This window comes from Sphingomonas sp. Leaf407 (assembly GCF_001425385.1).
In the GTDB taxonomy this organism is placed as follows: domain Bacteria; phylum Pseudomonadota; class Alphaproteobacteria; order Sphingomonadales; family Sphingomonadaceae; genus Sphingomonas.
The window spans coordinates 562,866-676,375 of the sequence record NZ_LMQO01000001.1 but is presented as its reverse complement, the minus strand read 5'-3'; the positions used below and the strand labels follow the sequence as shown (position 1 = coordinate 676,375).

The 113,510-nt window shown below is 67.5% G+C and carries 113 protein-coding genes and 3 tRNA genes (2 of these 116 cut by a window edge); 40 read left to right on the top strand and 76 right to left on the bottom strand.

What is annotated here, in order from left to right:
* A protein-coding gene (locus ASG37_RS03180) for a M1 family metallopeptidase (protein ID WP_055755979.1) crosses the window boundary here: on the top strand, positions 1-1,335 show its 3' portion. The gene continues 336 nt to the left of window position 1, outside the view; 1,335 of the gene's 1,671 nt are visible here — the last part of the coding sequence; the start codon falls outside the window, past its left edge; its stop codon occupies positions 1,333-1,335.
* Between the two features lie 15 nt (positions 1,336-1,350).
* Positions 1,351-1,569, top strand: a complete 219-nt coding sequence (locus ASG37_RS03175) for a hypothetical protein (RefSeq protein WP_235525108.1) — start codon at positions 1,351-1,353, stop codon at positions 1,567-1,569.
* 4 nt (positions 1,570-1,573) lie between these two features.
* Here the strand turns inward: ASG37_RS03175 and ASG37_RS03170 are convergent, their stop codons facing one another.
* The 3 genes from ASG37_RS03170 to clpX all read right to left on the bottom strand — a co-directional run bounded on the left by ASG37_RS03170 (position 1,574) and on the right by clpX (position 4,909).
* Positions 1,574-2,740 (bottom strand): calcium:proton antiporter, encoded by a 1,167-nt coding sequence (locus ASG37_RS03170; protein WP_082448013.1) that lies wholly within the window; start codon positions 2,738-2,740, stop codon positions 1,574-1,576.
* Positions 2,741-2,810: 70 nt separating this feature from the next.
* Positions 2,811-3,506: an HAD family hydrolase gene (locus ASG37_RS03165; RefSeq protein ID WP_055755975.1), complete on the bottom strand. Its 696-nt coding sequence runs from the start codon at positions 3,504-3,506 to the stop codon at positions 2,811-2,813.
* Positions 3,507-3,643: 137 nt separating this feature from the next.
* Positions 3,644-4,909 carry an ATP-dependent Clp protease ATP-binding subunit ClpX gene (gene clpX / locus ASG37_RS03160; protein ID WP_055755972.1) on the bottom strand — a complete coding sequence of 422 codons (1,266 nt, stop codon included), beginning with the start codon at positions 4,907-4,909 and terminating at the stop codon, positions 3,644-3,646.
* Positions 4,910-5,113: 204 nt separating this feature from the next.
* Here clpX and ASG37_RS03155 point away from each other — a divergent pair, with 204 nt between their 5' ends.
* From ASG37_RS03155 to ASG37_RS03145, 3 genes are all read left to right on the top strand, one after another.
* Positions 5,114-5,998 carry a beta-1,6-N-acetylglucosaminyltransferase gene (locus ASG37_RS03155; RefSeq protein ID WP_055755970.1) on the top strand — a complete coding sequence of 295 codons (885 nt, stop codon included), beginning with the start codon at positions 5,114-5,116 and terminating at the stop codon, positions 5,996-5,998.
* Between the two features lie 91 nt (positions 5,999-6,089).
* Positions 6,090-7,619, top strand: a complete 1,530-nt coding sequence (locus tag ASG37_RS03150; RefSeq protein WP_055755969.1) for a hypothetical protein — start codon at positions 6,090-6,092, stop codon at positions 7,617-7,619.
* On the top strand, positions 7,616-8,665 hold the full coding sequence (locus ASG37_RS03145) for an acyltransferase family protein (RefSeq protein ID WP_055755967.1): 1,050 nt from the start codon (positions 7,616-7,618) through the stop codon (positions 8,663-8,665). The genes ASG37_RS03150 and ASG37_RS03145 overlap by 4 nt, the downstream gene beginning before the upstream one ends.
* Positions 8,666-8,697: 32 nt before the next feature.
* Here ASG37_RS03145 and ASG37_RS03140 read toward each other — a convergent pair whose 3' ends face one another.
* From ASG37_RS03140 to ASG37_RS03125, 4 genes are all read right to left on the bottom strand, one after another.
* Positions 8,698-9,324, bottom strand: coding sequence for an ATP-dependent Clp protease proteolytic subunit (locus ASG37_RS03140; RefSeq protein WP_055755965.1), 627 nt, complete (start codon positions 9,322-9,324; stop codon positions 8,698-8,700).
* Between the two features lie 239 nt (positions 9,325-9,563).
* Positions 9,564-10,499: a glycosyltransferase family 2 protein gene (locus ASG37_RS03135; protein WP_235525107.1), complete on the bottom strand. Its 936-nt coding sequence runs from the start codon at positions 10,497-10,499 to the stop codon at positions 9,564-9,566.
* A gap of 127 nt (positions 10,500-10,626) precedes the next feature.
* Positions 10,627-12,258 (bottom strand): trigger factor, encoded by a 1,632-nt coding sequence (gene tig, locus ASG37_RS03130; protein ID WP_055755961.1) that lies wholly within the window; start codon positions 12,256-12,258, stop codon positions 10,627-10,629.
* 66 nt (positions 12,259-12,324) lie between these two features.
* Positions 12,325-12,409: transfer RNA gene (locus tag ASG37_RS03125), tRNA-Leu, on the bottom strand.
* Positions 12,410-12,546: 137 nt separating this feature from the next.
* Here ASG37_RS03125 and ASG37_RS03120 point away from each other — a divergent pair.
* Entirely contained in the window at positions 12,547-12,774 is a 228-nt protein-coding gene (locus ASG37_RS03120; RefSeq protein ID WP_055755959.1) for a hypothetical protein, read from the top strand.
* 1 nt (position 12,775) lies between these two features.
* Positions 12,776-12,994, top strand: coding sequence for a hypothetical protein (locus ASG37_RS03115; protein WP_055755957.1), 219 nt, complete (start codon positions 12,776-12,778; stop codon positions 12,992-12,994).
* A gap of 3 nt (positions 12,995-12,997) precedes the next feature.
* On the opposite strand, the gene ASG37_RS03110 is transcribed toward ASG37_RS03115, so the two are convergent.
* The 34 genes from ASG37_RS03110 to tkt form a co-directional block, all read right to left on the bottom strand.
* Positions 12,998-13,615, bottom strand: a complete 618-nt coding sequence (locus tag ASG37_RS03110) for a peptidylprolyl isomerase (protein ID WP_082447947.1) — start codon at positions 13,613-13,615, stop codon at positions 12,998-13,000.
* Positions 13,615-15,099: an Asp-tRNA(Asn)/Glu-tRNA(Gln) amidotransferase subunit GatB gene (gene gatB / locus ASG37_RS03105; RefSeq protein WP_055755954.1), complete on the bottom strand. Its 1,485-nt coding sequence runs from the start codon at positions 15,097-15,099 to the stop codon at positions 13,615-13,617. The genes ASG37_RS03110 and gatB overlap by 1 nt, the downstream gene beginning before the upstream one ends.
* A gap of 153 nt (positions 15,100-15,252) precedes the next feature.
* Complete coding sequence (gene gatA / locus ASG37_RS03100; protein WP_055755952.1) at positions 15,253-16,734, bottom strand: Asp-tRNA(Asn)/Glu-tRNA(Gln) amidotransferase subunit GatA; 1,482 nt, start codon at positions 16,732-16,734, stop codon at positions 15,253-15,255.
* 49 nt (positions 16,735-16,783) lie between these two features.
* On the bottom strand, positions 16,784-17,071 hold the full coding sequence (gatC, locus tag ASG37_RS03095; RefSeq protein ID WP_055755950.1) for an Asp-tRNA(Asn)/Glu-tRNA(Gln) amidotransferase subunit GatC: 288 nt from the start codon (positions 17,069-17,071) through the stop codon (positions 16,784-16,786).
* A 46-nt stretch (positions 17,072-17,117) separates the two neighbouring features.
* On the bottom strand, positions 17,118-17,846 hold the full coding sequence (locus ASG37_RS03090) for a biotin--[acetyl-CoA-carboxylase] ligase (RefSeq protein ID WP_235525106.1): 729 nt from the start codon (positions 17,844-17,846) through the stop codon (positions 17,118-17,120).
* A complete protein-coding gene (nuoN, locus tag ASG37_RS03085) occupies positions 17,813-19,258 on the bottom strand; it encodes an NADH-quinone oxidoreductase subunit NuoN (protein WP_055755947.1) in 1,446 nt (481 codons plus the stop codon). The genes ASG37_RS03090 and nuoN overlap by 34 nt, the downstream gene beginning before the upstream one ends.
* Positions 19,258-20,811: an NADH-quinone oxidoreductase subunit M gene (locus ASG37_RS03080; RefSeq protein WP_055755945.1), complete on the bottom strand. Its 1,554-nt coding sequence runs from the start codon at positions 20,809-20,811 to the stop codon at positions 19,258-19,260. Before ASG37_RS03080 ends, nuoN begins: the two co-directional genes overlap by 1 nt.
* A 37-nt stretch (positions 20,812-20,848) precedes the next feature.
* Positions 20,849-22,936 carry an NADH-quinone oxidoreductase subunit L gene (gene nuoL / locus ASG37_RS03075; protein ID WP_055755944.1) on the bottom strand — a complete coding sequence of 696 codons (2,088 nt, stop codon included), beginning with the start codon at positions 22,934-22,936 and terminating at the stop codon, positions 20,849-20,851.
* A 31-nt stretch (positions 22,937-22,967) separates the two neighbouring features.
* Positions 22,968-23,273, bottom strand: a complete 306-nt coding sequence (gene nuoK, locus ASG37_RS03070; RefSeq protein ID WP_055755941.1) for an NADH-quinone oxidoreductase subunit NuoK — start codon at positions 23,271-23,273, stop codon at positions 22,968-22,970.
* Positions 23,270-23,881, bottom strand: a complete 612-nt coding sequence (locus tag ASG37_RS03065; protein WP_055755939.1) for an NADH-quinone oxidoreductase subunit J — start codon at positions 23,879-23,881, stop codon at positions 23,270-23,272. The genes nuoK and ASG37_RS03065 overlap by 4 nt, the downstream gene beginning before the upstream one ends.
* A gap of 109 nt (positions 23,882-23,990) precedes the next feature.
* Positions 23,991-24,476 carry an NADH-quinone oxidoreductase subunit NuoI gene (gene nuoI, locus ASG37_RS03060; RefSeq protein WP_055755937.1) on the bottom strand — a complete coding sequence of 162 codons (486 nt, stop codon included), beginning with the start codon at positions 24,474-24,476 and terminating at the stop codon, positions 23,991-23,993.
* Positions 24,473-25,513 (bottom strand): NADH-quinone oxidoreductase subunit NuoH, encoded by a 1,041-nt coding sequence (gene nuoH / locus ASG37_RS03055; RefSeq protein ID WP_055757243.1) that lies wholly within the window; start codon positions 25,511-25,513, stop codon positions 24,473-24,475. The genes nuoI and nuoH overlap by 4 nt, the downstream gene beginning before the upstream one ends.
* A 26-nt stretch (positions 25,514-25,539) precedes the next feature.
* The gene (gene nuoG / locus ASG37_RS03050) at positions 25,540-27,555 is read right to left on the bottom strand and encodes an NADH-quinone oxidoreductase subunit NuoG (protein WP_055755935.1); all 2,016 of its coding nucleotides are present in this window, start codon (positions 27,553-27,555) and stop codon (positions 25,540-25,542) included.
* Positions 27,555-28,859 (bottom strand): NADH-quinone oxidoreductase subunit NuoF, encoded by a 1,305-nt coding sequence (gene nuoF, locus ASG37_RS03045; protein ID WP_055755934.1) that lies wholly within the window; start codon positions 28,857-28,859, stop codon positions 27,555-27,557. Before nuoF ends, nuoG begins: the two co-directional genes overlap by 1 nt.
* Positions 28,860-28,861: 2 nt before the next feature.
* Positions 28,862-29,032, bottom strand: coding sequence for a hypothetical protein (locus ASG37_RS17875; protein ID WP_164490754.1), 171 nt, complete (start codon positions 29,030-29,032; stop codon positions 28,862-28,864).
* Positions 29,029-29,721 (bottom strand): complex I 24 kDa subunit family protein, encoded by a 693-nt coding sequence (locus ASG37_RS03040; protein WP_055755932.1) that lies wholly within the window; start codon positions 29,719-29,721, stop codon positions 29,029-29,031. The genes ASG37_RS17875 and ASG37_RS03040 overlap by 4 nt, the downstream gene beginning before the upstream one ends.
* Positions 29,721-30,026, bottom strand: coding sequence for a nuclear transport factor 2 family protein (locus ASG37_RS03035; protein WP_055757241.1), 306 nt, complete (start codon positions 30,024-30,026; stop codon positions 29,721-29,723). The genes ASG37_RS03040 and ASG37_RS03035 overlap by 1 nt, the downstream gene beginning before the upstream one ends.
* 23 nt (positions 30,027-30,049) lie before the next feature.
* On the bottom strand, positions 30,050-31,273 hold the full coding sequence (locus tag ASG37_RS03030) for an NADH-quinone oxidoreductase subunit D (RefSeq protein ID WP_055755930.1): 1,224 nt from the start codon (positions 31,271-31,273) through the stop codon (positions 30,050-30,052).
* The gene (locus ASG37_RS03025) at positions 31,273-32,130 is read right to left on the bottom strand and encodes an NADH-quinone oxidoreductase subunit C (RefSeq protein WP_055755928.1); all 858 of its coding nucleotides are present in this window, start codon (positions 32,128-32,130) and stop codon (positions 31,273-31,275) included. The genes ASG37_RS03030 and ASG37_RS03025 overlap by 1 nt, the downstream gene beginning before the upstream one ends.
* Positions 32,127-32,696: a NuoB/complex I 20 kDa subunit family protein gene (locus ASG37_RS03020; RefSeq protein ID WP_055755925.1), complete on the bottom strand. Its 570-nt coding sequence runs from the start codon at positions 32,694-32,696 to the stop codon at positions 32,127-32,129. The genes ASG37_RS03025 and ASG37_RS03020 overlap by 4 nt, the downstream gene beginning before the upstream one ends.
* Positions 32,687-33,061, bottom strand: coding sequence for an NADH-quinone oxidoreductase subunit A (locus tag ASG37_RS03015; RefSeq protein WP_055755923.1), 375 nt, complete (start codon positions 33,059-33,061; stop codon positions 32,687-32,689). Before ASG37_RS03015 ends, ASG37_RS03020 begins: the two co-directional genes overlap by 10 nt.
* A gap of 174 nt (positions 33,062-33,235) precedes the next feature.
* Entirely contained in the window at positions 33,236-34,051 is an 816-nt protein-coding gene (locus ASG37_RS03010; RefSeq protein WP_055755922.1) for an inositol monophosphatase family protein, read from the bottom strand.
* Positions 34,052-34,177: 126 nt separating this feature from the next.
* Complete coding sequence (gene efp, locus ASG37_RS03005) at positions 34,178-34,741, bottom strand: elongation factor P (RefSeq protein ID WP_055755920.1); 564 nt, start codon at positions 34,739-34,741, stop codon at positions 34,178-34,180.
* Positions 34,742-34,779: 38 nt separating this feature from the next.
* Positions 34,780-35,367, bottom strand: coding sequence for a M23 family metallopeptidase (locus ASG37_RS03000; protein WP_055755918.1), 588 nt, complete (start codon positions 35,365-35,367; stop codon positions 34,780-34,782).
* Positions 35,368-35,385: 18 nt separating this feature from the next.
* Entirely contained in the window at positions 35,386-36,369 is a 984-nt protein-coding gene (locus ASG37_RS02995) for a L,D-transpeptidase family protein (RefSeq protein ID WP_055755915.1), read from the bottom strand.
* Positions 36,370-36,429: 60 nt separating this feature from the next.
* Entirely contained in the window at positions 36,430-37,116 is a 687-nt protein-coding gene (thiE, locus tag ASG37_RS02990; protein WP_055757239.1) for a thiamine phosphate synthase, read from the bottom strand.
* Between the two features lie 43 nt (positions 37,117-37,159).
* Positions 37,160-37,807 carry a hypothetical protein gene (locus tag ASG37_RS02985; RefSeq protein ID WP_057687634.1) on the bottom strand — a complete coding sequence of 216 codons (648 nt, stop codon included), beginning with the start codon at positions 37,805-37,807 and terminating at the stop codon, positions 37,160-37,162.
* A gap of 5 nt (positions 37,808-37,812) precedes the next feature.
* Entirely contained in the window at positions 37,813-38,718 is a 906-nt protein-coding gene (locus ASG37_RS02980; RefSeq protein WP_055755912.1) for a fructose bisphosphate aldolase, read from the bottom strand.
* Positions 38,719-38,733: 15 nt separating this feature from the next.
* The gene (locus ASG37_RS02975) at positions 38,734-39,066 is read right to left on the bottom strand and encodes a type II toxin-antitoxin system PemK/MazF family toxin (protein WP_235514888.1); all 333 of its coding nucleotides are present in this window, start codon (positions 39,064-39,066) and stop codon (positions 38,734-38,736) included.
* A complete protein-coding gene (locus tag ASG37_RS02970; protein ID WP_055755911.1) occupies positions 39,057-39,293 on the bottom strand; it encodes a ribbon-helix-helix protein, CopG family in 237 nt (78 codons plus the stop codon). Before ASG37_RS02970 ends, ASG37_RS02975 begins: the two co-directional genes overlap by 10 nt.
* Before the next feature lie 475 nt (positions 39,294-39,768).
* The gene (locus ASG37_RS02965) at positions 39,769-40,959 is read right to left on the bottom strand and encodes a phosphoglycerate kinase (RefSeq protein WP_055755905.1); all 1,191 of its coding nucleotides are present in this window, start codon (positions 40,957-40,959) and stop codon (positions 39,769-39,771) included.
* Position 40,960: 1 nt separating this feature from the next.
* Positions 40,961-41,443 (bottom strand): MOSC domain-containing protein, encoded by a 483-nt coding sequence (locus tag ASG37_RS02960; protein ID WP_055755902.1) that lies wholly within the window; start codon positions 41,441-41,443, stop codon positions 40,961-40,963.
* Positions 41,444-41,448: 5 nt separating this feature from the next.
* A complete protein-coding gene (gene gap / locus ASG37_RS02955; RefSeq protein WP_055755901.1) occupies positions 41,449-42,453 on the bottom strand; it encodes a type I glyceraldehyde-3-phosphate dehydrogenase in 1,005 nt (334 codons plus the stop codon).
* 13 nt (positions 42,454-42,466) lie between these two features.
* The gene (gene tkt / locus ASG37_RS02950; RefSeq protein WP_055757234.1) at positions 42,467-44,446 is read right to left on the bottom strand and encodes a transketolase; all 1,980 of its coding nucleotides are present in this window, start codon (positions 44,444-44,446) and stop codon (positions 42,467-42,469) included.
* Positions 44,447-44,568: 122 nt separating this feature from the next.
* Here tkt and ASG37_RS02945 point away from each other — a divergent pair, with 122 nt between their 5' ends.
* The 4 genes from ASG37_RS02945 (at position 44,569) to ASG37_RS02930 (ending at position 46,158) form a co-directional block, all read left to right on the top strand.
* Positions 44,569-44,760, top strand: coding sequence for a hypothetical protein (locus ASG37_RS02945; protein ID WP_055755899.1), 192 nt, complete (start codon positions 44,569-44,571; stop codon positions 44,758-44,760).
* A complete protein-coding gene (locus ASG37_RS02940; protein ID WP_055755897.1) occupies positions 44,760-45,056 on the top strand; it encodes a cell division protein ZapA in 297 nt (98 codons plus the stop codon). The genes ASG37_RS02945 and ASG37_RS02940 overlap by 1 nt, the downstream gene beginning before the upstream one ends.
* 344 nt (positions 45,057-45,400) lie before the next feature.
* Positions 45,401-45,946, top strand: coding sequence for a 5-formyltetrahydrofolate cyclo-ligase (locus ASG37_RS02935; RefSeq protein WP_055755896.1), 546 nt, complete (start codon positions 45,401-45,403; stop codon positions 45,944-45,946).
* A complete protein-coding gene (locus tag ASG37_RS02930; protein WP_268795700.1) occupies positions 45,943-46,158 on the top strand; it encodes a DUF2842 domain-containing protein in 216 nt (71 codons plus the stop codon). Before ASG37_RS02935 ends, ASG37_RS02930 begins: the two co-directional genes overlap by 4 nt.
* A 7-nt stretch (positions 46,159-46,165) precedes the next feature.
* Here ASG37_RS02930 and ASG37_RS02925 read toward each other — a convergent pair.
* From ASG37_RS02925 to ASG37_RS02915, 3 genes are all read right to left on the bottom strand, one after another.
* Positions 46,166-46,239: transfer RNA gene (locus tag ASG37_RS02925), tRNA-Asp, on the bottom strand.
* Positions 46,240-46,497: 258 nt separating this feature from the next.
* Positions 46,498-46,571: transfer RNA gene (locus ASG37_RS02920), tRNA-Asp, on the bottom strand.
* A gap of 21 nt (positions 46,572-46,592) precedes the next feature.
* On the bottom strand, positions 46,593-47,858 hold the full coding sequence (locus ASG37_RS02915; protein WP_235532988.1) for an AI-2E family transporter: 1,266 nt from the start codon (positions 47,856-47,858) through the stop codon (positions 46,593-46,595).
* Positions 47,859-47,953: 95 nt separating this feature from the next.
* Here ASG37_RS02915 and ASG37_RS17980 point away from each other — a divergent pair, with 95 nt between their 5' ends.
* Genes ASG37_RS17980 through ASG37_RS02900 form a run of 3 tightly spaced genes read left to right on the top strand, consistent with a single transcriptional unit; the run spans position 47,954 to position 50,954 of the window.
* Positions 47,954-49,090 carry an 8-amino-7-oxononanoate synthase gene (locus tag ASG37_RS17980; RefSeq protein WP_156349028.1) on the top strand — a complete coding sequence of 379 codons (1,137 nt, stop codon included), beginning with the start codon at positions 47,954-47,956 and terminating at the stop codon, positions 49,088-49,090.
* Positions 49,087-49,710, top strand: coding sequence for a dethiobiotin synthase (gene bioD / locus ASG37_RS17975; protein ID WP_055755894.1), 624 nt, complete (start codon positions 49,087-49,089; stop codon positions 49,708-49,710). Before ASG37_RS17980 ends, bioD begins: the two co-directional genes overlap by 4 nt.
* A complete protein-coding gene (locus ASG37_RS02900) occupies positions 49,707-50,954 on the top strand; it encodes an adenosylmethionine--8-amino-7-oxononanoate transaminase (RefSeq protein ID WP_055755893.1) in 1,248 nt (415 codons plus the stop codon). Before bioD ends, ASG37_RS02900 begins: the two co-directional genes overlap by 4 nt.
* A 13-nt stretch (positions 50,955-50,967) precedes the next feature.
* Here the strand turns inward: ASG37_RS02900 and ASG37_RS02895 are convergent, their stop codons facing one another.
* From ASG37_RS02895 to ASG37_RS02850, 10 genes are all read right to left on the bottom strand, one after another.
* A complete protein-coding gene (locus ASG37_RS02895; protein WP_055755892.1) occupies positions 50,968-51,261 on the bottom strand; it encodes a hypothetical protein in 294 nt (97 codons plus the stop codon).
* Between the two features lie 54 nt (positions 51,262-51,315).
* Positions 51,316-52,326, bottom strand: a complete 1,011-nt coding sequence (locus ASG37_RS02890) for a glycosyltransferase family 4 protein (RefSeq protein WP_055755890.1) — start codon at positions 52,324-52,326, stop codon at positions 51,316-51,318.
* On the bottom strand, positions 52,326-53,894 hold the full coding sequence (locus tag ASG37_RS02885; protein WP_235525105.1) for an alpha-amylase family glycosyl hydrolase: 1,569 nt from the start codon (positions 53,892-53,894) through the stop codon (positions 52,326-52,328). Before ASG37_RS02885 ends, ASG37_RS02890 begins: the two co-directional genes overlap by 1 nt.
* 189 nt (positions 53,895-54,083) lie before the next feature.
* The gene (locus ASG37_RS02880; RefSeq protein ID WP_055757224.1) at positions 54,084-56,108 is read right to left on the bottom strand and encodes an acetyl/propionyl/methylcrotonyl-CoA carboxylase subunit alpha; all 2,025 of its coding nucleotides are present in this window, start codon (positions 56,106-56,108) and stop codon (positions 54,084-54,086) included.
* Positions 56,109-56,146: 38 nt separating this feature from the next.
* Complete coding sequence (locus ASG37_RS02875) at positions 56,147-56,533, bottom strand: lysozyme inhibitor LprI family protein (protein ID WP_055755888.1); 387 nt, start codon at positions 56,531-56,533, stop codon at positions 56,147-56,149.
* On the bottom strand, positions 56,524-57,630 hold the full coding sequence (bioB, locus tag ASG37_RS02870) for a biotin synthase BioB (RefSeq protein WP_082448007.1): 1,107 nt from the start codon (positions 57,628-57,630) through the stop codon (positions 56,524-56,526). Before bioB ends, ASG37_RS02875 begins: the two co-directional genes overlap by 10 nt.
* Before the next feature lie 5 nt (positions 57,631-57,635).
* Positions 57,636-59,768 (bottom strand): methylmalonyl-CoA mutase, encoded by a 2,133-nt coding sequence (scpA, locus tag ASG37_RS02865; RefSeq protein ID WP_055755885.1) that lies wholly within the window; start codon positions 59,766-59,768, stop codon positions 57,636-57,638.
* A 43-nt stretch (positions 59,769-59,811) separates the two neighbouring features.
* Positions 59,812-60,576, bottom strand: coding sequence for an enoyl-CoA hydratase-related protein (locus ASG37_RS02860; protein WP_055755882.1), 765 nt, complete (start codon positions 60,574-60,576; stop codon positions 59,812-59,814).
* Positions 60,577-60,683: 107 nt separating this feature from the next.
* A complete protein-coding gene (locus ASG37_RS02855; protein ID WP_057687633.1) occupies positions 60,684-61,727 on the bottom strand; it encodes an RcnB family protein in 1,044 nt (347 codons plus the stop codon).
* Between the two features lie 122 nt (positions 61,728-61,849).
* The gene (locus tag ASG37_RS02850; protein ID WP_055755877.1) at positions 61,850-62,389 is read right to left on the bottom strand and encodes a (2Fe-2S)-binding protein; all 540 of its coding nucleotides are present in this window, start codon (positions 62,387-62,389) and stop codon (positions 61,850-61,852) included.
* A 102-nt stretch (positions 62,390-62,491) separates the two neighbouring features.
* Here ASG37_RS02850 and ASG37_RS02845 point away from each other — a divergent pair, with 102 nt between their 5' ends.
* The 5 genes from ASG37_RS02845 to ASG37_RS02825 all read left to right on the top strand — a co-directional run bounded on the left by ASG37_RS02845 (position 62,492) and on the right by ASG37_RS02825 (position 66,914).
* The gene (locus ASG37_RS02845; protein ID WP_055755876.1) at positions 62,492-63,289 is read left to right on the top strand and encodes a DODA-type extradiol aromatic ring-opening family dioxygenase; all 798 of its coding nucleotides are present in this window, start codon (positions 62,492-62,494) and stop codon (positions 63,287-63,289) included.
* 77 nt (positions 63,290-63,366) lie between these two features.
* A complete protein-coding gene (locus ASG37_RS02840) occupies positions 63,367-64,893 on the top strand; it encodes an acyl-CoA carboxylase subunit beta (RefSeq protein WP_055755874.1) in 1,527 nt (508 codons plus the stop codon).
* Complete coding sequence (locus ASG37_RS02835; protein ID WP_055755872.1) at positions 64,890-65,633, top strand: hypothetical protein; 744 nt, start codon at positions 64,890-64,892, stop codon at positions 65,631-65,633. Before ASG37_RS02840 ends, ASG37_RS02835 begins: the two co-directional genes overlap by 4 nt.
* A gap of 11 nt (positions 65,634-65,644) precedes the next feature.
* Positions 65,645-66,061, top strand: coding sequence for a methylmalonyl-CoA epimerase (mce, locus tag ASG37_RS02830; protein ID WP_055755870.1), 417 nt, complete (start codon positions 65,645-65,647; stop codon positions 66,059-66,061).
* Positions 66,062-66,221: 160 nt separating this feature from the next.
* Complete coding sequence (locus ASG37_RS02825; RefSeq protein ID WP_055755867.1) at positions 66,222-66,914, top strand: prolyl hydroxylase family protein; 693 nt, start codon at positions 66,222-66,224, stop codon at positions 66,912-66,914.
* Positions 66,915-67,069: 155 nt separating this feature from the next.
* Here ASG37_RS02825 and ASG37_RS02820 read toward each other — a convergent pair whose 3' ends face one another.
* Together ASG37_RS02820 and purF are read right to left on the bottom strand one after the other, a co-directional pair.
* Positions 67,070-67,777, bottom strand: coding sequence for an SDR family NAD(P)-dependent oxidoreductase (locus ASG37_RS02820; RefSeq protein ID WP_055755865.1), 708 nt, complete (start codon positions 67,775-67,777; stop codon positions 67,070-67,072).
* Positions 67,774-69,234, bottom strand: coding sequence for an amidophosphoribosyltransferase (gene purF / locus ASG37_RS02815; protein ID WP_055755863.1), 1,461 nt, complete (start codon positions 69,232-69,234; stop codon positions 67,774-67,776). Before purF ends, ASG37_RS02820 begins: the two co-directional genes overlap by 4 nt.
* A gap of 116 nt (positions 69,235-69,350) precedes the next feature.
* On the opposite strand from purF, the gene hisI reads away from it, so the two are divergent.
* A complete protein-coding gene (gene hisI, locus ASG37_RS02810; protein WP_055755861.1) occupies positions 69,351-69,710 on the top strand; it encodes a phosphoribosyl-AMP cyclohydrolase in 360 nt (119 codons plus the stop codon).
* The gene (locus ASG37_RS02805) at positions 69,707-70,189 is read left to right on the top strand and encodes a hypothetical protein (protein ID WP_055755859.1); all 483 of its coding nucleotides are present in this window, start codon (positions 69,707-69,709) and stop codon (positions 70,187-70,189) included. The genes hisI and ASG37_RS02805 overlap by 4 nt, the downstream gene beginning before the upstream one ends.
* A 160-nt stretch (positions 70,190-70,349) precedes the next feature.
* On the opposite strand, the gene ASG37_RS02800 is transcribed toward ASG37_RS02805, so the two are convergent.
* From ASG37_RS02800 to ASG37_RS02790, 3 genes are read right to left on the bottom strand one after another with little or no spacing between them, the layout of a single operon-like run.
* Entirely contained in the window at positions 70,350-71,534 is a 1,185-nt protein-coding gene (locus tag ASG37_RS02800) for an SAM-dependent methyltransferase (protein WP_055755857.1), read from the bottom strand.
* Between the two features lie 42 nt (positions 71,535-71,576).
* The gene (locus tag ASG37_RS02795; protein ID WP_055755855.1) at positions 71,577-72,938 is read right to left on the bottom strand and encodes a cryptochrome/photolyase family protein; all 1,362 of its coding nucleotides are present in this window, start codon (positions 72,936-72,938) and stop codon (positions 71,577-71,579) included.
* 9 nt (positions 72,939-72,947) lie between these two features.
* Positions 72,948-73,856 (bottom strand): histone deacetylase, encoded by a 909-nt coding sequence (locus ASG37_RS02790; RefSeq protein ID WP_055755852.1) that lies wholly within the window; start codon positions 73,854-73,856, stop codon positions 72,948-72,950.
* A gap of 39 nt (positions 73,857-73,895) precedes the next feature.
* On the opposite strand from ASG37_RS02790, the gene ASG37_RS02785 reads away from it, so the two are divergent.
* From ASG37_RS02785 to ASG37_RS02745, 9 genes are all read left to right on the top strand, one after another.
* Entirely contained in the window at positions 73,896-74,897 is a 1,002-nt protein-coding gene (locus tag ASG37_RS02785) for an alpha/beta hydrolase (protein WP_055755850.1), read from the top strand.
* Between the two features lie 10 nt (positions 74,898-74,907).
* On the top strand, positions 74,908-75,387 hold the full coding sequence (locus ASG37_RS02780; RefSeq protein ID WP_055755848.1) for an RNA pyrophosphohydrolase: 480 nt from the start codon (positions 74,908-74,910) through the stop codon (positions 75,385-75,387).
* Positions 75,388-75,452: 65 nt separating this feature from the next.
* Positions 75,453-76,349 (top strand): YdiY family protein, encoded by an 897-nt coding sequence (locus ASG37_RS02775; RefSeq protein WP_055755846.1) that lies wholly within the window; start codon positions 75,453-75,455, stop codon positions 76,347-76,349.
* Between the two features lie 20 nt (positions 76,350-76,369).
* Positions 76,370-77,578: a hydrolase gene (locus tag ASG37_RS02770; RefSeq protein ID WP_055755844.1), complete on the top strand. Its 1,209-nt coding sequence runs from the start codon at positions 76,370-76,372 to the stop codon at positions 77,576-77,578.
* On the top strand, positions 77,575-78,585 hold the full coding sequence (locus ASG37_RS02765; protein ID WP_055755843.1) for an arginine N-succinyltransferase: 1,011 nt from the start codon (positions 77,575-77,577) through the stop codon (positions 78,583-78,585). Before ASG37_RS02770 ends, ASG37_RS02765 begins: the two co-directional genes overlap by 4 nt.
* Position 78,586: 1 nt before the next feature.
* Positions 78,587-79,843, top strand: a complete 1,257-nt coding sequence (locus ASG37_RS02760; RefSeq protein WP_055755841.1) for an N-succinylarginine dihydrolase — start codon at positions 78,587-78,589, stop codon at positions 79,841-79,843.
* A gap of 66 nt (positions 79,844-79,909) precedes the next feature.
* Positions 79,910-80,131, top strand: coding sequence for a hypothetical protein (locus ASG37_RS02755; RefSeq protein ID WP_055755839.1), 222 nt, complete (start codon positions 79,910-79,912; stop codon positions 80,129-80,131).
* A gap of 9 nt (positions 80,132-80,140) precedes the next feature.
* On the top strand, positions 80,141-80,938 hold the full coding sequence (locus tag ASG37_RS02750) for a TrmH family RNA methyltransferase (RefSeq protein WP_055755837.1): 798 nt from the start codon (positions 80,141-80,143) through the stop codon (positions 80,936-80,938).
* A gap of 31 nt (positions 80,939-80,969) precedes the next feature.
* Entirely contained in the window at positions 80,970-81,899 is a 930-nt protein-coding gene (locus tag ASG37_RS02745; protein ID WP_055755835.1) for an arginase family protein, read from the top strand.
* Positions 81,900-82,047: 148 nt separating this feature from the next.
* Here ASG37_RS02745 and ASG37_RS02740 read toward each other — a convergent pair whose 3' ends face one another.
* From ASG37_RS02740 to recR, 3 genes are all read right to left on the bottom strand, one after another.
* Positions 82,048-83,442 carry a DNA recombination protein RmuC gene (locus ASG37_RS02740; protein ID WP_055755833.1) on the bottom strand — a complete coding sequence of 465 codons (1,395 nt, stop codon included), beginning with the start codon at positions 83,440-83,442 and terminating at the stop codon, positions 82,048-82,050.
* A gap of 159 nt (positions 83,443-83,601) precedes the next feature.
* Positions 83,602-84,126 carry a peptide deformylase gene (gene def / locus ASG37_RS02735; RefSeq protein WP_055755831.1) on the bottom strand — a complete coding sequence of 175 codons (525 nt, stop codon included), beginning with the start codon at positions 84,124-84,126 and terminating at the stop codon, positions 83,602-83,604.
* Between the two features lie 31 nt (positions 84,127-84,157).
* On the bottom strand, positions 84,158-84,754 hold the full coding sequence (gene recR / locus ASG37_RS02730) for a recombination mediator RecR (RefSeq protein ID WP_055755829.1): 597 nt from the start codon (positions 84,752-84,754) through the stop codon (positions 84,158-84,160).
* A gap of 54 nt (positions 84,755-84,808) precedes the next feature.
* Between recR and fmt the strand changes: the two genes are divergently transcribed.
* Together fmt and truA are read left to right on the top strand one after the other, a co-directional pair.
* Positions 84,809-85,720 (top strand): methionyl-tRNA formyltransferase, encoded by a 912-nt coding sequence (fmt, locus tag ASG37_RS02725; protein WP_055755826.1) that lies wholly within the window; start codon positions 84,809-84,811, stop codon positions 85,718-85,720.
* The gene (truA, locus tag ASG37_RS02720; protein ID WP_055755824.1) at positions 85,717-86,460 is read left to right on the top strand and encodes a tRNA pseudouridine(38-40) synthase TruA; all 744 of its coding nucleotides are present in this window, start codon (positions 85,717-85,719) and stop codon (positions 86,458-86,460) included. Before fmt ends, truA begins: the two co-directional genes overlap by 4 nt.
* Here truA and ASG37_RS02715 read toward each other — a convergent pair.
* The 8 genes from ASG37_RS02715 to ASG37_RS02680 form a co-directional block, all read right to left on the bottom strand.
* Entirely contained in the window at positions 86,435-87,664 is a 1,230-nt protein-coding gene (locus ASG37_RS02715; RefSeq protein WP_055755822.1) for a class I SAM-dependent RNA methyltransferase, read from the bottom strand. The two genes, truA and ASG37_RS02715, sit on opposite strands and share 26 nt — an antisense overlap.
* Positions 87,655-89,052, bottom strand: coding sequence for an NAD(P)H-hydrate dehydratase (locus ASG37_RS02710; protein ID WP_321163601.1), 1,398 nt, complete (start codon positions 89,050-89,052; stop codon positions 87,655-87,657). The genes ASG37_RS02715 and ASG37_RS02710 overlap by 10 nt, the downstream gene beginning before the upstream one ends.
* Entirely contained in the window at positions 89,049-89,444 is a 396-nt protein-coding gene (locus ASG37_RS02705; protein ID WP_055755820.1) for a hypothetical protein, read from the bottom strand. The genes ASG37_RS02710 and ASG37_RS02705 overlap by 4 nt, the downstream gene beginning before the upstream one ends.
* Positions 89,431-91,152 carry a dihydroxy-acid dehydratase gene (ilvD, locus tag ASG37_RS02700; RefSeq protein ID WP_055755818.1) on the bottom strand — a complete coding sequence of 574 codons (1,722 nt, stop codon included), beginning with the start codon at positions 91,150-91,152 and terminating at the stop codon, positions 89,431-89,433. The genes ASG37_RS02705 and ilvD overlap by 14 nt, the downstream gene beginning before the upstream one ends.
* A 10-nt stretch (positions 91,153-91,162) precedes the next feature.
* Positions 91,163-91,888 (bottom strand): N-formylglutamate amidohydrolase, encoded by a 726-nt coding sequence (locus ASG37_RS02695; protein WP_055755817.1) that lies wholly within the window; start codon positions 91,886-91,888, stop codon positions 91,163-91,165.
* Positions 91,889-92,045: 157 nt separating this feature from the next.
* A complete protein-coding gene (locus tag ASG37_RS02690) occupies positions 92,046-92,873 on the bottom strand; it encodes a 4-(cytidine 5'-diphospho)-2-C-methyl-D-erythritol kinase (protein ID WP_055755815.1) in 828 nt (275 codons plus the stop codon).
* Between the two features lie 14 nt (positions 92,874-92,887).
* Positions 92,888-94,441 carry a tetratricopeptide repeat protein gene (locus ASG37_RS02685; protein ID WP_055755813.1) on the bottom strand — a complete coding sequence of 518 codons (1,554 nt, stop codon included), beginning with the start codon at positions 94,439-94,441 and terminating at the stop codon, positions 92,888-92,890.
* Between the two features lie 31 nt (positions 94,442-94,472).
* A complete protein-coding gene (locus ASG37_RS02680; protein ID WP_055755811.1) occupies positions 94,473-96,134 on the bottom strand; it encodes an electron transfer flavoprotein-ubiquinone oxidoreductase in 1,662 nt (553 codons plus the stop codon).
* A gap of 122 nt (positions 96,135-96,256) precedes the next feature.
* On the opposite strand from ASG37_RS02680, the gene ASG37_RS02675 reads away from it, so the two are divergent.
* From ASG37_RS02675 to moaB, 3 genes are read left to right on the top strand one after another with little or no spacing between them, the layout of a single operon-like run.
* Positions 96,257-96,979 (top strand): uracil-DNA glycosylase family protein, encoded by a 723-nt coding sequence (locus tag ASG37_RS02675; protein WP_055755809.1) that lies wholly within the window; start codon positions 96,257-96,259, stop codon positions 96,977-96,979.
* A gap of 29 nt (positions 96,980-97,008) precedes the next feature.
* Positions 97,009-98,751, top strand: a complete 1,743-nt coding sequence (locus ASG37_RS02670; RefSeq protein WP_055757221.1) for a lytic transglycosylase domain-containing protein — start codon at positions 97,009-97,011, stop codon at positions 98,749-98,751.
* Positions 98,741-99,268, top strand: coding sequence for a molybdenum cofactor biosynthesis protein B (moaB, locus tag ASG37_RS02665; protein ID WP_055755807.1), 528 nt, complete (start codon positions 98,741-98,743; stop codon positions 99,266-99,268). The genes ASG37_RS02670 and moaB overlap by 11 nt, the downstream gene beginning before the upstream one ends.
* A 143-nt stretch (positions 99,269-99,411) precedes the next feature.
* Here moaB and ASG37_RS02660 read toward each other — a convergent pair whose 3' ends face one another.
* Together ASG37_RS02660 and ASG37_RS02655 are read right to left on the bottom strand one after the other, a co-directional pair.
* On the bottom strand, positions 99,412-99,894 hold the full coding sequence (locus ASG37_RS02660; protein ID WP_055755805.1) for a YbjN domain-containing protein: 483 nt from the start codon (positions 99,892-99,894) through the stop codon (positions 99,412-99,414).
* A 51-nt stretch (positions 99,895-99,945) separates the two neighbouring features.
* Entirely contained in the window at positions 99,946-100,278 is a 333-nt protein-coding gene (locus tag ASG37_RS02655) for a VOC family protein (RefSeq protein WP_055755803.1), read from the bottom strand.
* A gap of 158 nt (positions 100,279-100,436) precedes the next feature.
* Here ASG37_RS02655 and ASG37_RS02650 point away from each other — a divergent pair, with 158 nt between their 5' ends.
* On the top strand, positions 100,437-101,855 hold the full coding sequence (locus ASG37_RS02650; protein ID WP_055755801.1) for a M48 family metalloprotease: 1,419 nt from the start codon (positions 100,437-100,439) through the stop codon (positions 101,853-101,855).
* A gap of 114 nt (positions 101,856-101,969) precedes the next feature.
* Here ASG37_RS02650 and recG read toward each other — a convergent pair whose 3' ends face one another.
* Positions 101,970-104,030 carry an ATP-dependent DNA helicase RecG gene (recG, locus tag ASG37_RS02645; RefSeq protein ID WP_055755799.1) on the bottom strand — a complete coding sequence of 687 codons (2,061 nt, stop codon included), beginning with the start codon at positions 104,028-104,030 and terminating at the stop codon, positions 101,970-101,972.
* Between the two features lie 75 nt (positions 104,031-104,105).
* Between recG and ASG37_RS02640 the strand changes: the two genes are divergently transcribed.
* From ASG37_RS02640 to ASG37_RS02630, 3 genes are all read left to right on the top strand, one after another.
* The gene (locus ASG37_RS02640; protein WP_055755797.1) at positions 104,106-104,372 is read left to right on the top strand and encodes a succinate dehydrogenase assembly factor 2; all 267 of its coding nucleotides are present in this window, start codon (positions 104,106-104,108) and stop codon (positions 104,370-104,372) included.
* Positions 104,373-104,486: 114 nt separating this feature from the next.
* Positions 104,487-107,945 carry a transcription-repair coupling factor gene (gene mfd, locus ASG37_RS02635; protein ID WP_055755795.1) on the top strand — a complete coding sequence of 1,153 codons (3,459 nt, stop codon included), beginning with the start codon at positions 104,487-104,489 and terminating at the stop codon, positions 107,943-107,945.
* Positions 107,942-108,580 (top strand): hypothetical protein, encoded by a 639-nt coding sequence (locus tag ASG37_RS02630; RefSeq protein ID WP_055755793.1) that lies wholly within the window; start codon positions 107,942-107,944, stop codon positions 108,578-108,580. Before mfd ends, ASG37_RS02630 begins: the two co-directional genes overlap by 4 nt.
* Positions 108,581-108,598: 18 nt before the next feature.
* Here ASG37_RS02630 and ASG37_RS02625 read toward each other — a convergent pair whose 3' ends face one another.
* The 3 genes from ASG37_RS02625 to ASG37_RS02615 all read right to left on the bottom strand — a co-directional run bounded on the left by ASG37_RS02625 (position 108,599) and on the right by ASG37_RS02615 (position 112,698).
* Positions 108,599-109,327 (bottom strand): ATP-binding cassette domain-containing protein, encoded by a 729-nt coding sequence (locus tag ASG37_RS02625; RefSeq protein WP_055755791.1) that lies wholly within the window; start codon positions 109,325-109,327, stop codon positions 108,599-108,601.
* Entirely contained in the window at positions 109,324-110,349 is a 1,026-nt protein-coding gene (locus tag ASG37_RS02620; protein ID WP_082447944.1) for a hypothetical protein, read from the bottom strand. The genes ASG37_RS02625 and ASG37_RS02620 overlap by 4 nt, the downstream gene beginning before the upstream one ends.
* 366 nt (positions 110,350-110,715) lie before the next feature.
* The gene (locus tag ASG37_RS02615; protein ID WP_055755789.1) at positions 110,716-112,698 is read right to left on the bottom strand and encodes a bifunctional diguanylate cyclase/phosphodiesterase; all 1,983 of its coding nucleotides are present in this window, start codon (positions 112,696-112,698) and stop codon (positions 110,716-110,718) included.
* 79 nt (positions 112,699-112,777) lie between these two features.
* Here ASG37_RS02615 and moaA point away from each other — a divergent pair, with 79 nt between their 5' ends.
* Positions 112,778-113,510, top strand: the 5' portion of a protein-coding gene (gene moaA / locus ASG37_RS02610) for a GTP 3',8-cyclase MoaA (protein ID WP_055755787.1). It continues 269 nt past the right edge of the window; 733 of the gene's 1,002 nt are visible here — the first part of the coding sequence; it begins with the start codon at positions 112,778-112,780; its stop codon lies off the right edge, out of view.

The window sequence follows — 113,510 nt, the reverse complement described above, 5'->3', positions numbered from 1 at the left end:
ATCGCCGCTGGCGGAACCGTGGTGGTGCGCGTGACCTATGCCGGGCCGCCGCGCGTCGCCCGGCGCGCGCCATGGGACGACGGCTTCGTCTGGTCCGAATCGAACGGCAAGCCGTGGTTCGCCAGCACCGCGCAGGGCATGGGGTGCGACCTGTGGTGGCCCTGCCTCGACTTTCCTCAGGGTGAACCGGGCGGGGTCACGCTGCACCTGACCGTTCCAGCGGGACTGTCCGCACCGGCCAACGGCGTGTTGACCGGTATCGATCGGCTGCGCGACGGGCGATCGACCTGGCATTGGAAATCGGGGCCGGTGAACCCCTATGCGCTCGCCATCTCGGTCGGGCCGTATCGCGAACTGACCGGCCGGTATCGCAGCCGCTACGGCAACGTCATTCCGCTGTCCTTCTGGTATCTGGAGGGGAACGACGCCAAGGCCGCGCGGCTGTTCGCCGAGTTTCCGCCGATGCTCGACTTCCTCGAAACCGCGATCGGTCCCTACCCTTTCGGGGCGGAGAAAATGGGCGTGGTGGAGACGCCGTATCTCGGCATGGAGCACCAGACGATCAACGCCTATGGCAATGGCTACAAGCCCGCGCCCGAGGGGTTCGACTGGCTGCTCCAGCATGAATTCAGCCACGAATGGTTCGGCAACCAGATGACGGCGGCCGACTGGGACGACTTCTGGCTGCACGAAGCCTTCGCCCAATATATGCAGCCACTCTATGCCCGGTGGCGCGAAGGCGATGCCCGCTACACCGCGATGCTGCTCACGCAGCAGCAGCGGATCGTGGCCAGGGCACCGCTGATCGCCGGCAAGCCGCAGTCGACCGGCGAGACGGCGGCGGGTCCGGGGGCGGATGTGTATTTCAAGGGTGCGTGGATGCTCCACACCCTGCGCCACCTGATCGGCGACCGGGCGTTCCTCGCGGCAACCCGGCGGCTGGTCTATGGCCGCCCCGACCCCCGGCCCGGCAACTTCCGCCCCCGGTTCGGCACGACGCAGGACTTCATCGCTGCCGTCGCGCAGGAAAGCGGCCGCGATCTCGGATGGTTCTTCGACGTCTATCTGCGCGAGGCGGCGCTGCCCGACCTGGTCGAGCGGCGCGGCGGCAATACTTTGACGCTCCGCTGGGCGGTGCCGGGCAACCGTCCTTTCCCGCTGCCGGTCGAGATTGCCGTCGATGGCGTGGTGCAGCAGGTGCCGATGACCGGGGGCGTGGCGGTCCTGCCGGTGCCGGCGGGCGCGCATGTCGTCCTCGACCCCATGGCGCGGGTGTTGCGCCGGTCGGCGGCGCTCGAACGGATGCAGGCACCATCACCTGCCACCGCGCGTTGATGACGGATGCGTGATATGTCCAAACGCGCGGCCGAAATGGCCGCCACCTTCATGATCGGCGACGGCCTGCTCGGCCTGCTCCAGCCGGAGCGCCACGTCGACCTGTGGCGCAGTGAGGCCGGCGGGGCCGAACTGCTCGTCCGCCCGTTCGTAAACCGGCCGGGGCGACGGCGGGTTTATGCGATGGTCCAGATCGCTGCCGGGCTGGCGTTGGCCGCCCGGCAGCGCCGATAGCCGATCAGGGGATGACGGTGGTGAAAAGATAGGCGGCAAAGATCGTCAGATGGACGATTCCTGCCAGCACCGTCGTCCGCCCATTGCCCAGCGTCAGCGTCGACACCAGCATCGACAGCGCGAACAGCACCATCGACTTCGCGTCGATCCCCAGCGACAGCGGCCAGCCCATTACCAGCGAGACGACCGCGACGCTCGGAATCGTCAACCCGATCGTGGCCAGCGCCGAGCCCATGGCAAGATTGAGGCTCGTCTGGAGCCGGTCCTTGCGCGCGGCCTTGACCGCTGCCAGGCTTTCGGGCGCCAGCACCAGCCCGGCGATCAGGATGCCGACCACCGTCAGCGGCAGCCCGGCGCCCAGCACCGCCGCCTCGATCGTCGGCGACAGGTCCTTGGCGAGCAACACCACGCCAACCAACGCGACCAGCAACACGCCGAACGCGATCCACGCCGTCTTCACGCTCGGTGGTTCGGCATGGGCATCCTTGGGCAGCGCGCCATCGGCCGCCGGCAGGAAATAATCGCGGTGCCGCACTGTCTGGACCATCACGAAGGTCGCATAGAGGATCAAAGATACGATCGCCACGAACGTAAGCTGCGACGACGAGAGCGTCGGTCCCGGCACGGTCGAGGTATAGTTCGGCAGCACCAGCGACAGGACCGCCATCGCCGCCAGGACCGACAGCGCGGCACTCACCCCCCGCAACACGAACCGTTGTTCGTGATGGCGGATGCCGCCGACCAGCAGACAGATGCCGACGATGAAGTTTAGGATAATCATGATCGCCGCGAACACCGTGTCGCGCGCCAGTGTGGCAACGTCGCCCGACCCGGAGAGCATCAGCGAGACGATCAGCGACACCTCGATCACCGTCACCGCGACCGCCAGCACCAGCGTGCCGAACGGCTCGCCGACCTTGTGCGCGACGACCTCGGCATGATGGACGGCGGCGATCACGCAACCGAACATGATGATCGCCGCGACGAGCACGCCGATCCCGCTGGTCTTCGCCAGATTGAGCAGGATGGCGACTGGCCCCAGCGCCGGGATAATCAGCGACCACAACGGCAACGCCGCACGGTCGCGCAGCGCCCGTTTGGTGGCGGGAGTTACCACCACTTCTTCCCGTTCCGCCGCCAACGCTGCTTCCCGATCGGTCGCCCCTGCCATCATGCCCCCTTTGAATCGTTACGGTAAAGCAATGCACAGCAGTGCGCGATGTATCCGTCCCGGCCGGATTTTATACGATCGCGTCGATCCAGTCGGGTAGTTCGGCCAGATCGGCGAGTCGTCGAAAACGGGGATGATCGTCCGGCGCGGCCGCCGTCTCATGATCCCATGCCAGTGGTTGCGGCACGAATGCCGCCCATGCCCCTGCCGAGAGTGCCGGCAACACATCGGAGCGCATCGAATCGCCGGCCATGACCGCGTGGTCGGGAGCGACGCCGTAGCGCGCGAACAACCGGGTGAACGTCGCCTCGGTCTTGTTGCTGACGATCTCGATCCCGGCGAACCGGTCGCCCAGTCCCGACGCTGCCAGTTTCGCTTCCTGATGGAGCAAATCGCCCTTCGTCACCAGCACCAGCCGGCCACGCTGTGCCAACCGGTCGAGCGTCACCTCAATATCATGCAGCAGTTCGACCGGATGCGCGAGCAGGCGCCGACCGGCGGCGAGCAGATCGGCGACGACCGATCCGGGTAAATCCGGCCCGCCCAGTTGAATCGCGGTTTCGATCATCGACAGGGTGAATCCCTTGGCACCATAGCCATAGAGTTTCAGGTTCCGCGCTTCGCAGGCATCCAGCGTTTCGCGCGCCACCCGCGCCGCCGCGAACGGTTCGAGCATCGCGGTAAAGGCATCATGCGCCTCCTCGAAATGCCGCATATTGTACCACAGCGTGTCGTCGGCATCGAGGCAGATAAGATCGATCGGCATGACCGGTGGAATAGCGCGAGGGCGTTGATAGGAAAAGCCATCCGCTTGCCCGGCCTTCGCCGGAAGGACGGGTATACCGCTACGAGAAACGGGTGCCGGTCGCCCGACACCCGCCATTCATTCGGGAAATGTCGTGATTACGCCGCGTCGCCGGCCTTCTTCTTTTCGGCATAGACGCGGACCGGTTCCTTGCGGCCGTCGATCACGTCCTTGTCGACCACGACCTCGTCCACGCCGTCCATCGACGGCAGGTCGAACATCGTATCGAGCAGGATGCCCTCGAGAATCGAGCGAAGCCCGCGTGCGCCGGTCTTACGTTCGATCGCCTTCTTCGAGACGGCGACCAGCGCCTCTTCGTTGAAGCCGAGCTTCACGCCCTCCATGTCGAACAGCTTCTGATACTGTTTGACGAGCGCGTTCTTCGGCTCGGTCAGGATCTTGATGAGCGCGGTGACGTCGAGATCCTCGAGCGTCGCGATCACTGGCAGACGACCGACGAATTCGGGGATCAGGCCGAACTTGAGCAGATCCTCCGGCTCGGTCTGGCGTAACACTTCGCCGGTGCGACGCTCTTCGGGCGCCGCGACATAGGCACCGAAGCCGATCGACTTGCCCTGCAACCGGTCGGCGATGATCTTCTCGAGGCCCGAGAACGCCCCGCCGCAGATAAACAGGATGTTAGTCGTGTCGACCTGCAGGAATTCCTGCTGCGGATGCTTGCGCCCGCCCTGCGGCGGCACCGACGCGGTGGTACCCTCCATCAGCTTGAGCAGCGCCTGCTGCACGCCTTCGCCCGACACGTCGCGGGTGATCGACGGATTCTCCGCCTTGCGGCTGATCTTGTCGATCTCGTCGATATAGACGATCCCGCGCTGCGCCCGCTCGACGTTATAGTCCGACGCCTGAAGCAGCTTGAGGATGATGTTCTCGACATCCTCGCCGACATAGCCCGCCTCGGTCAGCGTCGTCGCATCGGCCATGGTGAACGGCACGTCGAGAATGCGCGCCAGCGTCTGCGCCAGCAGCGTCTTGCCGCAACCGGTCGGGCCGACCAGCAGGATGTTCGACTTCGCCAGTTCGACGTCGGCACCCTTCTGGCCATGGTTCAACCGCTTGTAATGGTTGTGGACCGCGACCGACAGCACGCGCTTCGCCTGCTTCTGCCCGATGACATAGTCGTCGAGCACGTTGCAGATTTCCTGCGGCGCCGGCACGCCGCCGTCCTTCTTGGCGACGAGTGCCGACTTCGTTTCCTCACGGATGATGTCGTTGCACAGTTCGACGCATTCGTCGCAGATGAACACGGTCGGTCCCGCGATCAGCTTGCGCACCTCGTGCTGCGACTTGCCGCAGAACGAGCAGTAGAGGGTGCTTTTGGAGTCGCCACCGCTCAGTTTCGTCATACCATATTCCCAGACGCCCCATGGGCTGAATCCCGTCCCGACCCACATACACGCGATCGAGCCTTTGTACGCAATATGTCGACACCCCGCGCCCGAAACAAGTCGCCAACAGCGGAATGTGACGGCAACCCCACCCCGCTTGTCCCGCCATTCCCGGCCCGGTACGGATTTCGATGGCCCCGAAGTACGACATGAGGAGCGTCCGTGATCGCCGCCTACCTGATTTTATGTCATACCGATCCCGCGCAACTCGCCCGGCTGGTTGCGGCACTGCCGGCCACGTCGCCCGTGTTCGTCCATGTCGACGCGCGGACGCCGAAGGCGACGTACGACGCAATGGTCGCTTCGATCGGAGAGCGGCCCCGGACCAGCTTCGTCCGCCGCCGGCGCTGCTTCTGGAGCGGAATCGGTATCGTCCGTGCGACGATGGAACTGATCTACGCGGCGGAAAGGTCGGACATTCGGTTCGATCGCGCGACACTGTTGTCGGGCGCCGACTATCCCATCAAATCCGCAGCGGAGATCGCCGCGATTCTCGATGCGAACCCGACGGCGGAGTTCATCGAGGCGTTTGCGATGAAAGCCCCCAACCGTTGGAGTGAGCAGGAAGGAGTCTACCGCGCGCCCGGTCGGGTGGAACGCTTCCATTTCCGGTTTCGCTCGCGCGCCATCGCGATACCCGGATGGCGTCGCAAGCTTCCCTACAACCATGTCGCCCATGGCGGCGGGCAATGGTGGACGCTGACGCATGCCGCGCTCCGGCATATCGCCGACACGGGACGCAGCAAACCATGGCTCCTCCGCTTCTATGCCAACACCATGTTGCCGGACGAGAGATTCATCCAGACCATCCTCGCCAACTCGCCGTTTGAGGCTGCGATCGTGAACGACGACCTGCGGCTAACGATCTGGAACCGTCCAGAGCCGCAGTATCCCGCGTTGCTCGGCCCGATAGATTTCGACGTCATCGCCAGGAGCCCGGCGCTGTTCGCGCGGAAGCTCAGCCTTGCGCGGTTCCCGGCGCTGTACGATCGTATCGATGCCGAGCTATTGCATTCCGATAGAATATCGCCGGAAACCCGCGTCTGAACGCTGTTGCGATGCCGTGAGGTCCTCGCCACCCGTCGCTTGACCGGCTTCCCGTTGCCGCGATAGGCAAATAGCCAAACCGGGGGGAAATATGCAGGACGCCACGCCGATCGCCTGGTGGCAGACGCAACGCGCGACGGTGTTGCTGGCGGTCGCAGCGGCGGTTCCGCTCTGCTGGACGACGATACCGTGGTTGACCGATGTCCCGGCGCATGTCGCCCGGTTTCACATCCAGCAGACGATCGGACAGTCGCCCGAACTGGCCGGGCATTTCGACTTCACGTGGCGGCTCATTCCCAATCTGGGCGTGGACCTGCTCGTCGTTCCGCTTGGCAAGTTGTTCGGGTTGTTGCCGGCGGTGACGATCGTAACCGCGCTGATCCCGGCGCTTACCGTTCTCGGCATCTTCGCGGTCGTACGCGCGGTTCATGGCCGGGTCACGACGATCAGCCTGTTCGCGCTGCCGCTTGCGCATTCCTATCCGTTCCAGTTCGGCTTTCTGAATTCCTGCCTGTCGGTGGCGCTGGCGTTGCTGGTATTCGCGCTGTGGCTACGGTCCGGCCAGGGGCAGCGCATACTTGTTGCCGCCGTCGCCGCGCCGCTGCTCATCGTTACCCATGCGATCGGATGGGGCGTGCTCGGCGTGCTGATCGGTGGCGCGACGATCGCCACGCTATGGCAGGAACGCGCACGTCCTGCGGCATGGGTGCGGCAAGGCGGGGGCACCGTCCTGCCGCTGCTCTGGCCGCTGGCGATCCTGATCGCGTGGCGCGGCGACAGCCACAATGCCATCGGACTGTGGTTTGACTGGAGGAACGATCTGATCTGGCTGGCCGGTATGCTGCGGGACCGGTGGATCGCGCTGGATGGAACCGCGACCATAGCGGTCCTTGCAGCCGCGACCCTGCCGGTCTGGCGATCGCGCCGCTTTGCCTATGTGCCGGTCATCGTCGTGCCGGCGGTAATATTGGCTATACTGTCGCTCGCGATGCCGAACGAACTGCTCGGGTCAATGTTCGCCGCGACCCGGCTGATTCCCGTCGCGATCATGCTGGCGATCCTCGCCGTACGCGAAATGCGCCCGCTTCCCCGCTGGATCGGCTGGATCGCGCTGGCGCTGTTCGCTGCGCGGCTGATTTCCGTCACCACGTCGCAACTGGCGGCCGAACATACCGCGCAGACACAGATCGCCGCGCTCGATCGCCTGCCGCGCGGCGCCCGGGTCATGGCGCTCGTGCGCGAACATTGCGAGCAGCGTTGGCAGTTGCCACGGCTCTGGCATCTGCCGAGCGTCGCCACGATCCGCCGGGACGCGCTGGTGAACGATCTGTTCGCGGCTCCGGGCCAGTTGCTCTCGGTTCGCGACCGGACCGGGTCGAACTGGTGGACCCTGCAAGGGCAGGCCGTGCCGCGCCAGGGGTGCCGGCGCGGACAATGGCCGGTGTTCGACGATTTGCTGACGCGGGTGCCGTGGCGCGACATCGACTATCTCTGGATCCTGAACAGCGAGCGCGACCGGATACGGCGGGATCATCCGGTGACATTGGTCTGGAACAATGGCCGTACCCAACTCTACCGGGTCGATCATCGCGGTGACGCATCCGCGGTTCGGCAGAGGTGATCCCGCCCCGCCCCCGCCATCAATATGCGGCATTGGACGCGCTCCGGGGTGTCGCTGCGTTCGCGGTCCTGCTCTACCATGCCCAGCCGTGGTTCGGGTCGAGATGGTGGTTCGCGCACGGCTATGTCGCTGTCGACTTCTTCTTCGTCCTGAGCGGGTTCGTGATCGCCCATGCCTATGGCGATCGACTGGCCGGGTCCGGCACGCTGCCGGCGTTCGTGCGGGATCGGGCGATCCGCCTGTACCCGATGATCGTCGCCGGTGCCGGCATCGGCATCGTCGCCTATGTCGTCCGCCTCAGGACCAATGGCCTGCCGATCGGAACGGGCGAGGTTGCCGCCATGGCCGCCGCGATCGTGCCATGGCCCGCGACATGGGTGGCCGGGGACCCGTGGCCAGTCAATCCGCCGATCTGGTCGATCTTCTGGGAACTGGTGGTCAACCTGATCTTCGCACGGACGGTACGATGGTGGACGATACGGAACCTCATAATCTTCGCCGGGGTAGCGTTCGCGGTGCTGGCGATCCTGGGTTGGCAGCTCGGCGGGTTCGGACCGATGGGGCCGGCCCGCGAAAGCTGGGCACTGGGCGGCTTGCGAACATCGGCGGGGTTTGCGGCCGGTGTCCTGTCGCTCCACGCGCATCGTGCCGGCTGGTTAACCCGTGGCGGCCGGCGACCGTGGATCATCGCGACGCTGGCATTGTCGATCACGATCTTGCCGCAGCCCTGGCTCGATCCGCGCTGGTATGATCTCGTACTGACCGCTGGGGTCTTTCCGCTGCTGGTGCTGGCGGCGGCCGGGAGCAGGATGAACATGCCGAGGATGACGCGCTTCGGCGCGGAACTTTCCTATCCGCTCTATGCCATGCATGCGCCGCTGCTGTTGCTGTTCGGCGGCGCGTGGGCGCGGGCCGGCCTCAAAGGATCGGCGTGGACGCCGATCGGCGGGCTGTTCGTGGTAGGCGGCTGTATCGCCGCCGCCTGGGCAGTCTATCGCTGGTGGGACGTTCCGGTCCGCGCCCGCCTGAAGGCACGCTACCGATAGCAGGGCCGGCGCTATGCCGGCCCTGCTCGATCTTAGGCCGACGTCGCGTCTTCCGACACGCCCGGGCGTTTGTCGAACACCTGATCGACCAGACCGAATACCTTGGCCTCATCGGCTTCGAGGAAGGTGTCACGGTCCATCGCCCGTTCGATCTCCTCCAGCGGCTTGCCGGTGTACTTCGCGTAGAGGTCGTTCATCCGGCGACGGATGCGCAGGATTTCCTTCGCCTGGATCTCGATGTCCGATGCCATGCCCTGCGCGCCGCCCGACGGCTGGTGGACCATGATGCGCGCGTTGGTCAGCGCGACGCGCATGCCTGGCTCACCCGACGCCAGCAGGAAGCTGCCCATCGACGCGGCCTGACCGATGCAGACGGTGCCAACGCGGGGACGGATGTACTGCATGGTATCGTGGATCGCCATGCCCGCCGTGACGACGCCGCCCGGCGAGTTGATGTACATCCAGATGTCCTTCTTCGGATTTTCCGATTCGAGGAACAGCAACTGCGCGGTGATGAGCGAGGCCATATGATCCTCGACGCCGCCGGTGACAAAGATGATGCGCTCGCGCAGCAGGCGCGAATAAATGTCGAAGCTGCGCTCGCCGCGGCTCGACTGTTCGATGACCATGGGGACGAGGCCGTCGTGAATATCCTGCATTGGGTTCCCGCTCAGTAGGTTTCGGTGCCCTACATCGGCGCTGCGCGAAGGCTGCGCAAGGGGCGAAGCGTGGCGCCGGCCGCCGTCGCATCGACTGGCCGCCCCATATGTTCGTCGAGCGCTGTTCCGCGATCGATTCCCGTAACAATCCGTCGAGCGCTGGATCGTCGCCCGTCCAGCAGACGATACGCTAACGCTATCTCGTCCAGACCGTCGCCGCCTTTCCGGCGGTCCCGCCCCTATACCCTGCCGGGCGCTGGATAGGCCAGATAGGCAAGGCGGCGTACCTCACGGCGACCGCGCACCACCGTGTCGAGAATCAGCCCGCTGAACAGGCATAGCGAGGCGAGGATCACGAGCCCGGTCGCAAGAATCGCGGTCGGGAACCGCGGCACCAGCCCGGTGTTCGCATAGGTAATCACCAGCGGGATCGCGAGGATCAGCGCGGTCAGCGCCAGCACCAGCCCGATCGCACCGAAGAACCACAGCGGTCGCTCGATCCGGTACAGCGTCGCGATCGTCCGCGCGATACGGAAGCCATCCCCATAGGTCGACAGTTTTGACGCCGACCCTTCCGGCCGCGCGAAATAGCGCGTCGTGACTTCCGCGACCGGCATGCGCAGTTCAAGCGCGTGGACGCTGATCTCGGTTTCGATCTCGAACCCGGCGGACAGCGAGGGAAAGCTCTTCACGAACCGGCGCGAAAAGACGCGGTAGCCCGACAGAATATCGGTAAAACTCCGTCCGAACAGCCGCGCCAGCATGCCCGTCAGCATCGCATTGCCGAACCGGTGCCCACGCCGATAGGCGAGCACCGCCTCGCTCACCCGCTGTCCGACCACCATGTCCAACTGCTCGTCGAACAATCGCGCGACCAGCGCGGGCGCGGCCTCGGCGTCATAGGTCGCATCGCCATCGGCCATGACATAGACGTCGGCATCGATGTCGGCGAACATCCGCCGCACCACCGCGCCCTTGCCCTGGATACGTTCGCTGCGGACCACCGCGCCGGCCGCCCGCGCGACCTCGATCGTGCGGTCGGTCGAGTTGTTGTCGTACACATAGACCGTCGCATCGGGCAACGCGGCACGAAACCCCGCCACCGTGGCGGCGATCGCCGCCTCCTCATTGTAACAGGGCAGCAGGACAGCGATGCGGGAGGAATGCTCGGTCACGCGCATCCGCTATTCGGATTCGGCATGGCGGAAAAGCGGAAAGCGTTCCGCGCCGCCCCACAACGAAGGGGCGGCACCGATCGCAAGATCGATACCGCCCCTTCGTCGTCGCAACCGATCGAACGGATTAGCCTTCGGCAGTCTCGTCCGAAGCGGCCTCGACCTTCTTCTTGGCGCGCGGCTTCTTCGGCGCGGCCTCGGCAGCGTCCGCTACCTCGCCCTCTGCCGGCGCATCGCCTTCGGCGGCCTTCTTCGCCGGAGCCTTGCGCGTCGCGGCCTTCTTCTCGGGCGCTTCGGCCTCGGCCGGGGCGTCGGCAGCCGCCGGCTCCACGTCCTTGTCGCTCATCGGAGTCGCATGGTCCTGTGCGTGGTCGTGCCCATGATCATGATCGTGGTTGCAGTCGGGGCCATGAACGTGCGGCACCGCACCTTCCTCGCTCTCGATCTCGGCTTCGAGTTCCTCGCGCGTCACTTCGCGATCGGTGATCTCGGCCTTGCCGAACAGGAAGTCGACGACCTTGTCCTCGTACAGCGGCGCGCGAAGCTGGGCTGCCGCCATCGGCTCCTGCTGGACATACTGCATGAAGCGCTGGCGATCTTCCGGGCCATACTGCTGCGCGGCCTGCATGATGAGGCGCTGCATTTCCTGCTGCGTCACTTCGATGCCGTTGGCCTGACCGATCTCCGACAGGAGCAGGCCGAGGCGGACGCGGCGGACCGCGATCTGGCGATAGTCGTCACGCTCGGCTTCCAGCTCGGCGCGTGCCGCTTCGGGGTCCGATTCGTGGCCGGCTTCATGCTGGAGCTGCGCCCAGATCTGCTCGAATTCGGCTTCGACCATCGACGGCGGCACGTCGAAATCATGCCCGGCGGCGAGCTGATCGAGCAGCTTGCGCTTCATATGGGTGCGGGTCAGGCCGTTCAGTTCCTGCTCGACCTGACCCTTGATGAGCCCACGAAGCTGTTCGAGGCTTTCGAGGCCGAGCGACTTGGCGAACTCGTCGTCCGGGCCGCCTTCGGCCGGGACCTTCACGCCGGTGATCTTCAGGTCGAAGGTCGCGGCCTTGCCCTTCAGATTCTCGGCCTGATAATCGTCGGGGAAGGTGACGTTGATCGTCTTCTCGTCGCCCTGCTTCACGCCGACCAACTGGTCCTCGAAACCGGGGATCAGGCGACCCGAGCCGATCTCGACCGACATGCCCTCACCGGTGCCGCCGTCGAATGCAACATCGTCGACCTTCCCGACGAAGTCCATCACGACCAGATCGCCGGTGGCGGCTTCATGCCCCTCGGGTGCGTCGTCGTGACGCTTGTTGCTGGCGGCGAGCTGCTCGACCTGTGCATCGACCACCGACTCGTCGGCGGGAACGGTCAGCCGTTCGAGCTTCAGCCCGTCGATCGCCGGGGCCGGCACGTCGGGCAGCACTTCGAGCGACACCGTGACCGCTGCGTCCTGACCACGGGCATAATCGCCTTCCAGCGACACCTGCGGCGCGGTCGCCGGACGCAGCTTCTGCTCTGCGAGCAGCGACTGGATGCCGTCCTGGATCGAGCTGTTCAGCGCGTCCTGCGACAGCGCGTCGCCGTGCATCTTGCGGATCAGGTTCGCGGGAACCTTGCCGGGGCGGAAACCGGGCATCTTCACCGTCGGCGCAACGCGCTTCACCTCGACATCGACCTTCGCGTCGATCTCGGCGGCGGTGATGGTCAGCGTGTAGGCGCGCTTGAGGCCCTCGTTCAACGTCTCGACAGTCTGCATTCTCGAAGCTTTCGTCAAAGGAATCGATTCGGGGCGGCTCCAGCCTCGACCGGGCGGCGGCGTCACTGGTGCGGGCGAAGGGAGTCGAACCCCCACATCTTTCGATACTGGAACCTAAATCCAGCGCGTCTACCAGTTCCGCCACGCCCGCCGAGCGGACGCCGCCGGCACGGGCGCGTCTATAGCAGCCATGCACGCCGGGGCAAGTCGCCACGCTTCGCAGATCGTAACGATAGCCGCAACCCTGCCCTCGCCGTCGCGTTGAGCCATGCGAAGGAGACTGATGCCATGCCCGTCGAGCCCCCGATCCCCGCCGAGACGCCCGCCCCCGATCCCGGCGTCGCGCCGATCACGCCGCCGCCCGAATATCCGGTGCCGCAGACCGAACCGGGCCAACCCGTCGCACCGCCGCCCGAAATCGACGTGCCCGGTCCCGACATCGACGTGCCAAGCCCGATGCCCGGTGGCGATCCCGGCGTAACGCCGGTCCCCGGCCAACCCGTGATGGAGCATTGAAATGAGTGACCGCGACCGCAGCCCGCACCCCGACAGCGCGCCGCAGGACGACACCGACCGTCGCAGCGACATCGAAAAAGCGGTCGACACCGCCAATGGCGATATCGAACGTGGCGACACGACGGTCGGCCAGACCTCGCCTACCGAACCCACCGTGTCACCCGACACCGCCGGCGGATCGGGCGGTGTTGTCCGCAATCAGGACGCCGACGCGCAGTAAGCGTCAGCCAGTCGTGACCCGCCGTGCCGTCAGGACCTTGACCGGCGCGGCGGGCATTTCCCCCTTGAACACGCCGCTGGTGGATTTGGCGGGATCGACCGGTGTGTCGAGAATCTTCAACAGCACGTCACGCCCGCCGACGATCCTTGCGAACGCGGCATAGCCCTGCCCGTCCGCCGGGACGCCCGGCGCGGCATCCAGCGCGCGACGCTGATCGCCGACCGAGATGGTGAACTCGCCACGCGCCGTGCCAAGGCCCAGTCGCGCGATCGAGAGCGTACCGTCGGTGTGCGACAGGCCCGTCTGCGTGGTCGATTCGTGCTTGATCGGCGGCAGATATTTCTTCGCATCGGTATGTGGGCCGAACTGGACGAAACCGAACTCCGGCCCGACCTTGACGATCCGGTAGAAACTGACACCATCCAGTCGCTTTTGGTCGACGTAACGCAGGAAATTCGCCGCGCTGATCGGCGCGCGTTTCGTCTCCACCTCGACGGTCAGCGTACCTGCCGTCGTGACGATCGCGACACGCGGCAGCGGCGGCTCCGGCGTCTGCGCGAGACCGGGCACGCTCGCCACGACGACCAGTGCCGCCAGCACTATCCGCCGCGCGAGACGCATCAGCCGAGTGCCTTTTTCAGCAGGTCGTTGACGACGCCGGGGTTGGCCTTGCCGCCCATCGCCTTCATCGTCTGCCCGACGAAGAAGCCGAACAGCTTGTCCTTGCCCCCGCGATAATCGGCGACCTTGTCGGCGTTCTTCGCCATGACGTCGGCGATCACCGCCTCGATCGCGCCGGTGTCGCTGGTCTGCTTGAGCCCGCGCTCCTCGACGATGGCGTTCGCCCCCTGCCCGGTTTCAAGCATGATCTCGAACACCTGCTTGGACAGCGTGCCCGACAGCGTGCCATCGGCGACGAGCCGCAGCAGTTCGGCCCCCTGCGCGGGCGACACCGGGCTGTCGGCAACGCTTTTGCCAAGGCGGTTGAGCGCACCGAACAAGTCGGAAATCAACCAGTTGGCGGCCGACTTTGCCGACACGTCCGAACCACCTTCACCCAACAGCGCCTCGAACCAGCGAGCCGTTTCCACCTCGGCGGTCAGCACCGCCGCATTGTAGCGCGACAGCCCAAGATCATTCTCGTACCGCGCCCGCTTGGCATCGGGCAGTTCGGGCAGCGACGCACGGCATTCGTCCAGAAACGCATCGTCGAGTTCGAGCGGCAGCAGATCGGGATCAGGGAAATAGCGATAGTCGTGCGCGTCTTCCTTCGACCGCATCGACCGGGTCACGCCCTTGTCGGGATCGAACAGCCGCGTCTCCTGAACGATGCGGCCGCCATCCTCCAGCACGGCGACCTGCCGGTTGGCCTCATGTTCGATCGCCGCCATCACGAAGCGGACCGAATTGACGTTCTTCGTCTCGGTCCGTGTCCCCAGTTCCTCGCCCGGTCGCCGGACCGAGACGTTCACGTCGGCGCGCATCGATCCCTGGTCCATGTTGCCGTCGCACGACCCGACATAGCGCAGCACCGACCGCAGCTTCGACAGATAGGCCCCGGCCTCGGCGGGCGAGCGCATGTCGGGGCGGCTGACGATCTCCATCAACGCCACGCCCGACCGGTTGAGATCGACGTAGGAGCGCGTCGGATGCTGATCGTGCATCAGCTTGCCGGCGTCCTGCTCGACGTGAATGCGCTCGACGCCGATCGTCTTGACCGGGCTGTTCGGATCCTTCTCATCGAGGACGATCGTGACCGAGCCTTCCCCCACCAGCGGATGATAGAGCTGGCTGATCTGATAGCCCTGCGGCAGATCGGCATAGAAATAATTCTTGCGGTCGAACCGCGACCATTTGTTGATGACCGCGTCGATCGCCATGCCGGTGCGGACCGCCTGACGGATGCACTCGCGGTTCGGCGTCGGCAGCATGCCCGGCATCGCCGCATCGACCAGACTGACCTGCGTGTTCGGCTCGGCACCGAACGCGGTCGCCGCGCCGGAGAACAGCTTGGCGTTCGACGTGATCTGGGCATGGACCTCAAGGCCGATCACGACCTCCCAGTCGCCGGTCGCGCCACGGATGCGATAGGTGAATTCAGTCATATCATTCGGCCTCATTTGTGCCGTTTCTGCCGTGGCTTGCGTACTGGCTTCGTCGGAACGAACCATCTTGCAGGCCGCTTGAAGATCAATCGGATCAACTCAACAATACCCTCGACGATTACTTGAAAAAGCAATTCGACGAGGAATTGCATATCACCACCACTTGTCCGCCCGGGCGACGAACCCGGCGCGCTGCTCGATCGCAAGACCTGCGTTCAGCACGCCCTGCTCGTCGAGCGGCTTGCCGATGATCTGCAACCCCAGCGGCAGCCCGTCCTTGTCGACGCCGCCCGGCACGCTCATCGCCGGCAGCCCGGCCAACGACGACGGCACGGTGAACACGTCGTTGAGATACATCGCGATCGGATCGGCCGACTTCTCGCCCAGCGCGAACGCCGCCGACGGTGCGGTCGGGGTCAGCAGCACGTCGCACTGCTCCCACGCCGCCTCGAAATCCTGCGCGATCAGCGTCCGTACCTTCTGCGCCTGGGTATAATAGGCGTCATAGAAGCCCGCCGACAGCACATAGGTGCCGATCAGGATGCGCCGCTTCACCTCGTCACCGAACCCGGCGGCGCGGGTGGCCGCATACATGTCCTGCAATCCCGCCCCGTCGGGCAGCACCCGCTGGCCGTAGCGCACGCCGTCATAGCGCGCGAGGTTCGACGACGCTTCGGCGGGGGCGATGATATAATAGGCCGGCAGCGCATAACGGGTATGCGGCAACGACACCTCGACGATCTCCGCCCCCGCATCGCGCAGCCAGTCAATCCCCTGCTGCCACAGCGCCTCGATCTCCGCCGGCATGCCATCGACGCGATATTCCTTCGGGATACCGACGCGCTTGCCGCGAAGATCGGCGTTCAGCCCCGCTTCCCACGCCGGAACCGGCAGGTCGAGCGAGGTCGCGTCCTTCGGATCGAACCCGGCCATCGCCTCCAACATGATCGCGCAATCGCGGGTATCGCGCGCCATCGGCCCCGCCTGATCGAGCGACGAGGCGAAGGCGACGACACCGTAGCGCGAGCAACGGCCATAGGTCGGCTTGATCCCAGTGATGCCGGTGAACGCCGCCGGCTGACGGATCGACCCGCCGGTATCGGTGCCGGTGGCCGCCGGGCACAGCCGCGCCGCGATCGCCGACGACGACCCGCCCGACGATCCGCCCGGCGCCATCGGCGCGGTATCGCCCGGCCGCCGCCACGGCGAGACGACGTTGCCGAACGCACTGGTTTCGTTCGACGATCCCATCGCGAACTGGTCGAGGTTCAGCTTGCCGAGCATCCCCGCGCCCGCCGCCCACAGCTTGCCCGAAACGGTCGATTCATACTGCGGTACGAAGCCCTTCAGGATGCCGCTCGCCGCCGTCGTCTCGACGCCCTTGGTGCAAAACAGGTCCTTCATGCCGATCGGCACGCCGGCCAGCGGCTTCGGCGTCTCGCCCGCCGCGCGCGCGGCATCGGCGGCATCGGCGGCGGCGCGCGCATGGTCGGGCGTTTCGACGAGAAAGGCGTTGAGCGGCTTGGCGGCGGCTACGGCACCTACGAACGCATCGGCGACGTCGCGCGCGGAAAAGCTGCCGTCGCGCACGCCGTCACGGATCGCGGCGACGCCAAGGTCGGTAAGGTCGGTCATTCGGCAATCCTTGCGCGGCAGGTCGGGTCGGTCGGGATACGGCGACGGATCATTCGATGACCTTGGGCACGGTGAAGAAGCCATGTTCGGCCTGCGGCGCATTCGCCAGCACCCGGTCGCGCACGTTGCCATCCGTGACGGCATCGGGGCGCAGGCGCAGATGGTTGGGGATCACCGCCGTCATCGGCGCGACGCCGCTGGTGTCGACTTCGCCCAGTTGCTCGATCCAGCCAAGGATATTGCCCAGTTCGGGGGCGAGCCGATCGGCTTCGGCATCGGTGATCGCGATCCGGGCAAGGCCGGCCACGCGCTTTACGGTGTGAGGTTCGACGGACATGGACGATCGGCTAGCATCCCGCCTGCCCCTCGACAAGCGTCCCGGTTCAGGTGTCGACATCCCCGGCATGGATCGTGCGGACCGCGCCGCCGCCCTGCGCCAGCAGCAGCGCCCCGGCCGGGTCCAGACCGGCAAACGTCCCTTCGGTCCGGGTCCCGTCGGGCAACGATACCCGAAGCGACGCCCCGACCGGATGCGCTGCCCGCATCCACGCATCGCAAATGCCGCCAACCCCTGCACGACGCCATTCGGCCAACCAATGGGCGAACGATGCACGCAACCGGTCGAGCATGTCGTCCGGGGCGATCCGCACCCCCTGATCGGCAAGGCAGATCGTCCGCCGACCGGGTACGACCGGTGCCATGGCAAGGTTCACCCCGAAGCCGACCACGACCGCCTCGCCGCTACGCTCGAGCAGGATGCCGGACAGTTTCGCTCCGTCGATCATCAGGTCGTTCGGCCATTTGATCGCGGCGTGCCCCGGCAGGACGCTATCGATCGCGGCGTGCAGCGCAACCGCCGCGACCAGCGCCAGCGACGGTGCGACCGGATCGTCCGGCCGCAAGCGAACGATGGTGCTGGCGAACAGATTGCCGGTCGAATCGGCCCAGGTGCGGCCCATGCGACCACGTCCGGCGGTCTGCCTCTCTGCCCTGAGCCATGCGCCCTCGGGTGCGCCCTCGGTCGCCGCCGCCAGCAGGTCGGCGTTGGTCGACCCGGTTTCGGCGACGGTGCGGACGCTCAGAACAGTGCCCGCGCCGCCGTCATCGTCCACCCGGTCAGCGCCGGAATCAGGAACATGCCGACCGGCGAGATCACGACCGCCGCCGCCGCGATCAGACCACCTTCGATAAGGGCCGGTTCCCGCGAGAACGCCGGGGCCGGATCGTCGAAGTACATCGTCTTGACGACGCGCAGGTAATAATAGGCACCGATGACCGATGCGGCGATACCGATCACCGCCAGCGGGAACAGCCCGGCCTGTACCGCGGCATCGAACACGGCGTACTTCGCCCAGAAGCCGAACAGCGGCGGGATACCGGCCAGCGCGAACATGAAGATCGCCAGCGCCAGCGCCAGCGCCGGCCGCGTGCGCGACAAACCGGCGAGGCTCGCGACGCTCTCGACCGGCTGACCATCTTCACCGCGCATCTGAAGCAGGATCAGGAACGAACCGAGCGTCATGACGATGTAGATGGCGAGATAGAACAGCACGCCCGCCACGCCCGCCTGCGTGCCCGCCGCCAGACCGATCAGCGCGAAGCCGACGTTGTTGATCGACGAATAGGCGAGCAGCCGTTTGATATTGCCCTGCCCGATCGCGCCGACCGCGCCGAGCACGATCGAGGCGAGCGCGGCGAACACCACGATCTGCCGCCATTGGTCGACCGCAGGCCCCATCGCCTCGATCGCCACGCGCAGCGCCATGGCCATCGCCGCAACCTTGGGGGCCGATGCGAAGAACGCCGTCACCGGGGTGGGTGCGCCTTCGTACACGTCGGGCGTCCACATATGGAACGGCACCGCCGCCAGCTTGAACGCGATCCCCGCGAACACGAACACCAGCCCGAACAGCAGCCCGGTGTTGGTCCCGGCGGCATAGGCGACGGCAATATCGTCGAACAGCGTCGTGCCGGAGAAGCCATAAACTAGGCTGATGCCATAGAGCAGGATGCCCGATGCCAGCGCGCCCAGCACGAAATATTTGAGGCCCGCTTCGGCCGAGCGCGTATCGCGCCGCATGAAGCTGGCAAGGACATAGGCGGCAAGGCTCTGCAATTCGAGCCCGACGTAGAGCAGCAGCAGGTCCGACGCCGACACCATCATGCCCATGCCGCAGGCCGACAACAGGATGAGGATCGGATATTCGGGCTTGAGGTCGTCACCCGTCGTCCGCGCGAAGAAGCGCGGCGCGACGATGATCCCGACCGCCGAGGCGAGGAAGATCAGGATCTTGGCGAAACCGGCGAAGGCATCGGCACGGTACATGCCCCCGAACGCGGTGCCGCCCGACGATCCGTTGCCGACTAGCGCGACCGACGCACCGGCGAGGATCACCACCGCCGCGATGCTGACACCGCGCGTCGCCGCCTCCTTGCCCCATGCCGCCACCAGCATGAGCACGATCGCCCCAACCGCGAGCACCAGCTCGGGCAGCGTCATCGTCAATTGTTGGGCGTAGCTCATCAGTGCGATTCCCCGTGCGCCGCTTCGCCGCCGCTCGTGTGATGTTGCGCGGCCGCAGCCGCCGGATTGCCGTCCGTCGGACGCGAATCCGACCCCGGGTTCGCCCGCTCGATCCGTTCGATCAGCAGCGCGACGTCGCCGCGCATGGGTTTGAGGAAGCTTTCGGGATACACGCCCATCCACAGCACCACCGCCGCGATCGGCGCGAGCAGGAGCAGTTCGCGCGGATTGACGTCCTGCATCGCCTTCACATCGTCATGCACCAGATCGCCCAGTGCGATGCGACGATAGAGATAGAGCGAATAGGCCGCGCCGAGGATGATGCCGGTGGTGCAGATCAGCGCCGCCCACGTCGACACCTGATAGGTGCCGGCAAGGCTCAGGAACTCGCCGACGAACCCCGACGTGCCCGGCAGACCGATCGACGCCATGGTGAACAACAGGAAGAATACCGCATAGCGCGGCATGTTGATCGCCAGACCGCCGTAGCGCGAGATTTCGCGGGTGTGCAGCCGGTCGTAGATGATGCCGACGCACAGGAACAGCGCGCCCGACACCAGCCCGTGACTGAGCATCACGATCATCGCGCCTTCGATACCCTGCTGGTTGAAGGCGAACAGGCCGATCGTCACGATCGCCATGTGCGCGACCGACGAATAGGCGATCAGCTTCTTCATGTCGCTCTGCACCAGCGCGACGAGCGAGGTATAGACCACCGCAACCGCCGACAGCGCGAAGATCAGCCAGGTGAACTCGCCGGTTGCTTCGGGGAACATCGGGATCGAGAAGCGCAGGAAGCCATACCCGCCGAGCTTCAGCAACACGCCGGCAAGGATGACCGACCCTGCGGTTGGTGCCTGGACGTGCGCGTCGGGCAACCAGGTGTGGACCGGCCACATCGGCATCTTGACCGCGAACGACGCGAAGAACGCCAGCCACAGCCATGTCTGGACATGCGCCGGGAAATCATACGCCATCAGCGTCGGGATGTCCGACGTGCCCGCGACATTGACCATGTAGATCATCGCGATCAGCATCAGCACCGAGCCGAGCAGCGTGTAGAGGAAGAACTTGTACGAAGCGTAGATGCGGTTCGCCCCGCCCCAGATGCCGATGATGAGGTACATCGGAATCAGGCCGCCTTCGAAGAAGACATAGAACAGCAGCAGGTCCTGCGCCGCGAACGTGCCGATCATCAGCACTTCGACGCCGAGGAACAGCCCCATATACTCGGGCACGCGGGTCGTCACCGAACGCCACGACGCGCCGATGCAGATCGGCATCAGGAACACGCTGAGCATGATGAGCATCAGCGCGAACCCGTCGATGCCGAGCGCCCATGCGAAGCGGCCGAACACATCGGCATGTTCGACGAACTGCCACTGCGCGCCGCCCACGTCGAAACTGGTCCACAGCGCGATGCCGAGCGCGAAGTCGATCAGCGTGGCGATCAGTGCGGTCCAGCGTGCGGCGTTGGCCGACACGAACAGGCACAATACCGCCGCGACCGCCGGTACGACCAGCATCGCCGACAGGATCGGGAAGCCGTTCACTTGTTATTCCCCCGAACCATTTGCTTCGAACCGCGCATCACGACGCGATCGCCCAGGTAACAGCCGCCGTCAGGCCGATGAGCATGACGAAAGCATAGGTATAAAGATAACCGGTCTGCATCCGCACCGCCAAGCGGCTCGACAGGCCGACCAGCGCCGCCGACCCGTCGGGGCCGAAGCGGTTGATCGTCTGCTCGTCGCCGCGCTTCCAGAAGAAACGTCCCAGCGCGAAGGAGGGCCGGATGAAGAGCAGATGATACAGCTCGTCGAAATACCACTTCTTGAGCAGGAAGCGGTGCAGCACGCGGAACGTCTCCGCGATCGCTGCCGCCGTGCCCGGCCGGGCGATGTAGACGTAGAACGCGCTCACGAACCCGATCAGCATCACGATCGTCGCGGCCAGCTTCACCATCAACGGCACTTCGTGCATCGCGTGCATCAGATGCTCGTTGAAGAACAGGCTGCCCTTCCAGAACGTCTCACCCGCCTCCGGTTCGATGAACCAGTGATGGAAGACATAGCCGGCGGCAACCGCGCCGACCGTCAGCACGATCAACGGGATCAGCATCGGCAACGGGCTTTCGTGCGGGTGATAGCCCGCCGTGCCTTCGACGACATCGCTGGCATGCGCGTCGTGCGTCGACGGCGCATGGCCCGCATCTTCGGCCGCCGCGTGCGCATCATGGCCGTGGGCATGATCGTCATGCCCGTGACCGTGCGCATCGTGGACTGCATGCTGGATATGCTCCGACCCGGCCCAGCGTGGCTTGCCGAAGAAGGTCAGGAACATCAGCCGCCACGAATAGAAGCTGGTCAACAGCGCGGCGAACGTACCGACATAGAACGCGCCATAGCCGTTCGGACCCGATGCCCATGCCGCCTCAAGAATCGCATCCTTCGAGTGATAGCCCGCGAAGCCGCCAATGCCATAAATACCGACACCGGTGATCGCCAGCGTACCCGCCATCATCGCCCAGAAGGTGAGCGGGATATGCTTCCGCAGGCCACCGTAATAGCGCATGTCCTGTTCGTGGTGCATCGCATGGATGACCGAGCCGGCCCCCAGGAACAGCAACGCCTTGAAGAAGGCGTGGGTGAACAGGTGGAACATCGCCGCGCCATAGGCACCGACGCCCGCCGCGAAGAACATATAGCCAAGCTGCGAACAGGTCGAATAGGCGATGACCCGCTTGATGTCGGTCTGCACGAGGCCGATCGTCGCGGCGAACAAACAGGTCGCGGCACCGACGGCGGTCACGACCGACAGCGCGGTCGGCGACACTTCGAACATCGGCGACAGGCGGCATACCATGAACACGCCCGCCGTCACCATCGTCGCGGCATGGATCAGCGCCGACACCGGGGTCGGGCCTTCCATCGCGTCCGGCAACCACGTGTGGAGGCCGAGTTGCGCCGACTTGCCCATCGCACCGACGAACAGCAGCAGACACAACACCGTCATCGTATCGGCGCGGAACCACAGGAAGCCGATCGTCGAACCGGCCATCGACGGCGCAGCTTCGAGGATCGCGGGGATCGAGATCGTCCCGAACACCAAGTAGGTGCCGAAGATGCCGAGCATGAAGCCCAAATCGCCGACGCGGTTCACCACGAACGCCTTGATCGCGGCGGCGTTGGCCGATGGCTTGCGGAACCAGAAACCGATCAGCAGGTACGACGCCAGACCGACGCCTTCCCAGCCGAAAAACATCTGGACGAGGTTGTTGGCCGTCACCAGCATCAGCATGGCGAAGGTGAACAGCGACAGATAGGCGAAGAACCGCGGCTGATCGGGGTCCTCGCTCATATAGCCCCAGCTATAGAGGTGGACGAGCGCCGAGACGCTGGTGATGACGACCAGCATGACCGCGGTCAGCGCATCGACCCGCAGTTCCCATGCGATGTCCATCCCGCCCGACACGATCCACGTCGATACCGGCGCGACGCCGGCGGTCGCGGTTCCGGCGAGGAACGGCACGAAGATGCTCCACGACAGCGCGGCGGCGACCAGCAGCCCCACCGTCGTCACGATCTTCGGGAACGCAATGCCGAACGCCCGGTTCGACAGCCCCGCGACGACCGACGCCAGCAGCGGCAGGAACACGACGATATGGATGGCGCTCATGCGAACGCCTCCGAAATCCCAATCACCGGCATCACCCCTTCATCCGGTTGACGTCGTCGACCGCGATGGAACCGCGACCACGGAAATAGATGACCATGATGGCCAGCCCGATCGCGCTCTCGCCGGCGGCGACCGCCAGCACGAACATCGCGAACACCTGCCCCACCAGATCCCCCAACTGTGCCGAAAAGGCGACGAAATTGATGTTCACCGCCAGCAGGATCAGCTCGATCGACATCAGGATGACGATCAGGTTCTTCCGGTTGAGGAAGATGCCAAGAACCCCCAGCGTGAACAGGATCGCCGCGACGACCAGATAATGGGTGATCCCGATCACAGCTCGACCCCCTGCCCGATGGGCTGATTGACGTTGCGCGTGGCGTCCTTCGACCGGCGGCTGACCTGGCGATGGATGTTCTGCCGCCGCGAGTCGACCCGCACGCGCTGGGTCAGCACGATCGCCCCGATCATCGCGACCAGCAGGACCAGGCCGACGCCTTCGAACACATAGAGATAGCGGGTATAGAGCAGCCGCCCGATCGCCTCGATGTTCGGCACCGCGACATCGACCGGCGCGACGCGGCGTGCCAGATCGATCCGCCCGGCGGTCCATGCGTACGCGCCGATGATAAGCTCGACCGCGAGCAGCACCGCGAGCGCGAGGCCGGCAGGCAGGTAACGGACGAAGCCGGCGCGCATCTCGGTGAAGTCGATGTTCAGCATCATGACGACGAACAGGAACAGCACCGCGACCGCACCGACATAGACGATGACGAGGAGCATCGCGATAAACTCGGCACCGGCCAGCACCATCAGCCCAGCGGCGTTGAAGAAGGCGAGGATCAGCCACAGCACCGAATGGACCGGGTTGCGCGACGTGATCGTCAGCGCAGCCGATGCCACCACGATCGTGGCGAACAGATAGAAGGCGAGTGTCTGGATCACGAGCGCTGCTCTTCCCCCTGTTCGCCCCGCTGGCTGCGGGACGATACGCTTGTCATTAGGTCGGCGGAGCGGAACACCCGGTCCCCGCCGTTACGGAACACCGGCGCCCTTACCGATAGGGCGCGTCGCTCGCAAGGTTCGCGGCGATGGCGCGTTCCCAGCGGTCGCCGTTCGCGAGCAGCTTGTCCTTGTGATAGATCAGCTCCTCGCGCGTCTCGGTCGCGAATTCGAAATTCGGCCCCTCGACGATCGCATCGACCGGGCACGCTTCTTGGCACAGCCCGCAATAGATGCACTTCGTCATGTCGATGTCGTAGCGCGTCGTGCGGCGGCTGCCGTCCTGACGCGGCTCGGCCTCGATCGTGATCGCCAGCGCCGGACACACTGCCTCGCACAGCTTGCACGCGATGCAGCGTTCTTCCCCGTTGGGATAGCGACGCAACGCATGCTCGCCCCGGAAGCGCGGGCTGATCGGATTCTTCTCGTACGGGTAGTTGATCGTCGCCTTGGGCTTGAAGAAATACCGCAGCGTCAGCGCGTGCGCCTTCACGAACTCCCACAGGGTGAACGATCGGATGGTCTGGGCGATACTCATGCGGGCACTCCCACGCGCTGGATCATCAGCCAGCCCGAGACGAGGAAGACGAAGATCAACGACATCGGCAGGAACACCTTCCAGCCCAGCCGCATCAACTGGTCGTAGCGGTAGCGCGGCACCGTCGCCTTGATCCAGCTAAAGACGAAGAAGAAGAAGAACGTCTTGCCGAGGAACCAGATAATGCCGGGGACATAATAAAGCGGTGCCCAGTCGACCGGCGGCAACCAGCCACCCCAGAACAGCAGCGCGTTGAGCGCGCACATCAGGATGACGTTGGCATATTCACCAAGCCAGAACAGGGCGAAGGCCATCGACGAATATTCGGTCTGATAACCAGCAACCAGTTCCGATTCCGCTTCGGTCAGATCGAACGGCGCACGCGCGGTTTCGGCGAGCGACGAGATCAGGAACACGACCGCCATCGGGAACAGCAGCGGGTTGAAACCAAAACCGTTGATGAAGCCGAAGATATGCCCGCGCTGTTCGAGGACGATCGTCGTCAAGTTGAACGATCCGGCCCACAGCACGACGGCAATCAGGACAAACCCGATCGCGACTTCGTAACTCACCATCTGCGCGGCGGCACGCAGCGCCGAGTAGAAGGGATATTTCGAGTTCGACGCCCAGCCCGAAATGATGACGCCATATACCCCGAGCGACGATGCCGCGAGGATATAGAGCAGCCCGACGTTGATGTCCGCCACCACCATGCCGACGTCGAACGGGATCACCGCCCAGACGATCAGCGCGACGGTGAAGGTGATGATCGGCGCCAGCAGGAACAGCCCGCGATTGGCCGACGACGGCACGATCGTTTCCTGGAGGAACACCTTCAACCCGTCAGCGAACGACTGGAGCAGGCCGAACGGCCCGACCACGTTCGGTCCGCGGCGCAGCGCCATCGCCGCCCAGATCTTGCGATCGGCGTAGATTATCATCGCCACCGCCAGCATCAGCGGCAGCGCGATGATGAGGATGCCGATCAGCGTGGCGAGAGTCCACGCCACGCTCGGGTTCATACCCCAACCGACCATCGCGGTCGTCGGGCTGGAAAAGAAGCTCACTCGGCGGCCTCCGCGAAATCCTGGCCATGGACAAGTTCGGCCGAACAACGCTGCATCGTCGGGCTGGCCCGGCAGATCGCGTTGGTCAGGTAGAAGTCGGTGACCGGATAGGTCACCGCGCCCGACGCCTTAGCGTCGAGTGCCGGCGGGTTCCAGTCATACCGAACCAAAGCTTCACGGCCGAGGTCGGGAACCGCCGCCGCCATCGCCGCACGCAATCCGGCGAAATCGTCGAACGGCAACGTCACGCCGAGGAATTCGCCAAGCGCCCGCAGGATGGTCCAGTCGTCGCGCGCATCGCCCGGTGCGAAGACCGCGCGGTCGCCGCGCTGCACCCGGCCCTCCATGTTGACATAGGTGCCGGGCTTTTCGGCATAGCTGGCCCCCGGCAGGACGATGTCGGCCGCCGCCGCGCCCTTGTCGCCATGATGACCGATATAGACCTTGGTGCTGTTCGCGAACTGGGCGAAGTCGACTTCGTCCGCGCCGAGGAAGAACACCAGCTTCGGGTTCGCCGCGACGATGTCGGCGATGCCGCCCGCCCGTGCATAGCCGAGCATCAGCGCGCCCATGCGTGCGGCGGCCAGATGAACGACGTTGAAGCCGTTCCACACCGTGCCGTCCTCGAGCGTGCGGACGAGATTGCCGTCCTGCGCCAGCTTGAGCGCGGCACCATGGCCGTTCTTCAGCGCGCCCGGCCCGACGATGACCATCGGCCGCTTGGCCGCGTCCAGCGCCTCGGCGGCGCGATCTGGCAGACCGTTCAGCAGGCCGAGATCATCGCCGAGCCACTCCGCCTTGTAGGTCAGGTCGACTTCCGGCCCAATCGCGAAGACGCGCGCGCCCTTCTTGATCGCCTTGCGCACGCGGGTGTTGATGAGCGGCGCTTCGTGGCGCAGGTCGCTGCCGATGAGCAGGATCGCGTCGGCGTCCTCGACCCCGGCGATCGTCGTGTTGAACGCGACCGCGCCAAGGTTGGTGACGTCATAGGCCATGCCCGTCTGCCGCCCTTCGAGCAGCGACGATCCCAGCGCATTCACCAGCGCCTTGGCGGCGAACATCGTCTCGCAATCGAGCAGATCGCCCGCGATCGCCGCGACCGACGATCCGGCATTGACCGCCGCGATCACCGCGAACGCCTCGTCCCACTCCGCCGCGACCAGCTTGCCGCCCTTGCGGACATAGGGCTTGTCGAGACGACGGCGGACCAGCCCATCGACGGCATGGCGCGTCTTGTCGTGCGCCCACTCCTCGTTCACGTCCTCGTTGATGCGCGGTACGCAGCGCAGCACCTGCCGCCCGCGTGCGTCGAGGCGGATATTGGTGCCGACCGCGTCCATCACGTCGATCGCGAGCGTCTTCTTCAGCTCCCACGGCCGTGCCTCGAACGCATAGGGCTTCGACGTCAGCGCACCCACCGGGCACAGATCGACGACATTGCCCGACAATTCGCTCGTCACCGCCTGTTCGAGATAGCTGGTGATCTGCATATTCTCGCCGCGATAGATCGCGCCGATCTCCTCGACGCCCGCGACCTCTTCGGCGAAGCGGATGCAGCGGGTGCACTGGATACAACGGGTCATGACCGTCTTGACGATCGGACCCATGTACTTTTCGGTGACGGCGCGCTTGTTCTCGTCATAGCGCGAATGGCCACGGCCATAGGCAACCGACTGGTCCTGCAGATCGCATTCGCCGCCCTGGTCGCAGATCGGGCAGTCGAGCGGATGGTTGATGAGCAGGAATTCCATCACGCCTTCGCGCGCGGCCTTCACCATCGCGCTGTCGGTGCGGATTTCCTGATTGTCGGCCGCGGGCAGCGCGCACGATGCCTGCGGCTTGGGCGGCCCCGGCTTCACCTCGACCAGACACATCCGGCAATTGCCGGCGATCGACAGCCGTTCATGATAGCAGAACCGGGGAATCTCCTTCCCCGCCGCTTCGCATGCCTGGAGGACGGTGGCACCCTGCGGCACCTCGACCTCGACCCCGTCTACCTTGACCTTAGGCATTATTCCGCCGCTTCCTGCATCGGCAGCGAGCCACCGCCGCGCTTCTCGTTGATCCGCCGCTCCAGTTCGGGGCGGAAGTTCTTGATGAGGCCCTGGATCGGCCACGCCGCCGCGTCGCCGAGCGCGCAGATGGTGTGGCCCTCGACCTGCTTCGTCACCTGGTGCAGCGTGTCGATCTCGGACAGGTCGGCATCGCCGGTGCGCAGCCGCTCCATCACCCGCCACATCCAGCCGGTGCCTTCGCGGCACGGCGTGCACTGGCCGCAGCTCTCGTGCTTGTAGAAGTACGAGAGCCGGCTGATCGCGCGTACCACGTCGGTCGACTTGTCCATGACGATCACCGCTGCCGTGCCGAGGCCCGATCCGACCGCCTTCAGCCCGTCGAAGTCCATCGGCGCATCGATGATGTGCTCGGCCTTCACCAGCGGCACCGACGATCCGCCGGGGATGACGCACAGCAGATTATCCCAGCCACCCCGGATGCCGCCGCAATGCTTCTCGATCAGCTCGCGGAACGGGATGCTCATCGCTTCCTCGACCACGCAAGGACGGTTCACATGGCCGCTGATCTGGAACAGCTTGGTGCCGCGATTATTCTCCGCGCCGAAGCTCGAGAACCACTCCGCGCCGCGCCGCAGGATCGTCGGCACGACCGCGATCGATTCGACGTTGTTGACCGTCGTCGGGCAGCCATACAGGCCCGCGCCCGCCGGGAACGGCGGCTTGAGCCGGGGCTGGCCCTTCTTGCCTTCGAGCGATTCGAGCATCGCGGTTTCTTCACCGCAGATGTACGCGCCGGCACCGCGGTGGGCGAACACGTCGAAGTCATAGCCCGACCCGCAGGCATTCTTGCCGAGCAAGCCCTTGGCATAGGCCTCGGCGATCGCCGCGAACAGCACCTCGGCCTCGCGGATATATTCGCCGCGAATGTAAATGTACGCCGCCCGCGCACGCATCGCGAAACCGGCGACCAGCGCGCCTTCGATCAGCTTGTGCGGATCGTGGCGGATGATCTCGCGGTCCTTGCACGAACCGGGTTCGGATTCATCTGCGTTGATGACGAGGAAGTTCGGCCGGTCGGGCTTGGGCGCCTTGGGCATGAACGACCATTTGGTGCCGGTCGGGAAGCCTGCTCCACCGCGTCCGCGCAGGCCAGACGCCTTGATGCGGTCGATGATGTTGTCCTGCCCCAGCGCCAGCAGCGCCTTCGTATTGTCCCAGTCACCCCGCTTCTGCGCGGCGTCGAGGTTCCATGGCTGGAACCCGTAGACGTTGGTGAAGATGCGATCCTTGTCGGCCAGCATCCTTATCGTCCCTTCCCGATCGCCTTCTCGGCGATGAAATACACGGCGACCATCGCGCCGATGCCGATCGCGATGCCGAGCAGCTTGAGCGCGCCGACGAACAGTTCGAGCGCGATCCACAACACCACGATCCCGACGAGGATCGCCAGCAACAGGCTGCCCAGCGCCTTCATGCCGCAGGCCCCTGGCCGTTGCCCCATTCGGACCGGTAATCATGATTTCCGGCTATCATCGCGGCAAGGTTGGTCGGTTCGCCGACCGGCTCGACGGTGTGGCGGCCGGGCTCCTGCGTGCCGGGCTTCGGCGTCTCGCCCTTCGCCAGCGCCTCGAGGATCGCGGTGGTGCGATCGTAATCGAGGTCTTCGTAATTATCGTCGTTGATCTGGACCATTGGCGCGGAAGCGCAATTGCCCATGCACTCGACCTCGGTCAGCGTGAACAGGCCGTCCGGCGTCGTCTTGCCCTTGACCAGTCCACGGTTCTTGCACGCGGCGAACACGTCGTCCGACCCGCGCAGCATGCACGGCGTCGTGCCGCACACCTGCACATGATAGCGACCGACCGGCGCGAGATTGAACATCGTGTAGAAGGTCGCGACCTCGTAGACGCGCATATAGGGCATGCCCAGTTCGCGCGCGATATATTCGATCACCGGAACCGGCAGCCAGCCTTGCGTCTGCGTCTCCGCGCCGACCTGTCGTTGCGCCAGGTCGAGAAACGGGATCGTGCAGGACTGCTGGCGACCGGCGGGATAGCGACCGACGATCTCCCGCGCCTTTTCGGCGTTAGCCGGGTTCCAGGCGAACGAACTCCAGCGGGCGCGGACTTCGGCCTCATCGGGAATGGTGGGGGCGTCGGCCATCAGCGAATAAACTCCACGCGGTCGACCTTGTCGCCGCTGAACGAATAGACGGTCATCACGTCGAACGGGGTGGCATCGGGCGAACGGCGGACCCGTTCGTGCAGCACGACACGCTCACCCAGTTCGAACGACTGCAACACTTCGGCATGGTTCTGCGGAAATTCGGCAAACACCACCGCCATGCCGCTCTCGACGCCCTCGCGACCATCGCGCACCACGTCACCACGATACAATGCCTCGCAGCCATCGTCGGCAAAGAACGCGGCATATCCCGCCGCGTCGCGCGCGTTGTAGCGCTCCATCATCGCCGTTACCGTATCGATCCGGCTCACCGGTCGCACTCCCCGAACACGATGTCCATCGCACCCAGAATGGCGGTGATGTCGGCAAGCATATGGCCCTTCGACATGAAGTCCATCGCCTGCAGGTGGCTGAACGCCGTCGGGCGGATCTTCACGCGGTACGGCTTGTTGCTGCCGTCCGACACCATGTAGATGCCGAATTCGCCCTTGGGGCTTTCGGTCGCGACATAGACCTCGCCCGCCGGAACGTGATAGCCCTCGGTGTACAGCTTGAAGTGATGGATCAGCGCTTCCATCGACTGCTTCATCTCGCCGCGCTTGGGCGGGACGACCTTGCGATCGAGGCTGCCAACCGGTCCCTCGGGCATCTGCGCGAGACACTGTTTCATGATGCGCGCCGACTGATACACTTCCTCGACGCGGACCATGAACCGGTCGTAACAGTCGCCGCGCGTGCCGACCGGCACGTCGAAGTCGACCTTGTCATAGGCGTCGTACGGCTGCGCCTTGCGAATATCCCACGGGATGCCCGCACCACGGATCATCGGGCCGGAAAAGCCCCAGCGCACCGCATCCTCGCGGCTGACGATTGCGATGTCGACGTTGCGCTGCTTGAAGATGCGGTTCTCGGCGACGAGGCTGATCGCATCGCCGAACAGACGCGGCAGACGGGTGTCGAGCCACTCGGCAATATCGGTCAGCAGCTTGAGCGGCACGTCCTGCCGCACGCCACCCACGCGCAGGAAATTCGCGTGCATCCGCGCACCCGACGCCCGCTCGTAGAAGTTCATCGTGTCTTCGCGCAGCTCGAACATCCACAGGTTCGGCGTCATCGCGCCCACGTCCATGACATGCGAACCGAGATTCAGCATGTGGTTCATGATGCGGGTCAATTCGGCGAAGAACACACGCAGATACTGGGCGCGCAGCGGCACCTCGATGTCGAGCAGCTTCTCGACCGCGAGGACGTAGCTATGCTCCATGCACATCGGCGAGCAGTAATCGAGCCGGTCCATGTACGGCAGCGCCTGCGCGTACGTCTTGTACTCGATCAGCTTTTCAGTGCCGCGGTGGAGCAGGCCGACGTGCGGATCGATCCGTTCGATGATCTCGCCGTCCAGTTCGGTGACGAGCCGCAACACGCCGTGCGCCGCAGGATGCTGCGGCCCGAAGTTGATCGTGTAGTTCTGGATCTCGACATCGCCCGGCGTCGGGTTGGCGGCGTCGATGTGCTGATCGTAATCGGCCATCACTTGTTCTCCGCCGACGAAGCCTTCGCATCGGGCGAAGGTACGTCGGGATCGACGGGCTTGCTGTCGGGCCGGTTGCCGGGATGCGGTTTGCCCGCACCGGTATCGGCCGCGCTTTCGGTCACTTTCGGCTTGTCGACCTGCGGCGTCGCATCCTTGGCCCGTTCGTCGGCGCGCTTCACCTGATCGGCGGTTGCGGGCGATTGTGCGCCGGGCGCCTGCCCGACGGCGGGCTTGGGTTCGGCGGCCTTTTCGTCGCCCGGCAGGACGTATTCCGCCCCTTCCCACGGGCTCATGAAATCGAACGTGCGGAAATCTTGCGCCAGTTGCACCGGCTCATAGACCACGCGCTTGGCCTCTTCCGAATAGCGCATCTCGACATAGCCGGTCAGCGGGAAGTCCTTGCGCAGCGGATGGCCGCGAAAGCCGTAATCGGTCAGGATGCGGCGCAGATCGGCATTGCCGGTGAAAAGCACGCCGTACATGTCGTACACTTCGCGCTCGAGCCAGCCGGCGTTGTACCAGATTGCCGTCACCGACGGCACCGGATGATCCTCGTCGGTCGTCACCCGGATGCGGATGCGATGGTTCCGCGTCATCGACAGCAGATGATAGACGACGTCGAACCGCTCGGGCCGCTCGGGATAGTCGACGCCGGCGATCTCGGCCAGCATCTCGTATTTGAGGCCCGGCGTCTCGCGTAGCAATTCCATCGCCATGACGAGGCGGTCGCGGTCGACCGTCAGCGACACTTCGCCGACGAGGTCCTGTGCCTCGACGAGCAGATCGCCGAGCACCGCTTTCGCCGTATCGATCACGCCGTCGTTGGCGGCATAGCGGGGTGCGGGTGCCCTCACCGTTCGATGCTCCCCGAACGACGAATCTTCCGCTGCAACTGCATCACGCCGTACAGCAGCGCCTCGGCGGTCGGCGGGCAGCCGGGGACGTAGATGTCGACCGGCACCACGCGGTCGCAACCGCGCACGACGCTGTAGCTATAGTGGTAATAGCCGCCACCGTTGGCGCAGCTTCCCATCGAGATGACGTACTTTGGCTCCGACATCTGGTCGTAGACGCGGCGCAGCGCCGGGGCCATCTTGTTGCACAGCGTGCCGGCGACGATCATCACGTCCGACTGACGCGGGGACGCGCGCGGCGCGGCGCCGAACCGTTCCATGTCATAGCGCGGCATGTTGACGTGGATCATCTCGACCGCGCAGCACGCCAGCCCGAACGTCATCCACCACAGCGAACCGGTCCGCGCCCAGGTGAACAAATCCTCGGTCGAGGTGACGAGGAAGCCCTTGTCGGTCAGTTCACCGTTCAGGTCGTTGAAGAAACCCTGATCGGGGGCCTGCGCCGGCACGCCAGCGGCATTGCCCGCGCCGAAGCCGTGCGGCGGCGTCGTGAGTTCTACTCCCATTCGAGAGCTCCCATCTTCCAAGCATATACAAGGCCCAGCGCCAGTTCGCCGATGAAGATCATCATCGAGAACCATGCGGTCCAGCCGAGGTCGAAAACCGAGACTGCCCAAGGATATAGGAAGGCCGCTTCGAGATCGAAGATGATGAACAGGATCGCCACCAGATAAAAGCGCACGTCATACTGGCTGCGCGAATCCTCGAACGCGGGGAAGCCGCATTCATATTCGCTGAGCTTTTCCGGCGTGGGCTTGTGCGAGCCGGTGAAGCGCGAAGCCACCATCGGCAGGACGACGAACGCCGTCGACAGCACCAGGGCTATGCCCAGGAACATCAGGATCGGCAGATATTGCGACAGGTCGACCAAGGCAGGGTCTCTCGCGGTTGCGGTAAGGATTGCGCCCGGCTTTAGGCCGATGGGCGCGGGGCATCAAGGGCGGAACAGGGTGAGAATCATTCGCAGTTCAACCCGCCGCCAGCACGGCCGCCGTCCTCCCGCAAACGCAGGGCGACGGTCGGCGACGATGACGACAACCAGCGGTTAGCGCAGCGCGCCGGCGACCAGCTTGTGCAGGCGGGTCTGCATCTGCTCGTTGCTCGCCAGCACCTCACCCTTTTCATAGGCGCGGTCAGCGCCGCGATAGTCGGTGACGAAACCACCCGCCTCGCGCACCAGCAGCATGCCGGCGGCGATGTCCCACTTGCTCAGACCCGACTCCCAGAAACCGTCGAACCGACCGGCGGCAACATAGGCAAGATCGAGCGCCGCCGAACCGAAGCGGCGGATGCCGGCGACCTCGGGCGCGACCGCGCCAAAGATGCGGGTCCATTCGGCGAAATTGCCATGGCCGAGGAACGGGATGCCGGTGGCGATCAGCGCTTCGGACAGGTCGCGGCGCGACGAGACGCGCAACCGCTGCCCCTGCAACCATGCCCCCCGGCCCTTCTCCGCCCAGAAGCCCTCGTCGGTGATCGGGTTATAGACCATCGCGCAGGTGATCTCGGGCTTGCCGCCCACACCGTTCGGCTCCTCGACCGCGACCGAGATCGCAAAATGGGGCAGGCCGTGGAGGAAGTTGGTGGTGCCGTCGAGCGGATCGACGATCCAGCGCGGCTTGGTGGGATCGCCCTGAATCTCGCCGCCTTCCTCCAGCAGCATGCCCCAGTCGGGCCGGGCCTTGCGCAGTTCCTCGACCAGCGTTTCCTCGGCGCGTTTGTCGGCGATCGAGACGAAGTCCGCCGGCCCCTTGCGGCTGACCTGGAGATGCTGGACCTCGCCGAAATCGCGGCGCAGGCGCGGGCCGGTCTTGCGGACGGCGCGTTCGATGACGGTGATGAGGCCGGATTGGGCGGACATGATCTTACTTCCCGTGGAATACTGGTCGCGCCGCGGGCCAAGCCCGCGTCGTCGGTCGCGCTACGCGCGCCGGCCGAGCCGGCGGAGCGGCGGAATAGCGTTCGCTATTCCGTCCGTCCGCTCGGCTCAATCCGCCCGCCTCACATACGTCTGCTCATACACGTCGACGACGATGCGCGTACCCGAGGAGATATGCGGCGGCACCATCACGCGGACGCCGTTGTCGAGGACGGCGGGCTTGTACGACGACGATGCCGTCTGGCCCTTCACCACCGCATCGGCCTCGACGATCGTCGCCTCGATCGTGTCGGGCAACTGGACGCTGATCGCTTCCTCGTCGTACATTTCCATGACGACATCCATGCCGTCCTGCAGGAACGCGGCGGCATCGCCCAACAGGTCGCGCGGCAGCGACACCTGATCGTAGGTGATCTTGTCCATGAACACCAGCATATCGCCTTCGGGATACAGGAACTGGAAGTCCTTGGTATCGAGGCGGATACGCTCGACGCTTTCGGCGGAGCGGAAGCGGACATTGTTCTTGCGGCCATCGCGCAGGTTCTTCAGTTCGACCTGCATATAGGCGCCACCCTTGCCCGGCTGGGTGTGCTGGATCTTCACCGCACGCCAGATGCCGCCTTCATATTCGATGATGTTGCCGGGGCGAATGTCGACGCCGCTGATCTTCATGGAGAACCATACCTGTTGGAAAAAGCGAAGCCGCGCCCTTACTCCGAGCGCCGGCCACGGGCAAGCAGCGGATAGGGATCGATCGCCTGCCCGCGATACCATGGCTGGGCGGGGTCGATCCGTTCGATCCCGAAGTGCAGATGGGTGTTGCCGCGCCCGGCGTTGCCGCTGTCGCCGACATAGCCGATCTCCTGTCCGGCACGTACACGCGCGCCCTCCGCGATGCCCGCCGCATAGCCCGCCAGATGCGCGTAATAGTAGGACAGCCGCCGGTCGGGGGAACGCAGGTACAGCGTGATCCCGCCGCCACCCGCACTGAAGAACCGCTTCTCCACCACCCCGTCGGCCGCCGCCAGCACCGGGGTTCCGCCGGGTGCCATGATGTCGGTGCCGGTATGGCCGCGCGTACCGTCGCCGCGCGCTTCGCCCCAGCTATCGCGGATCGCCCGCCATGGCGCGCCCTCCACCGGGACGGTCAGGACGCCGGCGGGCGAAGGGGCGGCGGGGCCGACGACGGCGGGCGCGGCGAACGCCGGCGGGCGTTCATCGTCGGTGTCGATCAGGAACGCCGCCAGCAGGATGGCAATCGCGAAGAAGCCGAGGAAGGCCCAGCCAATCCGGTTCATACCGCCCCTCCCCTACCCTTATGGCTGGAAGACTGCCGGGGTGCCCGGCTTGACCATCAGCGACAGCCGGGCGGCGTCCCAGTTGGTCAGGCGGATGCAGCCGTTGCTCTCGGTCTTGCCGATGTTCTGCGGTTCGGGGGTGCCGTGGATGCCGTAATGCTCCTTCGACAGATCGATCCAGACCACGCCAACCGGATTGTTCGGCCCCGGCGGCACGATCTGTTTTGCATCTGACTTGTCGGCGGTGCGCAGGATCGCCGGGTTATACTGCCAGTCGGGATTGGCGGCGACGCCCTTGATCGTCCATTCGCCGATCGGCAGCGGATCGTGCGCCGATCCCATCGTCGCGGGGAACTGGGCGAGGATGCGATCGCCGGCATAGGCACGCAGCCAACCTTCGGACTTGTCGACCACCACCCGGTCGGCCTGTGGCTGGGTGGCGTCGACGTTCAGCGTCGCTAGCGTCTGGCGAAACTGGTCGGACAGGTCGCCGGGATAGCTGCGCGACGCCGGCAGGACGTTGGGGAATACCACCCGCGTGCCGGGCCGCAGCGGCGTTTCGCGGCTGTTGAGCGCGACCAGCGTTTCGGGCGTAGTGTGGAACATCTCCGCCAGCTTTTCGAGCGGCGAGCGATAGCCGATCGTCGTCAGCTTCGCCTGGTCGGCATATTCCTTCGGGATGGGGTTGGTGTACGGCCCAGCCAGCGCGCGCTCGGACAGGGTCAGCGTTACCGTGGCCGGGCGCATCGCCGGATTGAGCGCAGCGGTGGTGCGCGCGTCGAGCTTGCCGGTGACGGGCAAGCCCTTCGCCGTCTGAAACCCGCGCAGCGCCTTGGCGAAGGCGGCGTTGGCCTTCCCCTCGATCACGCCGGTCGGGAAACCGTGACGGTCGAGCAGCACCTCGGCATGCAGGATGTTCGGATCGAACGCGGGCTTGGGCGCAGGGGCCTGCGCCACGGCTGCCCCGCCAAGGAGGATCGCCGCCAGTGCCAATCGCTTCATACGCTGCCCCAAACCTATTTCGTTGAGGCAGGATAACGATCGACGACCGCCGCGGTTTCGTCAGCGCGCCAGCGCCTCGCCGAAAGCACGAATCGCGGCAGCCTCGTCACCGTTCCACACCGCACCCGACACGGCGAGGAAGTCGGCCCCCGCCGTCACCAGCGGGCGGGCATTGGCCGGGGTGATGCCGCCGATCGCGACGCACGGCAGTTCGAACACCGCCGACCACCAGGACAGGAGGACCGGTTCGGCAACATGGCGCACCGCCTTGGTCGTGGTCGGGTAGAAGGCACCGAAGGCGACATAATCCGCTCCCGCCTCCCCTGCTTCCATCGCGAGGTGGCGGCTGTCGTGGACGGTGACGCCGATCTGCGCGTTCGGCCCCAGCACGTCGCGGGCCTCGCGCGGATCGCCGTCGTCCTGCCCCAGATGGACGCCGTCCGCGCCGAGCCGCTTGGTCAGGCTGATGCTGTCGTTGACCAGAAAGGCGACGTCATGATCGGCGCAGATGCGCTGGAGCGGTTCGGCGAGCCGCGCGGCGGCATGCTGGTCGACATCCTTCACCCGGAACTGGAAGGCGGCGACCGGGCCGGCATCCAGGGCGCTGCGCAGCCGATCGGGGAAGGTGCCGGTCACGTCGAGCGGCGAGACGAGGTAGAGCTGGCACGGCGGACGGCGCACGTCGCGAACGAACTGTTGCGCGAAATCGGGGGAAAGCGCGCCGAGCGGATCTTCGTCTTGGGTCATCATGCTTCCCTGCCCCGGCGGCGGCGCGGAGGGAAGCGGGAAATCAGTCGAACGGCGGCAGGCGTCGGTGCGACAACTCGACCTTCAGGTCGGCGGCGATCGCCGCATCGTCCACATCGCCGGTGGCATTCAGCGTTGCGACCCGCGCCTCCATCGCCTTGCGCTGTTTCGGCTTGGGCAGGGCGGCGATGGCGACATACTCGCGCACCGCCTTCGCCCAGAGCGCGTCCGGGCCAGTGACATCCTCTGCATCGCGCGAGAACGACGACCGATAGGGCACCAGCTTGCCCGCATCGTCACGCTTCAGGAACAGCAGCAACCGGGCATCGGTCGGAAAGATATAGCGGACGCATCCGCCGATCAGTGCGCCGGGATTGGGGCGGCGCAACTCGCGCGGATCGTTGCGGAAAACCATGTCCGGGCTGTCGGACAGATGCGCACCGTCAATCTCTATTCTCGGCGGGAGCGCCGACCCTTTGAGCAACGCCAGCGGTGTGGCCAGCACCACGCCGCCAAAGGCGTCCTTGCCCTTCCGCTCGCTATCGACTTGCGCGATGACGATCGTATCGGCCGTTGCCGCCAGTTCGAGGTTGGTCGGCACCTTGTACCCACGCATCATCGAACAGGCGGCGGCCGGGCGGACCGGAACCGCCGCCAGCAGCAGCGCCGCCATGGTGATCCCGGCCCGCATCGCGATCACGCCGCGACCAGCGTCTTTTCGGTCGAGGCGCAGTGGATCTCGTCGATCGCCTCGCCCAACGCCGCGTCGAATTCCGCGTCGGTCATCGGCGCGCGCAGGTCGGAGAGAAGCGCGCGGCTGAAGCTGGCGATGATGCCGGGGTTCTTCGCCAGTTCGGCGCAGGCTTCGGTGCGGGCGAACCCGCCCGACAGCGCCACGACGCGCAGTACGCGGGGGTGATCGACCAACGGCTGGAACAGGCCGGCCTGTTCGGGCAGCGACAGTTTGAGCATCACCTTGTCGTCGCCGTCCAGCGCATCGAGCGCCTTGACCAGTTCGGCGAGCAGGATCGCGTCGGCGGCGGCGCGCTCGGCGCTCTTGATGTTCACTTCGGGTTCGATGATCGGCATCAGGCCATGGGCGATGACCTGATGCGCCACCTCGAACTGCTGCTTCACCACGGCGGCGATGCCGGCTTCGTTGGCGAGATTGACGACCGAGCGTTCCTTGGTGCCGAAGATGCCGAGCGTCGCAGCGCGGGCGAGCAGCGTGTCGAGTTCGGGCATTGGCTTCATCAACTGGACGCCGTTCGCCTCATCCTCCAGCCCCTTGTCGATCTTGAGGAAGGGGACGACACCCTTGTCCGCCAGCGCCTGCGGTACGGGCTTGCCGCCCGCCTGCCCGTCCATCGTCCGTTCAAACAGGATCGCGCCGATCACCTTGTCACCGGTGAAGGCGTCGGAAGTAATGATGCGGGCGCGCATGTCGTGGATCAGGCCGAACATCTGTTCGTCGGTTTCCCATGCCCCGTCCTCGACGCCATAGCCTTTCAGCGCCTTGGGCGTCGATCCGCCGCTCTGGTCGAGCGCGGCGATGAAGCCCTGTCCGTCGGCGATCTTCGCGGTCATTTCGGCCGTGTTCATGTCGGTCCCCTTGTTTTAGAGGGCCAGCCAGCGCCGCAGCGCTTGGTCGACCTGTTCCATGGATGTGGCGGTCGCCTGCCCCAGCACGCGCACGATGCGGCTGCGGCGCAGCGTCTTGATCTTGTCGACTTGCGCCTCGCTCTCGACGGTGATGCCGGTCGTGTCGGAGGGGGCGAAGGGCACGCGGAACAGCGTTTCGCCACCGGTGAGACTCGTCATCGGGACCAGCGTGACCGAGGCATGGGCCTCGTTGAACAGGTCCGACTGGACGACGAGGAACGGGCGACGCTTGACCGCCAGTGCTTCGGGCCCCTCGACCAGCACGATCATGCCGCGTCTTATTTCCACCGGCCGTCCTCCGCTTCCACCCGGTCGAAGAAGGCCCAGTCGGCGCCGTCGTCGCGCGCGGCGGCGCGTTCGGACTGGCGGCGGGCTTCGGCGCGGAACGCCTCGTCATGCAGTTCGACGTAGCGGCGCACCGCGTCGCGGGCGATGTCGCTCTTCGAGCGGCCCTGCGAGCGGGCGACATTCGCCAGCCGTTCTTCCAGTTCGGTATCGAGTCGTACGCCAAGCACGCGGGGGCCGCCTTCCGTTTAACGTGTTGAACGGGTAGCGGGGGTCGGAGGCGGGATCAAGCGGATTGTTAGGGGTTGCTGGGGGCTTTGAAGAAGGAGTTGTTCGCGCAGAGGCGCAAAGGCGCAGAGCGGGTGCGCTTTGGGACGGGCGGTTCGAGAGAAAGGATATGGGGTTCACGCGGAGGCGCGGAGACGCGGAGGAGGTTCGTTCCGGGCGCGTGGTGCGCGATCGGGAGACGCCGCGTCCGGTTGCCACGGACGTTGAAGCCGCTGGCGCGGGGGGCGTCACCGCTGGCGCAACTCCTCCGCGCCTCCGCGCCTCCGCGTGAACCAGATTTTCTGGCGCAACTGCCGCCCTCGCTGGAGGCGACAGGTCAGCGTGTATGGATTCCGGCCTTCGCCGGAATGACGATCGTGGGTGGTTTTGGCGGTGGGCCGCCAAGACGGATGCGACGATCAGCCCTGGCGGTCGGGATCAGCGCGCCAGCGCCGCCACGCCGGGGAGTTCCTTGCCTTCCATCCATTCGAGGAAGGCGCCGCCTGCCGTCGAGATGAAGCTGAACTGGCCTGACACGCCGGCCTGGTTGAGCGCGGCGACGGTATCGCCACCGCCGGCGACCGACACCAGCGAACCATCGGTGGTCAGCGCCGCCGCCGTGCGGGCAAGCGCGACCGTCGCGATGTCGAACGGCGGGGTTTCGAACGCGCCCATCGGGCCGTTCCACACCAAAGTCCGGCAGTTCTTGAGCACATCACCCAGCGCCTCGGTGGCGGCGGGACCAACGTCGAGGATCATCTCGTCGGCGGCGACTTCGTGGACGTTGACGGTGCGGGTCGCCGGGTTCGGCCGGAACTCGGTCGCGACTACCACGTCATAGGGCAGGTGGATGGTGCAGCCGGCCTTTTCCGCCGCGTCGAAGATTTCGTCCGCCGTGCCGGTCAGATCATGCTCGCATAGCGACTTGCCGACATCGACACCGCGCGCCGCGAGGAAGGTGTTGGCCATGCCGCCACCGATGATGAGGTGATCGACCTGCCCGACCAGATGCTTCAGCACGTCGAGCTTCGACGACACCTTGGCCCCGCCGACAACCGCCGCGACCGGGTGCTGTGGATTGCCCAGCGCCTTGTCGAGCGCGTCCAACTCGGCTTCCATCTGCCGCCCGGCAAAGGCGGGGAGCCGGTGCGCCAGCCCCTCGGTCGAGGCATGGGCGCGGTGCGCGGCCGAGAAGGCGTCGTTGACGTAATAGTCGCCGAGCGCGGCCATCTTCTCAACGAGTTGCGGATCGTTCTTCTCTTCGCCGGCGAAGAAGCGGGTATTCTCCAGCACGGCAATATCGCCCGGCTGCATCGTCGCGATCGCGTCCGCCGCGCCGTCCCAGTCGACGAAGCGGACTTCGCGACCCAGCACCTCCGCCAGTGGCTTCGTGACCGGGGCAAGTGACATGGTAGGGTTCGGCTGCCCCTTGGGCCGGCCGAAATGGGCGAGGATCAGCACGATCGCGCCGCGATCGGCCAGTTCGCCGACGGTGCCGATCGTGGCGCGCAGGCGGGTGTCGTCACTGACCGCGCCATCGGCCATCGGCACGTTCAGATCCTCGCGGACCAGCACGCGCTTGCCCGTCAGGTCGCCCATGTCGTCGAGCGTCTTGAAATTCCGGCTCATGTTATCGCTCCCGGGCGCTGCCCTGACGGGGTTGTTCCAGTTCGATCGCGTCGCCGACGGCGATGGTGCCGCCCTCGACCACCTGCGCCAGCGCACCACCGCGCCAGTCGGGGGTGAGCGCGGCGCGCAGGCCCTCGGCGATCGTCTCCATGCGGCTGCACGGATCGCATTCCTTGGTGATTTCGAGCAGCACCCCGCCGACGCGGATGCGCGCACCCGGCGTCTGCGGCAGGTCGAACCCCTCGACCAGTAAATTGGCGCGGCGTTCCCACCACGGCAGGTCGTGGCCGATCAGCGTCATCGCCTGCGCCCAGTCGCCGACTTCCATCAGCGACACCTGCCGCTTGTTGCGGCCGGGTTTCAGGCTACCGCGAAAATCGCCGTCGAGCCCGCCCTCGCGGGTCACGCGGACCGACGGGACAAGCTCGATCGGCCCGCGCGAGAAGGCGTGGCGGGCGATGCCCTTGAGGATACCACCCGCCATGTGGCTCAGCCGAGCTTCGCCATCGCGGTCGCGGTGTCGACCATGCGGTTCGAGAAGCCCCATTCATTGTCGTACCACGACACGACCCGGACCAGCTTGCCGTCGAGCACGGCGGTTTCGAGGCTGTCGACCGTCGACGAGGCGGGGGTGTGGACGATGTCGGCCGACACCAGCGGGTCGGTCGAATATTCTAGCACGCCCTTCAGCGCACCCTCGGCGGCATCCTTGAGCAACTGGTTGACCTCTTCCTTCGTCGTGTCGCGCTTCGGCGTGAAGGTCAGGTCGATAAGGCTGCCGGTCGGCACCGGCACGCGCACCGCCGAACCGTCGAGCTTGCCCTTGAGTTCGGGCAGCACTTCGCCGACCGCGCGGGCGGCGCCGGTGGTCGTCGGGATGATCGACAGCGCGGCGGCGCGGGCACGACGCAGATCGGGGTGGATCTGGTCGAGGATCTTCTGGTCATTGGTATAGGCGTGGACCGTGGTCATCAGCCCGCGTTCGATGCCGATGCTGTCGTTCAGCACCTTGGCGACCGGCGCGAGGCAGTTGGTGGTACACGAAGCGTTCGACACGATCGTGTGGCCGGCCTCCAGCTTGTCGTGGTTGACGCCGTAGACGACGGTCAGGTCGACGTTCTTGCCCGGTGCCGAGATGAGGACGCGGCGCGCGCCGGCGTCGATATGCTTCTGGCACGATGCGCGATCGGTGAAGAAGCCGGTGCATTCGAGCACCAGTTCGACGCCCAGTTCGCCGTGCGGCAGGTTGGCGGGATCGCGCTCGGCGGTCACGCGGATGCGCTTGCCGTCGACGACCAGATCGTCACCCTCGGCCGACACCTCGCCCGGATATTTGCCGTGGATCGAATCGCGGCTGAACAGCCAAGCGTTCGACGTGGCGTCGGCCAGATCGTTGATCGCCACCAGGTCGAGGCCGCTGTCGGGGCGCTCGAGGATCGCGCGCGCCACCAGACGGCCGATGCGTCCGAACCCGTTGATCGCTACCTTCGTCATATCCTCGTCTCCCTCAGTTCGCGAGCCGCGCCAGCACCTTTGCGGTGATGGCATCGGCGGTAAGGCCGAAATAATCGTAGAGCTTGTCCGCCGGGGCCGATGCGCCGAACCGGTCGATGCCGAAGCGCAAGCCGTCGACCATCGTGTAGCGTTCCCAGCCGATCGTCGTTCCCGCCTCGATCGAGACGCGGAGGATTTCGCTCGGGCGGGCGTGGGGCAGCACGTCCTCGCGATAGGCGGCGTCCTGCGCGTCGAAGCGCGACCAGCAGGGCATCGACACGACATCGGCCCCGATCCCCTGCGCTTCGAGGGCGGCGGCGACGTTGGTCGCGATCTCGACCTCCGAACCGCTGGCGATCAAGATGACGCGGCGGTCGGCCTGCGCGGCCTTCAGACGGTATGCGCCGCGGGCCGAGCGGTTCTCGCTCGCTTCGGTGCGGAGCTGCGGCAGGTTCTGACGCGACAGCGCGAGAAGCGACGGACCGTCGCGGCGCTGCACCGCCAGTTCCCAGCATTCCGCCGTCTCGACCGCATCGGCCGGGCGGTACACGTCGAGGCCGGGAATGAGGCGCAGGCTCATCACATGCTCGATCGGCTGGTGGGTCGGACCGTCCTCGCCCAGACCGATCGAGTCGTGCGTCATGACATAAACGACGCCGGCATTCTGGAGCGCCGACAGGCGGATCGCGGGGCGGGCGTAGTCGGCGAACACGAGGAAGGTACCGCCATAGGGCAGCACGCCACCGTGCAGCGCCATGCCGTTCATCGCCGCCGACATGCCGAATTCGCGGATGCCGTAATGGATGTAACGGCCCGCATAATCGGTTGCGGTCAGCGGTACGAGCGCCTTGGTCTGGGTGTTGTTCGACGGGGTCAGGTCGGCCGAGCCGCCGATGGTTTCGGGCAGCGCGGCGTTGATCGCTTCGAGTGCCAGCGACGAGGCGACGCGGGTGGCGATCTTCTTCGGCTCGGCGATCAGCGACGCGATGTGATCGCCGAGCGACCAGCCGTCAGGCAGGCGGTTGGCCATGCGGCGTTCGAATTCGGCACGATCCGAACGGCTTGCCAGCCGATCGTTCCATGCCGCATGAAGGTCCTGCCCCTGCGCGCCGATCGCCTTCCACGCATCGGTCAATGGCTCGGGCAGATGGAAGGGTTCATGTTCCCACAGCAAGGCGGCGCGGGTCGCCAGAATTTCCTCGGCCCCCAGCGGCGAGCCATGGACCTTGTGGCTGCCGCCCTTGTTCGGCGCGCCCTTACCGATGACCGTGCGGCAGGCGACCAGCGACGGGCGCGGATCGGCCAGCGCCTCGGCCAGCGCGCGTTCGATGTCGGCGAAATCGTGGCCGTCGCAGGCGACGACGTGCCAGCCGGTAGCGGCGTAGCGGGCGGGAATATCCTCGCTGGTCGACAGGTCGGTCGACCCGTCGATGGTGATGCGATTGTCGTCCCACAGCACGTTCAGCCGGCCGAGGCCGAGATGCCCGGCAAGGCCGATCGCCTCATGGTTGATGCCTTCCATCAGGCAGCCGTCGCCGGCCACCACCCACGTGCGGTGATCGACCAGGTCGTCGCCGAACACGGTGTTGAGGTGGCGTTCGGCGGTCGCCATGCCGACCGCCATCGCGAGGCCCTGCCCCAGCGGGCCGGTGGTGCATTCGATGCCGGGCAGCTCGAAATTCTCGGGGTGGCCGGCGCACGGGCTGCCGAGCTGGCGGAACGAGGCGATGTCGCCGATCGTCGGCCGGGCATAGCCGGTCAGGTGGAGCAGCGAGTAGATCAGCATCGATCCATGCCCCGCCGACAGGACGAACCGGTCGCGGTCGGCCCAGTGCGGGTCGGCGGGATCGAACTTCAGGAATTTCGACCACAGGACCGTCGCGACATCGGCCATGCCCATCGGCATGCCGGGATGCCCCGAATTGGCGGCTTCGACGCCGTCCATCGACAGGATGCGGATGGCGTTGGCGAGTTCGAGCTGGGAAATGGTCACGCGCACTCCTGTTGGGCGCTGGAAACAACGGTGTCGCGCGAGCCTTTGGAACCGTGGCGACGATCCGTCAACCGGCAAGGTACCATCTTGTTTAACATGTTTAGCAATCCCAGCTTCCTGGTATGACCGACGATCCCCACACCGCCGCGATCGAGCGGATCGAACGTGCGCTGGCGCGCATCGAGCGCGCCGGGCAGGTGCGTGCCTTCGCCACCGATTCGCTCGAACGGCGCCATACGATGCTGAAGGCGCGGATGGCCGATGCGATCGTCGCGATCGACGCGCTGATCGCCAGGGAAGCGGGAGCGGACTGATGGCGCAGGTGACGTTGACGGTCGCTGGGCGGCCGCATCTGGTAGCATGTCGCGATGGCGAGGAATCGTCGCTGCGTGCGCTGGGCGCGATGCTGGAACGGCATGCCGCCACCGCGCAGCGCGCGTCGGGCGGATCGTCCGAGCGGACGTTGCTGTATATCGCGCTGATGCTGGCGGACCAATTGTCGGAGCGCGAGGCGAACCCGGCAGCGGGGCTGCCCCCGGCGGTGCTGGAGCGAATCGCCGAACGGCTGGAGGCGGTGGCGGCAGCGCTGGAGGAGCCGGCGGGGGAATAGCGAGCCGACGGCTCGCGCGCTTGCTTGCGCAAGCGCCTACCCCTCTCCCAGCTCCGACTAGGACTTTGCTTGCGCAAAGACCAAGTCTGCGCATCCCTCTCCCCTTTCAGGGGCGAGGGAAAGGGGAATGCACGCCATTGCCCTGCCCCGCCGCGCGTCCTACATAGGGGTCGGCGGGTACTGCCCGGTGCGAGCCTTGAACTATCCCTGAGGCTATCTCTTCATCCAAGGGGGTTGTCCCTGCGCAGATCCTGGTCTGACGTACATGATCCCCACCTGACGTACTGTGCGTCGGTGGATACTCCGGCAAACGGCCCATGGTGGTCCCGCCACCCCATGCGATCATGAACGACAAACGTGCTTTGCGCGCGCGGCTGCGTGGCTTGCGCGATGCGTTCGTCGCTGGTGGTGGCGGTGCGATCCTGCCCCCTGCCCTGTTCCTCGATGCGCTGCGGCCCAGGCTGGTCGTCGCCAGCTATGTGCCGATCGGGAGCGAGGCCGATCCGGCGGCGTTCGACGAAGCGGTGCGGGCGGCCAGCGCTACGCTGGCGCTGCCGGTGGTGATCGACCGCACCTCGCCAATCCGGTTCGCGGTGGCGGCGACCTTGGTCGCCGGTCCGTTCGGGTTGCGCCAGCCGCCGGCTGATGCGGCAAGCGTGGTGCCCGACATCATCCTGACGCCGCTGGTCGGGTTCGACGCGGTCGGCAACCGGCTGGGCCAGGGGGCGGGGCATTACGACCGGGCATTCGCCGAATATCCGCACGCGCGGCGAATCGGTATCGCGTGGGAGGTACAGGCGGTGGCGGTGTTGCCGGCCGATCCGTGGGACGTGCCGCTGCACGCGATCGTCACCGAACGCGACGTTCGGATTTTTGGAGATACATTGTGAACGAGCCGAGTTGGCGCAAACCGGTGGGCGTGCTCGCCATTCTCGTCCTGCTGATGCTGTGGGCGGTGGCGGTGGCGATGCTGTCCGGCACGATCGGCGGCTGGCACTGGCTGGTGCAGCTTGGCTTCTATCTTGTCGCCGGGATCGCGTGGTTGTGGGTGCTGCCGATGCGGGCAATGCTGCGCTGGATGGAAACCGGTCGCTGGCGGTAGGCGCCGTCGCGAGTGACGGGGCTCGAACCCGCGACCTCCGGCGTGACAGGCCGGCGCTCTAACCAACTGAGCTACACCCGCTCTCTAGCGAGGAGGCGGGCTTTAGAAGCGCCGTTCCGGCCTGTCAACGATCCGCTTGCAGAAAGTTGGGACCCGTAGCGCTGCAGTTCGATCCAGCCGCCGGCAAGCGTCGCTACAGCGAAGGCTGGAGCCTCAAGCGGCACTTGCCTCGTGCTGTCACCGGGAGATCCCAGCTTTCGCTGGGATGACGTGTTTAGGCGTGCGTCCGAGACATCGACGGTAACGATCTGGAACTTCGCGAAGGGCCACCGCATCCAACGCGAGTGACGGGGCTCGAACCCGCGACCTCCGGCGTGACAGGCCGGCGCTCTAACCAACTGAGCTACACCCGCTCTCTAGCGAGGAGGCGGGCTTTACGGAGCCGTTCCGGGGCTGTCAACGCCGGTGTTGCCGTTCGCGGTATTTCTTTGCGGCGGCGGAATATCCTGGATCAGCGTGCCGTGTTCGAACAGGAAGCCGGCGATGTCGGGCTTGCCCGCGCCTTTCAGCACCGTCTGGATGATGATGAGCAGCGGCACCGCCAGCAGCGCGCCGGGCGTGCCCCAGACCCAGCCCCAGAAGCTCAGGGTAATGAGGATCATCAGCGGATTGATCGTCAGGCGGTGGCCGACGACCAGCGGGGTGATGACGTTCGCCTCGACCAGATGCGCGCCGACCATGATCGCGGCCGGCAGTAGCGCCCACCAGATGTCGGTAAAGGTCATCAGTCCGCCCAGCGCCAGCAGCAGCGCGGCGAAGATCGGCCCCAGATAAGGCACGTAATTGAGCAGCGCGACGATCCCGCCCCACATCAGTGGCGTCGGCATGCCGATATACCATAGCGCGATCGCGACGATGACGCCCAGCATCAGGTTGATGAGGGTGATGGTGCCGAGATAGGCCGAAGTGTCGTCGACGACGTTCTGGATCACCCGCGCGGTCGCCATCGCGCCGCCAAAGCTGGTCCGCTTGGTGATCGCCGCGCGGCGCAGGTTGGTCCAGCCGGCGAGGAAGAAATAGATCACGAGGATCGCGAAGAACATCTCCAGCAGCGCCGACGGGGCCGAGGTGGCGAACAGGTCGAGCAGCGATTGCGGCGGAGCGACGGCGGTGGTCGTCTGGCGCGTGGGCGCGCTGGCGACGTTGGTGATGAGGCCGTTCACGAATTTTTCGAGGCTGGCGTAGAAATCGATCAGCGGCGCGACGTTCGCCTGAACCCGGTCGATCCGTTCGGGCAATATCTGTGCCCAGCCCCATGCCGGCACGACGATCGAGGCCAGCGCGCCATTGGCGATGATGAGGAACAGCAGCACGCAGAACAGCGCGGCGAGCGGTGCTGGAACGCGGTGACGCTCCTGCCATTCGAGCAGCGGCACCAGCGCGATGGCGATGACGATCGCGGCGGTGAGCGGCAGGAAGAAGCGCGCGCCCGCCTGAAGCGCGAACGGCAGCGCGAGCAGCAGGCCGACCCCGGCGATCAGCGTGAGCGAGGCAAGCAGCCGGTCGCGGCGCAGTTCCTCGGTCGGGGCGTCGACCACCGCATCGACCGGATCGGACGGCGGCTGCGCGGCGGTGCCGGTCGCTCCCATACGTCGCACGGAAGTTTCGGGATCGTTCGGGATCGGGGTACCGTCTGCCATGATAGCGACTTAGCCGGTCCTGCCGGGCGACGCCATCGCGCGCGCATGGATTTGCACGCTTGGCCCCGAGCCGATATGCGCCGGCGACAGTGACCGTGACTGCGCCCTTCCCCGCCCTGCTGCGGCCCCATGCCGACGATCTCGACCGGCTGGCGGCGATCGGACGGCGGCGGCGGCTGATGCCGATCGCCGGCATCGACTTCGCGTCGAACGATTATCTGGGGCTGGCCGGGTCGGCGCGGCTGGCGGCCGCAGTGGCCAATGCGCTGGGGCGCGGCGTGGCGATCGGCGCGGGTGGATCGCGGCTGCTGCGCGGCAATCATGCCGAGCATGACGCGCTGGAGGCGGAGGCCGCCGTCTTCTTCGGCAGCGAATCGGCACTGTGGTTTTCAAGTGGGTTCGCCGCCAATGCCGCGTTGCTGGCGACGCTGCCGCAGAAGGGCGACCTGATCGTCCATGACGCGCTGGTCCATGCCAGCGCGCATGAAGGCATGCGGCTGGCGCGGGTGCCCGCCGTGAAGGCGGCGCATAATGATGCCGATGCGGTGGAGGATGCGATCCGGGCATGGCGGGGTCAGGGCGGGACGGGCACGCCGTGGATCGCGGTGGAAAGCCTCTACAGCATGGATGGCGACCGGGCGCCGCTGGATGCGCTGGCGGCGGTCGCCGAGCGGCACGACGCGATGCTGCTGATCGACGAGGCGCATGCGACCGGGGTGTTCGGCCCCGACGGACGTGGCCTCGCCCATGCGCTGGAGGGACAGGCGAACGTCGTCACGCTGCGCACCTGCGGCAAGGCGTTGGGTGCCGAGGGGGCGCTGGTATGCGGCCCGGCGGTGGTGCGCGAGTTCCTCGTCAACCGCGCGCGCGGGTTCATCTTTTCGACCGCGCCTTCGCCGCTGATGGCGGCGGCGGTGCGCGAAGGGTTGCGGATGCTGGCCGACGAGCCGGAGCGGCGCGCGCGGTTGGCCGCGTTGATCGACGCCGCGGCGGCGCTGCTGGCGCCGCTGGGCGTGAAGGCGACCGGATCGCAAATCCTGCCGCTGATCGTCGGCGAGGACGTGGCGGCGATGCGGCTGGCCGAGGGGCTTCAGGCCGCCGGGTTCGACGTGCGCGGCATCCGCCCGCCGACTGTCGCGGCGGGGACGGCACGGTTGCGGATCTCGCTGACGCTGAACGTGACGCTCGCCGATGTCGCGGCGCTGGCCGGGGTGCTGGAGCGGTTGCGGTGAGCGTGATCGTCGTCACCGGGACCGATACCGATGTCGGCAAGACGGTGTTCGCCGCCGGATTGGCGGGGGCGATCGGTGCGTCCTACTGGAAACCGGTACAGGCCGGGACCGACGACGGGACCGACCGCGAGCGGGTGGCGCGGCTGTCGGGCCTGCCGGGCGATCGCATCCTGCCCGAAGCGTACCGGCTGGCGACGCCCTGTTCACCGCATCGCGCCGCCGCGATCGACGGGGTGACGATCGACCTCGACCGGCTGGCGTTGCCACAGGTGGCGGGGCCGCTGGTGGTGGAAGGGGCCGGCGGGGTGCTGGTGCCGATCGTCGGCCCCGTGACCTTTGCCGATCTGTTCGCGTGCTGGGGCGTGCCGGTGGTGCTGGTCGCGCGAACCGCGCTCGGCACGATCAACCACAGCCTGTTGTCGATCGAGGCGTTGCGCGCGCGCGGGGTGGCGGTGCGCGGCATCGCCTTCGTCGGCGAGAGCGTGCCCGACAGCGAGGCGACGATCGTCCGGCTGGGGGGCGTCCGGCGGCTGGGGCGGCTGCCGCATCTCGATCGACTGGGGCCGGACACGCTGGCGGCGGCATTCGCCGACCATTTCGACCGGAGCGATTTCCTGTGAGCGACTCGCCGATCTGGCACCCCTTCACCCAGCATGGTCTGGGCGAGCCGATCCCGCGCGTCGTGCGTGGTGATGGCGCGGCGTTGTGGACCGACGACGGGCGGCGGATCGTCGATGCGATCTCGTCATGGTGGGTGACGACGCACGGCCACAATCATCCGCGCATCGCCGCCGCCATCGCCAACCAGGCGAGCACGCTCGACCAGATCATCTTTGCCGGATGGACCCATGAACCGGCCGAGACGCTGGCGGCGGGGCTGCGCGCGATCTTGCCGGACGCGCTGACGCGGGTGTTCTTTTCCGATTCGGGATCGACCAGCGTCGAGGTCGCGCTGAAGATGGCGCTGGGATACTGGCGTAACCGGGGCGAGGATCGCCACCGTATCCTCGTGCTCGAACACGGCTATCACGGCGATACGATCGGGGCGATGTCAGTGGGGGCGCGGGGGGTGTTCAACCGGGCCTATGCGCCGTTGCTGTTCGATGTCGGCACCATCCCCTTTCCCGCCCCGCGCCGCGAACAGGCGAGTTACGATGCGCTGGCAGCAGCATGCCGGGCGGGCGCGGCGGCGTTCATCGTCGAGCCGCTGGTGCTGGGCGCGGGCGGCATGATGATGTATCCGCCCGCCGTGCTGGCCGAGATGGCGGCGATCTGTCGCATGCACGGCGTGCTGTTCATCGCCGACGAGGTGATGACCGGATGGGGCCGCACCGGCACCCTCACCGCCTGCGAACAGGCCGGGGTGGTGCCCGACATATTGTGTCTGTCGAAAGGGCTAACCGGGGGGGCCATCCCGCTGGCGGTGACGATGGCGAGCGAGCCGGTTTATCAGGTGCATTACGGGCCGGACCGGGCAACGATGTTCTTCCATTCGTCGAGCTACACCGCCAATCCGATCGCCTGCGCCGCCGCCAACGCCAATCTCGCCATCTGGCGCGACGAGCCGGTGGCGGAGCGGATCGCGCTGTTGGCTGAGCGGCAGGCGGAGCGGCTGGCGCGGCTGGCGCGGCATCCCCGGGTCACGGCGGCGCGGCGGATCGGCACGATCGCCGCATTCGATCTGGGCGGGGCGGAAGGGTATCTCTCGCCGGTCGTGCCGCACCTGACCGCGCGGTTCCGCGATGCGGGCGTGTTGCTCCGGCCGCTCGGCAACACGCTGTACGTCATGCCACCCTATTGCATCGGCGAGGACGACCTTGACCTCGTCTATGCCGTACTTGAAGCGGCCTGCGACGACGCTTGATCCGGCATCCCGGTCAGGTGCTGGCGGTCCGGCGGCGGGTTTCCCAGCCCTTCTTCGCCGCCGCCGAGCGATCGGCGGCGGAGCGATCGGCCGATGCCTTGCCGCCGGCGCGGGCCGAGGCGTGGCTGTCGGGCTTGCCGCGTCCCGAGCCGGACTTGTTGCCGCCGCCCGAATCTTTGTTGACCGTCGCCCATGCGCGGGCCTTCGCCTCGTCTTCGGGAAGCCCGCGCGCTTCGTAGCTTTCCTCGATATGCGCGGCCTTGCGCTTCTGCTTGTCGGTATAGCTGCTCTTGTCGCCGCGTGGCATCGGCCCTCTCCGTTCGGATTGCAGAGCCGATAACCGACAGGGATCAGGCCGGTTTCATTCCCCCAAGATCGATCGATACAAGGCGCGATAATGCTCGGCCATCGCCTCGACCGAGAAGCGTTCGGCGACGCGCGCGCGACAGGCGGCCCGGTCGATCTCCCCCACCCGGCCGATCGCGGCGATCGCTTCGTCGAGCGTGTCGACGAGGAAGCCGTTGACCCCGTCCTCGATCAGTTCGGGCATCGATCCCCGGTTATAGGCGATGACCGGCGTGCCGCAGGCCATCGCCTCGATCACCGACAGGCCGAAGGGTTCGTCGAAGCCGATCAGGTGGAGCAGCGCCTTCGCCTGCCCCAGCATGTCGGTGCGCCGCGTGCCGCCGACCGCACCGTGATAGATGACACGCTCGCCATCGACATGCGGCTCGACCTCCTCGCGCCAATAGCGGTCGTCCTGCACGATGCCGGCGAGGTGGAGGCGCTTGCCGACCGCTTTCGCAGCGGCGATGGCGGCGGCGGCACCCTTGTCGGGGTGCATCCGGCCGAAGAACAGCAGATCGTCGCTGCCCACCGCATCGAACGGGAAGTCGCTGAGCGGAATGCCGTGGTGGATCGTCGCAGCATACTTGAGCGACGGATGCCGGTCGGCGTCGCTGATCGCGACATAGTGAACGCGGTCCTGATAGGGCGCGTACATCGGCAGGATGCGGTCGGACGAGAAGCCGTGGATCGTCGTGACCATCGGGGTGTCGACAAGGCCCGAAAAGGCATGCGCGGGAAAATCGGCCTGATTGTGGATCAGATCGAACTCGCCGGCGCGCTCGAACAGATGGGCGAGATGGGCGAATTCCCAGACTTTGGCATCGATCGCCGGGTCCTCGCTATAGGGTGCGGGCACCACACCGGCGAGCGTCGCCGAGGTGAGGCTGTCCAGCGTGGCGAATAGCGTCACGTCGACGCCGCGCGCGACCAGCGCCTCGGTCAACAGGCTGGTGACGAGTTCCCACGGACCATAGTGGCGCGGCGGCGTGCGCCACGCGATGGGGGCGAGCATGGCGATACGCATCAGGAGACTTTCACGATGATGCCCTCGGCGGGGCGCAGGAGATGGGGATCGGCGGTGCCCGACGGGTCGGTGGTGAGGACCGCCCCTACCGTCCCGACCGGGACCGGGGTGTCGCCGAGGTTGAGCAGGATGCGATAGCGGGTCGTGCCGTCGCTGCGGTCGTAGCGCAGGACATCGCCGCTCGCCGTCACCGTGTCGATTGCGCCGGTGGCCAGCGGCGGAGTGGCGCGGCGCAGCGCCAGCAAGCGGCGGTAGAGCGCGAGCATCGATGCCGGGTCGGCGGCCTGCGCCGCGACGTTCAGCGGCAGGTGCGCCGGATCGACCGGCAGCCACGGCTCGCCGATGGTAAAGCCGCCCGCCGCGTCCCATGGGAGCGGCGTGCGGACCGGATCGCGGCCGAGGCCCAGCCCCGGCTCGCGCAGCTCGCGCGGGTCCTGCACGCGGTCGGTGGGGATGCGGGCGTCGGGCAGGCCCAGTTCGTCGCCCTGATACAGCGTCGGCGTGCCGCGCAGCGTCAGCAGCAGCATCGCCGCGACCCTCGCCTGTGCCGGCCCGACGCGGGTGGCGATGCGCGGGCGATCGTGATTGCCCAGCACCCAGTTGGGCCAGCCGCCCGGCGGCAACGCTGCTTCATATTCGACGATGCGCGCGGCGAGGTCGGCGGCGTTCCACCGTGCCTCGATCAACTGGAAATTGAACGGCAGGTGGACGCCGGGCAGGTCGGCGCTGCCGTAATAAGTCATCAGCTTCGGCACCGGCAGGTAGATTTCGCCGACCAGTACCGCGCCGTAGCGGTCGGCCAGTTCGCGCATCTCGGCGGCGATCACATGGACTTCGGGCTGGTCGGTCGAATGGAGCTGGTGGACGCGGTGCATCTCGCCCATGCCAGGGTGATAGTCTGGGTTGGGCGGGTTGTCGGGGAAACCGCCGTGCTTGACGATATGCCACAGCACATCGAGCCGGAAACCATCGACGCCGCGATCGAACCAGAAGCGCATCGCGTCCAGCATCGCCGCGCGCACCGCCGGGTTGCGCCAGTTCAGGTCGGGCTGTTCGGGCAGGAACGCGCGCGAATAATATTGGCCGGTCGCGTCGTCATAGGTCCACGCCGGGCCGCCGAAATCGCTGATCCAGTTGTTGGGCGGACCGCCGTCCGGGGCGGGATCGCGCCAGATATACCAGTCGCGTTTCGGATCGTCGCGCGACGAGCGGCTCTGCTGGAACCACGCATGCTGGTCCGAACTATGGTTGGGCACGAAATCGAGCAGGATGCGCAGGCCACACGCGTGCGCCTTCGCCAGCAGCGCGTCGAAATCGGCGAGCGTGCCGAAGCGCGGATCGATGCCGGTGTAGTCGGCGACGTCATAGCCGAAGTCGGCCATCGGCGAGGTAAAGATCGGCGAGATCCAGATGGTGTCGATGCCGAGGTCGACCAGATAGTCGAGCCGGTCCGCGATCCCGTTCAGGTCGCCCACGCCGTCGCCATCGGCATCGGCGAAGGATCGCGGATAGACTTGATAGATGGTGGCGGCTTCCCACCATGGTTGCGCGGATGAAACGATCGTCACCCGCCCGATAAGCACCGGGCGGGCAAAGGGTTCCGCGCGCGTCGTGTTTTGGGGTGCAGCCCGTTCAGAGCCGACGTCATCCCAGCGAAGGCTGGGATCTCCCGGTGATGGCGCACAGCAGGAGCCGCTTGAGACCCCAGCCTTCTATGGGGTGACGGTTTCAGCGGTAACGGCCGAACGGGATGGTCTCTACCCCTCGAACTCCATGATGACCGCGTCGACCGCGAGGCTGTCGCCCGGCGCATGGGCGATGCGCGCGACGGTGCCGGGGCGTTCGGCGCGCAGGATGTTCTCCATCTTCATTGCCTCGACCACCGCCAGTGGCTGACCCGCCTCGACCCGGTCGCCCTCGGCTACCTCGACACGGGTCAGCAGCCCCGGCATCGGGCAAAGCAGGAAGCGCGACAGGTCGGGCGGGACCTTGGCGATCATGTGCCGGGTGAGCGCTGCGACATGCGGCGGCAGGACGGCGACGTCATGCACGCGCCCGCGCGTCGTCAGTCGCCAGCCGGTGATGGTGCGGGCGATGCGCACGGTCAGCGGATCGCCGTCGATCCGCGCGGTCACGACCTGGTCGGCGGGCCGCCAGTGCATCGTGATGTCGAGCGGCGCTTCGTCGTCGATGTTGACCAGCAGCCCGCCCGAATGACCATCGACGCTCACCTCGAACCGGTGATCGCCGATCGTCACCACCCGCTGCGTCGATCCGATGATCCGGTCGCCGAGCTGGCCATCGATACCGGCGGCACGGTCGCTGCGGTCGAGATCGGCGGCGACCGCGATCCCGACAAGCTTGCGTAGCAACGCGGCGTCGGCCGGGGCGCCGTGGAAGCCTTGTGGATATTCCTCGGCGATGAAGCCGGTGGTGAGTGCGCCGGCGCGGAAGCGCGGATGCTGCATGATCGCCGACAGGAAATCGATGTTGTTGCCCACGCCCGCGACCTCGAAAGCGTCGAGCGCGGCGATCTGCGCGTCGATCGCCTCCTCGCGCGTCGGCGCCCAGGTGACGAGCTTGGCGATCATCGGGTCGTAGAACATGCTGATCTCGCCCCCTTCCACCACGCCATCGTCTACGCGGACTTTGGACTGCCCCGCCCCCGGCCTGTCCCCTGAAGGGGAAAGGGGATTGTAGCGGGTCAGGCGGCCGGTGCTGGGGAGGAAGCCGCGGTACGGGTCCTCGGCGTAGACCCGGTTCTCGATCGACCAACCGGTCAGCTTAACGTCGTCCTGCGTGAAACCGAGCGGCTCGCCCGCCGCGACGCGCAGCATCTGTTCGACGAGGTCGAGGCCGGTGATTTCCTCCGTCACCGGATGCTCGACCTGAAGGCGGGTATTCATTTCGAGGAAATAGAACCCCTCGCCGCTGGTGTCCGCGCCCGACACGATCAGTTCGACCGTACCCGCCGAATGATAGCCGACCGCGCGGGCGAGCGCGACCGCCTGTTCACCCATCGCCTTGCGCATCGCCGGAGTGACGAACGGCGACGGTGCTTCCTCGACGACCTTCTGGTGGCGGCGCTGGATCGAGCATTCGCGCTCGCCGAGATAGACGATGTTGCCGTGGCGGTCGCCCAGCACCTGGATTTCAATATGGCGCGGGGATTCGATGAACTTTTCGATGAACACGCGGTCGTCGCCGAAGCTGGCCAGCCCCTCGCGTTTGGTCGCCTCAAAGCCTTCGCGGACGTCCTGTTCGCTCCACGCGAGGCGCATGCCCTTGCCGCCGCCGCCCGCCGACGCCTTCATCATCACCGGATAGCCGATGTCGGCGGCGATCCGCACCGCCTCGTCGGTATCGGCGATCTCGCCCAGATAGCCGGGGACGACATTGACCCCGGCTCCTCGCGCCAGCTTCTTCGATTCGATCTTGTCGCCCATCGCGGCAATCGCGTTCGGCGGCGGGCCGACGAAGGTGACACCGGCATCGGCGCAGGCGCGCGCGAAACTTTCGCGCTCCGACAGGAAGCCATAGCCCGGATGGATGCAGTCCGCGCCGGTGGCCTTCGCGGCGGCGAGGATCAATTCGGGGTCGAGATAGCTTTGCGCGGCGGGCGCCGGCCCCAGCCGGACGCTCTCGTCCGCCATCAGCACATGCGGCGCGCGGGCATCGGCATCGGAATAGACCGCGACGGTCGCGATCCCCATCCGCCGCGCGGTCCGCATGACACGGCAGGCGATCTCGCCCCGGTTGGCGACCAGAATCTTCTTGAACACGTCACTCTCCTCATCCGCCCCGTTTGCCGGGGTCAGCATCAACCGCCGCGCAGATGGCGCAATGCCTGCGTCCGCGCGATCGTCATGCGCTCCATGCACGAAAAGCGCACCAACGGCCGTGCGTCGCCGCCGTCGACGCTGCGGCCATCGACACCGGCTTCGAGCACGCATTGCGTGTCACGAAATTTCAGCCAAGCGCGCTGGCTCTCCAGCAGCGCCGCGCCATAGCCGAACCCGCCGCCGCGCGTCGTATCGCGCGCGTCGCGCGCCAGCATCGCCGCGCGCGCGACCCGCCATTCGCGGGTCATGTCGGCGTCGGCCGCCCGCCAGCCCGAGGCGGCGCAATCGTTCGCCGCCGCCTGCGTCGGCGCCTTGGCGCAATTGCCGCCCACCGCATCGGCGAGGAACAGCAGCGTCAGCAGCATGCGGACTTCCGCATCGGTTCCTCGGCCACCATCGGTGTCAGCCCGAGTTTCGCCAGCAGCGTCGCGTCGGCATCGTCGCCGGCGTTGCCGGCGGTCAACAGCCGGTCGCCGGTGAAGATCGAGTTCGCGCCGGCCATGAAGCACAAGGCCTGCGTCGCGTCGCCCATGCTCTCGCGCCCTGCCGACAGGCGGACCATGCTCATCGGCATGGTGATCCGCGCGACCGCGACGGTGCGGACGAATTCAATGTCGTCGATCTTCGCCAACGGCGTGTCGGCGAGCATGTTGCCTAGCACGGTGCCCTTCACCGGCACCAGCGCGTTGACCGGAACGCTTTCGGGATGGCGCGGCAGCGTGGCCAGCGCATGGACGAAGCCGACGCGGTCGGCGCGCGTCTCACCCAGCCCGACGATCCCGCCGCTGCACACGTTGATCCCGGCCGCGCGGACATGCGCCAGTGTGTCGAGCCGGTCCTCGAAGCTGCGCGTCGAGATGATGTTGGCGTAATTCTCAGGCGAGGTGTCGATATTGTGGTTGTAATAATCGAGCCCGGCATCGGCCAGCCGCTGCGCCTGCTGGGGCGTCAGCATGCCCAGCGTCATGCAGCTTTCCATGCCCATCGCGCGGACCCCCTCGACCATCGCGATCACCGCGTCCATGTCGCGGTCCTTGGGGTTGCGCCATGCCGCGCCCATGCAGAACCGCTGCGACCCCGCCGCCTTCGCCTCGGCGGCGCTGGCGAGCACCGCCTGCACCTCCATCAGCTTTTCGGCCTTCAGCTTCGTGTCGGCGCTGGCCGATTGCGAGCAATAGCCGCAATCCTCCGGGCAGCCGCCGGTCTTGATCGACAGCAGCGTGCAGAGCTGCACCTGCCCCACCGCATGGTTCGCGCGGTGGACGGTCTGCGCGCGGTACATCAGTTCGTCGAACGGCAGGTCGAACAGGTCGGCGATTTCCGCGCGGGTCCAGTTGTGCCGAACCTGTTCGGCGCACTCCCGCACAGGCGGGAGCCCAGAATCCAAAGCGTCACGTCCGTTACCCTGGGCCCCCGCCTGCGCGGGGGTACGTCCATCGACCGGGGCAACCGGAGCAGTCATCACATTCATTCCACAGTCTCTCCAACCGGCGGCAAATTATGGCCGAGCAGTTTCAGCACCTCCGCCGCCGCATGGACCAGATTGGTGCCCGGTCCGAAAATCGCCGCCACCCCGGCCTCGCGGAGCAGCGCATAATCCTGCGGCGGGATGACCCCGCCGGCAATGACGCGAATATCACTACGCCCGGCGTCGCCCAAGCGCGCGATGAGTTCGGGGATCAGCGTATTGTGCCCGGCGGCGAGGCTGGATGCGCCGACCACGTCGACGCCGCGTTCGATCGCGAGGTCGGCGGTTTCCTGCGGCGTCTGGAACAACGGCCCCGACACGATCTCGAACCCCAGATCGGCAAAGGCACTGGCGACGACGTTCGCGCCGCGATCATGGCCGTCCTGCCCCATCTTGGCGACCAGCATGCGGGGCTTGCGCCCGAGCCGCCGCTCGACCGCCGCCACGCCCTCGCCCGCGCGAAGCCAGCCGCTGTCGTCGGCATGCGCCGGGCCATAGATACCCTTGACCGGCGTGACCTGCACCGCGTGACGGCCGAAGGCGACTTCCATCGCCGCCGACATTTCGCCCAGCGTACAGCGCGCACGCGCCGCCGCGACGCACAGCGCCAGCAGATTGGCCTTGCCCGCCGCCCCTTCGCGCAGCCGAGTCAGGCAGTCCTGCGCCGCAGCCTCGTCGCGGCCGGCGCGGACCGCCTGGATGCGGCGGATCTGGTCGGTGCGGACCTTGGCATTGTCGATCGAGAGGATGTCGATCGGGTCCTCCTGCGCCAGCCGGTATTTGTTCACGCCGACGATCACGTCCTCGGCCCGGTCGACCCGCGCCTGACGCGCGGCGGCGGCGCGTTCGATATGTTCCTTGGGCAGCCCCGAATTCACGGCGTCGATCATGCCGCCGGCCGCCTCGACCTCCTCGATCAGCGCCCATGCCTTGTCGGCCAGTTCCTTGGTCAGCGCCTCGACATAATAGCTGCCACCCAGGGGATCGGCGACATGGGTCATTCCCGTCTCTTCCTGAAGGATCAACTGCGTGTTGCGCGCGATCCGGGCGGAGAAGTCGGTCGGAAGGGCGACCGCCTCGTCGAGGCTGTTGGTGTGGAGCGACTGGGTCCCGCCGAAGGTCGCTGCCATCGCCTCCACGGTGGTGCGGATGACGTTGTTGTACGGGTCCTGCTCGGTCAGCGAGACGCCGCTGGTCTGGCAATGGGTGCGCAGCATCTGGCTGCGGGCGTTGCCGCCAAAATCCGCAATGATCCGGCTCCACAGCGTGCGCGCGGCGCGCAGCTTGGCGATCTCCATGAAGAAGTTCATGCCGATGCCGAAGAAGAACGACAGCCGCCCGGCGAACGCATCGATGTCCAACCCGCGCTCCATCGCCGCGCGGACATAGGCCATGCCGTCGGCCAGCGTGAACGCCAGTTCCTGCACGGCGGTCGCCCCGGCCTCGTGCATGTGATAGCCGCTGATCGAGATGCTGTTGAAACGCGGCATATGCTCGGCGGTATAGGCGATGATGTCCGACACGATCCGCATCGAGGGTTCGGGCGGATAGATGTAGGTGTTGCGGACCATGAACTCCTTCAGAATGTCGTTCTGAATGGTGCCCGACAGTTTTTCGGGGCCGACGCCCTGTTCCTCCGCCGCGACGATGTAGAAGGCGAGGCAGGGCAGCACCGCGCCGTTCATCGTCATGCTGACCGACATGGTGTCGAGCGGGATGCCGTCGAACAGGATCTTCATGTCGTCGATCGTGTCGATCGCGACCCCGGCCTTCCCCACATCGCCGGCGACGCGCGGATGATCGCTGTCATAGCCGCGATGCGTCGCCAGATCGAACGCGACCGACAGCCCCTTCTGCCCCGCCGCCAGATTGCGGCGGTAAAAGGCGTTCGATTCCCCGGCGGTGGAGAAGCCGGCATATTGGCGGATGGTCCATGGCCGACCGGCGTACATCGACGCCTTTACCCCGCGGGTGAACGGCGCAAAGCCGGGCAGCCCCGGATCGGGCGCGTCGGCGGCGGTATAGAGCGGCTTGACCGTGATCCCTTCGGGCGTGGTCCAGGTGAGGTCCGCATCCTTTACCTCGCGGGCGGCGAGTTTCTGCCAGTCGTCGATCGTCGGGCCGGTCATCATGCGGTTCCTTGGGCCAAGCGGGCCGTGAAGTCGAGGTTTGCCATCAACGCCCGAGAAAGCGGGGGTTTCGTTTGGCGATGAACGCGCCGGCCCCTTCAATGGCGTCGGCGGTGCCGCGCGCGGTACGCTGCGCCTCGGCCTCGCGCGCCATCGCGTCCGGGTATCTGCTGTCGAGTGCGTGGGTCAGGTTGCGGCGGGCAAGGCCCAGCGCGACGGTCGGCCCAGCCGCGAGCCGGTGCGCGAGCGCCAGCGCCTCCGCCTCCAGCGTATCGTCGGGCACGACCGCGTGGATCATGCCCCAGTCGAGCGCGGTCGCGGCATCGATCCGTTCGCCCAGCAGCATCATCCGCGCCGCCCGCGCCCGCCCGATCAGGCGCGGCAGCATCCAGCTCGCCCCGCCGTCGGGGACGAGGCCGATGTTGATGAAGGCTTGCAGGAAATAGGCGTTGTCCGCCGCGACGCAGAAATCGGCGGCGAGCGCGAGGCTGCACCCGATGCCCGCCGCCGCGCCGCGCACTGCGCTGACGACCGGCACGTCCAGGTCGGCGATCGCCTGCAACGTCGGGTGATAATGATCGGTCAGCGCGCCATGCGGGTCGGCAAGGCCGGCGGCGGCGGCGATGTCCGCGCCAGAGCAAAAGGCGCGCCCTTCGCCGCACAATAGGACGGCGCGCGCGCCGTCCAGATGGCCCAAACATTCGCGGATCGCATCGAACAGCGCAGGCGGCGCGGCGTTCAGCCGGTCGGGCCGGTCAAGCATCAGGCGCAGCACGTCGCCGTCGCGCGTCATGCGCAGATCATCCGCCATCGAATCGCTCTCCCGTATCTTTTGTTACGGTTTTGCGGAAAGGCGGCGGCGAACGCCAGCAATAACGTGCCGCGACGGTCGGTTACGACCATCGCGGCACGGCAGGATCACCAGAAGATGTCGTATTCCACGTCGACCACCCGGCCGGTCCGCACGTCGACCAGCAGCGCGTCGTTGTAATAGCGCACCCAGCGATAGGCCCCGTACGCTTCGGGCAGACGATAATAATAGGGGTCGTTGATCCAGTAGTTCGATCCAAACAGGAACGAATTGAGCGTCACGCCGATGCCGAAGCGACGATAGCCATAGCCATAGCCTTGCGGTGCATAATAGCGCGGCAGGCGGTACAGCCCGCGATTGGAGTCGCGATAGCGGTTCCAGTCGTAGCGGCGATCAGCGCGCCACCCACGGTTCCACTGGCTGCGATCGTTCCGGTCGTTCTGATACCGGCCGTTGTCGCGCCAGTCGCCGTCGCTGCGGCTCCAGCCGCCGTCACGACGGTCGCGGTTACGCTGCCAGTCGCCGCGCTGCTGGTCGCGCTGCCACTGGTCACGCTGTTGATCGCGTTGCCATTGGTCGCGCTGTTGCTCGCCACGCTGCTGATCGCGCTGCCATTCGCCGCGACGGCCGTCCTGCCATTGCCGGCGCAGCGCGTCGCGATCGACCTGGCCCTGTCCATCGCGCGGGAACTCGCGCCGATCGACGCCTTCGGGGCGGGCGGGACGATCCGGGCGAGACTGCCAGCCGGCACCGGCACCGGCACCGGCACCGGCACCGGCACCGGCACCGGCACCGGTGTCGGGACGGTCGCCACGATCGGGTCGGCCCTGCCAGCGGTTGCCGTCGCCACGCTCGCCACGATCCGGGCGGTCGGGCCGCGCATTGCCGCCGTCGCCGCGATCGCCCCGGTCGGGCCGGCCCTGCCAGCGCGGGCCGGCGTCGCTTTGCGGCCGCTCGACACGGGCTTCGGGAGCCTCGACCCGCACCGCGGTATTGAACTCGGCGCGCGCGCCCGGCGCTTCGCCGCCGCCTTGCCGTTCGATCCGCTCGCGGCCGCGCGGGCCGGGACGGTCGGGCGCGTCCTGCGCCATCGCGGTCGCCGGGATCAGGGTTGTCGCACCCAGCAGTGCCAGCAGGAAACGGGACTTCATGATGCTTCCTCCACCGCCGGAGACATCGCCGGCTTCGATGCTGCCGTTATGCCCCACAAGCGATCAACCGTTGCTGAATGGCGATGACAGGCGATTGAAAGGATTCGTTCGTATGGAACCGGTCACTCCGGCGGGGTGAGCGCCGGCACCTCGCGCGCGGCCTCGGCGCGATCGATGCCGGGGCGCGGCGGCGGTTCGAGCACGGTGTCGCCGCGGTGCGCCGCCGCCGCCCGGCGCACCGCATCGATCAGCCGGGGATAGATGCCGCAGCGGCACAGATGATCGAGCGCCTGCGTGATCTCCGCTTCTCCGGGATCGCGGTTCTGACGCAGCAACGCGGCGGCAGCCATCACGAATCCGGGCACGCAATAGCCGCATTGCACGACCTGCGCCGCGAGAAACGCCGCCTGCACCGGATGGCTGCGATCGCGCGACAGCCCCTCGATCGTGGTGACGAACGTGCCTTCGAGGCTGCCGATCGATACCTGGCACGATTTGACCGCGCGCCCGTCGACATCGACCACGCATGCCCCGCAATGCCCGGTGCCGCAGCCATATTTGGTGCCGGTCAGGTTCGACACGTCGCGCAGCGCCCACAGCAACGGCGTGTCGGGATCGATCCGGTATTCGACCGGATTGTTGTTGACGGTCAGGCGGCTCATGCCGACGCCTTGTAGGGCGGTCGGCGGCGCGACGCCAAGCGAAACGGGTCGTTTCCTTGCGAGCATCTTGTCGTGGGGCGGCGACGGGGCGACGTTCAGGGCATGACGCTCCCTACCCTTTTCCTCCCACACGGCGGCGGGCCGTGCTTTTTCCTCAACCCCGGTGCGGCCCCCGATCCGATGTGGCGACCGATGGAAGCGTATCTGGCGGGTCTCATCGCCTCGTTGCCGGAACGACCACGGGCGATCCTGATGGTGTCGGGCCATTGGGAAGCGCCGGTGCCGACCGTCCATGTCGGCGAACGGCCGGGCCTGTTGTTCGACTATTACGGCTTTCCCGAACACACCTATCGCCTGCGTTGGGACGCGCCCGGATCACCCGCGCTCGCGCGGCGGACGGCGGAGTTGCTCGCGGCGGCCGGGTTCGTGACTACCGACGAGGCGGCGCGCGGCTGGGACCATGGCGTGTTCATGCCGATGATGGTCGCGGTGCCCGGAGCGGACATTCCGCTCGTGCAACTCTCGCTGATCGACAGCCTCGATCCCGCAGGGCATGTCGCGCTTGGCCACGCGCTGGCGCCGCTGCGCGACGAAGGCGTGCTGATCGTCGGGTCGGGGATGAGCTTCCACAACCTGCGCGCACGCGGACCGCAGGTGACGCCGGTCGCCACCGAATGGGACACAGCACTCACTGCTGCCGTCACCGATCCCGATCCTGCGGCGCGGGCGCAGCGGGTGATCGGGTGGGAAACACTGCCCCACGCCCGCTTCGCCCACCCGGAGGCCGAGCATCTATTACCGTTGATGGTGGCGCTGGGCGCGGGCGGCGACGGGCCGGCGGTGTGCGATTATCGCGATACGGTGATGGGCTGGGTCGTCTCGGGCTATCGCTTCGGCTGACGTAAGAATGTTGCGCTCGGGGCTCGCTTGCTGGCAAGAGGGGGACAAGACCCGCAGCAAGCGGCCAAGGAGAGACGATGCTCGAAGCACTCGAAGCGCTGGAGAAACGGCGTGCAGGCGCGCGCGCCGGCGGCGGCGAGAAGCGAGTCGCGGCGCAACATGCCAAGGGCAAACTGACCGCCCGCGAACGGCTGGAGGTGCTGCTCGACCCGGAGTCGTTCGAGGAACTCGACATGTATGTCGAGCACAACTGCGTCGACTTCGGCATGCCGGATCAGGTGATCCCCGGCGATGGCGTCGTCACCGGATCGGGCACGGTCAACGGCCGGCTGGTGTATGTCTTCAGCCAGGATTTCACGGTGTTCGGCGGATCGCTGTCCGAACGGCATGCGCAGAAGATCTGCAAGATCATGGATATGGCGCTCAAAATTGGCGCGCCGGTGATCGGCCTCAACGATTCGGGCGGCGCGCGGATTCAGGAGGGCGTCGCATCGCTCGGCGGCTATGCCGAGGTGTTCCAGCGCAACGTGCTGGCGTCGGGCGTCGTGCCGCAGCTCTCGCTCATCATGGGGCCGTGCGCCGGTGGTGCGGTCTATAGCCCAGCGATGACCGACTTCATCTTCATGGTGAAGGATTCGAGCTACATGTTCGTCACCGGCCCCGACGTGGTCAGGACGGTAACGAACGAGATCGTCACCCAGGAGGAACTGGGCGGGGCGATCACCCATACCACCAAGTCCTCGGTCGCCGATTGTGCGTTCGAGAATGACGTCGAGGCATTGCTGGCGGCGCGCGACTTCATCGATTTCCTGCCCGCCTCCAACCGGACCGGCGTGCCCGCGCGGCCGTCGGACGATCCGTGGGACCGGATCGAGCCGAGCCTCGACACGCTGATCCCGCCGAGCGCCAACCAGCCCTATGACATGCACGAGCTGATCGTGCGGACGGTCGACGACGGCAGCTTCTTCGAGCTGCAACCGGGCCATGCCGGCAACATCCTGATCGGGTTCGGCCGGATCGAGGGGCGCACCGTCGGCATCGTCGCCAACCAGCCGATGGTGCTGGCCGGGTGCCTCGACATCAATTCGTCGAAGAAGGCCGCGCGGTTCGTGCGCTTCTGCGATGCGTTCGAGATACCGATCGTGACCTTCGTCGACGTGCCGGGATTTCTGCCGGGCGTGGGACAGGAGCATTCGGGGATCATCAAGCACGGTGCCAAACTGCTGTTCGCCTATGCCGAGGCGACGGTCCCGAAGATCACCGTCATCACCCGCAAGGCCTATGGCGGGGCGTATGACGTGATGGCATCGAAGCATCTGCGCGGCGACCTGAACTATGCGTGGCCGACCGCCGAGATCGCGGTGATGGGGGCGAAGGGCGCGGTGGAGATCATCTTCCGCTCGAAGGACCCCGCCGAGGTCGCCGCGCGGACGGCCGAATATGAGGCGCGCTTCGCCAACCCGTTCGTCGCGGCGAGCAAGGGGTTCATCGACGAGGTGATCCTGCCGCATTCCACCCGGCGGCGGGTGGCGCTGGGGCTGCGGAAGCTCAGGAACAAGCGCCTCGAAAATCCGTGGAAGAAGCACGACAATATTCCGCTGTGAACCGGTTGTTCCGCCTCGCGCTGATCTTCGTCGTGCTGGCGGTGGCCGGGTTCGCGGCGGTGCGGCTGTTCGTCGACCATCGACCCGCCGCCCCTGCCCCCGCCGCATCGCCGACGCCCAAGCCCTCGCCGGGCGGCCTGACGCTGGCGGCGGCGCAGCGTTCGGCGTTTCCCGATGGCATGGAGGCCCGCACGCCCGAGGGGTCGCGGATGGTCTATGCCGACGGGCAACTGGTCGACACGCCGTTCGGCCCGGTGCTGGTCAACCCCGGCACGATCCCCGACGCGGCGCATGCCGAGGGAGGCGCCATCGCGATCCATTATCTACGACAGGACACAGGCGGCATCCACGTCACCCGCGCGCTGCCGTTCGCGGTACGATCGGGCAGCAGCGGCAGCATTTCCGAATGGAGCGTATCGCGCACGATCGGCGACCTACCGGTCGTCTATACCGAGGGCGGCGGCACATGGCAGGGCTATAGCTGTTCGTTCGCGACGTTGACCGAACTGCGCCCGGCCGGCCCCGCCGAACTCACCACGATCCAGGTGATGGCGAGCGACGACGGCGCGGTGCCGAGTGAACAGTCCAAGACGACGGTCGGCAAGATCGTCGACGTGGTGCCCAACCGGTCGTTCGTCGTCCGCTTCACCGGCGCGCGCAATTTCGACGCCCACTACGTGCGGCGCGGCGAGCGCTATGTTCCCGAAGGCGGCGAGCGCGACACGCTTGGCGGATGTTAGGAGATACCACCATGACCCTCGGCCGCCTCAACCATGTCGGCATCGCCACGCCGTCGATCGCGGCGTCGATCGAGATGTATCGCACCCTACTCGGCGCGGAGGCGATCGGGGAGCCGTTCGATCTGCCGGCGCAGGGGGTGAAGGTGTGTTTCATCGACGCGCCCAATACCCAGATCGAGCTGATCGAGCCGTATGACGACGTCTCGCCGATCGCGGGGTTTCTGGTGAAGAACCCGGGCGGCGGGCAGCATCACCTGTGTTTCGAGGTGGCGGACATTCATGCCGCGATCGCCGATCTGACTGCCAAGGGTGCGCGGGTGCTGGGGCACCCGAGGATCGGGGCGCATGGGACGTTGATCGTGTTCGTCCATCCGCGCGACATGGGGGGGGTGCTGGTGGAGTTGATGGAGACGCCGGTGGGGCATTGATTGAGCCCCCCGTCATTCCGGCGGAGGCCGGAATCCATGGATACGGGCGGTATCGATGGAGCCGCAGCCTCCCGACACAATGGATTCCGGCCTTCGCCGGAATGACGGGTGAAGAGGGCTTCCCCTCGACACCATGCTCCCGATTTGATTGAACGCAGCCATGACCACCGCCCTTCGCAAGCCACCCGGCACCCCCTCCCCCGTCCGCGCCGAATTCGGGCGCGAGGTCGAGGCGAACCTGTCGACCGTGCCCGGCATCCGCCGCGCCAAGACCGATGCCGCGGTCCTCTTCGCGCTGCCGGGCTTCCTGTCGGACGAGGAATGCGCGCTGCTGATCGCGACGATCGACAACGGCCGGCGCAAGTCGACGCTGCTCACCAGCACCAACGACCCCAATTTCCGCACCAGCGACAGTTGCGATCTCGACCGCTGGCACCCGCTGCTGCAGCCGATCGACGAGAAGATCGCGCATCTGCTGGGCCTGCCGCCCGAACATGGTGAGACGATGCAGGGGCAACGCTATGCGCCGGGGCAGCAGTTCCGCGCGCACAATGATTATTTCAACGAGAACGAACCCTATTGGGCGTCGATGGCGGTGCAGGGCGGGCAGCGCACCTGGACGGCGATGGTCTATCTGAACGAAGTCGAACAGGGCGGCGCAACATGGTTTCCGCAGGCCGGGGTCCGCTTCAATCCGCGTCCCGGCATGCTGGTCGCGTGGGACAATATGAACCCCGACGGCAGCCCCAACCTCGCCACGCTGCACGAGGGCATGGCGGTGGTCGAGGGGACGAAATACATCATTACCAAATGGTTTCGCGAACGCCCGTGGACGCCGACGATCGAGCCGTAATTCCCCCAAAAGTTTACAAAGTTTACACTAACCACGACATCGCGCGACAGGCGGACCCGGTGATATGTCGACGACAGAGAAAGAGCAGGAGAAGCGGTATTGCCTCCCCTGCCCGATCTATCGTTCGACGGCGGTGTAGGACAGCAGCCGCGCGCTCAATCCACCCGGATGCGGGTGCCCGTCTCGAACCCGTCGGCCAGCAGGCCGACGATCGCGTCGGCCACCCGCTCGGGCGGTTTCACGCTCTGCGGGTCCTCGCCCGGATAGGCGCGTTCGCGCATCTTCGTGCGGGTCGCGCCCGGATCGACGATCGCGGTGCGGACCGGCGAGATGTTCGCCATTTCGAGGCCATAGCTGGCGACGAGATTGTCGAACGCCGCCTTCGACGCGCCGTACATCCCCCAATAGGCGCGCGGCACGGCCCCGACCGACGAGGTGACGCCTACCACCCGCCCGGCGCGCGCAAGGCGCAGCATCGGCGAGAAGGCGGCGATCAGCGCGGCGTTGGCGGTGACGTTCAGCGCCATCACCTTGTCGAATTCCTTCAGGTCGAACGACGGCACCGGTCCCAGCGTGCCGAGCGCGCCGGCGTTGAGCACCAGCGCGTCGAGCGCCCGCCACCGCTCGGCGATCGCCGAGACGAGGCGGGGGATCGCGGTCAGGTCGTACAGGTCGACCGGGGCGATCGTCGCCGATCCGCCGGCGGCATAGATCGCGTCCTCGACCTCCTCCAGCCCGCCCGCCGTGCGCGCGACGAGGACGACATGCGCCCCCTCCCCGGCCAGCGCAATCGCGGTCGCGGCACCGATGCCACGGCTGGCACCGGTGACGAGGACCAACTGCCCCTTCAACCGCTCGCTCATCCGACCCGTTCGGCCAACATGGCAAGCTGATCGACCGAGCTGGTTTCGTCCTGATCGGTCAGTGGCGTCGGATAGTCGCCGGTGAAGCAGGCGTCGCAATAGCGCGGACGGACGGCGGTGCGCGCCGCTTCGCCCAGTGCGCGGTACAACCCGTCGATCGACACGAAGGCGAGGCTGTCGGCCTGGATATAATCGGTCATCCCGCCGAGATCGAGCTTGGCGGCGAGCAGCTTGGCGCGTTCGGGCGTGTCGACGCCGTAGAAGCAGCTATGCCGCGTAGGGGGCGACGCGATGCGCATATGGACTTCGGCCGCGCCGGCATCGCGCATCATCTGCACGATCTTGAGGCTGGTCGTGCCGCGCACGATCGAATCGTCGATCAGGACGATCTTGCGGCCCTCGATCAGCTTGCGGTTGGCGTTGTGCTTCAACTTCACGCCCAGATGGCGGACCTTGTCGCCCGGCTGGATGAAGGTGCGCCCGACATAGTGCGAGCGGATGATGCCGAGTTCGAACGGAATGCCCGATGCCTGGGCATAGCCGATCGCGGCGGGGACGCCCGAATCGGGCACCGGGATCACCAGATCGGCATCGACCGGATTTTCCGACGCCAGCTCGGCACCGATCGCCTTGCGCACCGAATAGATCGAGCGATCGTCGCTGATCGAATCGGGCCGCGAGAAATAGACCCATTCGAAGATGCAGGGACGCGGGGACAGCGGCGCGAACGGGCGGATCGAGCGCAGTTCGCCGTTCTTGACGATGACCAGTTCGCCCGGATCGACCTCGCGGACGAACTCCGCGCCGACCACGTCGAGCGCCACGGTTTCCGACGCGAAGATATAGGCACCGTCGCCCAGACGGCCCATCACCAGCGGCCGGATGCCGAGCGGATCGCGGCAGGCGATCATGCCCTCGGGCGTCATGCAGATCAGCGAATAGGCACCCTCGACCTGTTTCAGCGCGTCGATGAACCGGTCGAGCAGCGTGCGATAGTTCGACGTCGCGACGAGGTGGATGATGACCTCGGTATCGCTGGTCGACTGGAAGATCGATCCGGTGCGGACCAGATCCTTGCGCAGCCGCATCGCGTTGGAAAGATTGCCGTTATGCGCCACGGCGAACCCGCCCGACGCCAGTTCGGCATACAGCGGCTGGATGTTGCGGTTCGACGTCTCGCCGGTGGTCGAATAGCGCACATGGCCGCAGGCGGTGGCGCCGGGCAGCGATTCGATGATCTCCGGCCGGTCGAAATTGCCCGCGACATGGCCCTGCGCGCGCTGGGTATGGAACATCGCCCCGTCCCAGCTACAGATGCCGGCCGCTTCCTGGCCACGGTGCTGGAGCGCGTGGAGGCCAAGCGCCACGAGTGCCGCCGCGCCGTCCGCGCCGGAAACACCGAAGATGCCGCACTCTTCGCGCAGTTTGTCGTCGTCGAATGGATGGGTGGTGAACATAGGCCCTTCCGGGGATAAGCGTGTCACACGACCGCCATATAGGTAGGCGGAATCGATTTGTCGCCCTTTGATCGTCGATTGCGGCGGAACCGTGATCGGCGATAGGAGTTGCGGCGATGGAACACCGTGACACCGGACTGGTGCTGAACCCCAAATTCGATGGCGACGGGCTGTTGACGGCGATCGCCGTCGATGCCGCCAGCGGCGAACCGCTGATGGTCGCGCATATGAACGCTGACGCGCTGCGACTGACGATCGAGAGCGGCGAGGCGACCTTCTGGTCGCGTAGTCGTGCCCGGTTGTGGAAGAAGGGCGAGACGTCGGGCAACGTGCTGCGCGTGGTCGAGGCGCGGATCGATTGCGATCAGGACGCGCTGTGGCTGCGCTGCATCCCCGCTGGCCCTGCCTGCCATACCGGCGCGGACAGTTGCTTCTTTCGCCGGATCGACGGGGATCGGCTGGTCCCGGTTTCATGAGGGCGCTGCCATGGCTGCTGCTGCTCGCCGCCTGTTCGGGGCCGGGCGGCGATGGACCGGCGCAGGGCGGCGCGGCACTGGAGGCGGCGGCGATCGAGCGCGGCATCGTGCGCGATCCGGCGATCAGCGCGGCGACCGGGCTGTTCGCGCGCGAGGGCGACCGGCTGTGCCTGATCGAGCGCGGCGACACAGTGCGGATCGGCGGGTTCATCGATTATGGCGACGGCATCGGCTGCACCGCGCGCGGGAGCGCGACGCGGATGGGCGAGACGCTGTCGGTCGATTTCGGGCAGGGCTGCCGCTTCGATGCCGGGTTCGACGGCGAGCGGGTGCGCTTTCCGGGCAAGCTGCCGGCTGGGTGCGAGCGACTGTGTACCCGGCGGGCGTCGCTCGCCGGGCTGACGCTAGATCGGTTGAGCGAGAGCGCGTCGGAGACGGAGGCGCTGCGTAGCCCTAAGGGGCAGGCGTTGTGTGGGTAGGGCCAGCGGCTCCCCTCCCTGACAAGGGAGGGGCCGGGGGTGGGTCGGCCCGCGAGGAAACGTACGCGCTCCACAATTGGCCAACCCACCCCCAACCCCTCCCTTCCAGGGAGGGGAGCGGATTGGGAAGCCATTTCGTCGAATGTCGACCCGGCCTGGATCAGCCGCCCTTCACCAGCGTCACCTGCGCCACGGTGATGCCGCCGCCCCGGAACCCACCCTCGCAATACATCAGGTAATAGCGCCACAGATCGGCGAACCGGTCATCGATCATCGACAGACGGCCGTCGGTGCGGGCGGTGTCGAAGGCGTGGCGCCAGCGCCGCAGCGTTTCGGCATAGTCGAGGCCGAAGTGGTGGACGTCGCGCCATGCCAGCCCGCGTGCCTCGGCCAACGCGCGGAAGCGCGGTTCGGACAGCAGCATCCCGCCGGGAAAGACATGCGCCTGGATGAAGTCGACATTGCCGGCATAGGCGTCGAACAGCGGTTCGGCGATGGCGATATACTGGAGCGCGGCGCGGCCGCCGGGTTTCAGCCGGGCGGCGATCGTGTCGAGATAGGCAGGCCAATATTCGTGGCCGACCGCCTCGACCATTTCGATGCTGGCGATCGCGTCATACGTGCCGGTGACGTCGCGATAGTCGGTGAGCGAGACGGCGACGCCGGGCAGCGCCAGCGCCTCGACCTGCGCCAGTTGGCGCTGCGAGAGCGTGATCGCCTCGACCCGCCGCCCGGCGGCCGAGGCGGCGGCGGCGAACGATCCCCAGCCGCAGCCGATTTCGAGGATGCGGTCCCCCGCCCGCGTCGCCGTCCGGTCGAGGATCGCGGCGAGCTTGCGGTGCTGCGCGGTGTCGAGCGGTTCGTGGGGGTCGGCGAAGATCGCGCTGGAATAGGTCAGCGTGCGGTCGAGCCATTCGCGGTAGAAGTCGTTGCCGAGGTCGTAGTGCGCGGCGATGTTCGCCCTTGCCCCCGGCCGGTCGTTGCGGCGCGCGCGGTGGTTCAACCGGCGCAGCAGCCGCGATATGCCGCCGGCGCGCGCGGCGGTGCCGAGCGTCTGCGCGTTGCGCATGAACAGGTCGAACAACGGCACCGGATCGGGGCTGGACCAGTCGCCATCGGCCCATGCCTCGTACCAGCCGGCGGAGCCTCCGCGCGCCAGCCGCCACATCGCGCGCCAGCGGTGGAGGACGACGATCGCCACCGGTCCGTCGCCGCGCCCGCCAAGCCTACGCCGGGTCCCGTCGGGCAGCGTCGCCTCGATCGCGCCGACGGCGAGGCCATGGTCGATCCGGTCGAGGGCGCGGGCGAACAGCGGAGCAAGCAGGGCGAACGGGTCGGCAGACATCGCGCGCCTGACAGCACGGCATGCGACCGTCGGCAAGTAGGATCAGACGCCTTTCGCCGCCGCCAGCGCGCGTTCGCGTGCCTCGCGGTGGTCGATCCGCTTTTCGGGATAGTCCTTCGGGCGGCATCCGGCGGCGTCGGGATCGTGGATTTGCGCGTCGGACAGATGTTTCAGTTCGGGCACCCAGCGGCGGATATAGCCGGCGGCGTCGAATTTTTCGGACTGGGTCAGCGGGGCCATGATCCGCCCGAACATGTTCGAATCGACCCCGGTGCCCGCGACCCATTGCCAGTTGACCGCATTGTTGCCGTAGTCGGCATCGACCAGACAGTCCCAGTACCAGCGCTCGCCCTCGCGCCAGTCGATCAGCAGATGCTTGATGAGGAACGAGGCGGCGATCATCCGCACCCGGTTGTGCATCCAGCCGACCTGCCACAATTGCCGCATGCCGGCGTCGACGATCGGATAGCCGGTGCGCCCTTCCTGCCACGCCTTGAGGTCGCGCTTCGCGGCGGCGCCGGTGCGCCATGGCATCGCGTCGTAGCGGGGGCGGCCGTTGGCGTCGGCATAGTCGGGCATCGACAGGATGACGCCGCTGGCGAAGTCGCGCCACGCCAGTTCCTTGCGGAAGGTCGTCAGGCTGTCACCCGACCCGTCGAGCGCGGCCCAGACCTGGCGCGGAGAAATCTCGCCATGGTGGAGGTGGGGCGACAGGTTGGAGCTGCCGTCGATCGAGGGCAGGTTGCGGGCGGTGTCGTAGTCGTCGACCCGGTCCTCGAACGATTTGAGCGCGGCGTGCGCGCCGTCCTCGCCGGGGGTCCATGCCTTGAACGCAGTCGACCAGTCGGGCTTGGTCGGCAGCAGGGTCCAGTCGGCGAGCTTGTCCGACTTCGGCCATTTGGGCGGCGCGGGAATGCTGCGGGGCGCTGCGACCGGATCGTCGGGCGGCAGCATCCGGTTGAGCGCCTTCCAGAACGACGAATAGATTTTGAACATCCCGCCCGACCCGGTGGTGACGCTTTCGGGCGGGCGCAGGTGGTTGCCGTCGTGGAGCGTCAGCCGGTCGCCGAGCGCGTCCTGTGCCTTGACCCACCATGGTTCGTAGTGGCGCATCGCGTGGATTTCGCCCGCGCCGGTTTCGTGCAGGAGCACCTGCAATTCCTTCACCGCGTCGCCGCGCCGCAGGATCAGGCGCGAGCCTTTGTCGCGCAGCGCCTTGTCGAGCGCGGTCAGGCTGTGGTGCAGCCACCAGCGTTGCGCGCCGCCGATGCGCCAGTCGCCCGGTGCATCGTCGTCGAGGACATAGACCGGGATCACCGCCCCGGCGTGGGCGGCGGCGACGAGCGCGGGGTGGTCACGCAGGCGGAGGTCCTGGCGGAGCCAGAGCAGGACGGAATCGGTCATCGAGCGACGTTACGCCTGCGCAGCGACCCCGGTTCCCTCCGCCACCGCGACGATCGACGCGATATGGCGATGCGCTACTTCGAGGAGGTCGCCGTAGCCACCACCCAGCGCACTGGCGATCGGCAGTCCCTTCGCGCGCGCCAGCCGCCCCATCCAGCGGTCGCGCTCGATCAGGCCGCCTTGCGTGAGCGCCAGCCGCCCGAGCCGGTCGCCGGCGAACGGATCGACCCCCGCCTGATACAGCAGCAGCGACGGCGCGAACGAATCGATCAGCGGCACCAATGTCGCCTCCAGCGTCGCCAGATATTCGTCGTCGCCCACCCCGTCGGGCAGGCCCACGTCGAGCGTCGAGCGGGCTTTCCGCGCCGGAAAATTCTTTTCGGCATGGATCGAATAGGTCGCGAGGCCATGCCGCCCGGCGAGCAGCGAGGCGGTGCCGTCGCCCTGATGCACGTCGACATCGACCACCAGGACCCGCTTGCACGTCCCCTCCTCGACCAGCCGGTGGGCGGCGATGGCGAGGTCGTTGAACACGCAATAGCCCGCCCCGGTATCGGCCAGGGCATGGTGGCTGCCCCCGGCGGTGTTGGCGGCATAGCCGCGATCGATCGCCACCCGCGCGGCGGCATAGGTGCCGCCAGGCACCGCCTGCGCGCGCAACGCCATCGGCGGGGTGACGGCGAAACCGATCCGCCGTTCCTTGACCGGGGGCACCCGCGCCTCGATCACCTCGGCGACATAGTCGTCGTCATGCACCGCCTCGATCCACGCGCGCGGCATGGGCGGGCCTTCGTGCCATTCCACCCGGTCGCCCAGATCGATGAGCAGGTCACGGACGAGGCCGTTCTTGCCCCAGCGATAGCGGCTGCCGGGCGGCGCTTCGGCGACATAGTCGGGGTGGTGGACGACGGGGATCACGCTGCATAGGTAGGGGGCAAGCCCCGCGCCGCAACGCGCATGGTCCACAGGAGACGCCGTTTGTCCGATCCGTATGTCCGGCCCGATGTGCGGGTGTTCCTCGACTATCTGGCGCGCGTGCCGGGGCCACGGATGCACGAACTCGATGCCCCGGCGGCGCGGGCGCAGTATCTGGCGATGAAGGACGTCGCCGATCTGGGCGTCGGCGATCTGGCGGTGATGCGTGACGTGGCCATTCCGGTGGCTGGCGGTACGATCGGCGCGCGGGTGTTCGACACCTGCGAGGACCGGGTCGCCGGGCCGGTGGTCGTCTTCTATCACGGTGGTGGCTTCGTGATCGGCGATGTCGCGACCCATGCCGGCTTCTGCGCCGAAATGGCGCGCACGCTCGACCTGCCGGTGGTGTCGGTCGCCTATCGCCTCGCCCCCGAACATCCGTGGCCGACCGCGCCCGACGATGCCGAGGCGGCGGCGCGGTGGGTGGCCGACGCGCCGCCCGAACTGGGGCTGAAGGTCGCATCGCTGGTGCTGGCCGGCGACAGCGCGGGCGGCAAGCTGACCATCACCACCGCGATGGCCCTGCGCGACGCACCCGCCGCCGTACCGGTGATCGCGCAATTTCCGATCTATCCGGCGGCGGACTTCTCGCAAGCCTATCCGTCGTTCGAGCAGTTCGCCGATGGCTATCTGCTGACCCGCGAGGGATTGCAGTATTTCGCCGACGCCTATCGATCGGACCCGTCGCAGGTGCGCGGGTCGCCGCTGCTGGGCGATTGTCACGACCTGCCGCGCGCGCTGGTGCTGACCGCGAGCCTCGACCCGATCCGCGATCAGGGGCGGGCCTATGCCGCGAAGCTGGCGCAGGCGGGCGTGGCCGTCAATTTCCGCGAGGCGCGGGGCAATATCCATGGGTTCGTGACGCTGCGCCGCGCGATCCCCTCCAGCGTCGGCGATGTCGCGGGCGCGCTGGCGGTGTTGAAGACGATCGTGACCGAGGCGGAGGCCGACCGGGTGATGGCGCAGGCGGCGGGCACGCGGTAAGGGAGCCGACATGGACAAGACTTCGCTCCCCTATCGCCCCTGCGCGGGCGTCATGCTGATGAACCGCGACGGACAGATCTTCGTCGGCCAGCGGCTCGATTCGACGCTGGAGGCGTGGCAGATGCCGCAGGGCGGTATCGATCCCGGTGAGGCACCCCTCGACGCCGCCGTGCGCGAATTGCGCGAGGAAACCGGGGTGGTCGCGACCAAGGTCCGGCTGATCGCCGAGGCGCCCGACGAGCTGTTCTACGACCTGCCCGACGATATGATCGGCCGCATCTGGAAGGGCAAATGGCGCGGCCAGCGCCAGCGCTGGTTCCTGTTCGCATTCGACGGTGAGGACGGCGACATCGACATCCAGACACCCGAGCCCGAGTTCCGCGCATGGCGCTGGGCCGACCCCGCCGACCTGCCGACGATGATCGTGCCGTTCAAGAAGACGCTGTACGAAGCGGTGATCGCTGCCTTTTCCCCGCACCTGCACCGGTGAGCCGCCCTTGAGACGCGACGGAGCGTTCACGCTGCGGCAAGCGGATCGGCTATAGCGGAGTGGCGATGCCCAACCCCCTGTTCCTGCTGCCGCTCGGCGCCTATTATGCGGACCTGCCGCCGGAACCCGATCTGCCGATCGAGATCCGCACGATGCTGGAAGAAGCGATGGCGTCGGGCAACGACGGCGACGTCGCCACCATCGTCAAATATGCGCGCAAGGCCGCGCCGAAACATTCGCAGAAGATCGCCGAACTGGCGTCGCATTATACGTCCGAACGCAGCGAAAAGAACGTCAAGCTGCTGCGCACCGCCTCGTTCGGCGCGCTGCTGAAAGGGCGGGCCGAGATCGGCGGCTGGATCAACGGCGGCAATTCGAACACGCTGGGCGTCACCGGCGTGCTCGACCTGTCACGCGAAGGCTATCGCTGGCGGCACAAGCTGAAGTTGCAGGCGGATTATCAGGAGACGAACAACCTCACCACCCGCGAACATTATCTCGCGGCGTTCGAACCGAACTACAAGGTCGACGACAGGCTCTACGTCTATGGCGCGGCGCAGTATGAATCGGACCAGTTCTTCGGCTATTATGACCGCTATTCGGCATCGGGCGGGGCGGGCTATACCGTGCTGGCGCGCGGGCCGATCACGCTCGACGTCGAACTGGGACCGGCGTTCCGCCATACGACCTTCACCGACGGCAATGTCGAGCGCAACCTTGCGGGGCGCGGGTCGGTCGATCTCGACTGGAAGCTGACCTCGGCGTTGACGCTGCGGCAGGACACCTCGGCCTATCTCCAGGCGGCGAACAGCACCGTCACCAGCCTGACCGCGATCGATGCCAAGTTGCTCGGGCCGCTGTCGGCGCGGTTTTCCTATAATATCCAGTATGAAAGCCTGCCCCCCGCCGGGCGGGTCAACGCCGACACCACCGGGCGGGCATCGCTGGTCTACGCCTTCTAGGCAGGCTACACCCCTCTTCCATGGAGAGAGTATCGTCTGACGAACGGCGGCTGATCGAGCATATCGACGGGCCTGCGATGCTGCGATCGGTCGAACGCTGGGTCGCGGTGAACAGCGGGACGCGCAACCTGCCGGGCCTCGCGACGATGGCTGGATTGCTGACCGATGCCTTCGCGATCCTGCCCGGCGAACTGACGCTGGTCGACCCCGCCCCGGTCGATGCGGTCGAGCCGGACGGGCGGGTGCGGGCGATCGAGCATGGCCGCCACCTGCTGCTGCGCGTTCGTCCGCAGGCGGCCTGCCGGATGTTGTTCACCGGGCATATGGACACGGTGTACGGCGTCGATCATCCGTTTCAGGAGGCGCGCTACAGCGAACCCGCCGTGCTGAATGGTCCCGGTGCGGCGGACATGAAGGGCGGGCTGGCGGTGCTGCTCGCCGCGCTGGGCGCGATCGAGCGGGGCGGGCCGCCAACGGACTTCGGTTATGACGTGGTCGTCAATTCCGACGAGGAAACCGGGTCGTTCGCCTCCGCCGCGCTGATCGAGGCCCATGCGGTGGGCAAGGTCGCCGCCTTCACCTATGAACCGGCGCTGCCCGACGGGACGCTGGCCGGCGCGCGCGGCGGCACCGGCAATTTCTCGCTGACCGTCACCGGGCGCAGCGCGCATGCCGGGCGCAACCCGGAGGAGGGTCGCAACGCGGTGGTCGCCGCCGCCGATCTCGCGCTGCGACTGGCGGCGGAGGGCGGCCCCGGCCTCGCGGTCAATCCCGCACGGATCGATGGCGGCGGGCCGAACAACGTCGTGCCCGACCATGCAGTGCTGCGCGTCAACTTCCGCCCGAAGGCCGCCGCCGACATCGCCCGCGCCGACGCGGCGATCGACCGCATCATCGCCGAGGTCGCGGAAGAGCGCGACGTCGCCATTTCCCGCCACGGTAGCTTCAACCGGCCGCCCAAACCGATCGACCGCGAGGCGGCGAAGCTGTTCGCGCTGGTGCAGGCGACGGGTAGCGACCTGAGCATCCCGATAGCGTGGCGCGACACCGGCGGGGTGTGCGACGGCAACAACATCGCCGCGCAAGGGGTGGCGGTGATCGACACCATGGGCGTGCGCGGTGGCGCGATCCATTCGCCGGACGAATATATGATCGTCGACAGCCTGGCCGAACGTGCCGCGCTGTCGGCGGTCGCCATATCGCGCATCGCGCGCAAGGGGGGCCTGTGACGTTCCGCATCCGTGCCGCGCGCCAAGACGATCTGAAATATCTCTACGAAATGGCCAAGCTGACCGGCGGCGGCTTCACCAACCTGCCGCCCGATCGCAACGCGCTGATCGCCAAGCTGGAACGCAGCGCGCTTGCCTTTGCCCATGACGAGGACGAACCCCGCGACGAGGCATTCGTGCTGGTGCTGGAGAATATCGACACCGGCGAGGTACGCGGCACGTCGCAGATTTTCACCAAGGTCGGGCAGCGCTGGCCGTTCTATTCCTATCGCGTCGCCACGCTGACCAAGCACAGCGAGGCGCTGGGCCGCACGTTCCGCGCCGAAATCCTCAACCTCGTCAACGATCTGGAAGGATCGAGCGAGGTCGGCGGGCTGTTCCTCCATCCCGGCGAGCGCGCCGGCGGGCTGGGGCTGCTGCTCGCCCGCTCGCGCTATCTGTTCATCGCCCGCCACCGCGCGCGCTTCGCCGACCGGGTGCTGGCGGAATTGCGCGGGATCATCGACGAGGCGGGGGGATCGCCGTTCTGGGACGGGGTCGCAGGGAGGTTCTTCGGCATGAGTTTTCAGGATGCCGACCAGTTCAACGCCATCCACGGCAACCAGTTCATCGCCGACCTGATGCCGCGCCACCCGGTCTATATCGCGATGCTGCCCGAAGCGGCGCGCGGCGTCATCGGCCTGCCGCACCCGACCGGGCGCGCGGCGATGCGGATGCTGGAGAACGAGGGCTTCGCCTATGAGAAATACGTCGACATCTTCGACGGCGGCCCGTCGATGACCGCGCGGACCGACCAGATCGCGACGGTGCGCGACCGGCGCGAGGGCAAGGTCGTGGAGATCGCGGGCGGCGGCACGCCGTCGATCCTGTCGACCGGGCGGCTGGGCGACTTTCGCGCCTGTCTGGGCGAAGTGACGCTGCGGGGCGACGGCATCGCGATCGACCCGCAAGCCGCCCGCGCGCTCGGCGTCGAGGTCGGCGCGACCCTGCATCATGTGGAGCGATAGGATGCTGCGCGAGATCAACTTCGACGGCATCATCGGGCCGAGCCACAATTATGCGGGGCTGAGCCACGGCAACCTCGCCGCGACGCGCAACGCGGGCGAAGTCTCCCGCCCTCGCGCCGCCGCGTTGCAGGGGGTGGCGAAGATGCGCGCCAACCTCGCGCTGGGGCTGACGCAGGGCATATTGCTGCCCCATGCCCGGCCCGACCGGCGCTGGCTGGAGGCGCTGTCGATCGATTATGCCGATGCCACGCCGGAGTTGCAGGCGCAGGCGTTATCGGCGTCGGCGATGTGGGCGGCCAATGCCGCGACCGTCTCGCCCGCGCCCGATTGCGGCGACGGGCGCTGCCACCTGTCGGTCGCCAATCTGGTGACGATGCCGCATCGCAGCCACGAATGGCCGCAGACGCTGGCGCAACTGCGCACCGCCTTCGCCGATCCGGCGTTCGCGGTCCACAGCCCGGTTCCCGCCCCGTTCGGTGACGAGGGCGCGGCCAACCACATGCGGCTGTGCTACACCCACGATGCGCCGGGCGTCGAGGTGTTCGTCTATGGCGTGGGCGGCGGCCCCTTCCCGGCCCGCCAGCACCGTGTTGCCAGCGAAGCCACCGCGCGGACCCACCGGCTCGACCCCGCCCGCACATTGTTCGTCCGCCAGTCCGATGCGGCGATCGCCGCCGGTGCGTTCCACAACGATGTCGTCGCGGTCGCCAACGAGCGTGTGCTGTTTGTGCACCAGCAGGCGTTCGAGGACCGCGACGGTTTTTTCGCCGACCTGCGCGCGGCGATGCCGTCGGTCGAGATCGTCGAGGTGCCCGCCGCGCGCGTCTCGCTGGCGGACGCCATCGCCTCCTACCTGTTCAACGCGCAACTGGTGACGTTGCCCGGCGGCGAGGGCATGGCGCTGATCCTGCCCGCCGAGGCGCGCGACACGCCGTCGGTCTGGGCATGGCTGACCGAACTGGTCGCGGGCAACGGGCCGATCCGGCGGCTGGAGGTCGTCGACGTGCGCGAATCGATGGCCAATGGCGGCGGCCCCGCCTGTCTGCGGCTGCGCGTCGTCGCCGATCCGGCGAACATCGATCCGCGCTTTATAGTCGACGAGGCGAAGCTCGACCGGATCGCGGCGGTCATCGAGGCATACTGGCCCGAACGCATCGCGCCGGGCGACATCGGCGATCCGGCGCTGATCGAAAGGATCGAGGCAGCGCGGATCGCGCTGTACGAAGCACTCGACCTTGTCGGGTTAATTGACATTTAACCATGTTGCCGACCGTCGAAATGGCGGGTATCTGCGGATGGTACAGGATTTGCAGAGGGGTGAATCATGCTCGACCGCCTCAAAAGCCTGTTCACCATCAAGTCCAAGTTCGAGGCGTTCCTCGTCATCTATGGCCTTGCGGTCGGCGCGGTCGAACGCGGGCTGCATTATGTCCAGCTCTATCCCGGCATCGGCGGCTGGCTGTTGTTCGCGGTGTGCCCGATCGCGGTGTTCATGGCCGGCGCGCGCATTCTCGATTCGATCGACGCGGAACAGGCTTTGCGCTAACCGGCGCCCATGCCGCGTGAAATCACCGCCTATTCCAACCCGATCGTCAAGGCTGCCCGCCTGCTCCGCGAGAAGCGCCACCGCCGCGAACAGCGCCGGTTTCTGGCCGAGGGGCTGCGCATCCTCACCGAAGCGCGCGAGACCGGCTGGCTCCCCGCCGAACTCTTCTATGCCAGCGACGAGAAGCACCCGCTGCTCGAAACGCTGATCGAGGAAACCGAGGCGGCGGGCGGGATCGCCATCGCCACCACCGTCGACATCCTCTCCAAATTGTCGGGCAAGGACAATCCGGGGGCGGTCGTCGGCGTGTACGACGAATTCTCGACCGCGCTGACCGCGATCGACCGGCGCAACGCCTCGTTGTGGCTGGTGGTCGAACGGTTGCGCGATCCGGGCAACCTCGGCACCATCCTGCGCACGGCGGATGCGACCGGCGCGGGCGGGCTGATCCTGATCGACGAGTGCGTCGACCCGTTCTCGGTCGAGGCGGTGCGCGCCAGCATGGGGGCGATCTTCACCGTCGCGGTGGCGCGGGCCGACTGGGCGACCTTCCGCGACTGGCTGCGCGCCGGTCCGGGGATGCTGGTGGGATTGAGCCTCGATACCGACCATGACTATCGCGCGGCGAGCTATGGCGACCCCACGTTCCTGCTGACCGGCAACGAGGCGCAGGGGATGCCGCCGCACATGGCCGCCGAATGCGACCTGCTGGTCAAGCTGCCGATGCTGGGCCGCGCCGACAGCCTGAACGCGGCGGTGGCCACGGCGGTGATGGCCTATACCGTGCTGGGACAGCATCGCCCCTGAACCTTTGGGCAAGCGGTGCATTGCATGCGCCATGACCCGTCCGACCTTCGCCGCCCTGCCCGCCGCCGACCTCGATACGCTGGAGCGCCCCAGCGTCGTGGTGTTCGGCGCGAGCGAGGCGACCCCCTACAACAGCGCCGACCCCAGCCATTCGGCCGACGCCCCGGCGGCGATCCGCAGCGCATCGCTGGGGTTCGCGCGGCAATTGTCGCAGATCGATTTCGATCTGGGCTTCACCCCCTTTCCCGACCCGGACGATTTTCGCCGCGCCTGCGACGCGGGCGATGTCGCGACGATGCCCGAGGATGCGGCCGGCAACCGCGAGCGGATCACCGCCGCGACCCGCGCCGTGCTGACGGCGGGCGGGGTGCCGATCGTGCTGGGTGGCGATGATTCGGTGCCGATCCCGGTCGCCGCCGGCTTCGCCGATGCCGGACCGCTGACCGTCGTGCAGATCGACGCGCATGTCGACTGGGGCGATGTGATCCTGAACGAGCCGAACGGCTATGGCTCGCCGATGCGGCGGCTGGCCGAGATGGATCATGTGACGGACATGGTGCAGATCGGCATCCGCGGGCTGGGCAGCGGCGGCGCGTGGCAGATCGACGATGCGCGGGCATGGGGCAGCCGGATCGTCACCGCCTATGACCTGATCCGCCACGGTATCGACGAGGCGATCGACCAGGTGCCGGCGGGCGGGCGCTATCTGGTGTCGATCGATTGCGACGGGATCGACCCGGCGGCGTTTCCGGCGGTGGCGATGCCGACACCGGGCGGGTTGCGTTATGAGGAGGTCGTGCTGCTGCTGCGCGCGCTGGCCGAACGCGGCACGATCGCCGGGCTGGTGCTGGCCGAATATGTCCCTGCGCGCGACGATCCGCAGCGGCTGTGCGCGCTGATCGCGGCTCGGATCGCGGCGGTGACGATCGGGCTGGTGCTGGGCGCGGCGGAAGAAGGGTGACGCCGGTCACCTCTCGCCTCCCTTCCCTGACAAGGGAGGGGTTGGGGGTGGGTAGGCCCGCGAGGGAAGGTTGTTCTGCCACAACCACCCAACCCACCCCCGACCCCTCCCTTCTCAGGTAGGGGAGGAAAAACGCGAGTTGGCCGCTCTACTCCGCCCGCGCTTCCTCCGCCTCGGCGATCGCCACCGCCAGCTTGGTAAGCGGGCGCGGCGACTGTTCGACGATCGGCAGCGGGTCGATCGACTTGCCGCCGGTGTCGACGTTCAGCGTCTCGAACCGCTTGGCCGAGGTCATAACCTGCGATTCGAGGCTGCCGACGAAGGCGTTGTAGGCGGTGTTCGCCCCTTCTAGATTCTTGCCGAGCCGCGCGATATGCTCGCCCATCTTGGCGAGGCGGGCGTGGAGTTCGCGCCCCAACTGCCCGATCTGCCGCGCCTCACCCGCCAGATTCTCCTGCCGCCACACCGCCGCGACGGTGCGGGCGATGGCGATCAGGTTGGTCGGCGTGGCGATCAGCACCCGGCGGTCGAACGCATAGTCCCACAGGTCTGGCGCATGCTCCAGCGCGGCGGCGAGGAAATGCTCGCCGGGGACGAACATCACGACATAGTCGGGCGTATCCTCGAACTGCGCCTGATAGCTCTTGGCACCGAGCGCGTTCACATGGTTCTTCATCGACGCGACATGCGCGGTCATGAACGCGGCGCGCTCGCCCTCGTCGACCGCGCCATGCGCGTCCTGATAGGCGTTCAACGACACCTTGGCATCGATGACGAGGCTCTTGCCGCCGGGCACCTTGACGATCGCATCGGGGCGCAATCGCCCTTCGCCGTGATCCACCGATACTTCCATCTGGAAATCGGTGTGTTCGGCCAGCCCGCATGTTTCCAGCACGTTGCGGAGCTGCTGTTCGCCCCACCGGCCCCGCGCCTTGGGGGCGGAGCGCAGCGCGTTGACCAGCTTGGCCGCCTCGCTCTTGACCGATTCCTGGCCGATGCGCATCGCATCCATCAGGCCCTTCAAGGTGCCATAGGCTTCCTGCCGCTCGCCCTCGACCTTGCCGATGCTCGCCTCATAGCGCTTGAGCGTCGCCTCGACCGGGGCCAGCAGCGCTTTCAGCTTCATCTCGTTGGTGTCGCCGGCCTGTGCGAAGCGTTCGTTGGCGCGGGTCAGGAACGCGCGCTGCGCGCCGTCGAGCATCACCTGCGCCGTCTCGCGGAACTGCGCCGCCATCGCCTCGCGCGCGTCCTTGAATTCGGTCAGCCGCTGTTCGAACGCGGCGGCATTGGCTTTCAGCGCGGCATGATCGATCAGCAGCGCGTCGCGATCAGCGCGGATCTCGCCCAGTTCCTCGCGCAGTGCCGGTACTTCCTTCGCCCGCTCGGTCGCCAGCGCCAGATCGGCGATCGCCGCCTTGAAATCATTCTCGCGCCGGTCGCGATCCTCGCGCAGTTGCTGCGCCTGTCGGCTGCCCGCCAGCCAGCCGATGGCAAGCCCGGCCAGCAGGACGGCAATGACGACGAGCAACAATACGGGGTCCATGCGATACTCCGGGTGGAACGGACGGGGAACCTACCCGCCCACCGTCCGACCGACAAGGTGACGGGAGTTCGGTTCGTCGCTTCGGGCGCACTTACCCACGGCGTCACCCCGGCGAAGGCCGGGGTGACGTTGATGATCGGTGGCGCAGATGAACCGGCGTTACGCCGCCTTGCGCGCCTTGTTCAGTTTCTTGATGACCATGTCGCGCTTCAGCCGCGACAGGTGGTCGATGAACAGCACGCCGTTCAGATGGTCCATCTCGTGCTGGAGGCACGTCGCCATCAGCCCGTCGAGCCATTCGTCGTGGGTCGCGCCATGCTGGTCGGTCCATGTCACGCGGCACCGTTCGGGGCGGACGACATCGGCGAACTGTTCGGGGATCGACAGGCAGCCTTCCTGATAGACCGACTGTTCCTCCGACGTCTCGACGATCTCGGGGTTCACGAACGCATGGGGGGCCTTGACCGGCTTGCCCTCCTCGTCCTGCTCTTCCTGCAGGTCGATCACCAGCACGCGCCACGGCACCGCGACCTGGATCGCGGCAAGGCCGATGCCCGGCGCGTCGTACATCGTCTCGAACATGTCGGCGATGAGCGTCCTGACCTCGTCGGTAAGCCCCTCGACGGGTTCGGAGACGAGGCGGAGGCGGGGATCGGGAATCTCGATGATCGGAAGAATAGCCATGACCGCCTAGCTACTAGCATATCCCATGCCGTCAAGCGACCGGGCGACGCGCGCGCAGCGCCTGCGCCAGCGTGCCTTCATCCAGATAATCGAGTTCGCCGCCGACCGGCAGGCCGTGGGCGAGCTGGGTCAGGCGCACCGGATATTTTTCGATCCGCTCGGCGATGTAATGCGCCGTCGTCTGTCCCTCCAGCGTGGCGTTCATCGCCAGCACGACCTCGTCGATCCCACCCGCCGCGACCCGCGCGACCAGCGCGTCGATCGACAGGTCGTCGGGCCGCACGCCTTCCAGCGCCGACAGCCGCCCGCCCAGCACATGGAACCGGCCGGGGAACAGCCGCGAGCGATCGAGCGCCCACAGGTCGGCGACCTCCTCGACGACGCACAGCGACCGGTCGTCGCGCCGGGGATCGGTGCAGACCGCGCACGGATCGGTCGTGTCGACGTTGCCACAGGTCGAACAGGTCGCCAGCCGCCGCGCCACCCGGTCGAGCGCGACCAGCAGCGGATCGAGCGCCGTCTCGCGCTTCTTGACCAGATGCAGCACCGCGCGCCGCGCCGAACGGGGACCGAGCCCGGGAAGCCGGGACAGCGCCTGGGTCAGCGCATCGATTTCGGGAGAAGCCATCGCTCCCAAGATAGGGGGTTGCAACCCCGAGCGCCACGGTGTCGAGAGGCGGTCATGCGGATCATCTTCATGGGCACGCCCGAGTTTGCGGTGCCGGTTTTTCAGGCGCTGGTCGATGCCGGCCATACTGTCGTCGCGGCCTATAGCCAGCCACCGCGCCGTGCCGGGCGGGGCAAGGCGCTGACCCCCTCGCCGGTCCAGCGGCTCGCCGAGCAGTTGGGCGTCGCGGTGCGGACCCCGGTCAGCCTGAAAGGAGCGGACGAACAGGCGGCGTTTGCGGCGCTGAACGCCGATGTCGCGGTGGTCGCCGCCTACGGTCTGTTGTTGCCGCGCGTGGTGCTCGACGCGCCGAGGCTCGGCTGTCTCAACGTCCATGGCTCGCTGCTGCCGCGCTGGCGCGGGGCCGCGCCGATCCAGCGCGCGATCCTTGCCGGCGACGAGGAAACCGGGGTCGGCATCATGCAGATGGCGGCCGGGATGGATACCGGGCCGGTCCGGCTGGAGGGTCGCACCCCGGTTGCCGGCAAGACCGCCGGCGATCTTGCAGAGGAGCTGAGCGCGATGGGCGCGCGGCTGATGCTCGATGTGCTGGCCGACCCCAACCGCTATCCCCCGGTCGACCAAGCGAGCGAGGGGATGACCCATGCGCCGAAGATCGACAAGGCCGAAGCGCGGCTGCGCTTCGACGGCAGCGCGGTGCAGGCCGAGCGGCAGGTACGCGCGTTCAACCCCGCCCCCGGCGCGTTCCTCGAAGTGAACGGCGAGCGGATCAAGGTGCTCTCCGCCCATGTCGATCCCGATACCGCCGGAGCCGAACCCGGCACCGTCGTCGGCGGCGCATTGGAGATCGCCTGTGGCGAGGGCGTGCTGATCCCGACCGTGGTCCAGCGCGCCGGACGCGGCGCGACCTCGTCCGAAGAGATGTTGCGAGGCTTCCCGATCCCGGTGGGCACGCGCATCGCATGACCCGGTTCGCATTGGTCGTCGAATATGACGGCCGCCCCTTCGTCGGCTGGCAACGGCAGAGCGAAGGCGCCAGCGTGCAGGGCGCGATCGAACGCGCGCTGCGGCAGATCACCGGGGAAGAAGCGACCGTCCACGCCGCCGGGCGTACCGACGCCGGGGTCCATGCCACCGCGATGCGGGCGCATACCGATGTCGCCAAGGCGATCGCGCCGTTCCGGCTGATGGAGGCGCTGAACGCCTGCCTCCGGCCCGATCCGGTGGCGATCCTCGATTGCCGGGTGGTCGCCGACGACTGGCACGCGCGTTTCTCGTGCCGGCGCCGTTCCTATGTCTATCGCATCGTCAACCGTCGTGCGCCGTTGACCCATACCCACGGCCTTGCATGGCGGGTGCCGCAGCCGATCGATATGGTGGCGATGGCGGCAGGCGCGGAACGGCTGGTCGGGCGGCACGACTTCACCACCTTCCGCTCGGCGCATTGCCAGGCGGACAGTCCGCTGCGCACGCTCGACCGGCTGGCGGTGACACAGGACGGCGACACGATCAGCATCCACGCCGCCGCGCGCTCGTTCCTGCATCATCAGGTGCGATCGATGGTCGGCTGCCTCGCGCTGGTCGGGCAGGGTCGCCGCACCCCCGACGACCTTGCCGCGATCCTCGCCGCGCGCGACCGTTCGGCGCTGTGGCTGAACGCGCCGCCCGACGGGCTGTTCTTTACCGGCGCGGACTATCCGGGGTAACATCTTCGCGCACGAACCGCGCGACCAGTTCGACGTGCGTCGACCAGCGGAACTGCCCGACCGGCTGCACCCAGTCGAGCCGGTAGCCGCCTTCACACAACATTTTCGCATCGCGCGCGAAGCTGCTGGGATTGCACGAGATATAGGCGATGATCGGCGCCTTTGCCTGCGCCAGCGTCGTCGCCTGCTCGCGTGCGCCGGCGCGTGGCGGATCGAGGATGATCGCGTCGAACCGCTCGGCCTCCGCCGGGGTCAGCGGGCGGCGGAACAGGTCGCGATGGTCGGCGGCGACCACCCGCCCCGCGCGGCCGGCGGCGGCCTTTAACGCGGTGATCGCCTCGCGTCCCGCCTCGCCGGCATAGACCCGCGTCCGCGCCGGGCGGGTGAAGGTGAACGTGCCGAGCCCGGCGAACAGATCGGCGACGATCGCCGCGCTGCCGATCGCCGCATCGACCGCCGCGACCAGCGCCGCCTCGCCGTCCGCCGTCGCTTGCAGGAAACTGCCCGCCGGGAACGGCACGGGCACGCCGCCCAGCGTGATCGTCACCGGCTCGGGCTCCCAGCGCGCCTCCGCGCCATAGCCGTCGTCGATCGACAGCCGCGCCAAGCCATGCTCCTGCGCAAACCGGGTCAGCCCCTCGGCCGCCGCCAGCCCATCGGCGATCGGCCCGGCGATCAGTACATCGACGCCCTGGTCGACCTGCGCCAGATGCACGTCGGCGCGCGATCGGTCCTTGAGCGCGGTCGCCAGCAACGTGCGGAGCGGCGCGACGACCGCGAACAGCGACGGCAACAGGATATGGCATTCGGCAAGGTCGACGATCCGGTGGCTGGCACCCTCGCTGAACCCCAGCGTCACCTGCCGCCCGCGCCGTTCGGCGTGAAGCGTTGCCCGCCGCCGGGTGCGCGGCGGCGACAGCAGCGCCGGGCGGACGGTGGCGGACAGCCCCTGTCCCGTCAGCGCGCCCTGCACCCGGTCGGCAACGAACGCGGCTTCGGATTCGACGTCGAGGTGCTGCAACTGGCATCCGCCGCAGCCCGGAAAATGGCGGCACGGCGGCACCTGCCGATGCGGGCCGGCGATCAGCGTGCCGTCGCCGAGCAAGCGGTCGCCGGGCGCGGCCAGTGGCGCGTGGCGGCCATCGGCAGTCACCCCGTCGCCCTTCGCCGCGACGCGGACGATCACGTCGCCGTCTAGCGACATTCGGAAATCGCCGCCGGCAGATGGTCGATCAGCGCATCGGCGACGAACGCCGGCCCGGCGAGGCGCGCGGCACGGCCATGCAGCCACACCGCCTGTTCGGCCGCCGCCGCCTGCCCCGGCCGCAGTCGCGCGGCGAGGATACCGGCGAGCACGTCGCCCGTCCCCGCCGTCGACAGCCACGACGACGCACCCGCCGCAACGACGGCTCGGCCATCAGGCGTGGCGATCACCGTCTCGGGTCCCTTGTGGACGATCGTCGCCCGTGCCGCTTTGGCAGCAGCTATCGTCGTTTCAAGCTTGTTGCCCGATCGTTCTGGAAACATAGGCGAAAACTCTCCGGCATGCGGTGTCAGCCATGTCGGCCCGCGTCGCTGCGCGATCCGGCCGACCCCGTCGCTGCCCAGCAGCGACAGCGCATCGCCGTCAAGCACCAGCGGCGCGCTACTCGCCATCGCCGCATCGATCAACCGCCATGCCGCCGCATCGCGACCCAGCCCCGGCCCGACGAGCAACGCCGCCAGCCGATCGTCATCCACCAGTTCGGCCAGCGCCGCGTCGCTGTTCACCAAGCGATGGACCAGTGCATCGGGTCCGCCCGGCGTCCCTTCTCCGGCAAGGACGACATAGCCCGCCCCGGCCGACAAGGCCGCCCGCGCCGCCAGTCGGGCGGCCCCCGGCATCGCCCCGCCCAGCACGGCGACCAGCCCGCGACGATATTTATGCGCGTCGGGTTCCGGCACGGCGATGACCGGCCGGGCGATGGTGCGGATCGCGTCGGGCAGGTCGATGCCCAGATCGGCCAGCACCACCGTCCCGCACCGCGCCAGATCGGCGCTGTGAACCGGTTTGAGCGCGCCGAGCGCCACCGTGACATCGGCGCGCGCCGCACCGGGCAGGTCCTGCCGCGCATCGGCGTCGCATCCGCTCGGCACGTCGATCGCCACGACCGTTTCGGCCGCCGCGATCAGCGCGGCGAGCGGCGCGGCGACCTCCGCCACCAGCGGCCGGTTGAGCCCGGTGCCGAACAGTCCGTCGACCACCACCGCGCGCGGCGGCGGCTCGGCCAGCGGCGTCGTGCCACCGCGCCAGCGTGCCCGCATCCGCGCCGCGCTGCCCTCGTTGCTGCCGGGCAGCGCCGCGACGCTCACGTCATGACCCCATTGGTGCAACAGCCGGGCGACGACGAAGGCATCGCCGCCATTGTTCCCCGGCCCCGCCAGCACCAGCACGTCGCGCCCCATCGCCACGCGCTGCACCATCTGCGCCACCGCAAGACCGGCGCGTTCCATCAGATCGTCCTGATCGACCCCGGCGGCAAAGGCGGCCGCCTCGGCGTCGCGCATCGCCGCCGCCGACAGAATCGGCGCGGCGGACGGCAGCGGGTTCACCGCTTCGCCACCGGTCCGACCGTGGCGGGCAGGAGATAGCGCGCGCCGCCGATCGCGACCTCGATCCGGTCCTTGCCCAATATGGCGACCTTTGCCGCTTCCGATCCGTCCGCCGCCACCACGCCGCGACCGTCGCGGGTGATGAGCAGGCGGTGGAATGCCCCGTCGCGCTGGTGGACGGTCAGCACCGTACCCTCGGTCGAGGCGGTCTGTTCGATCGTGCAGTCCCGCGCGAACGGCGCATCCGCACCGGGAGAACATTCGATCAGCCCGCTTTCCTCGGCCGCCGCGCGTTGTTCGGCCTCGACATTGGCGAGGACGCCGGTGTCGGCCGTACCGCCGCCGCACCCGCCAAGCAGCAGGGCGACGGCAAGACCGTTAAATATCCGCATAGACATGACGTTCGGCTTTCGCCCCCGGGTGCGTCACCGCCCCCTGCCAGGCGGGACCGACCGTCGTCGAGTAGCGCCAGAGCGCGCCCGATTGATAGTCGTTGACGCGCGGTTGCCAGCGCGAGCGCCGCTCCGCCAGCACATCGGCGGCGACGTCGAGGTCGATCGTCCCCGCCTCGGCGTCGATGGTGATGATGTCGCCATCCTCGACCAGCGCGATCGGTCCGCCTTCGGCCGCTTCCGGTCCGACATGGCCGATACAGAAACCGCGCGTCGCGCCCGAGAAACGCCCGTCGGTGATGAGCGCGACGCTCTCGCCCATACCGAGGCCATAGAGCGCGGCGGTGGTCGACAGCATCTCGCGCATGCCAGGGCCGCCCTTCGGCCCTTCGTAGCGGATCACCAGCACGCTGCCTTCGGTGATGCTGCGCGCCTCGACGGCGGCAAAGGCATCCTCCTCGCAATCGAACACACGCGCGGTGCCGGTGAACTGCAACCGCTTCATCCCCGCGACCTTCACGATCGCGCCGTTCGGGGCCAACGTGCCGCGCAAGCCGACGACGCCACCGGTCGGCGACAGCGGCGTCTTCACGTCGTAGATCACCTTTTGATCGGGGTTCCACGTCACTTCGTCGATGTTCTCGCCCAGCGTCTTGCCGGTAACGGTCATGCAGTTGCCGTCGAGCAGGTCGTTGGTCAGCATCGTCTTCATGAGCATGTAGACGCCGCCGGCCTCGTACATATCCTTGGCGACATATTTGCCGCCGGGCTTGAGGTCCGCGACGTAGGGCGTTGATTTAAAAGCCTCGGCCACGTCGAACAGGTCGAAATCGATCCCCGCCTCGCTCGCCATCGCCGGCAGGTGCAGCGCCGCGTTGGTCGAGCCGCCGGTCGCCGCCACCACGCGCGCGGCGTTGATGAAGGCGGCGCGCGTCGCGATGTCGCGCGGGCGCAGGTTGAGGCGGACCAGCTCCATCACCTGTTTGCCCGCCGCGACCGCGATTTCTTCGCGGCTGCGATAGGGGGCGGGGGTCATGTTCGAATTGGGCAGCGACAGGCCGATCGCCTCGCCGACGCAGGCCATGGTGTTGGCGGTGAACTGGCCGCCGCACGCACCGTGCCCCGGACAGGCGACCTTTTCGAGCGCGGTCAGATCGTGCAGCGGGCACGTGCCGGCCGCATAGCGCCCCACCGCCTCGAACACGTCGACGACGGTCACGTCGCGATCCTCGAACCGGCCGGGCAGGATCGATCCGCCATAGACGAAGATCGACGGCACGTTCAGCCGCAGCATCGCCATCATCATGCCGGGCAGCGACTTGTCGCAGCCGGCGAAGCCGACCAGCGCGTCATAGCAATGGCCGCGCACCGACAGCTCGACCGAATCGGCGATCACCTCGCGGCTGACCAGCGAGGATTTCATCCCCTGATGGCCCATCGCGATGCCGTCGGTTACGGTGATGGTGTTGAACCGGCGCGGCATGCCGCCGCCTGCGACCACGCCGGCGCGCGCGGCATCGGCCTGGAAATCGAGCGTCGTGTTGCATGGCGCGCTGTCGTTGCCGGCGGAGGCAAGCGCGACGAACGGCTTGGCAATATCCTCTTCGGCGATGCCCATCGCGTAATAATAGGAGCGATGCGGCGCGCGTTCGGGGCCGACGGACACATGGCGGCTCGGCAGCCGCGACTTGTCGAAGTTCTGGGTCATGGGCGACAGCCTATGTCGCCAAGCCCCCTTCGAGCGCAAGAGAATTACGGACGCGCGCGACCATCCGCGCGAGCAGATCGCACCAGCGCGCCACCCCGGCGGCGTCGGCGATCAGGTCGTTGCGCACCTCGACTGAGAGCGATGCGATGCCCTGCGCCACGGCATGGCGGTTGAGCGTCGCGTTCAGCCGCCGGCCGGAATAGGGTTCGTTGTCGCCGGTGACGATACCCTCGCCGCGCAGGAAGGCCAGCGCCGGCCGCGCCGCGCGATCGTCGCGGCCATAGAGGATACCTGCTTCCCACGGCCGCGGACCGCCGCCGGTTTCGAGGCGCGGCGTGAAGCTGTGAATCGCCACGATCAGACGCGGCCGGTCGCGACGCACCGCTGAGCGGATCGCGCGATGATAGGGCGCGTGGAATCTGGCGATGCGATCGACCCGGTCGGCGCCGACGTTGCCCGGAATCGCATGGCCATCGGACACCACCGGGATCAGCCCGGGATGATCGCTCTCGCGGTGAAGATCGATGACGAGGCGCGAGACGGTGCCGAGGATCGCCGGCGCGTCCAGCCGTTCGGCCAGCGCGCGGGTCAGCGCGTCGGTGCCGAGATCGACCCCGACGTGCAGCGTGAGCAGGTACGGCGGAATGGCGATGTCGTCGGGCACGCCGGCCCCGGCATGGTCCGCCAGCAGCAACAGGCTGCGGTCGCCGCCATCGATCGTCGCGGCGACCGTCATGCGCTGTGCCCGACAGGGCGGACGGCGTCTGACGAGGCCGTCCACGGACGTCCCGCTCCTGGCGTCTGATCCGCGCGGAACTCCCAGCAAGGATCGGGCCAGATGCTCCACCCTGCGGGGCGACGCGGGGGCCGTCCCGGATCGATACAGATCGCTGTCACGCGAGTGCCGTTTCGAGACACCACCACCCCGGCTGCGCGGCGGCGACCGTGGCAGCGGCGGCCCGGCAGTCGGCGACGTCGGCGAACAGCGCGAAGCAGGTCGCCCCCGATCCCGACATCCGCGCCAGCGTGACCCCCGGCTGCGCCTCCAGCAGCGCCAGCACCACATCGATCGCCGGGGCCAGCGCCCGTGCGGGCGCTTCGAGGTCGTTGCGCCCGGCCAGCGCGATCGTCAGTACGTCGCCGTGCGCCAGCGCTCCGCGATCCACCCGGTCCCAGCCGGCGAACACCGCCGCCGTCGACACTGCGACGCCGGGGTTCACCAGCAGCACCGGCCAATGCGGTGCCTCGATCGGCTCCAGCCGCTCACCGCGTCCGCGCCCGATCATCGTCCGCCCGACCAGACAGGCCGGCACGTCCGACCCGAGCGCGGCGGCGATGGTCATCAACCGGGGATCGTCCGCCGCTACGCCTGCCCCACGCGCCATCGCCCGCAGCGTCGCGGCGGCATCGGCCGATCCGCCGCCGATGCCCGAGGCGACCGGCAGATGCTTGTCGAGCGTGATCGCAAAGGGGGCACCCTCGCCGAACACCGCGCGAAACGCATCGCGCGCGCGGGTGACGAGATTATCGCCCTCCCCCGCCAGCCCCGCGCCGAACGGCCCGGTGATCGCGAACGAATCGACGTCAGCGGGGGCGATCGTCACCCGGTCGCCATCGGCTACGAACGCGAACAGCGTTTCCAGCTCGTGATAGCCATCGTCGCGCCGGGCGCGGACGTGCAGGGCGAGGTTCAGCTTGGCGGGGGCCGGTTCGACGATCATCGCCCCCGCGCTTGCTACGAAGCCGGGCCGTTCGCAACCTTGTTCGCCAGCCGCCCGGCATCCGCCCCACTCGCCGACACCGCCGCCGCGCGCCACGCATAGCGCGCCTCATAGCGCCGCCCGGCCGCCCAATACAGGTCGCCCAAATGCTCGTTGATCTCGACATCGTCGGGCGCCTGCCGCGCCGCGCCCTCGATCAGCGGCAGCGCGCCTACCAGATCGCCCTGCCGGAACTTCGCCCAGCCGAGCGAATCGGCAATCGCCGGGTCCTTGGGCGACAGGGCGTGCGCGCGCTCCAACATCGCCGTCGCCTTGCGCACGTCGCCACCATGTTCGATGTCGGCATAGCCCAGATAGTTGAGCGCCGCCGGCTCGTCGGGCCCCAGTTCGACCGCGCGCGCCAGCATCGGCCGCGCCGCCGCCCAGTCGCCCGCCTGATCGAGCGCCGCGCCGCGTTGCAGGTACAGCGTCCATTCCGCCCCCGCCCCGGCGCGCTCGATCGTCGCGGCATAGGCGGCCGCTGCCTCTCGTGGCTGGCCGGTGTCGAGCAGCAGGTCGGCATATTGCCGCTGCGCCGCGATATTGGTGGGCTGGGTCGCCGCCTGCACTCGCGCCAGTTGCGTCGCCGCCGCCGCGTCGCCACCGCGTTGCAGCAGGGCGATGCGCAGCGCCACCGCGCTGGGGTTGAACGCATCATCGGGCGGGATCACCGACAGTTCGGCCAGCGCCGCCCTGCTCGCCCCTTCGCGCGCCAGCGAATCCGCCAGCGCGAGGCGCGCGCGGTGATAGCCCGGATCGAGCACCAGCGCGGCGCGCGCCAGCAGGATCGCCAGCGGTTCGGTCCCCTCCGCCGACAGGTCGCCCGCCATGCGCGCATAGAGCCGCGACACGCCGAAGCGCGCATCGCCCTTCTCGCCCCGCCCGATCGTCGCGGCGGCGCGCGCCAGCACCGGATCGTTACCCGCCAGCAACGCTTGCGCCGCATCGCGCTCTCCGGCATTGGCCAGCAGTTGCGCAGCGTTGAACCGCAGGTCGAGATTGCGGCCGTCGCTGCCGAGCAAGGAGCGCACCGCCGCCGCGCCCTGTGTCACCGTTCGCCGGTCGGCCAGCAGCAGCAGCGCCCGGTTCTCGGCGCCATAGCGCCGCGCGATCGCCCCGCCGCTCGCCTCGGCCTCCGCCGGCGTCGCCGCGCCGGTCCATGCCGCCATCATGGGGGCGAGGAACGCGATCGGCGTTCCCTGCAACCGCGCCAGCGCCGCGCGCTGCCCGGCGGCATCACGCGCGACAAGCGCATCGGCGAAGGCCAGCAGTTCGATGTCGGCCGGCGCGACATCGGCGGCGCGCAGCACCGCGCCCGCCCGCCGCGCCAGCGACAGATCGCCGCTCGCCAGCCCCTCGCGCAGCGCGCGCACCGCGATGACCGGATCGCCCGGCTGCGCGGCGAGCGCGGCGGCATAGCCCGCCGCCGCCACGCCCACCTGTCCGGCATCATCGGCCGCGCGGGCGCGGACATAGGCCGCCAGCGCGCCGTCGGCGTTGCCGCGCGGCACATCGGCATAGGCCGGCACCGCCGCGAGTGCGGCGGCAGTCAGCGCCAGGCTACATGTTCGGATAATTCGGTCCTCCGCCGCCTTCCGGCACGACCCAGTTGATGTTCTGCGTCGGGTCCTTGATGTCGCACGTCTTGCAATGGACGCAGTTCTGCGCGTTGATGACGAACTTCGGCTGATCGGTGTCCGCCCCCACGATCTCGTAAACCCCCGCCGGGCAATAACGTTGCGCCGGTTCGTCATACAATGGCAGGTCGTATTCGACCGGGATCGACGGGTCCTTCAGCGTCAGGTGGACCGGTTGGTCCTCCTCGTGATTGGTGTTCGACAGGAACACCGACGACAGCCGGTCGAAGCTCAGCACGCCGTCGGCCTTGGGATAGACCGGAGCACTCACCTGATCCTTGCGCCACAGGCTTTCGTGATCGGGATGATGGCCGAGCGTGAACGGCATCCGCAGGCCCCAATGTTCCGCCCACATCGTCGCATTGGCGACTCCCGATCCGACGAAATCGCCGAACTTCTTCACCAGCGGCACGACGTTGCGCACCTTGCGCAGTTCCTCATACACCCAGCTCGCCTCATAGGCGGCGGTGTACGCGGTCAGCTCGTCGCCCGAGCGGCCGTCGCGGATCGCGGCGAACGCGGCCTCGGCGGCCATCATGCCGCTCTTCATCGCGGTATGGATGCCCTTGATCCGCGGCACGTTCAGAAACCCCGCCGAACACCCGATCAGCACCCCGCCGGGATAGGTGAGCTTGGGCACCGACTGCCACCCGCCGTCGTTGATCGCCCGTGCGCCATAGGACACGCGCTTGCCGCCCTTCAGGATCGCGGCGATGGCGGGGTGGGTCTTCCACCGCTGCATCTCGTGGAATGGCGAGAGGTGCGGATTGGCATAGTTGAGCCATGTCACCAGCCCGAGTGCCACCTGCCCGTTCGCCTGATGATACAGGAACCCGCCGCCATTGGTGCCGCGCGTTTCGCTGAGCGGCCAGCCCTGCGTATGGATCACCCGGCCGGCCATATGGTTCTCCGCCGGAATGTCCCACAATTCCTTGATGCCCAGACCGTACACCTGCGGCTGGCTGTCCTTCGCCAGATCAAAGCTGCGGATGATCTGCTTCGACAGGTGCCCACGCACCCCCTCGGCCAGAAACAGATATTTGGCGTGGAGTTCGAGCCCCGGCTGCCAGTCGGGCTTGCGCGTCCCGTCGCGCGCCACGCCCATGTCGCCGGTCGCGACGCCCTTCACCGATCCGTCGTCGTGATAGAGGATCTCGGCGGCGGCGAAGCCGGGGAAGATCTCGACGCCCAGCCCCTCGGCCTGTTCGGCCAGCCAGCGCGTCAGATTGCCGAGCGATCCGGTATAGGTGCCCTTGTTCTGCATGAACGGCGGCAGGATGCGGTGCGACACCTCGCTGCTGTCCTGCTCGGTCAGCAGCCAGTGATGGTTCTCGGTAACGGGCACCTCAGCCATCGGGCAACCCTGTGTCCGCCAGTCGGGCAGCAGCTCGTCCAGCGCGCGCGGATCGAACACCGCGCCCGACAGGATGTGCGCGCCGACCTCCGATCCCTTTTCCAGCACGCAGACCGCGATTTCCTCGCCGGTTTCCGCCGCCACCTGTTTCAGCCGGATCGCGGCGGCAAGGCCGGCCGGCCCCGCGCCGACGATCACGACGTCATAGGGCATCGATTCCCGTTCGCTCATCTCTCTCATGTCCTCTCGGGCGGCCCCGCGCCGACCCCTGTCGTCGCGCCGCTGCAACGGCTTGTCCTTGTACCCGATTTGGGCAGATTGACGGGGAGGTCAAGGACCGCCTTAACGGCGCGATGGGGGCAGACCAGCATATCGATTGGCATGAAGCGGCGGCGAGCACCCTCGAATGGTGGCGCGACGCGGGCGTCGACGTGCTGGTCGAGGACGATGTGCGCGACTGGTTCGCCGCCCCCCGGCCGGCCGCGACCCCCGCCGCCGTCGCGGCGACCGCGCTCGCCGCGCCCGACCTGCCGCCCGACACGCTCGACGCTTTCCTTGCGTGGCGCGGCGGCGACAACGCGCCCGAAGCGGCGTGGAACGCGGCCGTAGTGCCGCTCGCCATCGCGCCGGGGGTGCCGTTGCTGATCGTCACCGATCTGCCCGAGGAAAGCGATACACCCGAATCGGGTTGGATGACCGGCCCGGTCGGCGCGTTGCTCGACCGGATGCTGACCGCGATCGGCCAGTCGCGCGAGAGCGTCGCCATCGCCGGCGTAGCGCTCGCCCGGCCGCTGTCGGGGCGGATTCCTCTCAACGCGCTCGATACGCTCGACGACCTCACCCGCCGCCTCGTCACCCTCGCCCAGCCGCAGCAATTGCTGTTGTTCGGGCGCGAGGCGTGCCATGCCGTGCTCGGCCCCGACGGGCGGCGCGGTGGTTTACGCGATCTTAACCATGGCGGAATATCCTGCCCGACTGTCGCCACCCTTCATCCGCGGTTCCTGCTCGACCGACCGCAATATAAGGGTGAGGTGTGGCGCGACCTGCAGTTGCTTATCAGGGAAACCGACACGTGAAGCTTGCTCCCTTCGTGTTCGCGGCGCTGATGCTGCCCGCCCTGTCGACCCCCGCGCGGGCCGACGACGACGCGCCCCGACGCGGATCGGCCGTCGCCGCCGCCGAACCGCGCATCCCGCCGCAACTAAACCCCGAAGATCGCGAGGCGTATCGTGCGGTCTTCGCCGCGATCCGCTCCGGCGCATGGGCCGACGCACAATTGCGGTTGAACGCGATGAAGCCCGGGCCGCTTCACGCCGTCGCCCGCGCCGAACTGTTCATGGCCAAGGGGTCGCCGAAGGTCGAACTGCCGCAACTGATGGCGCTGCTTACCGAAGCGCCCGATCTGCCGCAGGCCCCCGACCTCGCCCGCCTCGCCAAGCTGCGCGGTGCCGATGCCCTGCCCGACCTGCCCGCGCAGCAACGCCTGATCTGGTTCGATGCCGCCCCGGTGCGCGTCCGCGCCCGCGCGGTGCGCAGCGACACCGCCGCCGCGCAGTTGCTGGAGGCGATGAAACCCTATGTGAAGGCCGACGACGGCGCCGCTGCCGAAGCGCTGATCGCCACCCGCGCCGCCGACCTCACCCCCGAAGCCCTCACCGAAATGCAGGGCCGCGTCGCGTGGATCTATTTCGTCGGCGGCGACGATGCCAACGCCCGCCGCCTGTCGGCCATCGCCCAGCGCGGGCAAGGCGACTGGGCGGCACAAGCCGACTGGACGCAGGGGTTGGCGGCATGGCGGCAGCAGGATTGCGCCGCCGCGCAGAACGCCTTCGCCAGCGTCGCGCAGCGCGCCGCCGACACCGAACTGCGCTCGGCCGGGCTGTATTGGGCGACGCGCGCCGACATCGCCTGCGGCCGGCCCGATCTGGTGCAGGCCCGGTTGCAGACCGCCGCGCAATATGGCGAAACCTATTACGGGCTGCTCTCGCGTCAGGCGCTGGGGCTGATCGAGGGGCGCGGTGAGAAGGCCGCCCCCGTTACCGCCGACTGGCGCGCGCTCGAACGCCGCCCCAACGTCAAGGTCGCGGCGGCGCTGGTCGAGGTCGGCGAGGATACGCTCGCCGACCGGGTGCTGCGCCATCAGGCGCGGATCGGCGGGGCGGACGATTATGCCGCGCTCACCCGTCTGTCGGGCAACCTCAACCTCCCCGCGACCCAGCTCTGGCTGTCGCACAACGGCCCGCAGGGCGCCCGCCCGCTCGCCGAGGCGCGCTATCCGTCGCCCGACTGGACGCCCGAGGGTGGCTGGCGCGTCGACAAGGCGCTGGTGTTTGCCCACACGTTGCAGGAATCACGCTTCGATTCGGACGTGGTCAGCCCGGCGGGGGCCAAGGGACTGATGCAGGTCCGCCCCGGCGCGCTCGCCGACTATGCCCGCGCGCACGGCCTGACGCTTGACAAGGCGTCGCTCGCCAAGCCGCAGATCAACATGGCGGTCGGCCAAGGCTATCTGGAGCAGTTGCGCGACCGGCCGTTCACCGGCGGGCTGCTGCCCAAGGTCATCGCCGCCTATAATGCCGGGCCGACCCCGGTCGAGGCGTGGAACCTGCAATCGCGCGACGGTGGCGATCCGCTGCTCTACATCGAATCGATCCCCTATTGGGAAACGCGTGGCTATGTGATGACGGTGCTGCGCAACTACTGGATGTACGAGAAGCAGGCGGGCAAGCCCTCGGCCAGCCGCTCGGCGCTGGCGCAGGGGATGTGGCCGAAATTCCCGGGACTCCCCGGTGCCGCCGCCGTCCGCGTCATCGCCAACCGCGCGACCCGGGTGGCCGATGCCAATTGACGAAAGCCGGGCGTTCGTTCCCGTCCGCATCGCCGTCCTGACCGTCTCCGACACGCGCGGACTGGCGGAGGATCGCTCGGGCGACACGCTGGTCGCGCGGATCGAGGGCGCGGGCCATGTCCTCGCCGACCGGGCGATCGTCCGCGACGATGTCGAGACGATCGTCGCGCGGCTTCATGCGTGGATCGACGATCCGGCGGTCGACTGTATCATCACCACCGGCGGCACCGGCGTTACCGGCCGCGACGTGACCCCCGAAGCGGTCGAGGCGGTCGCGACCAAGCTGATCCCCGGCTTCGGCGAACTCTTCCGCTGGCAGAGTTCCGCCAAGATCGGCACCTCGACCATCCAGTCGCGCGCCACCGCCTGCGTCGCGCGCGGCACCTATATCTTTGCGCTCCCCGGCTCCACCGGCGCGGTCAAGGACGGCTGGGACGGCATCCTCGCCGAACAGCTCGACATCCGCCATCGCCCCTGCAACTTCGTCGAGCTGATGCCGCGCCTGCTGGAGCGGTAGAATCGTATCCACCTGATCAAAAGCGTCGCCCCAGCGAAGGCTGGGGCCTCAAGCGGCTCCTGCTGTGTGCTACGACGGGGAAATCCCAGCCTTCGCTGGGATGACGCCTGTCGCGAGGTGGAAGGATCAAATTTTAAGGTCGCCTATTTCCCCGCGACCTTGCCCTTCGCCGCCTCCCGCTTTTCCTTCAGATACGCGGCGAACATCGCGTCCATGTCGCTGTACCACTGGACGACCTCGGCGAACTGCGCCTGGCTCATGCCGCCGACCACCGTCGCGTCGAGGAACTGGCGCATGTCGCCGTCCGAATCGACCGCGACCTTCAGGAAGCGCCGCTTGGCGTTCCATTCGTTGGCGACCGCCGGGGTGAAGATCGGCTCCTTCTCGTACCATGACGAAAACTGCATCGACTTGCAGTCCTTCAATCCGTCGCATTCATAGAAGTCGACGGTGAACGAGTCGCCGTTGGTCGCGCTTTCGATGAAGGGTTCGCCCGCCTTGTTGAGCTTCAACTGCGCCTTGTAGCCCGCCGCCTGCAACGCGCTCACCACATTGCCCGGCTGGCGCAGGTCGGCTGCCCCCGCAGCCTGCATACCCAGCACCAGCGCCATCATCGTCCCGATCATGCCAATCCCCCCGTCCGATCGCCGCACCCTATCGCAGCGGTCGGCCCGCTGTCACGCCTCTGCCACCATCGCCGCCAGCACATGGCCGTCGGGATCGCGAAAGTGGAACCGCCGCCCGCCGGGAAAGGCGAAGATGGGCTGCACCACCACGCCGCCCGCCGCCTCGACCGCCGCCAGCGTCGCCTCCAGATCGTCGACCTCAATCACCGGCAGCAGCATGGTCAGCGCGGTATCGGCGTCTAGCCCGACATCGGTATCGCCGCTGGTCGTCGCGGCATAGTCCGGCCCGAAATCGGTGAACGACCAGCCCAGCGCCGCCGCGTAGAAGTCCTTGGCCGCCCCCGTCGCCGTGACCGGCAGTTCCAGATAGTTCAACCGCGCCATATCACTTGCCCCGTTCTTGCTTCGTTCCATACAAACCGATACGCTTGCGCAATGCAAGCGCAAAGGCCCAGCCGGCTCCGGCGTGCCGTTCATCCGCCATACGGAACCGTTGCCCTATCGCAACGTATTCGAGGGAAACGAACCAACGGGGACGACGAATGACGGCAAGGATCTGGACGGCGGCGATGCTGGTGGCGGCAAGCGTCAGCGCACCCGCCATGGCGCAGACGCGATCAATCTCGCAGAGCGACCGGGCACAGGGCGCGCAGGCCAATCCGCAGCTCATCGCCCAATATGGCGGTGCCTATGGCGGCCCGCAGTCGGCCTATGTCGAACGCATCGGCAAGCGGGTCGCGCTGCAATCGGGCCTGTCGAACGCCAGCGGCGACTTCACCGTCACCCTGCTCAACTCGCCGGTCGAAAACGCCTTCGCCATCCCCGGCGGCTATGTCTATGTCACCCGCCAGTTGCTGGCGCTGATGAACAGCGAGGCGGAACTGGCCGCCGTGCTGGGGCACGAAGTCGGCCATGTCGCCGCGCGCCACAGCAATTCGCGCAGCACCCGCTCGACGATCGGCAATCTCTTCGCCGCCGGCCTTGGCGCGGTGACGGGCAGCGACATCCTCGGCCGCGTCGCCGGTATCGGCTCGCAGCTCTATACGCTGTCGTACAGCCGCAATCAGGAATATCAGGCCGACCAGTTCGGCGTGCGCTATGCCACCGCCGCCGGCTATGCGCCAATCGGCATGGCCGAGGCGCTGTCACAACTGAACGAGGCACAGGCGCTTGGCCAGCAGACCTCGGGTCGCGACGCCACTGCCGTGCCGACGTGGATGAGCACCCACCCCAATGGCGCCGAGCGCGTCCGCCGCGCCGAGGCGTTGGCGACGCAGGCGGGCGGCACCACCGCGCAGCCGGCGCAGGACGTCACCTATCTGCGGATGCTCGACGGCCTGCGCTACGACGATGATCCCGCGCAGGGCGTGATCGACGGCAGCATTTTCCGCCACCCGGCCCTGCGCATCCGTTTCACCGCGCCGTCGGGCTACACCATCGCCAACGGCACCGATGCGGTGACGATCGCCGGACAAGGCGGACAGGCCGAGTTTCGCATGGCCGCCGCCGGCGATCCGGCCAGCGTCGCCCGCCAGCGGCTGACCGCGCTCGGCGCGCAGAACGTGTCCGAACCAAGGGTCACGCGGATCAACGGCACCGAGGTCGCGATCGCCTCGGCCCGCGCAACCGCCAGCAACCGACAGGTCGACGTGACGGTCGCCGCCTATCGCTACCCTTCGGCGACCTATCTCTTCCAGATCGTGACGCCGGCGGGCCAGGGCATCGGCCCGTTCGAGTCGCTGCTGCAAAGCCTCGCCCCGCTGACGCAGGCCGAGGCGAGCGCGATCACCGGCAAGCGCATCCGCATCGCCACCGTCCGCGCGAACGACACGATCGACAGCCTCGCCCGGCAGATGGCCTATGGCGACTATCAGCGCGAACGCTTCCTGACACTGAACGGGTTGGGTGACGACGCCCGGCTGGTGCCGGGGCAGTTGGTGAAGCTGGTGGTGAAGGGCTGACGTTCTCCCCTCCCTGACAGGGAGGGGACGGGGGTGGGTAGGTTCGAGGCGGATGCTACCGTTCCCTCGCAGACCGACCCACCCCCAACCCCTCCCTGACAGGGAGGGGAGTCATCATCCCGATCGCAACCGTTTCACACCACCATCGCGCTCGAACAGGTACAGCGCCACCCGCGCCGCCTGCCCCCTCGGTCCCGTCAGCCCGCCGTCGCGATCAATCAGCAGCCGCGCATCGTCGTTCGCGACCGGCAGCAATGCGCCGAGCATGTCGGGTTCGGCCAGCCGGAACATCGCCTCGCCTGACTGCCGCGTGCCGAGCAGTTCGCCGCCGCCGCGCAGCCGCAGATCCTCCTCGGCGATGCGGAAGCCGTCGTTGCTCTCGCGCATCAGCGCCAACCGCGCCCGCGACGTTTCCGACAGCGCATTCCCGCGCAGCAGCACGCACACCGACTTGCCGCCGCCGCGCCCCACCCGCCCGCGCAACTGGTGCAACTGCGCCAGACCGAAGCGGTCCGCCGCCTCGATCACGATCAGCGTGGCGTTGGGCACGTCGACGCCCACCTCGATCACCGTCGTCGCCACCAGCACGCCGGTCCGCGCGGCGGCGAACTCGGCCATCACCGCGTCCTTTTCCAGCGGCTTCATCCGGCCGTGGACCAGTGCCACCTTGTCGCCGAACCGCGCGCGCAGCGCCTCCGCCCGCGCCTCGGCGGCGGCGAGGTCGGACTTCTCGCTCTCCTCGACCAGCGGGCAGACCCAATAGGCCTGTTTCCCCGCCGACAGATGCCGCGCGAGGCCGTCGATCACCGCGTCGAGCTTCTCCTCGGGCATCACCGCCGTCTCGATCGGTTCGCGTCCCGGCGGCATCTCGTCGAGCCGGCTGACGTCCATCTCGCCATATTGCGCCAGCGTCAGCGTGCGCGGGATCGGCGTCGCGGTCATCACCAGCAGATGCGGCGGCACCGCCGCCTTGTCCTGCAACATCATCCGCTGGGCGACACCGAAGCGGTGCTGCTCGTCGACCACCACCAGCCCCAGATCGCGGTAGCCGACCGCTTCCTGAAAGATCGCATGCGTGCCGATCAATATGTCGATCTCGCCCGCCGCCAGCCCCATCAGCACGCCCTCGCGCACCCGCCCCTTGTCGCGGCCGGTCAGCACCGCCACGCTCACGCCGGTCCCGGCCAGTTGGCGTTGCAGCGTCGCATAATGCTGCCGCGCGAGGATTTCGGTCGGCGCCAGCAACGCCCCCTGCGCGCCGCCTTCGACGGCGATCAGCAGCGCCATCAGCGCGACCAGCGTCTTGCCCGACCCCACGTCCCCCTGCAGCAGCCGCAGCATCGGCTGCACCTGCGCCATGTCGCCCTCGATCTCACCGATCGTCCGCGCCTGCGCCCCCGTCGGCTTGTACGGCAGGTCGAGCCGCCCACGCAGCCGCCCGTCGCCGGTCAGCGCGCGTCCTTTGCGCGAACGTGCCTCGCCGCGTACCAGCATCAGCGCCAACTGGTTGGCGAAGACCTCGTCATAGGCCAGCCGTTCCTTGGCCTTCGCGTCGGACGGATCGGCATGGACCCGCGCCAGCGCCTCGCGCCATGCCGGCCAGTCGCGCTTGGCGAGCAGACTCGGCTCGATCCATTCGGGCAAGTCCGGCGCGCGCTCGATCGCCTGCGCCGCCAACTGCCCCAGCCGGCGCGAGGTCAGCCCTTCGGACAGCGGATAGATCGCCTCGCGCTCGGGCAGGCTCGCCGCCTCGTCAGGCGGCAGGACATGGTCGGGGTGGACCATCTGCAATTCCTGGCCATAGGTTTCGAGCTTGCCCGACACCAGCCGCGTTTCGCCAAGCGGCAGCAGCTTCTTGGCCCAGCCCGACGATCCGCCGAAATAGGTCAGGTTCACGCTGTTGCCATGCGCGTCCTCGGCACGCACCCGCGTCGGCCCGCGCCCGGCGCTTACCCGGTAGTCGACGGCGGTCAGCGGAATCGCGATCACCCGCCCCGCATCCTGCGCCATCAGCTCGTCGCGTTTCAGCCGGTCGACCCAGCCGTTGGGGCAATGGAACGCGACGTCGACGACACGGTGGAGCTTCAACCGGTCGAGCGGTTTGGCAAGCGCCGGCCCCACGCCCTTGAGCGAGGTGACTTCGGCGAACAGCGGGTTGAGGAGTTCGGGACGCATGACTATCTGCCCTCCCTATCGCGAGTTTGCCGATCGGGCGAGCCTCGCTGTCCCTTTGCCCCCAAGGAAGCGTCGATGGATCGCGACATTCGCCTCAAACGCCTGAAATTCCGAAGCTGGCATCGCGGCACGCGCGAGGCGGACCTGATGATCGGCGGCTATTTCGACCAGCATTCGGCGACATGGAGCGACGCCGACATGGACTGGTTCGAAACGTTTCTGGAGGAACAGGACGTCGACATCATGGCATGGGCGATGGGCGTCCAGCCCGCGCCGGCGCAGTTCGACCACCCCGTCCTCCACGCGATGCGCGCGATGGATTTCGTGCCGGTCAGCAAGTAACTCCCTCTCCCCTTCAGGGGAGAGGGCCGGGGAGAGGGGACTGCCACACATCTGTCCCGCACACCCCCTCTCCCAACCCTCTCCCCCAAGGGGGAGAGGGCTTATAGGACGCCGATGCCCGACCTCTCCAAGATCCTGTCCGCCCCCCGCAGCCTTACCCTTGCGGGCGTGGCGGCAGGCTTCCTCCCCGTCCTCCTCGCCGATCTTGCGCGCGGCGCAAAGGGCGACCTCGTCCATATCGCCCCCGACGAATCGGCGATGCGCGCGATCGCCGCGACCGCGCCGTTCTTCGCGCCCGACCTGACGATCCTCCAGTTCCCGGCATGGGACTGCCTCCCCTATGACCGCGCCAGCCCGACGCTGCGTTCGATGGCCGAACGCCTCGCCGCGCTCCACGCGCTGCAAGCCAAGCCAAAAGGCCCGCGCCTGATCCTGACCACGGTCAACGCCGCGACCCAGCGCACGCTGACCCCGTTCCGCATCCGCCAACTGGTCGCGCGCCTGGCACCCGGCGAGCGCATCTCGCTCCCCCGCCTCTCCGCGCTGCTGCAAGCCAATGGCTACAACCGCGTCGACACCGTTCACGATGCGGGCGAGTTCGCGGTGCGCGGCGGCCTCGTCGATCTCTGGCCCTCGGGATCGGAGATGGGGCTGCGCCTCGACTTCTTCGGCGACGAGATCGAGACGGTTCGCACCTTCGCCCCCGAGGATCAGCGCACCACCGGCCGCGTCGATGGCTTCACCCTGCTCCCCGCGTCCGAAGCCTTGCTCGACGAGGAGTCGATCAAGCGGTTCCGCACCCGCTACCGCGAGAAATTCGGCGCGACCGCGACCGGCGATCCGATCTATCAGGCGATCAGCGACGGCCGCCGCCTGTCGGGCATGGAGCATTGGCTGCCGTTCTTCGAGGACCGACTCGAAACCTTCTTCGACCACCTCTCGCCCGATGCGGTGATCGTGCGCGACGCCGGCGTCCCCGCCGCCGCCGAGGCACGCTTCGAATCGATCGCCGACTATCACACCAACCGCGTCCGCGCGCAGACCAGTGATCCGGGCAGCTACCGCCCGCTGCTGCCCAACGCACTCTACCTGTCGGCCGACGAATGGACCGACCGCCTGTCGGACGCCGCCGCGCACCAGCTCACGGCGTTCCACGAACCGGAAAGCGCCACCGTCGTCGATTTCGACGTCGCCTCCCCGCGCGACTTCACCCCCGAACGCACGCAACAGGCGAATATCTACGAAGCCGTCGTCGATCACATCGCCGCGCTTCGCAAACAGGGTCGCAAGCCGATCCTCGCCAGCTATTCAGAGGGTGCGCGCGAACGGCTGATGGGCCTGCTCGCCGATCATGACCTGACCGGCGTGTCGACCGTCGACACATGGCAACAGGCGCTGGGCGGGGCGAAGTCGACCGTCTCGTTCGTTGTCCTGCCGCTCGATCACGGTTTCACCAGCGCCGACGTGGCGGTCCTGACCGAACAGGACATGCTCGGCGACCGCCTCGTCCGCCGGGCCAAGCGGCGCAAGAATACCGACGCCTTCCTGCAGGAACTCGCGACGCTCTCTCCGGGCGATCTCGTCGTCCATGCCGACCACGGCATCGGCCGCTATGTCGGGCTGACGCAGGTGCCGGTGGCCAAGGCCCCGCACGACTGCGTCGCACTCGAATATGCCGGTGGCGACAAGCTCTACGTGCCGGTCGAGAATCTCGAAGTCCTCAGCCGCTACGGCGCGGGCGAGGAAGGCGCATCGCTCGACCGGCTGGGCGGCGAGGCATGGCAGCGGCGCAAGGCGCGGATGAAGGAGCGCATCCGCGAGATCGCGGGCGACCTCATCGCCACCGCCGCCAAGCGCGCGATGCGTCCCGCCGACATCGCCGAACCCGACAGCGGCGGCTATCCCGCCTTCGTCGATCGCTTTCCCTATCAGGAAACCGAGGATCAGGAACGCGCCATCGCCGACGTGATCGAGGATCTGGGCGCGGGCCGCCCGATGGACCGGCTCGTCGTCGGCGACGTCGGCTTCGGCAAGACCGAGGTGGCCCTGCGCGCCGCCTTCGTCGCGGCGATGGCCGGCATGCAGGTCGCGATCGTCTGCCCGACCACGCTGCTCGCCCGCCAGCATTACAATAATTTCAAGTCGCGCTTCGAAGGCTTCCCGATGGAGATCGGCCGCCTCAGCCGCCTCGTCACCGCGACCGAGGCGAAGAAGGTGCGTGAGGGCCTTGCCGCCGGCACGATCGACGTGGTCGTCGGCACCCATGCCGTGCTGTCGAAACAGGTCGATTTCAAGCGCCTCGGCCTCGTCATCGTCGATGAGGAACAGCGCTTCGGCGTGACCCACAAGGAACGGCTGAAGGCGATGAAGGCCGACGTCCATGTCCTGACGCTGACCGCAACGCCCATTCCGCGCACATTGCAGATGGCGATGTCCGGCCTGCGCGAACTCTCGGTGATCCAGACCCCGCCGGTCGATCGCCTCGCGGTGCGCACCTACATCATGCCATGGGACCCGGTGGTGCTGCGCGAGGCATTGCTGCGCGAACATTATCGCGGCGGCCAGGCCTATTTCGTCACCCCGCGCATCGCCGACCTGCCCGAGATCGAGAAGTTCCTGTCGGAGGAAATTCCCGAGATCCGCTATGTCGTCGCCCACGGCCAGATGGCCCCGACCGAGGTCGAGGAGCGCATGTCGGCGTTCTACGACAAGCGCTACGACCTGCTCGTCTCGACCACCATCGTCGAGAGCGGCCTCGACATCCCCTCGGCCAACACGCTCATCATCAACCGTGCCGACAAGTTCGGCTTGGCGCAGCTCTATCAGTTGCGCGGCCGCGTCGGCCGGTCGAAGACCCGCGCCTATGCCTATATGACCACGCCGCCCGAACGGCTGGTGAGCGAAGCGGCGGAAAAGCGCCTGAAGGTCCTCTCCGACCTCGAATCGCTGGGCGCGGGGTTCCAGCTCGCCTCCCACGACCTCGACATTCGCGGGGCCGGCAACATGCTCGGCGATGAACAGTCGGGGCATATCAAGGAGGTCGGCTTCGAACTCTACCAGTCGATGCTGGAAGAGGCGATCCTCGACGCCAAGGCCGGGGGCTTACGCGACGACGCGCCCAAGGACTATTCGCCGACGATCACCATCGACGCGCCGATCCTGATCCCCGAGGAGTATGTCCCCGATCTCGACCTGCGCATGGGCCTCTATCGCCGCCTGACCGATGTCGAGGATCGCGCCGGGATCGATGCCTTCGCCGCCGAACTGATCGACCGGTTCGGCAAGCTGCCGCTGGCGACCGCCAATCTGCTGCAATTGATCGAGGCGAAACTGAACGCCAAGAAAGCCTGCATCGCCAAGATCGACGTCGGCGCGAAAGGCGCGATCGTCAGCTTCCACGAGGATAAATTCCCCAACGTCGACGGGCTGCTCGCCTATGTCGACAAGCTCAACGGCACCGCCAAGCTGCGTCCCGACATGAAGCTGGTCGTCAGCCGCAGCTTCGCCGATCCGCAGGCGCGCCTCAACGCCGCGCTCCAGATTTCGCGCGGGCTGGCGAAGGCGGCGTCATGAGGAAGCTGCTCGGCATCATCGTGCCGCTGGCGATCCTCGTCGGCCTGACGCTGGCGGCCTATCTCCTCGTCAACGATCCGCGCGAGGCGCGCGACGCCAAGGCGTCGACCGCCTACAGGACCGCGCCGATCGACACCCCGACCCGCGATCCGCTGCGTAAAGGCCAGGCGCGCCTCGCCCACACGCTCGCCCCCGCGCCGCTCGACGGGCTGCGCTTCGTTGCCCAGCCGAGCTTGTCCGACCACGCCTATGCGTTCCAGATCGCGGTTCATGCGCTCGGCGCCCCGGCCAAGGCGGTGCTGGTCGTGACCCCCAGGGACGGCGGCCGTCCGCGCGAACGCTACCGCTTCAACGTACCCCGGCAGGAAGAACGTGCCTTCTTCCTGCTGGTCGACAGCCTCCTGCCCAAGCTCACCCGCGACGACGGCATCGACGTCGACGGCACCCCCGCCGCGCTCGAACGCATTAGCGGTGGGCAGAGCCGGACGTGGACCACCAATCTCGACAATCCCGAATGGCAACCGATCAACGAAGCCATCCGCACCCTGATCCGCCGCCACGCCCCGCCGGAAGCGCTCCCGGCCGGGTCCGACTGGCATGATGCGGCGGTGCGCTCGCCCCGACGATCGACGTAACGCGATTATCCCGGCCCGCTATCCGCCCGACGCGGATCGCAGCCGGTCGATCGTCTGCCGCTCGAACGCCTGCGGGTCCCGCGCCGCTGCCCGCAGCCTGCCCTCGTCCAGTGCGAGCGCGACCTTGCCATCCGCGAGCATCAGCCCCGCATCACAGGCAGTGGCCAGCGTGTGGAGATCATGCAGCGCGGTGATGAGCGTCAGCCCCGCCCCCACCCGCCCGCGCAACGCCGCGCGCAGATCGAAAACGGCCACGGGATCGAGCCAGTTGAACGGCTCGTCGAGGATCACATGGGCGTGACCACCCGCGAACGCCGCGGCGATCGCGATCCGCTGCCGCATCCCCGCCGAACAATCACCGACCCAGTGGTCGATCAACGCAGCCAGCCCCAGCGCGTCGTACAAGCCCCCCAGCCGACGCCGTACATCCTCACGACCGCCGCCGACCAGATCGAGAATATCGCGTGTCCGCAGCGCGTCGGGCAGCTTGTCGGCCGGCGGAGCGAACCCGAAGCGCGTCGCCCGTGCGACCCGGTTCTCCACCAGTTCCTCCCCATCGACCCGGCACGATCCGCCCGCGAAGGCCAGCCTGCCCGCCAACGCTCGGAGCAGGCTGGTCTTGCCCGATCCATTGGCACCGATGACACCGAACCATGATCCACGCGCGATCGTCAGCTCGATGCCCTGCACGACGCGCTGCCCGCCGCGCTCCACCGCGACACCGACGAGGTCGATGGCGGCAATCATGCCAGCAGCCACATCCGGGCGCGTCCCCGGCGATGCAACTGCCACAGCATCGCGACCACGATCACCGGCAGCGCTACCGGCAGCGAATAGGCTACGGTCATCAGCAGCCCTGCGAGCAATGAGACAAGGACATCGGCAAACCGCCTGGCGTGCAACCGGTACGCCAGAACGCGCAGCGTCACCAGCAGCAGGACCGCGACGCCGATGGCAGCGCCGATCCCGGCGGCGACCGGCCCGACCATCGCCCAGCACCCCGGCAGCGCGACCGCAAACAAGCCGGCCAACCCTCGCGCGTGACGCGCGACGATGCGCCACACGTCGTACCCGGCGAAAGTCATGAAGCGGACGACGGCATCGTCGACCCCGGCCAGCAACAGCGAGAAAAGCAGCACTTCGGCGCCGACGATCACCATCCGCGCCTCGATCCCCAGCGTGCGTGCCGCCAGCAGCGACAGCAGCAGGATCGCAGCGGCGACGCCCCCGGCGGCCGGACGGTGCGACCATGCTCGAACCGTCCATCCCGGTCGCGACATGCCGGCGACCCGTTCCGGCATCGTCATGCTGCCCGCCGCCCCGGCAACCAGCACGCCAGCGATATAGCCGACGCCGCCGAGGGGCGACAACGAGGCCCGCACGACCAGCATCACCGCGACGAACACCCCCAGTCCAATACCATGCCACGCGACACGATAGCGCCGGCGTTGCCCGGCATCGAGCGCATCGGCCGCCAGCAACCCGTCGCTGGCGTGGAACACGAGGCGCGCCGCGACCAGCCGTTCCGCCCCGACGCCGGACAGGGCACCGACCGCGAGCGCCACCCATGCCGCGACGATCGGGGGACGCTCGGCGAACCACGCCTGCGCGATCGCGAGTGCCGCCAGCAGCAGGAAGGCGGCGATCGCACGATCGTGCCAATTGGCGAACGTCGCGCGGATCACGTTCCACGCGATCCGCCGATCCTGCAGGAACAGCCGGCCCGTTCCGTTCCGCGCCTTTTCCCTGCCGGCTGACCATCGTCCCATGCCGCCATTCTTAGAGTCCCCGGCCGGCAAGCCAAGACCGGTCGTGCCCGACCCGGTCGGAGCGGCGGTCCTGCAACCCGCGCATCGTTCGGGGCGGATCGACATGCAGCGATGCCGTTGCCGAACCCGTCACCCCGGAACAGGTCAGAGGCGACGACGGATCGGGAGTGAGAAAGCCTCCCGGATCGTTGGATGTCGATCCCGACTTGGTATCGCGTCGTTCTTTGAAAACCGCATCCATATCCGGCGCGTCAGCGCTGCCGCTCCCGAAGGACGCGACGGTTGCACCAAGGTCACACGATGGTTGCGCGAAACGCCCGGGAAACGCACCGGTGCAACCTTCGATACTGCAGCAATATCAGCACCCTAACCAACCAACGCCACCAACGCGCTTACTTCCAGCGGTTCCGCGCACAAAAATCCCTGATACAATTGGCACCCCTCCGCCGCGAGCGCGTCGCGCTGCGCCTCGGTTTCGACTCCTTCGGCGACCACTGTCAGCCCCAGCGAGCGCGCCATGTCGATCACGCCGCGCACCACCACCCGGTCGCGCGGCGACCCGACGATGTCCTGCGCCAGCTTCTTGTCGATCTTGAGATAGTCGAGCGGCAGCGCCTTCAGATAGGCGAGGCTCGAATAGCCCGTGCCGAAATCGTCGATCGCCACCCGGCACCCCGCCGCGCGCAGCGCCGCGAGCAGCCCCGCCGCCTCGCCCAGTTCGGCGATCAGCCCGCTCTCGGTTACTTCCACGGTCAGCCGTTCGCGCGGAAACCCGCTGGCATCGGCGCGCGCCAGCAGCGTGTCGGCGAAATCCGCCTGCGCCACATCCTCGGCGGTTACGTTGATCGACAGCCGCAGGTGGCCGAGCGCCCCGGGCCAGCCGGCGGCGATCCGCATCGCCTCGCGCTGGACATGCGCCGACAGCCGCCCGGCAAGGCCCGCGCGCGCCGCCGCGTCGAACAGCAGCTCGGGACCCAGCTCGCCCTCGCGCCCGTGCCGCCAGCGCGCCAGCGCCTCGACCCCGATGATCCGACCGCTGGTCAGCTTCACCTGCGGTTGAAACAGAATCGCGATCTCGCGCGTCTCGATCGCCCGCGCAATATCCGCCGCCAGCCGCTGCGCATCCAGCACCGCGACCGGCCGGTCGCCGTCGCCCGCCCTGGCGCCGGGCAACAGCGCCTGCACCCGGCGCACGAGCGCCGCGCCGTCCTCGCCCGGCTGCACCGTGTCGCATGCCTGGCGCAGCGTCAGCGCGACCATGTCGTCTCCCGCCACGAACGGCCGCGCCACCGCGCGCGCCAGTGCCGCCTCCAAATCCTGATCGGCGCCATGCGGCAGCAGCACCGCGAACTCGGTGCCGCCCAGCCGGGCGACGGCGGCGCGGACCAGCCCGGCATCGCGCACCGCCCGCTCGATCCGTCGCTCCACCGCGCGCAGCAGCGTGTCGCCGACGCTGCGCCCCTGCCGCCGGTTGACCGGATCGATCCCGCCGATCGCGATCACGCGGATGCCGGGCACCTCGCCCGCCTCGATCCGCCGGTCGATCCAGCGCAACGTCCCCGCCAGATCGCGCACCGACCCGAGCGCCTCGCGCACCACCGCGCCAATATCGCCGACCCGCGCCAGCGGCTCGACCAGCGCGTGCAGCCGCTGGCTGTGCGGATCGCGCGCGACATGCTGCACCACCCGCCCCAGCCCCGGCAGGTCGTGGGCGAAGGCGGTGGCGGGCGATGCCGTGCCCAGCCGCCGGATCGCCGCCAGCGCGGTCCGCCGCCCGTCCTGCCCCAATTGCCGCAACAGCCCGCGCGGCGTCGCCGTCTCGCCGAAGCCGGTCGCCTCGGCCAGCGCCGGGGTCAACTGCACGCTGCCCCGCACGCTATCGAGCCGCCAGCCGAGCGGCGCGCCGCCGCCGGCCAGCGGATCATGCCACCCGCCGCCCATCCGGTGGACGTGCCGCTCGGCAAAGCGCACGCCCTGCACCAGCATTTCCTCGGTCACGGGACTGATGAGGAAATGGGTCGCCCCCGCCTCGTACAGCGCGCCCAGCCGGTCGACATCACCCTTGGCGACCAGCACCAGCACCGCATCGCCATGCCCCGCCACCTGCGCCAGTTCGGCGGTGGCGGCGATGCCGTCGTCGATCGCGCCGCGCGCATCGACGATCGCGATCGCCGTCCCGCTCGCCGCCACCCGCTGGCGGATGCCGTCCGCGCGACGTGCGGCCACGATCCGCCAACCGGCGCGCGACAGGATCGCGGTCAGCTCGTCGCGCTGCCGGAACGACAATATGAACAGCGCGCGCTCGTGCGCCGCATCATGACCCATGCCCGCGGTTTTCCCCCCACCCATCACGCGACCCTAGGGCCGCGCATCGGGGGCGGCAATGGACACCTTGTATGGCCGGTGAACGCACCCTAGCTTCGCGGTAATGACCTGCGCCCCTTCCCTGATCGATGCGCATGGTCGAACCATCCGCTACCTGCGGATTTCCGTCACCGACCGCTGCGACCTGCGGTGCCGCTACTGCATGTCCGAAGCGATGACCTTCCTGCCGCGCAACCGCTTGTTGAGCCTCGAGGAAATCGCGGTCATCGCCGAACGCTTCGTCGCGCGCGGCATCGACAAGATCCGCCTGTCGGGTGGTGAGCCGCTGGTCCGCCGCGACGTGACCGACCTGTGCCGCCGGCTCGGGCGGATGCTGGACGGCGGCGGCCTGTCGGAACTGACGATGACGACCAACGCCACCCGGCTGCGCGATCACGCGCCCGCGCTGGCCGATGCGGGCATCCGGCGAATCAATGTCAGCCTCGACAGCCTCGATCCCGCTACCTTCCGCTACGTCACCCGCCACGGCGACATTGCCCAGGTGCTGGACGGCATCGCCGCCGCACGCGACGCTGCAATCGCGGTCAAGATCAACATGGTGGTGCTGAAAGGGCTGAACGAGGATCAGGTCGGCGACATGCTGGCCTGGTGCGGCCGCGAGGGCCACGACCTCTCGCTGATCGAGACGATGCCGCTCGGCGCGATCGACGAGGACCGCACAGACCGGTTCGTGCCGCTCACCCGCGTGTTCGAGACGCTCGGGCAACGCTTCACCCTGACCCGCGACCAGCATCGCACCGGTGGCCCGGCACGCTACTGGCGGGTCGGCGGACAGG

Bases quoted from the DNA above. Each gene is read 5' to 3' on its own strand.
- ASG37_RS03175 (WP_235525108.1), top strand. From the start codon at position 1,351: ATGTCCAAACGCGCGGCCGAAATGGCCGCCACCTTCATGATCGGCGAC.
- ASG37_RS03170 (WP_082448013.1), bottom strand. From the start codon at position 2,740: ATGGCAGGGGCGACCGATCGGGAAGCAGCGTTGGCGGCGGAACGGGAA.
- ASG37_RS03165 (WP_055755975.1), bottom strand. From the start codon at position 3,506: ATGCCGATCGATCTTATCTGCCTCGATGCCGACGACACGCTGTGGTAC.
- clpX (WP_055755972.1), bottom strand. From the start codon at position 4,909: ATGACGAAACTGAGCGGTGGCGACTCCAAAAGCACCCTCTACTGCTCG.
- ASG37_RS03150 (WP_055755969.1), top strand. From the start codon at position 6,090: ATGCAGGACGCCACGCCGATCGCCTGGTGGCAGACGCAACGCGCGACG.
- ASG37_RS03140 (WP_055755965.1), bottom strand. From the start codon at position 9,324: ATGCAGGATATTCACGACGGCCTCGTCCCCATGGTCATCGAACAGTCG.
- tig (WP_055755961.1), bottom strand. From the start codon at position 12,258: ATGCAGACTGTCGAGACGTTGAACGAGGGCCTCAAGCGCGCCTACACG.
- ASG37_RS03120 (WP_055755959.1), top strand. From the start codon at position 12,547: ATGCCCGTCGAGCCCCCGATCCCCGCCGAGACGCCCGCCCCCGATCCC.
- ASG37_RS03115 (WP_055755957.1), top strand. From the start codon at position 12,776: ATGAGTGACCGCGACCGCAGCCCGCACCCCGACAGCGCGCCGCAGGAC.
- ASG37_RS03110 (WP_082447947.1), bottom strand. From the start codon at position 13,615: ATGCGTCTCGCGCGGCGGATAGTGCTGGCGGCACTGGTCGTCGTGGCG.
- gatB (WP_055755954.1), bottom strand. From the start codon at position 15,099: ATGACTGAATTCACCTATCGCATCCGTGGCGCGACCGGCGACTGGGAG.
- gatA (WP_055755952.1), bottom strand. From the start codon at position 16,734: ATGACCGACCTTACCGACCTTGGCGTCGCCGCGATCCGTGACGGCGTG.
- gatC (WP_055755950.1), bottom strand. From the start codon at position 17,071: ATGTCCGTCGAACCTCACACCGTAAAGCGCGTGGCCGGCCTTGCCCGG.
- nuoN (WP_055755947.1), bottom strand. From the start codon at position 19,258: ATGAGCTACGCCCAACAATTGACGATGACGCTGCCCGAGCTGGTGCTC.
- nuoL (WP_055755944.1), bottom strand. From the start codon at position 22,936: ATGAGCGCCATCCATATCGTCGTGTTCCTGCCGCTGCTGGCGTCGGTC.
- nuoI (WP_055755937.1), bottom strand. From the start codon at position 24,476: ATGAGTATCGCCCAGACCATCCGATCGTTCACCCTGTGGGAGTTCGTG.
- nuoH (WP_055757243.1), bottom strand. From the start codon at position 25,513: ATGGTCGGTTGGGGTATGAACCCGAGCGTGGCGTGGACTCTCGCCACG.
- nuoG (WP_055755935.1), bottom strand. From the start codon at position 27,555: ATGCCTAAGGTCAAGGTAGACGGGGTCGAGGTCGAGGTGCCGCAGGGT.
- nuoF (WP_055755934.1), bottom strand. From the start codon at position 28,859: ATGCTGGCCGACAAGGATCGCATCTTCACCAACGTCTACGGGTTCCAG.
- ASG37_RS17875 (WP_164490754.1), bottom strand. From the start codon at position 29,032: ATGAAGGCGCTGGGCAGCCTGTTGCTGGCGATCCTCGTCGGGATCGTG.
- ASG37_RS03040 (WP_055755932.1), bottom strand. From the start codon at position 29,721: ATGGCCGACGCCCCCACCATTCCCGATGAGGCCGAAGTCCGCGCCCGC.
- ASG37_RS03035 (WP_055757241.1), bottom strand. From the start codon at position 30,026: ATGATGGAGCGCTACAACGCGCGCGACGCGGCGGGATATGCCGCGTTC.
- ASG37_RS03030 (WP_055755930.1), bottom strand. From the start codon at position 31,273: ATGGCCGATTACGATCAGCACATCGACGCCGCCAACCCGACGCCGGGC.
- ASG37_RS03020 (WP_055755925.1), bottom strand. From the start codon at position 32,696: ATGGGAGTAGAACTCACGACGCCGCCGCACGGCTTCGGCGCGGGCAAT.
- ASG37_RS03010 (WP_055755922.1), bottom strand. From the start codon at position 34,051: ATGTCCGCCCAATCCGGCCTCATCACCGTCATCGAACGCGCCGTCCGC.
- efp (WP_055755920.1), bottom strand. From the start codon at position 34,741: ATGAAGATCAGCGGCGTCGACATTCGCCCCGGCAACATCATCGAATAT.
- ASG37_RS03000 (WP_055755918.1), bottom strand. From the start codon at position 35,367: ATGAACCGGATTGGCTGGGCCTTCCTCGGCTTCTTCGCGATTGCCATC.
- ASG37_RS02995 (WP_055755915.1), bottom strand. From the start codon at position 36,369: ATGAAGCGATTGGCACTGGCGGCGATCCTCCTTGGCGGGGCAGCCGTG.
- thiE (WP_055757239.1), bottom strand. From the start codon at position 37,116: ATGACCCAAGACGAAGATCCGCTCGGCGCGCTTTCCCCCGATTTCGCG.
- ASG37_RS02985 (WP_057687634.1), bottom strand. From the start codon at position 37,807: ATGCGGGCCGGGATCACCATGGCGGCGCTGCTGCTGGCGGCGGTTCCG.
- ASG37_RS02980 (WP_055755912.1), bottom strand. From the start codon at position 38,718: ATGAACACGGCCGAAATGACCGCGAAGATCGCCGACGGACAGGGCTTC.
- ASG37_RS02965 (WP_055755905.1), bottom strand. From the start codon at position 40,959: ATGAGCCGGAATTTCAAGACGCTCGACGACATGGGCGACCTGACGGGC.
- ASG37_RS02960 (WP_055755902.1), bottom strand. From the start codon at position 41,443: ATGGCGGGTGGTATCCTCAAGGGCATCGCCCGCCACGCCTTCTCGCGC.
- gap (WP_055755901.1), bottom strand. From the start codon at position 42,453: ATGACGAAGGTAGCGATCAACGGGTTCGGACGCATCGGCCGTCTGGTG.
- ASG37_RS02945 (WP_055755899.1), top strand. From the start codon at position 44,569: ATGACCGACGATCCCCACACCGCCGCGATCGAGCGGATCGAACGTGCG.
- ASG37_RS02940 (WP_055755897.1), top strand. From the start codon at position 44,760: ATGGCGCAGGTGACGTTGACGGTCGCTGGGCGGCCGCATCTGGTAGCA.
- ASG37_RS02935 (WP_055755896.1), top strand. From the start codon at position 45,401: ATGAACGACAAACGTGCTTTGCGCGCGCGGCTGCGTGGCTTGCGCGAT.
- ASG37_RS02915 (WP_235532988.1), bottom strand. From the start codon at position 47,858: ATGGCAGACGGTACCCCGATCCCGAACGATCCCGAAACTTCCGTGCGA.
- ASG37_RS02895 (WP_055755892.1), bottom strand. From the start codon at position 51,261: ATGCCACGCGGCGACAAGAGCAGCTATACCGACAAGCAGAAGCGCAAG.
- ASG37_RS02890 (WP_055755890.1), bottom strand. From the start codon at position 52,326: ATGCGTATCGCCATGCTCGCCCCCATCGCGTGGCGCACGCCGCCGCGC.
- ASG37_RS02875 (WP_055755888.1), bottom strand. From the start codon at position 56,533: ATGCTGCTGACGCTGCTGTTCCTCGCCGATGCGGTGGGCGGCAATTGC.
- bioB (WP_082448007.1), bottom strand. From the start codon at position 57,630: ATGACTGCTCCGGTTGCCCCGGTCGATGGACGTACCCCCGCGCAGGCG.
- scpA (WP_055755885.1), bottom strand. From the start codon at position 59,768: ATGATGACCGGCCCGACGATCGACGACTGGCAGAAACTCGCCGCCCGC.
- ASG37_RS02860 (WP_055755882.1), bottom strand. From the start codon at position 60,576: ATGGCGGATGATCTGCGCATGACGCGCGACGGCGACGTGCTGCGCCTG.
- ASG37_RS02855 (WP_057687633.1), bottom strand. From the start codon at position 61,727: ATGAAGTCCCGTTTCCTGCTGGCACTGCTGGGTGCGACAACCCTGATC.
- ASG37_RS02850 (WP_055755877.1), bottom strand. From the start codon at position 62,389: ATGAGCCGCCTGACCGTCAACAACAATCCGGTCGAATACCGGATCGAT.
- ASG37_RS02845 (WP_055755876.1), top strand. From the start codon at position 62,492: ATGACGCTCCCTACCCTTTTCCTCCCACACGGCGGCGGGCCGTGCTTT.
- ASG37_RS02840 (WP_055755874.1), top strand. From the start codon at position 63,367: ATGCTCGAAGCACTCGAAGCGCTGGAGAAACGGCGTGCAGGCGCGCGC.
- mce (WP_055755870.1), top strand. From the start codon at position 65,645: ATGACCCTCGGCCGCCTCAACCATGTCGGCATCGCCACGCCGTCGATC.
- ASG37_RS02825 (WP_055755867.1), top strand. From the start codon at position 66,222: ATGACCACCGCCCTTCGCAAGCCACCCGGCACCCCCTCCCCCGTCCGC.
- ASG37_RS02820 (WP_055755865.1), bottom strand. From the start codon at position 67,777: ATGAGCGAGCGGTTGAAGGGGCAGTTGGTCCTCGTCACCGGTGCCAGC.
- purF (WP_055755863.1), bottom strand. From the start codon at position 69,234: ATGTTCACCACCCATCCATTCGACGACGACAAACTGCGCGAAGAGTGC.
- hisI (WP_055755861.1), top strand. From the start codon at position 69,351: ATGGAACACCGTGACACCGGACTGGTGCTGAACCCCAAATTCGATGGC.
- ASG37_RS02805 (WP_055755859.1), top strand. From the start codon at position 69,707: ATGAGGGCGCTGCCATGGCTGCTGCTGCTCGCCGCCTGTTCGGGGCCG.
- ASG37_RS02800 (WP_055755857.1), bottom strand. From the start codon at position 71,534: ATGTCTGCCGACCCGTTCGCCCTGCTTGCTCCGCTGTTCGCCCGCGCC.
- ASG37_RS02795 (WP_055755855.1), bottom strand. From the start codon at position 72,938: ATGACCGATTCCGTCCTGCTCTGGCTCCGCCAGGACCTCCGCCTGCGT.
- ASG37_RS02785 (WP_055755850.1), top strand. From the start codon at position 73,896: ATGGTCCACAGGAGACGCCGTTTGTCCGATCCGTATGTCCGGCCCGAT.
- ASG37_RS02780 (WP_055755848.1), top strand. From the start codon at position 74,908: ATGGACAAGACTTCGCTCCCCTATCGCCCCTGCGCGGGCGTCATGCTG.
- ASG37_RS02775 (WP_055755846.1), top strand. From the start codon at position 75,453: ATGCCCAACCCCCTGTTCCTGCTGCCGCTCGGCGCCTATTATGCGGAC.
- ASG37_RS02770 (WP_055755844.1), top strand. From the start codon at position 76,370: ATGGAGAGAGTATCGTCTGACGAACGGCGGCTGATCGAGCATATCGAC.
- ASG37_RS02760 (WP_055755841.1), top strand. From the start codon at position 78,587: ATGCTGCGCGAGATCAACTTCGACGGCATCATCGGGCCGAGCCACAAT.
- ASG37_RS02755 (WP_055755839.1), top strand. From the start codon at position 79,910: ATGCTCGACCGCCTCAAAAGCCTGTTCACCATCAAGTCCAAGTTCGAG.
- ASG37_RS02750 (WP_055755837.1), top strand. From the start codon at position 80,141: ATGCCGCGTGAAATCACCGCCTATTCCAACCCGATCGTCAAGGCTGCC.
- ASG37_RS02745 (WP_055755835.1), top strand. From the start codon at position 80,970: ATGACCCGTCCGACCTTCGCCGCCCTGCCCGCCGCCGACCTCGATACG.
- ASG37_RS02740 (WP_055755833.1), bottom strand. From the start codon at position 83,442: ATGGACCCCGTATTGTTGCTCGTCGTCATTGCCGTCCTGCTGGCCGGG.
- def (WP_055755831.1), bottom strand. From the start codon at position 84,126: ATGGCTATTCTTCCGATCATCGAGATTCCCGATCCCCGCCTCCGCCTC.
- recR (WP_055755829.1), bottom strand. From the start codon at position 84,754: ATGGCTTCTCCCGAAATCGATGCGCTGACCCAGGCGCTGTCCCGGCTT.
- fmt (WP_055755826.1), top strand. From the start codon at position 84,809: ATGCGGATCATCTTCATGGGCACGCCCGAGTTTGCGGTGCCGGTTTTT.
- truA (WP_055755824.1), top strand. From the start codon at position 85,717: ATGACCCGGTTCGCATTGGTCGTCGAATATGACGGCCGCCCCTTCGTC.
- ASG37_RS02715 (WP_055755822.1), bottom strand. From the start codon at position 87,664: ATGTCGCTAGACGGCGACGTGATCGTCCGCGTCGCGGCGAAGGGCGAC.
- ASG37_RS02705 (WP_055755820.1), bottom strand. From the start codon at position 89,444: ATGCGGATATTTAACGGTCTTGCCGTCGCCCTGCTGCTTGGCGGGTGC.
- ilvD (WP_055755818.1), bottom strand. From the start codon at position 91,152: ATGACCCAGAACTTCGACAAGTCGCGGCTGCCGAGCCGCCATGTGTCC.
- ASG37_RS02695 (WP_055755817.1), bottom strand. From the start codon at position 91,888: ATGACGGTCGCCGCGACGATCGATGGCGGCGACCGCAGCCTGTTGCTG.
- ASG37_RS02690 (WP_055755815.1), bottom strand. From the start codon at position 92,873: ATGATCGTCGAACCGGCCCCCGCCAAGCTGAACCTCGCCCTGCACGTC.
- ASG37_RS02680 (WP_055755811.1), bottom strand. From the start codon at position 96,134: ATGAGCGAACGGGAATCGATGCCCTATGACGTCGTGATCGTCGGCGCG.
- ASG37_RS02675 (WP_055755809.1), top strand. From the start codon at position 96,257: ATGGGGGCAGACCAGCATATCGATTGGCATGAAGCGGCGGCGAGCACC.
- ASG37_RS02670 (WP_055757221.1), top strand. From the start codon at position 97,009: ATGCTGCCCGCCCTGTCGACCCCCGCGCGGGCCGACGACGACGCGCCC.
- moaB (WP_055755807.1), top strand. From the start codon at position 98,741: ATGCCAATTGACGAAAGCCGGGCGTTCGTTCCCGTCCGCATCGCCGTC.
- ASG37_RS02660 (WP_055755805.1), bottom strand. From the start codon at position 99,894: ATGATCGGGACGATGATGGCGCTGGTGCTGGGTATGCAGGCTGCGGGG.
- ASG37_RS02655 (WP_055755803.1), bottom strand. From the start codon at position 100,278: ATGGCGCGGTTGAACTATCTGGAACTGCCGGTCACGGCGACGGGGGCG.
- ASG37_RS02650 (WP_055755801.1), top strand. From the start codon at position 100,437: ATGACGGCAAGGATCTGGACGGCGGCGATGCTGGTGGCGGCAAGCGTC.
- recG (WP_055755799.1), bottom strand. From the start codon at position 104,030: ATGCGTCCCGAACTCCTCAACCCGCTGTTCGCCGAAGTCACCTCGCTC.
- ASG37_RS02640 (WP_055755797.1), top strand. From the start codon at position 104,106: ATGGATCGCGACATTCGCCTCAAACGCCTGAAATTCCGAAGCTGGCAT.
- mfd (WP_055755795.1), top strand. From the start codon at position 104,487: ATGCCCGACCTCTCCAAGATCCTGTCCGCCCCCCGCAGCCTTACCCTT.
- ASG37_RS02630 (WP_055755793.1), top strand. From the start codon at position 107,942: ATGAGGAAGCTGCTCGGCATCATCGTGCCGCTGGCGATCCTCGTCGGC.
- ASG37_RS02625 (WP_055755791.1), bottom strand. From the start codon at position 109,327: ATGATTGCCGCCATCGACCTCGTCGGTGTCGCGGTGGAGCGCGGCGGG.
- ASG37_RS02620 (WP_082447944.1), bottom strand. From the start codon at position 110,349: ATGGGACGATGGTCAGCCGGCAGGGAAAAGGCGCGGAACGGAACGGGC.
- ASG37_RS02615 (WP_055755789.1), bottom strand. From the start codon at position 112,698: ATGGGTGGGGGGAAAACCGCGGGCATGGGTCATGATGCGGCGCACGAG.